Source organism: Ochrobactrum sp. P6BSIII (assembly GCF_014138065.1).
In the GTDB taxonomy this organism is placed as follows: Bacteria; Pseudomonadota; Alphaproteobacteria; order Rhizobiales; family Rhizobiaceae; genus Brucella.
On the sequence record NZ_JACGXB010000003.1, the window covers coordinates 342403 to 436846 of the forward strand.

The following is a 94444-nucleotide window of genomic DNA, read 5'->3' on the forward strand; positions in this document are numbered from 1 at the left end:
CAGAACCTCGTCATTTCGGATATTTCTGTCAGTGGCAAGGATATGGGCAGCGTTTCGGTCAATGGCCTGATGGGCGGTTTCACCAAGGAGTTCTTCTCGGGCGACAAGGTGATGACGCAGGTTGCCGCTCTTGGCCTCAAAGCGCGAGAAGTAAAGGTGAAGGTTGAAGAGAAGGGTCTGATCGCCAAGGCGCTCAAGCTTTATGCGGAAGAAAACGACATGACGGAAGATGAAGTGCGCAGCACCTTCTCCATGATCGCCGCCGCCTTCCTGCAAGAACTGGCAACGGATCAGCCGAAGCTTCAGGACGCGGTAACCGCATTCTCCACCTTCCTGGCCAAGCCGAATATTTTCGAGCTGACGGTCACGTCGAAGGCAGAGAAGGGCATCGGCGCGCTGGAGATGATCTCTGCGTCTCAGGACCCTCTGTCGCTGCTGGACAAGGTGAATATTGAAGCCAAGGCCGAGTAAGCCATCTTTCGATTATGAATGAGACAAACGCCGGCTGCATCGCAGCCGGCGTTTGCATATGGGCTGTCGTTTGAATAGGTTTTCGTATCGAAGATGCCTCAAATCTGGAATCAGACACTATGCTGAAAAACATCAACCCTTTGCTGACCGGCTCGCTCCTCTCCATTCTCACAGATATGGGGCATGGCGATGATCTCGTGATCGTGGATGCAAACTACCCGGCGCAAGCTTCAGGCGTGCCAGTGCTGGATTTTCCGGGCATCAGTGCGACGGCCATGACCGAAGCGGTCTTGTCGGTTCTGCCGCTCGATGATTTTGTCGACAAGCCTGCTGCGGTTATGAAAGCGCGAACCGAGACGCCAGCCATGTATGGCGAGTTTGAAGCAATTATCTCCGTAGCGGAGGGACGCGAGATTGCTGTTGATCCGCTGGAGCGTTTTGCGTTCTATGAACGGGCTTCGGGAGCATTTGCCGTGATCCGTACCGGCGAGCGGCGGCTTTATGGCAATATCATTCTCAAGAAGGGCGTAATCCGCCCCTGATTGTCCAGAACAAACCAATAAAAAGCCCGGTCGCGAGACCGGGCTTTTGTTTCAGGCGTTATTCCTGAGGCTTTTCTTTCTGGTCCTTCATTGCGTGATGAGGACCCTTATGGTCGCCACCCTTGTGGTGCTGTCCCATGCCATGACGGCCATGGTGTGGGCCCATGCCGTGACGGCCCATATGGGCGGCGCGCATTTCCCTGCGGTCGAGCACACCGTCATCGTTTCGGTCCAGCGCGGCGAATTCCTTCTTGCGCTGGTTTTCGATGTTCGACAGGGTGATCTTGCCGTCACCCTTGACGTCGAGACGACGTTCCAGACGATCGGCCTCGCGCTTCACGATACGCTTGAGCGCCAGAGCTTCAATCTCGTCGCGAGACAGGACGCCGTCACCATTGGTGTCGGCAGCTTTCAGCTCTTCCATACGGGAGAACTTCTCTAGATCAATTGGTCCGCGCTTGGTCTTGACGTCATTATCCTGTGTAGCAGCCGCTTCCGTTGCCGGCTTTGGTGTATTCGCACTGCTGCTTTCCTGTGCCAATACAGGTCCAGCAAGCATTGTCGATGCGATTACAGCGAGAATTGCGGTTCTATATTTCATGGTTGTTTGACTCCATTACTCTTTACAGGGGCGCCGTCAATTGGCGTGCCAGTAATGTGTTTCTTTTTAGATGAACCTCATATGAATATGCCAATTAATTATATGTAATGAATTTGTAATGTGACCGTAGAGGTGGTGTGGCTGACCCTGGCGCTGTGTGGGTGACAGGGCAATCCTGCAAATCCGAGAATCGCGGCAGCGCCCGGTGCAACGACGCGCGTATTCAAGCGCGCAGATTGGATGTGCGGTGATGTTCAGGCGGGAAAGGGAAGGGGAATTTTCGTTGCGATCTTGCGATCACTTCGGCCCCGTTTTCTACGGGGTCAATCAGCGGAAGCGTTTGTTTTCAGAAGAGAAAATGGTGGGTGATGTAGGGATCGAACCTACGACCCGCTGATTAAGAGTCAGCTGCTCTACCAACTGAGCTAATCACCCACTCGCTTTGCCGAGGCAGCGGCCCCGGTGAAGTGAGCGGGTGTATACCGGTCGATTTTCCAGCTGTCTACCCTCCAATCGAAATTTTTCGAAAAAAACTTGCATCTTTGTTCAAAACCCCGGAAACGCTGGGTTTTGAGAAATCCGGCTTTGCATCTTTGTCGGGAATTTCGTTCCCGTGTTCGCAAAAGTTGTGATTGCGCCAGCGAATCCCGAAGAATCGAATGCAAAAGATTCTTGATTTGATTCATTTTTTTGCGCTTCGAACGTTGTAAGCGCGCATGGCCGACTCCATATTCGCGCAATACTGGATTCGTACTTGCGGATATGTCCGTGTGGGAGGCGAAGCAGGTTACGGCTTCGGGGCGTAGGTTCACGCTTCAAATGTCGCAGCCATGTCATCATTTTTTGATGCTTGTCTGAGAAGTTAGAGCATATAAATGTCTTGATCACCGGGTAATCAAATCTTGATCACAAACCCGTGCTGATCATTTGACATTATAATCCGAGCAAGGCGCGTCATGCACCGGATAGCCTTTGCAGAGAAAACCGAGGCGGGTAAATCGCTTCAAGATCCGGTTCGCGGCATTTGAGGAAAGCATGGAAAGCATTATCAGCAATCTCGGGCATTTCATTTCCGATCATCGGGTATGGGCCGGGCCTATTGTTGGTGTCATTGCCTTCGGCGAATCTCTCGCGATCATCGGAATGTTCATTCCTGCCACCCCGATCATGATTGCCATTGGCGGCCTTGTCGGCGCCGGCATCATTGAGCCGCTGCCTGTCATCATCGGCGCCATCATCGGCGCGGTGATTGGCGATATCATCTCCTATTTCCTCGGCTGGTGGCTGGGCCGCAACATTATTCACAAATGGCCGCTGAACAAGCATCGCAGCGGCGTGGCGCGTGCGCGCCTGCTGTTCCGCCGCTATGGCTTTTCCGCCGTCTTCCTCGGTCGTTTTTTCGGGCCAGTGCGCTGCACGGTGCCGATGGTCGCCGGTATGATGTCGATGGACCAGACACGCTTCCAGACCGCAAACGTGCTGTCCGCGCTGGTTTGGGCTCCCCTGATGTTCCTTCCTGGCTGGCTCGCCGGGCGTGGCGCAGGCATTTTCGCCAAGATGGATAGCGATCACATGTTCTGGTTCGCCATCGGCATCACAGTGCTGACGCTGATCTTCACCGTTATCGGTGTTCGCTTCTTCAAGGCGCGCCCCCCGCGCCGTGAGCGTAAATCGCGGCGCGTACAGGTGTCGCCCGCCGAATAAGGGAATAAGGCGGACGCACTTGCCTGATCGGTGATCGTCTGCATAATAAGGCAACGCTGGCAATTGGTCGTATGATTGTGCCTGTCAGCCTGCTGAATATATTGCGAACAACAATCGTATGTTTCGTATAGCAATTGGTGCCCGAGGTCGGCGATAACGCCGATACAGCGCCCTACAAAAGGTTCATCGCGCTTAATGCCCGACGACAGTTCTGACGATTCGTCTTACCGAAGTACCGGTTCCCTCGCGGGAACCTGTCGCTTCATAGGCTTAAAGCCTGTCTCCGCCGCCTGTGGATTTTTTCGGCTGGATCGCAATTTCGCGTTCCGGCCTGAAAGTGTTTGCACCGGCTTTTCTGAATTCCGTTCTTTCTGACCCGCTTGGGGTGCTGTCATTGTGATTCAAGACGGCGCTCTAAGCTTCTGTTTATTCTCACATCTCTCCCGGAAATAGTCTTCCGGGATGTGCTTTAAAGGAGCCGACATATCATGGACTGGTCCATGGACTGGATTGCCGACCCCAATGCCTGGATAGGTTTGGTGACATTGGTGGTGCTTGAGATTGTTCTCGGCATCGACAATCTCGTCTTTATCGCCATTCTGGCCGATAAGCTGCCGCCGCATCAGCGTAACCGCGCACGCGTCATCGGTCTTGCCCTTGCGCTTCTCATGCGCCTTGTCCTGCTTGCCTCGATCTCATGGATCGTGACGCTGCGCGAACCTTTGATCGAAGTGATGGATATGTCGTTCTCCGGACGCGATATCATCATGCTGATCGGCGGTCTGTTCCTGCTGGCCAAGGGCACGATGGAACTGCATGAACGCCTGGAAGGCGCGCATGGTGCGAAAAGCTCTCGCGTGGTCCATGCGGTGTTCTGGCAGGTCATTGTCCAGATTGTCGTCCTTGACGCGGTTTTCTCGCTCGATAGCGTGATTACGGCTGTCGGTATGGTTCAGCACCTGCCCGTGATGATGATCGCCGTCATTATCGCAATCGGCGTCATGATGCTGGCTTCCAAGCCACTGATGGATTTCGTCAACAAGCATCCGACGGTGGTTATCCTCTGCCTTGGCTTCCTGATGATGATCGGTTTCAGCCTCGTGGTGGAAGGCTTTGGCTTCCATATTCCGAAGGGCTATCTCTACGCGGCTATCGGCTTCTCGGTGCTTATCGAAGCGGCCAATCAGATGTCGCGGCGCAATCGTGAGAAGCTGGTCACGACCAACGATCTGCGCGAGCGGACGGCAGGCGCGGTTCTGCGCCTGCTCGGCGGCGGGCGTGGCGAGAACCCGCTTTCAGATACGGTTGACGTGATTGCGCAGCAGACCGCCGCCAATGACGTCTTCCTTCCTGAAGAAAAGGAAATGATCCGCGGTGTTCTGGATCTGGCGGATCGCCCGGTACGCTCGATCATGTCGCCGCGCAATGAAGTCGAGTGGCTCGATATCGATGAAAGCGAAGAGGAATTGCACGAAGCGATTCGCAAGCTCTCGCATTCGCGTGTTGTGGTTGCCCGCCGTCAGGTCGATGAGTTTGTCGGCGTGGCTTCGGTCCGCGATCTGTTGCTCGACATGACCGACAAAAAGTCCATCAACTGGGATCAGGTCGTCAAGCAGCCGCTCGTTGTGCATGAAAGCGCCAATGTGCTGCGTGTGATGGAACAACTGCGTGTTTCGCCGGTCCAGCTCGCTGTCGTGGTCGATGAGCACGGCTCATTCGAAGGCGTTGTCACGACGACGGACGTTCTTGAAGCCATCGCTGGCGAATTCCCTGATGAGGACGAAGAAGCATCTGTCGCCGAATCGGACGGGCAGGGCGGTTATATCGTCGATGGCTTTGTCGATATTCGTCGCCTGAGTGGTCTGCTGGAGCGCGATCTGGTCGATGATAGCGATCGCTATACGACGCTGGCCGGTTATGTGCTCTGGCATCTTGGCCACCTGCCGTTAGGAGGCGAGAGCTTCACTGCGGACGGCTTCGAGTTCAGGATTGACGCTATGAAGGGGCGCAATGTGGACAAGGTCCATATCAAGCCCGTCAACGACTACGAGGTCTAAAGCGGTATGATTTTGCGGGCGGCGGCCTGTCGCTCGCAAAATATTTCATCCTGTTAACTCCGATAAAATGAGTAGGTTATTGACTTCTGCGTAGAAGCCTTCAAAATTAACACATCGTTCATTGTTGCGGCGAAAGCGTGTCTGAAAACAGGACGTGCTTTGAGGGCGACGATGTAGAGATGGGGACGCGATAACGCGGACAGGAGGCCTGGTTTGATGCGAAACTTGCAGGTGCTGACCACCGGACTGAAAAACGCCTTCTTGGGCATTCCCGCGTTTTTGGCGCAGCCTTGGCGGGAAATGAAACTGAGCGCTGAGGAAATCGCAGCGCGTCGACGCAGCCGGCTTGAGCGAAGTGAGCATAATTTTCTGTGGTGCTGGCAGCATCGCGGTTTCTGGTAAGGTTTTACGCAGAAAAAAATCAGGGCCGGAGGCGAAAGTCTCCGGCCTTTTTGTTTTCTCATTTCTGATTGCGGATGTTTTAGGGAATATTTTTCTACCTCGCATATGCCGCTTGGGCGCATGTTCCAAGGAGTTGCTCGAAAGTAGTTTAATCATTTAAATCAATGATTTAGGTTGATTTTGAACCATCATTCGATAGGTTTTCTTTCCAAGTTCAATCGTCTGTATGAACGCTTTGCAGGTGCAGGGCGGTGGGGATGTGTCTAATGCGGAAAATTTTTCTCTATGCGGCTGTGGCGCTCGGACTGGGTGCAGCACCAGTTAAGGCTGAAGAGCCGAAGGAAATCCTGAACGTTTCCTATGATATCGCTCGGGAACTCTACGAGCAGGTCAACAAGGCGTTCATCGCGGACTGGAAGGCGAAGACCGGCGAAGAGCTGACCGTCAACCAGTCGCATGCCGGTTCTTCCAAACAGGCCCGCTCAATTCTCGAAGGTCTTGAAGCCGATGTGGTGACCTTCAATCAGGTGACCGACGTGCAGGTTCTGCACGACAAGGGCAATCTGATCCCGGCTGACTGGCAGAAGCGTCTGCCGAACAATTCGTCGCCTTATTATTCCTTCCCGGCATTTCTGGTGCGCGCTGGCAACCCGAAGAATATCAAGAACTGGGATGATCTCGCCCGCGACGATGTGAAGGTTGTCTTCCCGAATCCGAAGACCTCGGGCAATGCGCGCTATACCTATCTGGCGGCGACGGCCTATGCGAAGGAAGCGTTTAATAACGACGACGCCAAGGTGCGCGAATTTGTCGGCAAGATCTTCAAGAATGTGCCGGTCTTCGACACCGGCGGTCGCGGCGCAACGACCACCTTTGCGGAACGCGGTATCGGCGACGTGCTGGTCACTTTCGAGGCCGAAACCCGTGGCACGCAGAAGCAACTGGGCGCAGACAAATATGACGTCGTCGTTCCGCAGGTCAGCTTGCTTGCCGAATTCCCGGTCACGGTCGTCGACAAGGTCGTGGACAAGCGTGGCTCGCGCAAGATCGCTGAAGCCTATCTGAACTATCTTTATGCACCGGAAGGTCAGGAGATTCTCGCTCAGAACTTCAACCGCGTGCATGACAAGGCGGTCATCGAAAAGCACAAGGATATCTATCCGGATGTGCGTCTCGTGACGGTTGAGGATGTGTTCGGCGGCTGGGACAAGTTGCAGAAAGAGCATTTTGCCGAAGGCGGCGTACTTGATCAGCTCTTCACCAAGAAGTAAGCGGTAATTAAGCTGGTACACAGGAGCGTGCGGCGACGCGCGCTCCTGCCGTTATATGGAATAATTCAGTGTCGCTTCTCAGCATGAAACGCAATTCGGTACTGCCGGGGTTCGGTTTGACCCTCGGCAGTACCTTGTTTTATATGACGGTCATCGTGGCTTTGCCATTGCTCGCCATGATCATGAAAACAGCGAGCCTCGGCTGGAGCGACTTCTGGTCCATCGTCACCTCTGACCGTGCACTGGCCACCTATCGCATCACGCTCGGCACGGCTGCACTTGCGACCGTATTCAACGGTCTGTTTGGCCTGCTGTTGGCATGGGTGCTGGCGCGGTATGAGTTTCCCGGCAAGCGCCTGATGGATGCTGCCGTCGACCTGCCTTTCGCGCTGCCCACGGCCATTGCGGGTCTCGCACTGGTGACGGTCTTTGCGCAGAACGGCTGGTTCGGCCAGTTTCTGGAACCGCTCGGCATCAAGGTCGCCTATGCGCCGCTCGGCATTTCCATCGCCATGGCTTTTACCAGCATTCCCTTCGTCATCCGCACGGTACAGCCCGTGCTGGAAGATATGAATGCTGATGTGGAAGAGGCCGCGCGCAGCCTCGGCGCGAAGCCCTGGCAGATTTTCGCCTATATCGTCTGGCCGACGATCTTCCCGGCCTTTCTCGCGGGCGCATCGCTGTCCTTTGCACGCAGCCTCGGCGAGTTCGGCTCCATTGTTTTCATTTCCGGCAATCTTCCATTCGAGACAGAAGTGACATCGCTTCTGATTTTCATTCGGCTTGACGAATATGATTATCCAGCCGCAGCAGCGCTGGCCTTCGTCATGCTGGTCGCAGCATTTCTGATGCTGCTTATCACCAATCTCATTCAGGCAAGGCAGCTTCGTTATGCAGAGCGCTAATCTGGCACGCAACGCGCCGGGGCCGGTTCGCAGCCTGTTGATCTGGCTCGCCGCCGTCCTGTCGGTTTTGTGCATCGGTGTGCCGCTGGCGATCATCTTCACCTATGCATTCAGCAAGGGCGTGGGCGCGTTCTTTGGCGAAATCCTCAAGCCCGATACGCTGCATGCGATCTGGCTGACGGTGCTGGTCGCAATCGTGGTCGTGCCGATCAATATGGCGTTTGGCGTCTGTGTCGCGTGGCTTGTGACGAAGTTTCGTTTTCCGGGGCGCAGGCTGCTGATTACCTTTGTCGAGATTCCCTTCTCGATCTCACCAATTGTGGCGGGCGTGACCTATCTCTTCCTCTATGGCTCGCAGGGCCTGCTCGGGCCGCTGCTCGAAAGCTATGACCTCAAGATCATGTTCACGGTCCCGGCGATTTTTCTGGTCAGCCTGTTCGTCACGTCGCCCTTCGTCGCACGCGAATTGATCCCGTTGATGGAAGTGCAAGGCAGCGATGAAGAAGAAGCGGCGATGACGCTCGGCGCCAATGGCTGGCAGACATTCTTCTATGTCACGCTGCCCAATATCAAATGGGCGCTGCTTTACGGTGCCGTTTTGTGTAATGCCCGCGTGATGGGTGAATTCGGTGCCACGTCTGTCGTGTCCGGGGCCATTCGTGGCAAGACGAACACCTTGCCGTTGCAGGTGGAGCTTCTGTTCAACGACTATAATGTCGCCGGAGCCTTCGCTGCGGCTTCCACACTCGCATTGATTGCTCTTCTGACGCTGGTGCTGAAATTCCTGCTGGAACGCAAGCAGCACGTTTAACGCCGTGCGCCTGGAAGGTCACACGGCGTTAAAATGATCAGGCTGCCAGTTGTGCAGCCTGGGAGGGGAGGATTGCCTTTTGCGGCTCCCTTTGCAGGGATGAGGCGAGAATGACGCCTTCCGGCCAGCGGCTGAAACCGCTTGCGACATTGATGTGACCGGCATGGCCGATATCGACAAAGCCCGAGCCCCAGACATTCGCCAGAGCCTCTGCCTTGGCAAAGCGCATATATTCGTCGTTACGGCTGGCGACGACGATGGATGGGAAACCCAGCTCATGGCGCGGCAGTGGGGCGAAGCTCTGAAAACGGCTATCTCTGGAGGCCATGGTTTCCGCATCGGCAGGGGCAACGAGAAGCGCGCCTGCAACATGTGCGGCAGCCGGACGGCTTGCCAGATGAGCAACCAGCACACAGCCGAGGCTATGGGCAACCAGAACCGCACCGGGATTTTCGGCCAGTTTTGCTTCGAGCGCATGCATCCAGTCAGATAGCACTGGATAATGCCAGTCGTCCTGTTCAACCAGTAATGCTGACGGATCGTCATGCAACCATTGGCGCTGCCAGTGGCCTGCTTCCGATCCCTTGAAACCGGGGATGATAAGTGTCGCAGGCATGCGTTGTTTCCTTTTCCGGCAATTGCAGCAAAAGCACGAAACGGCTTTGCTACAATTGCGACATCACAGAGATCAGAGCCTTGGGAGGGCTTTTACTGTTTCGCTTTTCGTTCCGATCTGAAAACGTCTTGCGAAGCAGTTTCCAAAATAGGCGCTGAAATCTGCTATTTTAAGGAAAAGGAATTCAAATTCAGGCGGATAAGTGAAAATTATTCTCCGCCTGAATGAAAGTTACTTGTTGTGCTTTTCGTTCCAGCGCAGCAGGAACTGCGACTTCTCGAAAACCAGCACCACCACCAGCGACATGGCAAACGGGATCAGGAGATAGAGCAGGCGGAACACGATCAGTGCCGCCAGGACATCGGCCTGGTTCATATCCGGAAGGCCGGTCAGGAAAACCAGTTCAAGCACGCCAAGACCGCCCGGCGCATGCGAGATGAGTGCTGCCGAGAAGGAGACGAGGAAAATGCCGAGCACAATCAGGAAGCCGGGATTACCTGCTTCCGGCAAGGCGAAATAGATGATGCCCGCGGCGCCGATCAGTTCGAGGGGCGCGACGACCAACTGCTGCACGACGACCGACATACGCGGATATTCAAGCCGGAATTTGCCGATCTGAAGCGGGCGCAATTGCATCCAACTGCCCAGGACATAAAGCAGGACGAAGGCCAGCATGATCAGGGCGATGACCATGGCAACGGTGGGTGTCAGGTCTTCGTTGAAGCGCATGAGAACATGCGGCTCCAGCAACAGGACCACGCTGGAGGTGATGATGACGCCGAGAATGAACGTAAACGAACAGAAGGCGATGAGGACGGCGATCTCGCTGCCCGGCATGCCTTGCGAGGAATAGGCGCGGTAGCGAACGACAGCGCCGGAGACGACGGATGCACCGATATTGTGCGACAGGGCATAGGTGGTGAAGGAACAAAGCGCGATGAAAAGCCAGGAAATCTTGCGCCGGAGGTGGAGCAGCGCGATCCGGTCGTAACCGGCAAGCGAGCTATAGGCGAGAAGGGCCGCCGCCGCTGCCAGTACCCAGTGATGCGCACGAATGGCGTAGAAGCTGTCCAGAACATCATCGAGCGAAATGCTGCGAAGTTCACGATAGAGAAGCCAGGCTGAAACGCCGACGGCGCAGACACCGATGACTGGCCAGATATAATCCTTTGCTTTCATTAACCGATTACCGCCCCTTCAGCTCTCATCATGTTCCCCTTATATGCCCTGTGCTTCGCCATCAGCCGCAACCACCGAACTGTCGTCCTGTGCCTGAGCGTGCTGCTGTGGCGACGGGGCGGAAGCATTGCCGCCCGTATTTGAAACCTCTGCACCGATGGCCTTGGCGATTGCTTTTGCAATCTCTTCTTCGCCAAGAATGACGGAGGTTGCACCAAGATCGGTCAGATATTGTGCTTCGGCCTGCGAACTGGCCTGGGCAACGATGTGAATATCCGGGTTGGCCGCATGGGCCAGAGCGGTCGCGCGTCCAGCCTCGAAGGCATTCGGAATCGCAATGACCAGATTTTTGGCAAGTACCGGATTCGCTGCATTCAATATTTCGGTATCGGAGGCATTGCCTGCAATAGCTTCGATGCCTTTTTCCCGCAATGCGGTGCAGATTTTCGACGAGTCATCGATGACTAGGAACGGCATCGCACGTTCCTGCAAACTGCTGGCCAATCTGCTGCCGATATGTCCGTAGCCGGCAATGATTGTGTGGCCGGTCAGGCGCGTCTGCGGCAATGGTTCCGGCTCGGAAACGTCGATGGCGCTGTTGCCCGCGTTTTCACTGCCGCTTTCGGATGCACTGCGCTTTTCGATCCATGGCCGCATCCGCTCCGCAACGATGAACATCACCGGATTGAGGAAGATGGAAAGGATCGCGCCTGCGAGAATGAGATCGCGCCCAGCGGGCGGCAGCAGGTTGAGGCTGACGCCAAGTCCGGCGAGGATGAACGAGAATTCGCCGATCTGCGCCAGACTTGCGGAAATCGTCAGCGCCGTGCTGACCGGGCGACGGAAGGCCCGCACGATAAAAAAGGCCGCGACAGACTTGCCGATCAGAATGATCGCCAGCGTGCCCAGCAGGGGCAGGGGGTCTTTCAGCAGGCTCATAGGGTCGAACAACATGCCGACCGAAATGAAGAACAAAACCGCGAAAGCATCACGCAGCGGCAAGGATTCTTCTGCTGCGCGATGGCTGAGTTCGGATTCGCTCATCACCATCCCGGCAAAGAATGCGCCGAGCGCGAAGGATACGCCGAAGAGATGCGCCGCGCCGAAGGCAACGCCGAGCGCAATGGCCAGAACGCCAAGGCGAAACAATTCGCGCGAACCGGTTTGTGCGACGACGTTGAGAAGCCAGGGAATAACCTTGCGCCCGACGACCAGCATCAGGGCGACAAACAAAACTACCTTGGCGATGGTCAGAAGAATGATGCCGCCAATGCCGAGGCCAAGCCAGGCCGCGAGCGGGTCGCTGGCCGCGGCACTTGTTGCGCGTCCGGTGACGCTGGCGACGGCTGGCAGCAGCACCAGCGCCATGACCATGGCGAGATCTTCAACAATCAGCCAGCCAACGGCGATGCGGCCGCGTTCGGTATCGATGAGGCGGCGCTCCTGCATGGCGCGCAAGAGGACAACCGTACTAGCGGTGGAAAGGGCGAGGCCGAAGACAATGCCTGCTTCGACGTCCCAGCCGAGCGCCAGTCCAAGCCCGGTGCCAAGGGCAGCTGCAGTGGCGATCTGCGCCAATGCGCCCGGAACGGCGATGGCTTTGACGGATAGCAGGTCTTTCAGAGAAAAATGCAGGCCGACGCCAAACATCAGCAGGATGACGCCAATTTCGGCGAGCTGCAGAATGAGGCCCTGATCGGCAACGAAACCCGGCGTGTGCGGACCGGCGATAACGCCAGCCAGAAGATAGCCGACCAGTGGAGAAATCTTGAGGCGGGTGGCTACGGCACCGAAGATGAAGGCAAGGCATAACCCGATGACGATTGTCGCAATCAAAGGCGTGTCATGGGGCATAGGGTGCCGTTTCCCTCTATTGAAATTTCAGTTCATTATGGGAGCCGGGCAGGACCAAAATCCTGCCCGGCAATTGGATTACTTCTGCGCGATGGCCTTTTCCTCAGGCTGCTTGTGAGCCTCTTTGTGGTGCTGCCACCAGTCACCCAGCAGAAGCAGAATCGGCGCTGCGATGAAGATCGACGACGACGTCGCAATGACGATACCGAACAGCATCGGCACGGCGAAATTATGGACGGCGCTGCCGCCCCATACCGCCATCGGGAACATACACAGGAAAGTCACGACCGACGTGTAGATACAGCGCACGAGCACCTGATTGATACTCATGTCGATGATCTCGCGCAGCGGCTTCGACTTATAGAGGCGCATGTTTTCACGCATTCGGTCATAGACCACGACCTTATCGTTCACCGAGTAACCGATGATCGTCAGAAGGGCCGCGATAGCCGTCAGGTTGAAATCGAGCTGCATCAGCGCGAAGAAACCGACGATCTTCGTGGTGTCGAGGATGAGCGTGATAATCGCACCAAGCGCGAAGAACCACTCGAACCGCCACCAGAGATAGACCAGCATGCCGAGCGCCGAGAGCACGACCGCGATGAAGCCGGAGCGGGCCAGTTCGCCGGAGACCTTCGGTCCCACGACTTCGGTCCGTTCGATCTTCACACCCGGATCGAGTTCGGTAACGGCTTCACGCATCTTGTTGACGGCTGCGGTCTGGGCTTCTTCGCCGCCATCCTGACGCTGGATGCGGATCAGCACTTCATTGGCGCTGCCTGCGCTCTGAAGCGCGACTTCACCCAGTTCCAGCGCTCCGAGCTTGGAGCGAAGCTGCGCAAGATCGGCTGGCTGTGACGTGGTGATTTCTGCCTGGATACCGCCCTTGAAGTCGATGCCGTAATTCAGGCCCGGCTTGAAGAACAGCACGATCGAGGCAATCGACAACACGATGGACACACCGATGCCGACAAAACGCGCATTCATAAAGCGGTAGTTGGTGCCTTCCGGCGCGAATCTCAGGATCGGCTCGATATGCAGAACCTTCAGCTTGCGCCGGCGCACGAACCAGCCCATCGCCATGCGCACCAGCGTCACGTCGGTGAACATCGAAATCGCGATACCGAGCATCATGGTGATGGCAAAGCCGCGAACCGGGCCCGTGCCGAACATGAACAGGAGCAGTGTCGAAATCAACGAGGTGACGTTGGAGTCGACGATGGTTGCAAAGGCGCTGTGGAAGCCCTTGTCCAGCGCGGCCATGGCGCCGAGACCCTTGCGCGTTTCTTCGCGGATACGCTCGTTGATGAGAATATTCGCGTCGACCGCGATACCGATACCCAGAATGATACCTGCGATACCTGGCAAGGTGAGTGTTGCGCCGATGAGGCTCAGTGCGGAGAAGGTCAGCAATGTGTGCAGAAGAAGCGCCACATTGGCGATCATGCCCCAGAGGCCGTAGAGCAGAACGATGAACACGGCCACGAGCGCGAAGCCGATGATGCCGGTGATCAGGCCCATCTTGATGGCGTCGCCGCCAAGGTCAGGACCGACAGTGCGTTCTTCGATGACCGTCAGCGGTGCGGGCAGGGCGCCAGCGCGCAGAAGTGCGGAGAGAACAACGGTGTCCTGAACCGTGAAGCTGCCGCTGATTTGGCCCGAACCGCCGGTGATCGGCTCACGAATGACCGGTGCGCTCAAGACCTTGCCGTCGAGAACGATGGCGAAAGGACGGTTCACGTTCTTGGTGGTGATATCGGCGAACTGACGTGCGCCAAGGCTGTCGAAACGGAAGGAAACGATTGGCTCATTGGTGCGCTGGTCGAAACCGGCGCGCGCATCGGTCAGGCGTTCGCCGGACAGAGCGATCTGATCCTCAATCGGATATTTGACATTCGGGTCCTTGGAATCCGGCATGATCGTCACGCCCGGAGGCGGCGTATCGTTCGGATTGGCGTCCGCGACCATGTGGAAGCTCATCTTCGCCGTGCTTCCAAGAAGCTGGCGGAGCTGGGCTGGATCTTGAAGGCCCGGCAGCTGAACCACGATACGGTCGGAACCGACGCGCTGGATCGAAGGTTCGGCAACGCCGACCTGGTCAACACGCTGGCGGATGATTTCAAGGCTCTGCTGCAGCGCTGCATCGAGGCGGTAGTTGAAGCCAGCCTCGGTCAGCGTCAGGCGAATCTGGTTATCGGTCGAATTGACGTCGATATCATTGATCGCCGTGCCGAAGCCGCTGGTGTTGACCTGCGAGATGAGCGTGCGCAGGGCGGTTTCCGCCTTTGCGCGCTGGTCGGCATCGGGAATTGCCACGATGACGGCATCGCCCACGGCGCGGATCGACTGCGGCTGGATGCGTTCAGTGCGCAATTTGCTGCGGGCATCGTCCAGCAGCGCACGCAGGCGGTCCTTTTTGAGGCCGGCTGCGTCCACTTCCAGCACGAGATATGAACCGCCGCGCAGGTCGAGACCGAGGGTCACCTGACGCTTAGGGAACCATGACGGCATCCCATCGAGTTGTTTTTGTGTGAAGAAGTTGGGCAAGGCGATGATAAGCCCGATCACGACGATCAGGCTATACAGCGCTACGACCCATTTCGAAGTACGCATGGATTGTGGTTCCGGGTCTGCGCGTCATCTCAAATCCCGATTGGCTGACCGAAATGGAAAGCCACAATCTGTGCGGGGGCGGATGACGCTGTTTTACGTAAAAGGGTTCGGGACTGGAGAGTGCCAGTCCTCCGGTAGTGCCTATTATGCGCTAACAGGAGGCGCGCGGGCAAAACCAAAATATTGCTGGGCAGCCGTGAAGCGCTGAAAGCCGCGCTCTGCCTCTGCGGATTTCGCATTGGCAAAGGAAAGGCCAGCTCCGGCGACGGCCAGGGCCGTGTCGCCACCCAGCGGATAAGCTGCCTTGATTTTCGCGGCAATAGCTTCGATGAGGATGGCGCGCATAGGCTGCGGTGCCGGTGCCGATTGCTGTCGGACCGGGGTCGTGGGTGTGCTTTCCGCCTGTCTGGCCGCAAGCATCTTGGGCAGGCTGCGCGAAGTATCGTCGCTTGCCTTGTCGTTGAGTGCGGAGAAGTCCGCGGCGAACAACAGGGCCGCAAAAGACAGCACGCAAGCCATCAACAGCATGAAGCCATGCTGTCTATGATGCCCTGTGCTGTTCATGCCTATCATAAAACCGCCCAGACTTTCGTTAGAGTCTCGCTCAGGATTTGAGCCAGCTTCCGCACTGTCCACGAATCCTCATTAGCCATTTGTGCCGGTGCGAACAAGGAAATACTGGCGTTTTGCCGTGGTTTCGTTGTTGTTCCGCAGCAAGAGCTGACGAAATGCACCATTGGGGACTTTCGGGCGCAAATGGGATTCTCTCTTGCAACCCGCCTTGTTTCCGTTCTACGGCGCTTTATGTTGAAACAGTGATCTTCTTAACGGCAGATTTGAAATTGGCTTATTTATCGACGTTTCGGATTCTTGCATTTTCTCTTTTGATTGGTGCGCTTTCGTGGGGCGGCATGGCATCTGCCGTTGCGCCTGCCAGCGCGCAGGATAACAAGTCGCAAGCGCAGCAGACTGCGCAACCGGCTCCTGCCACTCAAGCGCCTGCCAGTCAGTCAGATGATGGCGCTCAGGCTGCGCCCGCGAACGGTGATCAGCAGCCCGAGCGGCCAGTATCGGCCATCGTGCAGCAGCAAAAGCCGATCATCGACGATCTGAAGCAGCAGGCGCAGAAGATCAGCGAACAGCTGCAAAAATCCGGAACCAGCGACGAAACTCTGGCGAATCTGAAGCTTCAGCTGGACGGACTTTCCAAAAAGCTCCTTGATGCAGGTGTCGCCTTTCGTCCGCGCCTGACGGAAATCAATACGCGTCTGGAGCAGCTTGGCCCTGCGCCGACCGGTGACGCGACTGAGCCCGGTATCGTCACCGATGAGCGCAAGAAGCTCACCGGCGAAAAAGCGGCGATCAACGCGATGATCGGGGACACCGAAGACACTTCGCTGAACGTCAATCAGATGTCGGCGAAGATAGGCGATCTGCGGCGCGATCTTTTCGCGAAGACGCTGTCGCAGCGCGTTAATCTTGACTCCGCACTCGGTATCGAAGTTGCATCGGCAGCGAACGATCAGGTTGTGTCGCTGTGGCGGATTATCCAGTCATGGTGGCGCTTCGTCGTCACCTTCAAGCTGAATTCGTTCCTCGCCGCAGCGTTTTTCGCATTCGTCGGCGCGCTGGTGATCCAGCTTGGCGCGAGGCGTGTGCTCGGCACGCTTTATCAACGCGACCCGACGATCGAGTCGCCATCCTATCTCAGCCGTCTTCTGGTTGCCTTCTGGTCTACGGTCATCCCGTCGGCGGCAGTCGGCGTCTTTCTGGCGACGACCTATTTTTTCCTGAATTATTTCAATGTTCTAAGGACGGATGTCGCGTCGATACTGGAATCGCTGTTCATCGTCCTCGGTCTGGTCTTCTTCATCCATCGTCTGGCTGCGGCCTGTATCAGCCCCGACATGCCGCAATGGCGGCTCGTGCGGGTTGCTCCGCGTCCGGGGCGTGTTTTGGGTCTGCTGATAACGGCAACAGCGCTGACGACGGGCGTCGATTCCTTTGTTGGGACAGTCAACAAGCTTCTGTCGTCGCCCTTGTCGCTCACCATGGCGCAAAGCCTGCTGGCGACCGTGATGGTGGGCATTCTCATTCTGGCAATCGCCTTCCTGAAGCCCGTGGAACGTGTGGATGACGAGCGCGTGCGTTCATGGCCGCGCGCGTTCAAGGTGTTCCTGATCATACTGGGGCTTCTGCCCATTCTGGCTGCCGTTTTCGGTTATATTGGTCTGGCGCGTTTCCTGTCGCAGCAGATCGTGGTCACCGGCGCCTTTCTGGTCACCATGTATCTGGGTTTCTTGACGGGTCGTGCCATTTCCGAAGAACAGGCATTTGCGTCCAGCAAAATCGGTGCGGGCCTGCGCGAGCGCTTTCACTTCGATGATGCGACACTTGACCAGCTGGGGCTCGTTGCGGGCATTCTCATCAATCTGGTTGTCGCTCTGATCGGTATTCCGCTGGTGTTGATGCAGCTTGGTTTCCAGTGGGCCGAACTGAAAAATGCCTTCTTCAAACTGATGACCGGCTTTGAGATCGGCAATATGTCGGTTTCGCTGATGGGGCTGCTTACCGGTGTTTTGCTGTTCGTTATCGGTTATCTGCTGACGCGCTGGTTCCAGAACTGGCTCGACAACAGCGTCATGGCACGAGGCCGTGTCGATTCCGGCGTGCGCAACTCGATCCGCACAGTGGTCGGTTATGTCGGGCTCTGTCTTGCCGCCCTGATGGGCGTCTCCGCGGCCGGGTTCAATATGTCCAATCTGGCGCTGATCGCCGGCGGTCTTTCTCTCGGTATCGGTTTTGGTCTCCAGAATATCGTCCAGAATTTCGTTTCAGGTCTCATTCTTCTGGCGGAACGTCCGTTCAAGGTTGGCGATTGGGTAGAAGCGGGCACGGTCAGCGGCATTGTCAAGAAGATCAGTGTGCGCGCAACGGAAGTGGAAACCTTCCAGAAGCAGTCGATCATTGTGCCGAACTCGACGCTGATCAACGGCAATGTCGGCAACTGGACGCATCGCAACAAGCTTGGCCGCATCGATATCAATGTGCAGGCCTCCTATACGGAAGATCCAAGGCGTGTGCACACGCTGCTGCTGGATATCGTGCGCGCCCACCCGTCTATTCTCAAAAATCCCGAACCGTTCGTCGCTTTTCAAAGCATGACTGATTCAATCATGGTGTTTGATATCTATGCCCATGTCGCGGATATCACCTCGACCGGTGGCATCAAAAACGAGCTGCGGTTCCAGATCGTGGAGCGGTTTCATGAAGAGGGGCTGCATCTGTCCTCGTCTTCGACCGATCTGGTGCTGAGCCTGCCGGAAATCGAGAAGCTTTCGGAGATGGTACAGAAGGTGCCCTCAGCTGCGCCGAAGAAGAAGGTGCGCGAAGAGAAAGCCAAGGTATCGGACGACGACAATGACGATAAGGCGTGATGAACGTGTCGTTCAGTTGCAGTTCAGTTTTGTCCAACTATAAATGAGCCATAGAACGGCGGGTCGTTCTTCGAGGATGGAAGCGGGGGCACTTGCTTTCATCGGGGTTGTAGAAGCGGGAGCGGTGGAAACGCCGAAACGATATGAACGTAATTCAGATCAACAAATTTGGTACGATCGGTCTTGGCGCAGTCATTATGCTTGCAGCTTCCATGGGGGGGTCCTACGCCGCCAAGATTTCCAACAAGGACAGCGCCGCGCAGACCATCGTGGTCACGGAAGGTGCGTCCAAGCGTGAAATGGTCGTCGCACCGGGCGATACGGTCGATTTCTGTTCTTCCGGCTGCTTCGTGACCTTTCCGAACGGCGACCGTGAAGCGCTGACGGGCGATGAGACCATTACGCTCACCGGCGGCAAGGCGACGCTGAAATAAGATCACCAAATTGTTGAATTGAAAAAGCCGGGCGAAATGCCCGGCTTTTTGTTTGTCTCTCGGTTGGATCAGCTGCGCGGCTTGAGGTTTTCCGGGTCGTAAAGCGGCTTGTAGCCAACGGAGGCCACTTCAACCGGATAGGTTTCGCCAAAATACTCGACGGTCAGCTTGCGGCCTTCTTGGCAATGGCTCCATGGCAGATAGGCAAGCGCGATATTCTTGCCAATGGTCGGGCCGAAAGCCACCGATGAGGTGAATGAGCGGCGGCCCAGTTCATCAACCAGCGTTTCGCCGGTTTCCGGCTCCATGACCGGCATAATGCCGACAGGGTAACGGGCCACACCTTTCGAGTCGACATTATCAGTCATGACCAGCGTGCAGAGCATGGCAGGCTGATTGTCACGGGCGCGATATTCGACATGCTTGGCCTTGCCGCGGAAATCGGCTTCCTTGACCTTCGGACGAGCCAGATCGGCTTCAAGGAGATTATACTCCGTCAGCAGGTCGGCATTCTGAAGGCGCAGGCTTTTCTCCATGCGGCGGGTATTGGCATAGGTTTCGACACCAACGGCAATCGTGCCGGTGGAGCGCAGCGCATCCCAGACGGCGAGGCCGTCTTCATAACGCATATGCAATTCCCAGCCCTGTTCACCGACATAGGAAATGCGGAAGGCGGTCACGTCCTTAGCCGCAATCCTGATCGGCTTGATCGCCGCAAAGGGGAAGTTTTCGGCATCCAGACCTTCCGGATTCTCGACAACCTTCTTGAGGTTTTCGCGAGCATTCGGGCCCCAGATGCCGATGGTGACATACTTCTCCGTCACATCGGTGATGGTGACGTCAAAGCCCTTATCCTCGGCCACGCGGCGCATGTAATGGAAATCGCGGGGGCCAGCATCGGCGCCGTTGATCATGCGAATGCGGTCCGCCATGCGGATTGCCGTGAAGTCGGCGCGCACCATGCCTTCATCATCGAGGAAGTGCGTATAGATGCCCTTGCCGATATTGGCGTCGCCGCCAATCTTGGCCGCGCAGAGCCATTCCATCAGCTCGACATGGTCAGGACCTTCAATGTCGTACATCGCGAAATGCGAGAGATTGATGATGCCGCAATTTTCCGTCAGTTCCAGATGCTCGGCATTGGAAACACGCCAGAAATGGCGGTTGTCCCATTCGTTTTCACGCACTGGAACACGGTTGCCGTATTTTTCAAGCAGATGCTCATTGGCGGCATAGCCATGCGCACGTTCCCAGCCGCCGAGTTCCATGAAATGGCCGCCAAGCTCGACTTCGCGCTCATAGAACGGCGAGCGTCGGATATTACGCCCCTTGGAGAATGGCTCACGGGGGTGCACTGCCGGGTTATAGACCTTCATTGCCGTTTCGGTGCAGCGATCCCAGATGAACTGCTCGGTCATCTGGTGCGGATAGAAACGGGAATAGTCGACGGCGTGATGGTCGATGGATGTGCGACCGTCGGTCATCCAGTCGGCAATGAGCTTACCCATGCCGGGGCCGTCCTTGACCCAGATTGCGACTGCATACCAGAGACCACGCACCTTCTGGCTTTCGCCCATGGATGGGCCGCCATCGGTGGTGACTTGCAGGAAGCCGTTGAAGGAATGGCTTTCATTATAGCCAAGCTCGCCGAGAATAGGGGTCAGTTCGATGGCGCGCTCAAGCGGCTCAAGAATCTGCTCCATATCGAGGTCGCGTTGCGACGGCGAAAGGCGTGCTTCGTGCTTTTCCAAAAGGTCGCGCGGGTGGCAGAGACGCGGATTGGTCTCTTCGTAATAGCCCCATTCAATCTGGCCGCCTTCAGCGGTCTTCGGATCGCCCGTATCGCGCATATAGGCAGAATTGCCCTGATCGCGCATGAGCGGCCAGCCGATTTCCTTTCCCGTGCCTTCAAATTCGGTATAGGGGCCGAAGAATGTCAGCGGATGGTCAATCGGCATGACAGGCAAGTCCTCGCCAACCATTTCGGCAATCAGACGTCCCCAAAGCCCAGCGCAGATCACGACATAATCGGCTTCGATGGTGCCGCGATGCGTGACCACGCCTTTGATGCGGCCGTTTTCGACCAGCAGCGACTGGGCAGGCGTGTTGGCAAAGCTCTGCAACTTGCCAGCGGCTTCCGCCTGATCGATCAGCTTGCCAGCGACTGTCTGCGAACGCGGAATGACCAGACCGGCATCCGGGTCCCACAGGCCGCCCTGAACCATGCTTTCTTCTATCAGCGGGAATTTTTCCTTGATCTCCGCCGGTTCAATCAAACGGGCGCGGGTGCCAAAGGCTTTACCGGAAGCGACCTTGCGCTTGATTTCATCCATGCGGCCATCGTCGCCGACACGGGCAACTTCAAGGCCGCCGACGCGGGCGTAATGCCCCATCTTTTCGTAGAAATCGATGGAATAAAGCGTGGTCCAGCAGGACAGGAAATCGTGGCTGGTCGCATAGCAGAAATCCGATGCGTGGGCCGTCGAGCCGATATCGGTCGGAATGCCCGACTTGTCGATGCCGACGATGTCGTCCCAGCCCCGTTCGATCAGGTGGTGCACGACGGATGCGCCGACGATGCCACCGAGCCCGACGATTACGACCTTCGCCTTCTTAGGAAACTCTGCCATTTTATGTGACCCTGGTTGGTATTTGACAGAACCATAATCGTTGATGGGGCAGGATATTTGCCTTTATACGACATATTCGCTGCCTGACACGACTGCGTCGATTGCCGGTCATAGCCGGGGCTTTTCGCATTAAGCCTGTTCTGCAAGCGACATGCAGAAACGGAGCTAATCCCATCTTGCGAAATTGATTCCGAAAGAGGCGTTACGGTTCTGATTTTCTTATCTTTTACACAAGCGCCAGACTGGCGGCGCTCTCATTCGCAGCAATGATCCGGCCTATGCCGCGATGAGCATTTTGCGATCTGCGCGTTCCTGTTGCGGCGAGCGGCCATAGAGTTCGCGATAGCATTTGGAAAAATGCGACGCGGAAACGAAGCCGCATGCCACTGCCACTTCCACGACCGGCATGGATGACTGCAAAAGCAGGTGTCGTGCGCGGTCGAGGCGGATTTCCAGATAATAGCGGGCCGGGGAACGCCCCATCTCCTGCCGGAACAGCCGCTCGACCTGACGGCGCGACAGGCCGATCGTGTGAGCAACATTGATCAGCGCCTGCGGCTCTGACAGGTTGGCTTCCATCATCTCGATGATGGTCAAAACCTTGGAGTTCTGGATGCCGAGGCGCGCGCGCAGCGGCAGGCGCTGCCTGTCCTGCGGGCTGCGGACGCGGTCGGTCAGCGCCTGTTCGCAGATCTTGTTGACCAGATTGGCGTCGAAATCATCGCCGATCAGCTTCAGCATCATATCGAGCGAAGCGGTGCCACCCGCGCAGGTGTAGATATTGCTGTCGAATTCGAACAGGTCCGCATAGACCTCGGCTTTCGGGAAAGCTTCCGCAAAGCCCGGCAGATTTTCCCAATGAATGGCGCAGCGCTTTCCGGAAAGAAGTCCGGCTGCCGCAAGAATATGCGCGCCGGTGCAAAGGCCGCCGACCGCCACGCCGCGATTATATTCTTCGCGCAGCCAGGCGAAGACCGACTTGTTGCGGAAATCTTCGACATAGACGCCCGAGCAGACAAACACCATGGACGGGCGCTGTTCGCGTTGCAGATAGCGTCGTTCGTCTTCCAGCGAGGCATTGACGGCGCAAACGACGCCATTTGATGCCGTGACCGGTTGGCCATCCGTTGACGTCAGGCGCCAATGATAGGCCTCATAACCGAGCATACGATTGGCGATGCGCAGCGGCTCGATGGCCGTCGCAAACGCGATCATCGAAAAGTTCGGCACCAGAAAAAAGACAATAGACCGCTTGATCGATGAAGCCTGGTTCATAACCGGACCGTTCCCATTTTTTGAAGCAGGTGCCGCGGTTCCCGACGCGGTGCTGCTTACGTCTCCGTCACGACTGCGGGGTCGATTTCTGCCCCGCATTTACCGGTCGCTATCAGACCGGTGATCCCGGTATCGTTGCCCGCAAATGCTAGGGGAGGGCAATGACGCAAACGGGATAGTGCTTTATTGAGACACAGAACGGTTAGGTTGCAAAGTGCGGCTAAATGCCTGCCGCGAGAAGGTATTTTTATGTCGTGAAAATGAGGGCGAGACAGGCTCGCCCTCATTCGAAAAGTGATAATTGTCGCAAATCAGCCCTTGCGCGCTGTATTCGGGCTCGCGGGGCGGTCTTGTCGCACGACCGGAAGGCGGTCGTCGATTGCCGGCCAGCCAATGTCCTGCCGGATATGTTCGGGCAGATTCTGGATCGAGAGGCGGGTGCGGGCGATCTTTCGGTCGAGCAGCCACTGATCGATCTGGCTCCGCAGTTCGACATAAGTCTGGCGCAACCAGACAAGTGAGGTGCCGGATGTTGATGTCGTTTGACGGCGAGCACGGTTTGCAGTGGGGCCAACGGTTTGGCCCGCGGTCTGGCCCATGGTCTGGCATTGTACGGTCATTTTCGGTCTCCTCGGGCGAGAATGGATTGGTTTGAATGCCTGCTGCAGCGGGTTTTGTGTTTTCGATGGGGTTAATGTGCGCTGTGCTTGACGTTCAATCAAACGAAATATAAAAAGGCTTAAGATCAGAAAATTTGATCTATCATCACCGGAGTCCCGTTATGACAGCGCCCGTCCAGCATCCTTTGCCAATGCTCGATATCGATGTCCTTCGCACTTTCGTCGCGATTGCAGACACGGGCAGTTTCTCGTCCGCCGCCAATGCGGTTTTTCGCACGCCGTCGGCCGTATCGATGCAAATCAAGAAGCTTGAAGAACAGATCGGCGTCGCCGTGTTCGATCGCGATGCCCGTTCCGTCACGCTAACGAGCGACGGTGAGGTTCTGCTCGGCTTTGCGCGTCGCCTTCTGGCGCTCAATCGTGAAGCGGTTTCGAAATTTGTCGCACCGACCGTCACTGGCGTGGTGCGGCTTGGTTCGCCGGATGACATCGGCGAATGCGTTCTGCCACTCGTTCTCAAGCGCTTTGCGGAAACCCATCCGGGTGTGACGGTCGATGTGGTGATTGATCAGAGCAGCAATTTGCGCAAGCGCCTCGATGAACGGCGTCTCGATGTTACGCTGGTCAATATCTCGCATACGGTGCCCGGCAAGGGCGACACGGAAGTTTTGCTCGATGAGGAACTCGTCTGGGCCGGGGCAAAATGCGGAACGGCCTATCGCCGGGATCCACTACCGCTTTCCATCTGGGAAGAAGGCTGTGCCTGGCGCGGCAATGCGCTGGAAGCGCTCGAAAGCTCGGGCCGCCCTTATCGCATCGCTTATATGAGTTCACATTCGACTGGACAGCGTGCTGCGATCATGGCCGATCTCGCCATTGCGCCCTTTGCGAAGACCTTGCTCGGTGAGGGCATTGTTGCGCTGGGTTCGGAGCATGACTTGCCTGAACTGGGGCGTTATCAGCTCGGCATGATTATCAGGCCGGAAGCCGGGCCGCATATTCATGCCGTGGCGGAGAATTTGCGCAATGTCTTCGAAGCTTATCGCCGCACAGGGCGCTTCGAGACTTTTCGTTCTTGCTGATGCAACTCACAAGAACTTGTGGGTGTAAGTAATGCCTTCTCTTGTCAGGACAAAAGGTTGCGCTAGGTTTCCTATATGACAGCCGGATGAAAACGGCTTCATGACCAGCAGACAGAGGCGGGGTTCGGGGTGGGCCGATGGAATGCTGGTTAAGTAAGAGCATGTGTGCCCGTTCTTTTGGGCTGTAACGACATCCTATCGGAGAGACCGCTATGAAACTGACCCGCCTTGTCCCAGTTGCTATTGTTCTCTGTGCCTTCACACTGGCTTCTTGTGCCAATACGGTTCGCGGCGTTGGGCGCGATGTAAAAGGCACGGCGCACGCCGTTCAACAGACGGTGGAATAAGAATTCAAGACAAAGGCCCGGGATCATATCCCGGGCCTTTTCATTCGTGGTCGTTCAGACGCTCGTCAAAGCGCTTATATGATGCTTATTGCGCGTTAACGAGGAAATATCCCACTGGCATCTGCATATCAGGGCGCGTTTTATAAGCGATGCTCGTGGTCATGATGCCTGTCGTCGGCACTGGAATATTTGCGTTCGCCAAAAGGCCTGCAATGTGCGCATTGGGCGTGGCATCACCAAACCACATGACCAGAATTGGCGCAGTGATCTGCTTGGCTCCGTCAGGCGTTTCGGGGTGAACCACCTTCAGCGATGGATCGAACAGCCGGAAATTGCCCGGTATCTGTGCATTATCCGCCACGATGGTCTTGAAAGGCCCATGGCTGCTGATTTCCGTATAAAGCTGGCGATAATCCAACTGCCCATAGGGCGGGGCGCTCGACCCATAGATGAGATAATAGGACAGAACCGGCGGAACCAGCAGGGCAACCACCGCGCCCATGACCGCGTATTCGGTAACCGGGCGTTTGCCGATGCGGAAACGCTCCAGACGGAAAGCCAGAACGGCGGGCAAAAGAAATAGCACAGGCTGAAGCCAGCGGTCCTTGACGTCATTGGCGCCCGTCACAACGACACCGATGAGAACGATAAGCAGACCGACAACCACCAGACGGCGCATGAATGTCTCGCCGGGCGTATAGGGCGTGGTGGGCACCGTGCGCTTCTTGATGTGGATGAGGGCGATGATCGCCGCGATTGCCAGTGCCAGAACCGAAAACAGGAAGGCTGCTTCAACGAAGCTCTCAATGCCGTTCAGCCGGTCGAAGAACAGGTTTCCCGATGCACCCATCTGCAATTTGCCCGAACGGGCAATGACGCTCGACTTATGTGCGAACATCCATGTTGCCGTCGGTCCGACACAGATTGCGAAAGCGAGCAGGGTGACTGCCGAAAGTTTTGACAGCAATACAGCTCGATATTCCGGGACTGAAAGCCCGGTTACGATCACCATGATCAGGAAGAACGACGCGTTGAACTTGCCCAGAAGCGCTGCGGTCATGGCAACGCCAAGGAGAGCAGCCGAAATCACGCTGCGCTTGCGCATGTGCCAGGCAAAGGCCAGGAAGGTCCAGCCGCATCCCGCCGTACCTGCCACCGAATGGGTCAATGCGCGCTGCGATTCCCAGCCGATCTGCGGAATAAGAAAGAGGCCGAGCATGCTGGCCGAAGCCACGGAGCGCGAAAAGCCCAGAAGCCGCATGGCGCCAAAGACACTGAGGAACAGGCTTGCCAGCATGCCGAACTTCACGATTTGAAGCGTCAGCATGGATGTGCCCAAGACGGAGGCGGCAAGATTGGTCGTCCATGTATAGAGCGGCGGCTGCGAACCGCCATAGCCCCAGTCGAGATAGCCTATATTGGCAAGCTGTTCCGCATCATCGAGTCCGGCACCGTTGGAGATATATGTCACCAGAACGGCCTGAAGCACGAAATAGCACACTATAAAAAGAACGGCCCAAGGCAGTCCCAGTATTTCTTTGTCTGCGGTAGACGCGGTTTGTCTTAATGCGGTCAAGCTTGAAGTCCCGATGCTGAACGAAATGCCCCAGATAGGCGCAAACAGGCTGCTACATGTCACAGGATTATGTTCGGATTTCAATCCGCGCAGCGCCAATCAATCGAAATAAGCGGACAATATTTGATAAAATTTTCGTTTACGGCAAAAACCGCGCTGCCTTACGGCGCACGGTTTTGCCAACTACGCATGGCAATCCCACCGAAAAACGCTGGTGAGAGATACATAAAGCTCCGGTACGCAATACCAGATCCGGAGCATCGAGAGAGGCTCAGCCTGTCTCGAGCTCCTTTTTATCCGAACATCGTTACCGTACGGTTAGCAGAGGATTAAGCAAATCTAAACATTGCCTTTTTGAGGCAAGTTTTTTCATGCGTGTGATCTTTTTTACTTTGTATCCGACTTTTCGCGCAGATGGTTGATAATGCCGGAAAAGTCGTCGCCGCCATGGCCTTCACTGTCGAACAGTGAATAAATCGCCTCCGCATGGGCGCCAAGCGGGGTTTCCGCGCCAGCGCTTTTCGCAGCTTCCTGCGAAAGCTTCAGATCCTTCAGCATCAGCGCTGCGGCAAAGCCCGGCTTGTAATCACGGTTTGCTGGCGAGGTTGGAACCGGCCCCGGGACCGGACAATAAGTGGTGAGCGACCAGCACTGGCCCGAGGATGTGGAAGCCACATCGAAAAGCGCCTGATGTGAAAGGCCGAGCTTCTCGGCCAGCACGAAGGCTTCACTGACGCCGATCATCGAAATGCCGAGAATCATATTGTTGCAGATCTTGGCAGCCTGTCCGGCTCCGTCGCCGCCGCAATGCACGATCTTGCCAGCCATTGGCTTGAGGATTGGTTCGCCACGCTGGAAGGCCTTGTCACTGCCGCCTGCCATAAAAGTCAGTGTGCCTGCGGCTGCACCACCCGTGCCGCCCGAAACCGGCGCATCGATGGAGAGATGTCCATGACTTGCCGCAAGTGCGTGCGCCTTGCGGGCAGAATCCACGTCGATTGTGGAGCAATCGATAAAAGCCGAATCTTTTCGCGCCTTAGGGGCGATTTCCTCATAAACGGCGAGAACATGCTTGCCAGCGGGCAGCATGGTGATGACCGTGTCGACATCCGCAACGGCCTCCACCGCGCTGGTCGCGATCTGCAATCCATTGGCGCGTGCCTCTTCAAGATGCTGTGGCAACAAATCAAACCCGCGCACCGTGTGTCCGGCCTTGACCAGATTTGCCGCCATCGGGCCGCCCATATTGCCGAGGCCGATAAATGCGATAGTGGCCATGATAAACTCCTCCGTATAAGTGCTGTTCAGCGGCCGATCATATGCCTTGCAATGATCACGCGCATGATTTCGTTGGTCCCCTCCAGAATCTGGTGCACGCGCAGGTCTCGGACCAGCTTTTCGATCCCGTAATCGTGGAGATAACCGTAGCCGCCAAAGAGCTGCAGCGCTTCATTGGCGACATTGAAGCCGGTGTCGGTTACAAACCGCTTGGCCATGGCTGACCATTTGCCAGCATCGTGGGTTTTGCGGTCGAGCTTGCTTGCGGCGGCGTAAAGCAGCAGCCGTGCAGCTGAAAGCTCCGTTTCCATATCCGCGAGGCGAAACTGCAAGGCTTGAAAACGGTCTATTGTTTGTCCGAAGGCCTTGCGCTCGCCGCAATATTCAAGCGCCTTGTCGAGTGCAGATTGCGCGCCGCCAAGCGAGCAGGCTCCGATATTCAGCCGTCCACCGTCGAGACCGGCCATAGCGATCTTGAAGCCTGTGCCTTCGTCGCCAAGCCGGTTTTCCACCGGTACGCGGCAGTTGTCGAAAATGACTGTTCGCGTCGGCTGACAGTTCCAGCCCATCTTGTATTCGTTAGCGCCGAAGGACAGGCCGGGTGCATCTTTTGGCACAACAAGCGTGGAAATGCCTTTCGGACCGTCCTCGCCGGTACGCACCATGGTGACGTAAATGTCGGTCTCTCCGGCACCGGAAATAAACTGCTTTGCACCATTGATGACATAATGGTCGCCATCCCGCGTGGCGCGGGTGCGAAGGGCTGCGGCATCCGAGCCAGAACCCGGTTCAGTCAAACAATAACTGGCCAGCCGATCCATCGATGTCAGATCAGGCAGGAACTGCTGGCGTTGCGTCTCGTTGCCAAATGTGTCGATCATCCACGCAGCCATGTTGTGGATGGAGACAAAGGCCGAGAATGACGGGCAGGCGGCGGCAAGCGCCTCGAAAATAAGCACCGCATCCATGCGTTTCAGCGCTGATCCGCCGACATCTTCGCGGACATAGATGCCGCCCATGCCGAGCGATCCGGCCTCGCGAAGCGCATCAACCGGGAAATGCTTGTCGCGGTCCCATTGCAGCGCATGGGGTGCAATCCGGTCGCTGGCGAAGCCGCGCGCCATCTCCTGAATGGCAAGCTGTTCTTCATTCAGCTCGAACTGGTTCTGTTCGCCAGCATCCATGGTTTCCTCCCTATGAGTACCGCTCCTCTGAGCTGGACTAGAGCATAAGACCGGAGAACTGCCAACGCTCCATTGGAATAATCTTGCTCACATTTGTAATAAACTGATGCGCATTTTTGCATAGATCAAGGGGATGATGAGGCGCTGAGGAATCCGCTCGATGTGCATTGGCTTTGGAGATTGTGGCGCGCAACGTTTGACGCGGACCGGCTGATGAATAGTAACCCGCGTAGATGGGCGCCGAAAATTCTGGCAAATACTGATTGGCACTACAGTCGCGTCACATAAGGCTCTGAAAGCTCTCCATAAGGCAACGCCCCATATATGTCGTCATAGCGAGGCGGACCGTTTCTTAAGCCGTTCTGGGGCGATGGACTGACGTTCGGTGAAGTGTGTTGTGGCATAGAAACATGTGTTTCGTGATAAACGGCGTTAATTGGAAGAGGACGGTGGTCATCTAAATAGTATGGAGTAGGTGCTCTTGTTTCAATTTGCCTATTGCGTGAACGATAAATCCTCTCAGAAGAACTACCCATCATACCGCCTCTTGGAGAAATAGTGCTAGGGGTTGGAGATTCTAATCGAGGTAGAGTTGTTTCACTGTTCTCATGGTGTGATTGAAGGCTATAGGGGCGGTAATCCTGATGGTGGTCACCAAAAATATTGTTGTAGCTCGGTGGGGTGGCCGAGTAGGGCGGCGGCGGTGATAATCTATTCATACGCGGTTGTGCCGACCCGAAGCCGACATTTGGGTAGTGATACATTGTGGAGATGGAATATGGCTCCGAATTTTGCGCTGCCATGGTGGCGTTGTGTCGCGCTATAGCTGCCGTGAGTTGGCTGTAGTCCCCCCATTCTGGCGGGATTTCTAAGGGGCTACTATTGAATGGCATGTCCTGGCTCCTCGAAAATGCTCACCAATAGATACCTCGGCGTCTTTCCATATTCGACTGGGAGGACTCTCAGCGGACGTAAGATTAAGATGCCAACAACGACTGGCAACCGAGCCCATGTAATGAAGACATCGGAACCAATGGCTCTTCGACTGAGTTGTGGGTGAACACGTTGCCACGACCTAATGTTTCAGCTACGCAGATCGGATGGTACGGGCAGTTATGTTTCAGGGAACGGGGTCTGATGTCGGCAAGAGCGTGCTTGTCGCGGGGCTCTGTCGCGTGGCGCGCAATCGCGGATTGAAGGTCCGTCCGTTCAAGCCTCAGAACATGTCGAACAATGCTGCGGTCAGTGATGACGGTGGGGAAATCGGTCGCGCCCAGTGGCTACAGGCGCTGGCGTCCGGCATTCCATCATCGGTGCATATGAACCCTGTTCTGCTGAAGCCCCAGACGGATATGGGCAGCCAGATCGTAGTGCAGGGCCAGGTGCGCGGCGAAGCGCGCGGACGCTATTATCAGGAACTAAAGCCGCACCTGATGGCGTCGGTGATGGAATCCTTTGCCATCGTCAGCGAAGGTGCAGACCTTGTGCTGATAGAAGGGGCCGGTTCGCCAGCGGAAATCAATCTTCGGGCCGGAGATATCGCCAATATGGGCTTCGCAACACGGGCAAATGTGCCGGTGGTGCTGGTCGGTGATATTGATCGGGGCGGGGTGATTGCCTCGCTGGTAGGGACGCACACAATCCTGCCGGAAGAAGATCGCGCCATGGTGCGCGGTTTCATCATCAACAAGTTTCGCGGTGACATTTCTCTGTTCGACGACGGGCTGGAAGCGATAGGGCGCTTCACCGGTTGGCCTTCTTTCGGTGTTGTTCCGTGGCTCAAGGCTGTTTCCAGATTGCCGGCCGAAGATTCGGTGGTTCTGGAGCGTGCCGTGCGCAGCGCCGACAAGGCGCTGAAAGTTGCGGTTCCGATGTTGCCGCGCATCGCCAATTTCGACGATCTGGACCCGCTGAAAGTCGAACCTGCTGTAGAGGTGGTCATGGTGCCGCCCGGTACGCCGCTTCCGCCCGATGCCGGGCTGGTCGTGTTGCCCGGAACGAAGTCCACCATTGCCGATCTGCTGGCGTTTCGCGAAAACGGATGGGATCGCGATCTGGCAGCGCACGTAAAGCGCGGCGGACATGTACTCGGTATCTGCGGTGGTTTTCAAATGCTGGGGCGCAGCATCCGCGATCCGCACGGGATCGAAGGACAGGTGCGCGAAGCGGAAGGGCTGGGGCTGCTGGATATCGAAACCATCATGGAGCCGGAAAAAGTCGTCCGCAATGTCGAGGCGAGTTCATTGCTCTATGATGCGCCACTCGAAGGATATGAAATTCATATCGGCCGCACGACAGGTGCGGATATGTTCAGGCCTTTTGCACGCATCGGGGATCATGATGACGGCGCGGTCTCTCCGAATGGTCGGATTATGGGGACTTATCTGCACGGCGTTTTCGGCGCGGATCGTTTCCGGCAGCAATTTCTCGCCACGCTGGGGGTCGAAGGCGGCGCGGGCAATTATCGTTTGACCGTCGAGACGGCGCTCGACGAATTGGCCGAGGGGCTGGAAGCCTGTCTCGATATCGACGCGTTGTTTTCTTTGATATGACACGGCATGCGCGCCCATCTTTTGGCCCACAACTATGCCCACAGGCCCGATTGACGGTGCTGTGGCAAAGGCCTAATGTCCGACCATGTGACAGGTTTTCGCCGGACGAATCCGGTGGGACCAAGAGGGAATGCGAAGGACGGACCCAATTCGGGCGTCTTTATCGCAGCCGACCCCGCGACTGTAGAGCGGAGAGGAATGAAGCCAGGCCGGGTAACCGGCAGCCACTGGAACTTAAAGTTCCGGGAAGGCGGTGACATTTCCGACGACCCGTGAGCCAGGAGACCTGCCTGTTGCAGAAGGGTATTATACCCGCGCCCCATGGGAGGTTTTTCCCTGCTGCCTGCACGGAGGTTGTCATGGCCGCACGTATAAATAATTCTGTTTCCACCACTGTATCTCTGCCTTTGGCTGCACGCCTTGGTACGGCTGTGGTTTCCCTGCTCCTCGGCGCCTTTCTCGTTTACGGCGTTGGCCTTGCGCATTCGGATACGCTGCACGATTCAGCGCACGATACCCGCCATTCTTACGGCTTTCCCTGCCATTGATGCATTAGCATCGACATTGCGAGCCGCGTTTACGCGCCGGTTTGCGTGGGGAATGAACGTAGACGTGTTTTTCAAGGAAGCTGACACTGCTTTGCGTCCGATGGCTGTGGCTATCGGCGATTTTTTGCAGTTGGGGGACTAAAATGTTGATCCGTTATCTTTTGGCTACGCTTGCTGCGGGCCTTCTGGCAGGGCTTCTCGTGACGCCTGCCATGTATCTCAAGACCGTTCCGCTCATCCTGCAGGCGGAAGTTTATGAAGAGGCTGGCGGCGGCCATAGCCACGATCTGGGTCATGGACCGGCGGAAGCTGCGCCGCATGCACAGGCCACTGCCGAAGCCCCCGCCCATGATCATGCGGCAGCCGCCGCACCAGCCGAAGAAGAAGCCGGGGCAGAACTGCCGTTTGGCCGTCTTGGCAATACGATCCTGGCCAACCTCGTTGCCGGTTCTGGTTTTGCCCTGCTGCTCGGTGGTATTGCGCTGCTGCTCGGTCGTCCAATCACGGTGCAGAACGGCCTTTACTGGGGCATGGCCGGTTTCTTTGCGGTGGCGTTCATGCCAGCGCTCGGCCTGTCGCCGGAACTGCCGGCCATGCCTGCGGCTGATCTTGCCCAGCGCCAGCTCTGGTGGATATCGACGGTCGTACTCAGCGGCGTGGGTCTCTATCTGATCGTGCTGCGCGGCGAAATCTGGGCAAAATTGCTCGGCCTCGTCGCCATTATTGCCCCGCATGTCTATGGCGCGCCGCATCCAGAGGATATTGCATCGCCAATTCCGTCGCTGCTCGCATCGCAATATGCGGTCGCTTCGCTGGCGACGAACCTGTTCATGTGGGCGGTGATCGGTCTGGCGCTTGGCTGGTTCATCCAGCATTACGCCGCATCGGAACTGGAAGGCTGATAGCGTGGCTCTGCCCGGAAAAATAACCTTTGTTCTTGGCGGAGCCCGTTCGGGTAAGTCGTCCTATGCCGAAAAGCTGGTTGAAGCCTCCGGGCTTCAGCCGGTTTATCTGGCGACGGGGCGCGCCTTCGACGGAGAAATGGAAAGCCGTATTGCGGTGCATCGCGACCGGCGCGGTACGCAATGGCAGACCGTAGAAGAGCCGCTCGATTTGAAGAGCGCACTTCTGCAACAGGCACAATCATCGAAATTCGTGCTGGTTGACTGCCTGACCCTTTGGGTCACCAATCTCATGATGGCCGAGCGCGATATCGCCGCGGAATCGCGCGATCTGGTCGCCGCGCTTCCGGCCCTCCGCGGGCCGGTGGTTTTTGTGTCCAACGAAGTGGGGCTCGGCATCGTGCCGGAAAACCGCATGGCGCGGGAATTTCGTGATCATGCAGGTTTTCTGCATCAAGCCATCGCTGCGGCGGCAGACGAAGTTTATTTCATGGCGGCAGGTTTGCCGCTCAAGATGAAGGGATAATTTTATGCAGGGTCAAAAGATACCGGCTACCGTGATCACCGGCTTTCTCGGATCGGGCAAGACCACGATGATCCGTAATCTGCTCGAAAATGCCAATGGCAAGCGCATTGCGCTGATCATCAATGAATTTGGTGATCTTGGTGTCGATGGCGGCATTCTGAAAGGTTGCGGCATCGAGACTTGCCGCGAGGAAGACGTGATCGAACTCAACAATGGCTGCATTTGCTGCACCGTTGCCGATGATTTCATCCCGACCATGACTAAGCTGCTCGACCGCGCGGACCGTCCGGATCACATCGTCATCGAGACGTCCGGCCTTGCATTGCCGCAGCCGCTGGTCGCCGCCTTCAACTGGCCGGAGATCAAGACGCAGGTCACGGTCGATGGCGTGGTGACGGTTATCGATGCCGCCGCTGTAGCCGAAGGCCGTTTTGCAGACGATCATGACAAGGTGGATGCGCAGCGCGCTGCCGATGAATCGCTTGATCATGAAAGCCCGCTTGAAGAACTGTTTGAAGACCAGATTCATGCAGCCGACCTGATCGTGCTCAACAAGGCCGACCTGATTGACGCGTCGAGCCTCGACAGTGTGAAGGCTGACGTTGCCGAGCGTTCCTCGCGCCGCGTCAACATGGTGCCTGCAAGTTTCGGCAAGCTTGGCGCAGATGTGCTGCTCGGCCTCGGCGTCGGTACGGAAGACGATATCGCCAACCGCAAGTCGCATCATGAAATCCATCATGCCGATGGCCACGAGCATGATCACGATGAATTCGAGAGCTTTGTGGTCGAAGCCGGTTCTGTTTCGGACCCGAAGGTCTTTGCCGAAAAGCTGAAGACCATCATCTCGGACCATGATGTTCTGCGGCTCAAGGGCTTTGTCGATGTGCCGGGCAAGCCGATGCGTCTGGTGGTGCAGGCTGTCGGCCCGCGTATCGAGCATTACTTCGACCGCCCGTGGGGCAAAGATGAAGCCCGTTCGACGCGTCTCGTTGTCATCGGTCTGCATGAGATTGATGAAACCGCCATTGCCAAGGCCGTGAAAGACGCAGTTTTGTAATGCATCTTCTGCTTGCCCAGAAAGGAACGATCAGCGACGGCAATGAGGCCGTCGATCTCGGCCAGACGCCGGGTGATATTCTGTTCCTTTCCGCCGCCGACACAGAGTTGGCCAGTCTTGCGCAGGCGCATCGCGCTGAGCCAGACGGGCCAAGCCTGCGGCTTGCCAGTTTTCTGAGCCTCACGCATCCCATGTCCGTCGACGCTTATGTCGAACGGACGGCGCGTCATGCAAAGCTGATTATCGTGCGCATTATCGGCGGCGAGACTTATTGGCCTTATGGGCTGGAAGCGCTTCATGCCTGCGCCGTGAACCATGGCGTCAAGATTGCGGTGCTTCCCGGTGATGACAAGCCCGACCATGGGCTGGATCGTTTCTCGACGGTTGCGAGCGCCGACCGTGAAGCGCTGTGGCATTATCTGATCGAGGGTGGCGCTTCCAATATGCGCGCCTTCCTCGATTATTGTGCGGCGCTGGTTGACGGCGGCGAAAAACCGGCCGAAGCAGCGCCGCTGCTCAAAGCGGGTCTTTGGTGGCCCGGCGAGGCGGTGGTTTCGCTCGATCTCATCCGCAGCCGCTGGATCAAGGATGCACCCGTTGCGGCGATCGTCTTCTATCGTGCGCTGGTGCAAAGCGGCCAGACCCAGCCGGTTGAGGCGTTGATTGCGGGTTTGCAGGCGGAAGGCATCAATCCGTTGCCTGTGTTCGTCTCCAGCCTCAAGGATCGGCTGTCTGCTGCCGTGGTGGATGGCGTTTTCGAGGATTGCCCGCCGGATATTGTGTTGAATACGACCGGCTTTGCCATTTCCTCACCGGGCGCAGAACGCAAGCCGACCGTGCTAGACAAGCGTGGCAACATGGTTTTGCAGGTGATTTTCTCCGGCACGCCCAAGGCGGTCTGGCAAGCTTCCCAGCAGGGATTGCTGGCGCGCGATCTGGCCATGAATGTTGCGCTGCCGGAGGTGGACGGGCGCGTTCTGTCGCGCGCGGTTTCATTCAAATCGGCACGGCAGTTCGATGCGGCGGTGGAGGCGAACATCGTCACCCACGAGCCGGATGAAAACCGTGTGGCTTTTGTCGCGAAACTCGCAGCGAACTGGGTGCGATTGAAGCGAAAGACGGCTGCCGAGCGCCGTGTGGCGCTGATCCTTGCCAACTATCCCAACCGCGATGGGCGGCTAGGCAATGGTGTTGGGTTGGATGCGCCTGCCGGAACGGTTGAAACGCTCAAGGCTATGACCGATGCGGGTTATCAGACTGGCAAAGTGCCTGCGAACAGCGATGCGCTGATGCAGCTTTTGATGGCCGGGCCGACCAATGCCGCACGCGATGGCCGGGAGATTCGCGAAACGATTTCGCTAAATCAATACAACAGCTTTTTCAAAAAACTTCCCGATGCGATTCAGGCGGAAATCACGGCTCGGTGGGGTGAGCCGAAGGCTGATCCCTTTTTCGACGACGAACGCGACGCCTTTGCGCTGCCATTGATGCGGTTCGGCGAAACGCTGACCGGCATTCAGCCCGCACGCGGCTACAACATCGATCCGAAGGAAAGCTATCATTCGCCGGATCTGGTGCCGCCGCACGGCTATATCGCTTTCTATGCCTATCTGCGCGCGATAGCGGATGTTGATGCCATTGTTCACATGGGCAAGCACGGCAATCTTGAATGGCTTCCGGGCAAGGCGCTGGCGCTGTCTGAAAATTGCTATCCGGAAGCCGTGTTCGGGCCGACGCCGCATATCTATCCGTTTATCGTCAATGATCCGGGCGAGGGCACGCAAGCCAAGCGCCGTGCGGGCGCGGTGATCATCGATCATCTGACGCCGCCTTTGACCCGTGCCGAAAGCTATGGCCCGCTGAAGGATCTCGAAGCGCTCGTCGACGAATATTATGAAGCGTCGGGCGTCGATCCACGCCGTCTGTTACGCCTCAAGGGGCAGATTCTCGATCTGGTGCGCGATATCGGTCTCGACCGTGATGCAGGCATTCACGACCATGACGATGAAGACATGGCGCTGCAAAAGCTCGACGCCTATCTCTGTGATCTGAAGGAAATGCAGATCCGCGACGGGCTGCATATTTTCGGGCAAGCGCCGCAGGCACGGCTTCTGACCGATCTTCTGGTGGCACTGGCCCGCGTTCCGCGTGGCGTGCCTGTTTCGCTAGGCGGAAGTGCCGGTGACCAGAGCTTGCAGCGCGCCATTGCCACCGATGCCGGGCTGGATGAGGGTTTCGATCCCCTCGATTGCAATATGGCCGATCCGTGGACAGGGCCGAAGCCAGCATTGCTGGCTGAAGTTAGCCCGGCAACCTGGCGCATAACGGGCGACACGGTGGAACGTATCGAACTTCTGGCGGCAAAGCTCGTTTCGGGCGAGCAGGCTTGTCCGCAAGACTGGCAACAGACCGGTTCCGTGCTGCAAGCGATAGTCGATGATCTGCGCCCCAGCGTCATCGCCTGTGGTCCCGCAGAAGTCGAAGGTTTGCTGACCGCGCTCGATGGACGCTTCGTGCCGCCGGGACCATCTGGCGCGCCAACGCGTGGACGGCCCGATGTCCTGCCGACCGGGCGAAATTTCTTCTCGACCGACAGCCGGGCTGTGCCAACACCTGCTGCGTGGGAACTGGGACGCAAATCGGCGGAACTGCTGGTTACCCGCTACACGCAGGACCATGGCGAATGGCCGACCTCGTTTGGTCTCACGGCCTGGGGCACGTCCAATATGCGCACGGGCGGCGACGACATTGCGCAGGCTCTGGCGCTGATCGGTGTGAAGCCGGTCTGGGATATGGCCTCGCGCCGCGTTACCGGATACGAAATCGTACCGCTTGCCATGCTCGGGCGTCCGCGTGTCGATGTGACCTTGCGCATATCGGGTTTTTTCCGTGATGCGTTTCCCGAACAGATCGCCTTGTTTGACAAGGCGGTCCGTGCGGTGGGAGTACTGGACGAAGACGCGGAAGACAATCCGATTGCGGCGCGCATGGCGGCAGAGCAGGTGCGTCTCGTCGCCAGTGGAGCCGATGAAAAAACGGCGCAACGCCGCGCGGGCTATCGCGTGTTTGGCTCAAAACCGGGTGCTTATGGCGCTGGATTGCAGGCGTTGATCGACGAAAACGGCTGGGCCGGGCGCAATGATCTGGCGGAAGCGTGGCTTGTCTGGGGCGGCTATGCCTATGGCGCGGGCGAGGAGGGGCAGGCAGAGCGCGGTCTTCTCGAAGAGCGCCTGCGTTCGGTGCAGGCTGTCGTGCAGAATCAGGATAACCGCGAACATGATCTTCTCGATAGCGATGACTATTATCAGTTCGAAGGCGGTATGGCCGCGACGGTTGAAAATCTGACCGGCGCTATGCCAACGGTTTATCACAACGACCATTCGCGACCGGAAAAGCCGGTGATCCGCACGCTTGAGGAAGAGCTTTCGCGCGTGGTGCGCGGGCGTGCTTCCAATCCGAAATGGATCGCAGGCGTGATGCGTCACGGCTACAAGGGTGCGGCGGAAATCGCGGCCACGGTCGATTATCTGTTCGCCTTTGCTGCGACCACCGGCAAGGTTGGCAACCATCATTTCGAAGCGGTCTATCAGGCCTATATCGCCGACAAGGCGGTCCATGATTTCATGGCTGAAAAGAACCCGGCAGCGCTGGCGGAAACCGCCGCGAAGCTGAATGATGCAGTTGAGCGCGGTTTCTGGGCGCCGCGTTCGAATTCGGCGCGGTTCATATTGGAAAATCTTCAGAAGTTGAATCCGGAAAGGGCGACAAATGGCTGAGAAATCTGAAAAACTTCTGTCAATGACCGAAGACGAGCTGAATGCGCGCCATGCGGACAAGATGCGCAAGAAGAAGGCCGCGCGCGACAAGATTCAGGCCACGAAGACCGAGGAAAAGGGTCTGGTGATTGTCCATACGGGCAAGGGCAAGGGCAAATCCACTGCCGGTTTCGGCATGGTGTTCCGCGCGCTCGGTCACGGCATGAAGATCGGCGTTGTGCAGTTCGTCAAGGGATCGTGGGATACGGGCGAACGCTGGGTTCTGGAAAAATTCCCCGATCAGGTGACGATTTCGGCACTGGGCGAAGGCTTTACCTGGGAAACACAGGATCGCAGCCGCGATATCGCCATGGCGCGTGGCGCATGGGAACAGGCCAAGGCCATGATCATGGATGAAGATATCGACATTGTGCTTTGCGACGAGCTGAATATCGTTTTGCGCTATGATTATCTTCCCGTGGAAGAAATCGTCGAAGTCCTGAAAGCCAAGCCTGAGATGAAGCACGTCATCGTGACCGGTCGAAACGCGAAAGATGAGCTGATCGAGGTGGCCGACCTTGTCACCGAGATGGAAATGATCAAGCATCCGTTCCGTTCGGGCGTGAAAGCCCAGAAGGGGATAGAGTTCTGATTATGGTAGCAAGCTGGCAGTTCTGGGCCCTGATGTCGGCGGTATTCGCCGCATTGACCGCGATTTTCGCAAAGGTAGGCATTCAGGGCATCAATTCGGACTTTGCAACACTGGTCCGCACCTGCGTCATTATCGGCGCGTTGTGCCTGTTTCTGACGATAACTGGCCAATGGCAAAGGCCGGGCGAGATTTCTGCCAAGTCGTGGCTGTTTCTCGTCCTGTCCGGTCTGGCGACCGGGGCGTCCTGGCTTGCTTATTTTCGTGCCTTGCAAATTGGCGATGCGGCGCGCGTCGCACCCGTCGACAAGCTTTCGGTTGTGCTTGTGGCACTGTTCGGTGCGGTGTTTCTCGGCGAGCGCATGTCGACCATCAACTGGTTCGGCATTGTGCTGATCGGCTGCGGTGTCGTGCTGGTGGCGCTACGGGTTTAGAACCCGACCCATTGCCGGAGCGGATTGGTCGGGTCCATCAAAAGACGCACGGCCAGCGCGAGACTGACCACGATCAGCAATGGCTTGATCATGCGCGAGCCGACCTTCATCGCAAGGCTCGCGCCGATCTGTGCGCCGATGAACTGCGCAATGCCCATGCAGATGCCGATTTTCCAGTTGATGACACCGACCGCTGCAAAGGTCGCAAAGCCGCCGACATTCGAGGCGCAGTTCAACAGCTTCGTATGGGCGGTGGCTTTCAGCACGCCGTAACCTGCCAGCGCCACAAAGGCCAGCATGAAGAACGATCCCGTGCCCGGGCCGAATACGCCGTCATAAAAGCCGATCAGCGGCACGATGGTCATGCCAAACAGGAACGGCCCGATGCGGCGGGAACGGTCGATATCGCCGATATTCGGTTTCAGGGCGAAATAGAGGGCGATTGCAATCAACAGCAGCGGCAGTGCAGTGCGCATGATTGCGACTGGCAAAACTGTTGCGAGCAGTGCGCCAAAAACAGAACCGATCAGCGAAGCAAGCGCTTCCTGCCATTGCTCGCGAATATTCACATGTCCCTTGCGGGCATAGGCGATCGTCGCCGACGATGAGCCGAATAGTCCTTGCAGCTTGTTGGTGCCGAGCGCTTCCACTGGAGGAATGCCCGCAAGCAGCAAAGCAGGGATGGTGATCATGCCGCCGCCGCCGGCAATGGAATCGATGATGCCAGCGATGAACGCGGCAGCCGTCAGGAGCAGGGTAAGTGAGTCGAGAAATTCTGGCATGGGGAGGGTCCGGGAACTGTTGTCGCAACATAACGTTGTTTTCCCGATGCGCCAGCATTAATGATGTGCATCTAACCACGAACCCGGAGGGGCGCCTATGAGCGAAAGCATCTTCGACCGCATTAGCGCATTTTTGAACAAGAAGAGTGCCGTACAGCGTGTTGCCGATGATCCGGCGCTGGCTTCGGAATTGCTGCTGCTTTTGCATGTTGTGTTCGCCGATGGCGACCAGCATCCTGCTGAAATTGCGGCCTTCAAGGAAATCGCCTTCAAGAATTTCGGTATCGCAGCGGAAGATATTCCGGAAGTGGCCGAATATCTGAAGGATTTCGCTTACGAAACCACGACCAAGCAGGCCGCGAATATGTTGGCCGAAATGGCCCCCGAACGCCGCCTGTCGCTGTTGCGCGATCTGATGACGATTGCCTGCGCCGATAACCGTATCGACAAATCGGAAACGGTGCTGATCCAGCGCGTCGCGGATGTGCTGGGCATCAAGCATGAAGAATTGCAGCAGGCGCAACGGGGTTCGCCCTGTGGGGCGTAAGGCTCGGCTTTCCGTTCTGGGAATGGGCAGCTCTTCAGGCGCGACGCTTGGCGAGCTGATGGCCCTTGCAGGCAGTGTCTTATCGCAATGCGGACTGCGCAAGCCCGACATGATCGCCACGCTGGCATCGAAAGCGGGTGATTCCGTATGGACTGAACTGGCGGCTCATTATGGGTGCGCCTTGCGCTTCTATGAGGCCGGGCGTCTCGAAGAAGAAACGCCGCGTCTCGCCAATCCCTCTGAAGCCGTGTTCAGGCGCATCGGTTGCCACGGGGTTGCCGAAGCTGCTGCCCTTGCCGGGGCGGGACCCTCGGCCAAGCTGATCGTTTACAAGACTGGTGTGCTTCACGCCACCGCGGCAGTTGCGATAGCGTGAAGCTGGATCGTCATGTTGTCATTTAGACAGTAATCGCCTTACGACGACGCTGCACAAAACAGGTCGCAATTGTTGCAAACAGCAACAGCGCTGCGGTCGCGACAATCACCGCCACATAGGCATTCTCGAAAGCGCTTGAAGCCAGAACAACGAGGTTTTCTGCCTCCAGCTTCGGTAAATTTTGGGCGACCAGAAGCGCTTCGTCCAGACTGTCGCGAACGACAGGCGCAATGGTGCTGCCATCTGGAAGCGCCATGCTTGCCGTGTAGGAGGCAGACAGGATGCCGCCGAAGATCGTGACGCCCAGCGCATTGCCAAGTTCATAGGACACTTCCTCAATGGATGCCGCCATGCCGACCTTATCGGCAGGGGCATTGCCCATGATGGCCGAGGAAGCGGCGGTCATTGCGGCACCTACACCGAAGCCCAGCAGGGCGAGGCCGATGAGATAGCTATAGCCTGACGCCTTGAAGGTCAGGATATAGACAATCACGCCAAGCGCTGCGGTGGCCAGTGCGCCGGACAGCAGTCGGCCCGCACCGATGCGGGGCAGTTGCATGCCAGCCAGCGGACCAGCCACGAAAGCGGCAAGCGGAATCGGCAGAATCGCAAGACCCGCCTGCAAGGGCGAGAAACCCTCGATCAGCCGCAAGCGCTGGCTGAAAACCAGTTCCATGCCGGTGATGGCTCCAGAGGCGACCAGCGCTGCGAATACGCCTATCGAGAACAGCCGGTTCTGGAAGAGCGTAAAATCGATCAATGGTTCTCTGCCGGAAAACTGTCTGCGCACGAAGATGAAGGCAGCAATAGCTCCGACCGCGAAAACGACTGCGAAGACAGTCATTGATGCATCGCGCTTCGCCAGTTCCTTGACCGCATAAGTGAGCGCAATCAGCGCAACCATGATCTGGATCGAGCCGACCAGATCCCACTTGCGCGCGGAGCCGAGCGGGCGATTTTCCAGATTGTAGGCGGACAGCAGAAGGGCAATCGCAACAACGGGCACGTTGATGAGAAAGACGGAGCCCCACCAGAAATATTCGAGCAGCACACCGCCTGCGACCGGGCCGAGAGCCGCGCCGCCGGAAGCGATAGCCGACCAGATGCCGATGGCAAGCGAACGTTCACGCTCGTCGGTAAAGGTCAGGCGGATGATCGAAAGCGTGGCAGGCATCATCATGGCTGCGCCACAGGCCAGAAAGGCCCGCGCGGCGATAAGCGCTTCCGGGGTGGGCGAATAGGCTGCACAAAGCGACGCCACACCGAATACGACGAGGCCGGTCATGAACATGCGCTTGTGCCCAAGCTTGTCGCCCAGCGTGCCGAGGCCGGGCAGCAGGCCCGCCACGACCAGCGGGTAAATATTCATGATCCAGAGCTTTTCCGAAGCACTGGCTGCCAGATCGTGCGTCAGGTGCGGCAGGGCTGTGTAAAGCACAGTCATGTCCACGACGATCAGGAACAGCGCGCTGGAAACGATTGCAAGAACCAGCCAGCGATTTTGCGGCAACATCGGAGTTTACCTTTTCAATACGGTTGTATTTAAACTTGTCGAGCCGGATGACATAATATAAATCCATTCGTATGGAAAGTAATAAGTTGCACAAGATGGGACGTCCCCGCACGATTGATCGCGATCACGTGCTGGACATGGCTGAAAAACTCGTCACGGAAGGCGGTGTCGCGGCTCTGACGATGGACGCGGTGGCTCAGGCTTCAGGCGTGACCAAGGGCGGCGTGCAATATTGCTTCAAGAACAAGGATGGGCTGTTGAAGGCCATGATCGCGCGATGGGGCGATCGCTTTGATGCGGAAGTCGATGCCCTAAAAGGGGGCGAGGTCGGCTCGCTGGCGCATATCGCGGCACATATCAAGGTGACACGCGACAGCGATGCGGAAGACAATTCCCGTTTCGCGGCAATGATGACGAGCCTTACCCCCAATACCGAGCATCTGGACGATACGCGCGACTGGTATCGCAAACAGTGGAACGGGCTTGATGTTTCGACACCCGAAGGCCGCCGGGCGCGTCTCGCCTTCATCGCCAATGAGGGTGCATTTCTGCTGCGTAGCTTCAATTTCTTCGAGCTTTCGCCAGAAGAATGGCAATCGATCTTCGACGATATCGAGGATCTGATGCCGAAAGGCGCTGAAAAGTAATTGACTTTGTTCTCCCGTCAAAGGCATTCGAAGGGCAGGAGAACAAGGAAAAAGATGTGACCGTTCATTTCATTGGCGCCGGTCCGGGTGCGGCAGACCTCATCACTGTGCGCGGCCTGCGGCTGATCGAAAAATGCCCCGTCTGCATTTATGCGGGATCGCTGGTGCCAAAGGATGTGGTTGCCTCCGCACCGGCGGATGGGCGGCTTGTCGATAGTTCCTCCATGACGCTCGATGAAATCATCGCTGAAATAGCGGCGGCACATGCGAAGGGGCAGGATGTCGCTCGCGTTCATTCAGGCGACCCGTCCATCTATGGCGCTGTTGCCGAACAGATGCGCAGGCTTGATGCGCTAGGCATTCCCTATGATGTGACGCCAGGCGTTCCGGCTTTCGCCGCAGCAGCGGCGGCGATGAAGCAGGAGCTGACGATCCCTGAAGTCAACCAGACGATCATTCTCACGCGCACGTCGATGAAATCCTCGGCCATGCCGGCAGGCGAAGACCTCGCCACGCTCGGTCGTTCGGGGGCCACCTTGGTCATCCACCTGTCGATCCGCAATCTTGGCAAGATCGAACGTGAGCTGACGCCGTTTTATGGTGCGGACTGCCCTGTTGTCGTGGCCTATCGCGTCGGCTGGCCGGATGAACTCATCCTGCGTGGCACTTTATCGGACATTGCCGGAAAGATCGAAGCGGCCGATCTGAAGCGAACTGCGATGATTTTTGTCGGACGCGGGCTTGATCCGAAGAATTTTCGGGACTCTGCGCTTTATCATGAGGCGCATAGCCATGCGGCCCGGTCAAAGCCCGAATCGTAAGCGGATCAGTCGGACCGTTTCTTCCACCGTTGTAGCGACATGTTCAGCGACGACCGCTGGGCGGGCGATCATCATGACGGGCAAGGCGAGATCGCGCGCGGCCCTGATCTTGGCATAGGACGTGTCGCCGCCTGAATTGCGGCAGACGATCAGCCCGATACGCTTTTCCATTAGAAATTGTTTTTCCTGCACATAGTCGCCCGGTCTGGAGAGCAGGATTTCACAATCCGCAGGCAAAGGGGCATCGGTCGGGTCGATCATGCGCATGATTAAATGCGCGTCAGCACGGGTTGCGAAAGGCGCAATATGCTGACGCCCGAGCGCGAGGAAGACGCGTTCTCCCACTGGGATCAGTTTTGCCGCTTCCTTTTCATCGGCCACGATGATCCATTGATCGCCGCTCTGCTGCACCCATTGCGCCCGTTCAAGCCGGAGCAGGGGCGTTCCGGTCGAGGCGGTTGCCGTCACCGCATTTTGAGAAATGCGCGTGGCATAAGGGTGGGTGGCATCAATGACGTAGCCGATTTTCTCAGCCGCGATATAGGCGGCGAGGCCGTCTGCGCCGCCAAAACCGCCACTGCGCACAGGGCCGGGCAAGGGTGCCGGATTGGCGGTGCGTCCCGCAAGGGAGGTCACGACTTCGATTGGCAGGGCCGATAGCTCCTGCGCCAGCTGTGCTGCTTCGGTCGTGCCGCCCAGAATGAGGACCTTGGGTCTAGACGCGGGCAAGGATGGTTCCCACCCGGTCGGTCATGATGATTTCCACATCGACAGGCGCACCGCGCAAGGTCGCAAGCGCCGTTTCCTTTGCCTTGATGGCAATCGGCGTGGCGATATCGATGCCGATTGCTTGAGTCATATCAAGCACTTCCTTGGCGGTGTTCGCAAAGAGAATCCGGTCTTTGAGGTTCCCGGGTGCGCCAGCCTGTTCGGCAATCTCTCCCAGAAAGCCCATATCGACCTGACTGCGTGCCGAATGCAGGTCGAGCGCGCCTTGAGCAAGCTTGGTAAGCTTGGCGAAGCCGCCTGCGATTGTCAGTTTGTCGATCGGGTGGTCGCGCAGATATTTGAGCACGCCGCCCGCAAAATCCCCCATGTCGAGAATGGCGAAATCGGGCAGATCGTAGATTGCCTGCGCGGCATCTTCCGAGGTTGAGCCTGTCGCGCCAAGCACATGTTTCTGGCCCGCCGCACGCGCCACATCGATTCCACGGTGAATGGAGTGAATCCAGGCCGAACACGAAAAGGGATGCACAACGCCGGTGGTGCCGAGAATGGAAATGCCTCCGACAATACCGAGGCGCGGGTTCCACGTTTTCTTGGCGATTTCCTCGCCATCAGGCACGGAAATGGTGATGACGAGATCGGCGGGCAGGCCATACTTGGCACAGATTTCTTCGCAGATTTCGGTCATCATGCGGCGCGGAACCGGGTTGATTGCAGCTTCACCAGGCGGAATTGGCAGTCCGGCCCGCGTGACGGTGCCGACGCCTTCACCAGCGCGAAAGACCACGCCGGTTCCGGGCGGTGCGGGAAAGACGGTCGAAATGATCGTCGCGCCATGCGTGACATCCGGATCGTCGCCCGCATCCTTGACGATGCCCGCCATGGCATATCCTTCACCAAGCCCCTCATAGGCCAGCTGGAAGTAAGGCACTTCGCCCTTCGGCAGAATGATTCCGACCGGGTCGGGGAATTCGCCGGTGATAAGCGCCGTCAGCGCCGCCTTGGTCGCAGCGGTTGCGCATGCGCCCGTGGTCCAGCCACGCCTAAGCTCGCTTTTTCCAAGCTTTTTATTGGGATCTGCGGTTTCGTCGGTCATGGATGCCTTATAAGGTATCTGATAGCAGTGCCGCTAGTGGTCCGATTTCGACATTTGCTTTCGGAGTTATCAGCGCTGGGCAAATGTCGAAATCAAGAGGACCACTAGTAGCTTTTGACTCTGGTGGATTTTTTGAATTTGACGTTTGATCACCGCCTCATAAACACGCAGTTTCAAACGTCAAATTCAATCCACCAGATGAAATAATGGTCCAAGAGAATGAGCGGATTCGAGCCGAAAACAAAATGGGACGTTACCCTGCCAGCGATGGAGCCGGGCCATGTCTGGCTTGTCGGTGCCGGGCCGGGCGATCCGGGATTGCTCACGCTTCATGCCGTCAATGCGCTGCAACAGGCAGATGTCATCGTTTACGATGCGCTGGTGGACGAAGCCTGTCTTTCGCTGAAAAACGAACAGGCAGTGCTGGAATATGCAGGCAAGCGGGGCGGCAAGCCGTCGCCGAAGCAGCGCGATATTTCGCTCCGGCTTGTAGAACTGGCGCGGCAGGGCAAGAAAGTCCTGCGCCTCAAGGGCGGCGATCCGTTTGTTTTCGGTCGGGGGGCTGAAGAAGCGCTGACGCTGGTGGAGCATAGTGTGCCATTCCGCATCGTCCCCGGTATCACGGCGGGCATCGGCGGATTGGCCTATGCGGGCATTGCCGCGACACACCGCGATATCAACCAGTCGGTGACTTTCCTGACCGGGCATGACGCGACGGGATTGCTGCCCGACCGCATTGATTGGGATGGCATCGCAAAATCGTCACCGGTTATTGTCATGTATATGGCGATGAAACATATCGATCTCATCACGGCACGGCTGATCGCTGCCGGACGGTCGCCTGACGAACCGGTCGCTTTTGTCTGCAATGCCAGCCTGCCTGAACAGACCGTTCTCGAAACGACGCTGACGCATGCTGCCGCTGACGTGGAAGCTTCAGGGCTAGAGCCGCCTGCCATCGTGGTGGTCGGAGAGGTGGTGCGGTTGCGCGGCGGTCTTGACTGGATCGGTGCCGCGCGAGGCCGCCAGCTTGTCAGCGATCCGCTGGATAACAGACGCGGAGGCCAGAGCGCATGAAGGGTTTTATGATCGCCGCGCCCGCATCCGGTTCGGGCAAGACGACGGTTACACTTGGTTTGTTGCGCGCTTTGAAGCGGGCCGGTGTGGCTCTAGCGCCGGTGAAAGCCGGACCAGACTATATCGATCCCGCCTATCACAAGGCGGCAAGCGGTGCGGAATGCTTCAATCTCGATCCATGGGCGATGCGCTTGGAATTGATCAGCGCCCTGTCGGCCCGAATGACCGAAGGCGGAAAAGTGCTGATCGCCGAAGGCATGATGGGTCTTTTCGACGGCGCTCTGGACGGACAAGGTTCTTCTGCTGATCTGGCAAAGCTGCTTGATCTGCCGGTAGTGCTGGTGGTTGATTGCGCAAAACAGTCCCATTCCATTGCCGCGCTGGTTTCCGGCTTCAGCCGGTTTCGCAAGGATGTGTTCGTTGCAGGGCTCGTGCTTAATCGTGTTGGCAGCGCTCGTCATGAAACCATGTTGCGCGATGCCCTCAAGCCGCTGGGCATTCCGGTTCTGGGCGCATTGCCGCGTGATGCGGCACTGGTTTTACCGGAACGCCATCTGGGGCTTGTGCAGGCGGGCGAACATGCTGATCTGGAGCGTTTTCTCGACCATGCCGCAGATATGGTAGAAGCGCATATCGATCTTGCCGCGCTGAAACATATCTGGTCGGCACCGAAGCGCTTCGATCCGATGGCCAATGTGCCGCGTCTTCCGCCGCTTGGCAGCCGCATTGCTGTCGCGCGCGACGATGCTTTCGCCTTTGCCTATACGCATCTTTTCGAGGGATGGCGCAGGCGCGGCGCAGAGATTGCCTTTTTCTCGCCTCTTGCGGATGAAGCGCCGTCGCCGGAGGCCGATGCGATCTATCTGCCGGGCGGCTACCCTGAACTCCATGCAGAACGGCTTGTCGCCGCGCAGAATTTCCAGAACAGCATCAAGGCTGCGGCGGCGCGGGGTGTGACCGTTTATGGCGAGTGCGGCGGCTATATGGTGCTGGGCGAGACGCTGGAAGATGCGAGCGGAAAACAGCACCCGATGCTGGGGCTTTTGCCGCTGCAAACCAGTTTTGCCAAACGCAAGCTGCATCTCGGCTATCGCGTTCTGGAACCGTTGAATGGCTCGCCCTGGCAGGTGCCGTTGAAAGGCCACGAGTTTCATTATGCCAGCATCACGCGCGAAGGCGCGGCGGACAGGCTTTTCAAAGTCCGCGATGCGGCGGGGGACGATCTGGGCGAAGCCGGTCTGCGGGTCGGATCGGTGGCCGGTTCCTTCATGCATGTCATCGATTTTTCCGGAGAGCATGCGTGACATCCAACATTGAACATGGCGGCGCGCTGGACAAGGCGATTGCACGTTTTGGCGGTGTGCCGGGCGACTGGCTCGACCTCTCGACCGGGATCAACCCCGAGCATTATCCATTGCCGGACATTCCAGCCGAAGTCTGGAACCGCTTGCCGGATGATCGGCTGCTGCTGGGAACGTGCAAGCTTGCGCGCGACTATTACGGGCTGCCGGAAGGCGCACCTATCGTCGCCGCACCCGGCACGCAAGCGCTGATCCAGATCATTCCGACGCTGACGAAGCCTGCGACAGTCGCCATTTTGACGCCGACCTATCAGGAACATGCGGCTTCTTTCGCTGCTTCCGGCTGGCAGGTCGTGGAATGTGCTGGCATCGCCGATATTCCGGACAATGCGACGGTTGCGGTGATTGTCAATCCGAACAATCCCGATGGAAGAGTGATTGCTGCGGATGAATTGCTCGCTCTGGCCCGAACTTTGGGTGCGAGAGGTGGTTTTCTGGTGGTGGACGAGGCTTTTGCCGATCCACATCCCGAAGTCAGCGTCGCAGCGCTGGCGTGCCATGAGCCGCTGATTGTGCTGAAATCCTTCGGCAAGTTTTTCGGTCTGGCCGGTGTGCGTCTGGGCTTTGCCATCGCGCAGGTTGGTATTGTCGAGACGATAGCGCGGCGATTGGGTCCATGGGCTGTGCCGGGGCCAGCGCTTGTTATCGCTTCCGATGCCTTTGCGGGCGGCGAGACATTGCAGGCGTTTCGCAGGCGGATAGACATGCGGCGCAGGGGGCTGTCGGATGTGCTGGCACGGTGCGGATTGTGGGAAGTCGGCGGCACGGCACTGTTCTCGCTGGTGGCTCACGACAATGCACACGGATTGTACAACGCACTGTGCGCGGAGCATATTCTTGTCCGCAAGTTTGCTTATGCTCCGCATTGGCTGCGGATCGGCCTTGCCAATGACGATGCCGACCTCGCGCGTCTAGAAAGCGCGCTCAAACATTGTCTGGGAAGAGCAGCTTGAAAAAGTGATTCATGAATCTCGGTTAAACCCATGGAAATAAAGCTTATTATCCTGTCGCTGGCGCTCATCCTTGATCGCGTTGTGGGCGACCCGCCGCAGCTCTGGCACAGACTGCCGCATCCGGTGGTGCTGTTTGGTAAGGCCATTTCCTGGGGCGAAAAGCGTTTCAATGACCGCACATTGCCGGAAGCGGTTCTGCGACGGAACGGCATGTGGCTGACTATAGCGCTGGTCGCGGCCTGTATTCTGGTGGGGCTGGTGATTGAGAGCCTGCTGCCCTTTGCTGGCTCTGCGGGGGCAGTGGCGGAAATCCTCATCGTTGCTGTACTTCTGGCGCAGAAGAGTCTCGCCGATCACGTCAGCGAGGTTGCACGCGGGCTGCGTGACGACGGTATCGAAGGTGGGCGCAAGGCGGTTTCGATGATTGTCGGGCGCAATCCCGATCAGTTGAGCGAAGGCGGGGTCAGCCGTGCTGCCATTGAAAGTCTGGCGGAAAACGCCTCGGACGGCATCGTTGCCCCGGCCTTCTGGTTTCTTATCGGCGGTCTGCCGGGGCTGTTCGCCTACAAGATGATCAATACTGCCGATTCGATGATCGGACATCTCAATGATCGTTACCGCCACTTCGGGCGTTTTGCTGCAAAGCTGGATGATGTTGCCAATTACATTCCCGCGCGCCTGACCGGCCTTCTGGCGGCGCTGGCGACCGCGCTCACCCGCAGCAAGGGGGCAGCCAAGGCCGCTTTATCGGTCATGCGCAGTGACGCGCGCCTGCATCGCTCACCCAATGCGGGCTGGCCGGAATCTGCCTTTGCCGGTGCGCTTGATCTGGCGCTCGCCGGTCCGCGTCAATATGGCGAAGAGAAAGTGGAAGGGCCGATGCTCAATGCCTCTGGCAAGCGCGAGGCAGAAGCGACCGATATCGACGCGGCGCTTGACCTGTTCTGGGCGACCATGAGCCTCATGACAGGGTTGCTGATCGCCGCCAGCATCGTAGGACTTATCTATCGGCTGGTATGAAGCGCGAGCCTTCGTAGCGCTGCAGGCGGTTCGGGTTGTCGGTCCGCATGCCGGTACCATCGAACTTGATCGTGCCGAGCACTGTTTCAAACGATGCACTGCGCAGCGTGTCGAGTAATGGCTGCTTTTGTTCGTCGGCTTTGCTGACGGCATCGGCGGCGATCTGCGCAGTTGCGTAGCCTGTGATCGCATAAGATTCCACAAGGCGACCGGCTTGATGCAGCGCGTCGATTGCCGGTTTCGCGGTTGGCAAATCCTGCGGCTTCAACGGTGCCGTCATCAATGTGCCGTCGCTCAATCGCTGTGCGCCGGGTGCCGCATCGAGCAGACTGCCACCTGCAATCACCAGCGGATAATTGAGCGAAGCAGCACTTGCGCCAATGGCGGCTATGTCGTCGCGCTCCCCGCCGACATAGACATGTGTCGCGCCAGCGCGCTTGAGCCGGGCAACCAGAGCATTCTGGTTTTCAAGCCCCGGACGATATGTATCGGTGAAAACCGGCTGTAACTGCTGTTCTTTCAAGCTGGCCAGAACCCGGCTTGCGCGCTCGCGCCCTTCAATGGTGCCATCGTCAATCACCGCGAAAGGCTGTGCGCGCCAGAGACTGCCGAGAAAACTCGCCGTCGCCTGCGTTTCCTTCTCCAGTCCCGTGCTCAGGCGGAACACCGGCAAAGGCGAAGCGGCGCGGCGCTCGACCAGCGTTTGCTCGCTGACGCCCGACACGATAACCGGAATGTTGCGCTCGGCCAGAACGGGCACTGCCGCCTCCAGCGCCTCGGCGCAGAGAAAGCCCGATGCAATACGAACATTTTGCGCGATGAAGCGTTCTGCGGCCTGTTTGCCGCCTTCGGCGTCGCAACGATCATCGAAGATGACGAGATCTGCGCTCTTTGCGTCAGCGGCGGCGCGTGCGCCTTGTGCAAGCTGATTGCCCAAAGGTGCGAAGGTGCCGGTCAACGGTGCGGCCAGACCAATTCGGATACTATCCGCATAAGCAAATCCCGATCCCGCCAGCAACAGCATGGCAAGGCTTGTCAGAGCGGTGACGGGAAGCTTCCCAGACTCAATCACGTTATTGGTCTTCTTTATACAATTCGTGGCAATGTGATCGAAAAGTGGGTAGCGGTTTCCGCGCCTTTGTGCAATGCCCGTAATCTATGCCAGTATTTTGGCTAAATATTACGGTCGGCAACGGATCGATTCTGACGTGCAAACGATAAACAACATCATCTCCAATGCGGCATCTGTGGAGCCGAAGGCTTACCGCGATGCTATGAGCCATTATGCCGGTGCGGTGCAGATTGTGGCGACCGATGGCCCGGCAGGACGACGCGGCCTCACATTGACGGCCTCCTGTTCCGTATCCGACGCTCCGGCGACGGTGCTGATCTGCCTTCAGAAGGTCCACGAGGACAATCGCCTGTTCATCGAAAATGGCGTTTTCTCCATCAACACGCTGGCCGGAACGCATCAGCAGCTGGCCGACGCCTTCTCAGGGCGCATTGGACTGACACAGAATGAGCGTTTCGAACTGGCGACGTGGGACACACTTGCCACCGGCGCACCAGTGCTGACCGATGCATTGGCGGCTTTTGACTGCCGGGTTGTCAGCATTCAGGATCATTCGACGCATCATGTGCTCTTCGGCGAAGTGATTGCCCTGCGTTCAAACCCCGATGCAACTGCACTCATCTATCTGAACCGGCGCTATCACACGCTCGATTTGTGATCGGTTGACCGGAGGGGAGGAGGCAGAATGAAGAAGCGATTGAACGCAACAGCGCGGGCCGGGCTTGGAGGCATTGCTGCGCTTCTGTTGTCAGTGTCCCTCGCTTGCGCGCAGGGGCCGTTGCCGCCCTTCAAGGACGATGCCTTCGCCTATCCCGGCGTGTTGAGCAGCGCGGATAACGGCGATTATAAAGTCATTGATTACAATGAGATGCGCGATATCAACGGTCGCGACAGCGTGCCGGAAAAGCGCGTTAAGCACAGCTATATCTCGCTGAAGGCGCGCGCCTACCAAAAGGACGTCACCTTTCAGACTGCGGTTGGGCCGGTTAAGGCGATGGCCGCTGGCAAGCAGCAGGGCGCATCCTTCATCGTGATTTATCTGCACGGGCGCGGTGGCAATCGCTTGCAGGGAATGAATGATTTCACCTTTGGCGGCAATTTCAATCGCGTCAAAAATCTCGCTGCGCTAAACGGCGGTCTCTACGTCACGCCGGATTTCAAGGATTTCGCCGATACCGGCGAAGCGCAGATCGCTGGGTTGATCGATGCCTTGAAAGCAACATCGCCTTCCGCACCGTTGATCCTGTCTTGCGGTTCGCAGGGTGGTTCGCTGTGCTGGCGCATCGCGTCCAATGCAAAAGCTGGCGCTCAGCTTGCCGGGCTCATTCTGCTCGGGTCGCTGTGGGACGATGGTTTTTTCACATCGGCGACATTCAAGCGGCGTGTTCCGGTCTTCTTCGGGCATGGCAGCCGCGATCCGGTTTTCGCCATTGATCGGCAGGAAGCTTTCTATCGTGATATCCGCAAGCGTGCGCCGGGTTATCCGGTGCAGTTCCGGCGGTTTGAGTCCGGCAACCACGGTACACCGATCCGCATGAGCGACTGGAGGGAGATGCTGAACTGGATTCTCGCAAAACAGTGACGACAGTTTTGTGGATGCGAATCGAAATTCCGGCTCTGTGGCGTTCCTGCCACTCGACAATCGGCTAAAAGCGAATAGTTATCGAAATTAAAATTTTACCTATCCAGCAGACCTTATGAGGTAGACCATTATGTACGGACGAGTCCGCACCGGAGCCCGTTTCTTTGCAATCGCCATGTTGGCGCCGCTTGCTGCCGCCTGTACGACGACTGCACCGGTTGCCATCACCCCCGGCAAGACTGACTCGCCGGTGCCTGCAGCCAGCTCTTCGCTGCCGAGCTTCATCCCGACCCCGGTAAAGACGGTCGACTATTCTCTGGCACAGCCTTGCATCACGGCTGCTGCCAACAAGTACTTCCTGCCGGAGCACGCTATCAGCGCTGTCGATTCCCGCCCGGGCGCCAATGGCGGCACGGATGTGGACCTGAAGGTTGATCTGCGCACCGCAGTTTGCCAGCTTACGGCCAAGGGTGGCGTGCGCGCCGTTATCGACACCTCGCCGAAGAGCGCCGATCAGGTTGCCGCTGAAGCCGCAGCAGCCAAGGCGGACGCTGCCGCAGCAGCCGCGCCGAAGAAGACCAAGGAGAAGAAGAACTGATTCAATAAACTTGGATAAGTTATGAAAAAGGCAGGGATTTCCCTGCCTTTTTGTTTGATCATTTATCCGGCTTTTCGCCATACCAGCGCGGCGTATAAACCCATTCGCCGCCTGTTGCGCGCTCAAACCGCTGCGTATGGGATGACCCGACGATCACCACCGTGCGCACGTCCACATCATCGGGCGTCAGCTGCCCAAGCGTTGTGACGCGGGTGGTCTCTGCCGGTCTGCCGATGTCGCGACCGAGCACGACCGGGGTTTGCGGCGCGCGATGCTGGCGCAGGATTTCCAGTGCGCGGCCAAGCTGATGCGGGCGGGCCTTGGAAATCGGATTGTAAAAGGCCATGGCGAGATCGGCTTCTGCCGCCAGCGCCAGACGCTTTTCGATCACGTCCCATGGCTTCAGATTGTCGGACAGCGACAGAATGCAGAAATCATGGCCGAGCGGTGCGCCACTGCGAGACGCTGCGGCCATCGCGGCTGAAATGCCCGGCTGAATGACCAGTTCCACACCATGCCAGGCAGCATTGTCGGTTTCATGCAGTGCCTCGACCACAGCCGCCGCCATGGCAAAAACACCGGGATCGCCGGACGATACCATCGCCACAGTGCGACCAGATGCCGCCAGTTCGAAGGCGTGGCGCGCGCGCTGCATTTCCTCGCGGTTATCCGTCATATGGACGGTCTGACCGGCATGAAACGGCCCGGCCATGCGCACATAGGTCTCGTAGCCGAGAATATCTTCCGCCTGTTCGAGTTCGCGCTGCACGGCAGGCGTCATCAGATCGCGTGCGCCGGGACCAAGCCCGACCACGACCAGCTTGCCGCGTTTGCGCCCGATCCGCAGCACATCGGCTGGGGTAGGGGCGACGGCCAGCACAACGCCGTTGGTTTCCACCACGCGCTGCGGCTGCTCGACCGAAAGCTGGACGAGAGCAAGCGCATTTTCTGCAGCTGGCACAAAGCGCAGTTCTGCGCCGAGCGCGCTTGCCGCTTCATGGACTTGCGGTTTGGCGCAATGGCGCTCATGGGCAAGCAGCAGCGCGAGTGATGACGGGGCGAGACCCGCTTCGTCGAAGGCTCGTGAAATTGCATCTGCAAGATTGTCAGTCGGCTGGTCGATTGCGACGGCCACGACCTGCGGATGATAGATAAGTTCATCCGGCAGTGGCGCGCGGTTTTCCGGCGTGATGCTGATGGTGAGGCTGCCGTCGTTGGAGAACGGCAGCTTGGATGTTTGCAGCCAGCGAGAGTGTCCATTGAAGCGCAGTTTCGCGCCTGCCAGCAGGTCGGAGGTAAAGGCTTTTGCCGCATCGGGATTGGCAAGCGTCAGTTCCGCTGGCGGGTGCAACAGATTGATCCCGAACCGCAATTCACCGGAGGTGGTGATTGCCGGGGCCACCTCAAGTGCAGCGGCGATGGTTCGCGCCATGTCGTTGACGCCCGACAATCCGCCGAGAAGCGGCACAACGGCACTACCGTCTTCGGCAATCGCCAGAACCGGCGGCTCGATGCGCTTGTTCTGCAAAAGCGGGGCCAACGCGCGAATGACGATACCGGCGGCGCAGAGCGCGATGACCGGTCGGCCTTCTTCATAGAGGGTGCGTATGGTGTCGCCGAAATGGGCGAATGTCCTGTCTGCACCCGAGACGCGGTCCTGAAATCCAAGCACCTCGGCCTGATCGAGCGCGACGGCAATACGGCGCGCCGTCGGGATCGCCGCTTCCGCCAGCGCAACGATAGCCGGCTTCATGCGCCATTCCATTTCTGGCCGGGAACGAGAATGATCGAGAAATAAGGGCAATCGCTGCCGCTGACATCCGATAGCGGTACAATGCGCTGATTGGCCATGGTGGCGCGCTCGACATAAAGTGCGCGGTCCATCAGGCCCAGATCGGTCAGCACGTCGCGAACCTTGTCGAGATTCTTGCCGAGTTTCATGATTGCCGCAGCACCGGTATCGGCAAGCCTGCGCTTCAATTCGTCGGCTTCCATGACGCCGGAGAGGATCGATAGCGTCTGGTTTCGATAGACAAGCGGCGCGCCTAGCACAGCCGAAGCGCCGAGAACCGAACAGACGCCCGGAACCACCGTGGTTTCATAGGTTTCGGCAAGCCGGTCATGAATATACATGAACGAGCCGTAGAAGAACGGGTCGCCTTCCGCAATCACGGCCACATCCTGTCCCTGATCGAGATAGCCGGCAATTGTTCCCGTAATCTCACCGTAAAAATCGCTGACGATCTGCTCATAATCCATATGCGCAGGCAGCTTTTCCGTCGTCACCGGATAGATAAGCGGCACCAGAACCTGTTCCGGCGAAAGGTAATCCTCGACGATGGTGAGTGCGTTGCCCTTTTTGCCCTTGGCGGCGTGATAAGCCACCACGGGCGCTGCCTTGAGCAGTCGAAGCGCCTTGAGCGTGATGAGTTCAGGATCGCCGGGGCCGACACCCAGACCGAAAAGCTTGCCTTTTGCTGTCATTATTCGCGCTCCGAAGCCAGAGCATTGACTGCTGCGGCAGTCATGGCGCTGCCGCCGCGACGTCCGCGCACAATGACATAGGGCACGCCGCGACTATTGGCGGCGAGTTCGTCTTTCGATTCTGCTGCGCCGACAAAGCCAACCGGCATGCCAATGATGAGCGCTGGCTTTGGCGCTCCGGCGTCCAGCATTTCGAAAAGGCGGAAGAGGGCGGTTGGCGCATTGCCGATGGCGACGATACTGCCTGCGAGATGCGGCAACCAGAGATCGAGTGCTGCGGCAGAACGGGTATTGCCAATTTTCTTCGCCAGTTCAGGCACGGAAGGGTCGTTCAGCGTACAGATGACTGGGTTGTCGGCAGGCAGACGCGAACGGGTGATCCCTTCGGCAACCATACGCGCATCGCAAAGGATCGGCGCGCCTTTGGCCAGCGCCCGCTTGCCTGCCAGACCGGCTCCGTCCGAAAAGGCGATGTCGCTCACCACATCCACCATGCCGGAAGCATGGATGACGCGGACGGCGAGTTTTTCAAGATCGGCTGGGATACGGCTCAGATCCGCTTCAGCGCGGATGATGGCGAAGGAGCGGTCATAGATGGCCTGTCCGTCGCGAATGTAATCTGTCATGGTTTCCGCTCTGGTGAATTGAGAAGGCGCGCGGCAGTGTCGATGGTCACATCCGTCGCCAATAGCTGCCCGAAACGGGATGGTCCAGCCTTGTCTGCAAAAAAGACATCGTAGCGGCCCGGAGCACGGGCCAGAAGCGTGTGCGGGAGCGGCGCAAGCGCCGCGCAGGACTTGGTACAGCTGGTGAGATGGACCACTTCTGCGCTGTCGCCGTCAAGGAGTAACGCCAGTTCTTTCGCATCGGCCTGCGTGTCGGAAAGGGCCGATGCACAGCCCGTCGACCCGGTGCAGCTACGCAGTCGTGATTGCGGCGCTTGCGCGAGGGTTGAAAGGCCCAGCGCGTGCAGTTGCCGGATGGTCTCGTCGCAGTTTGCGGCATCGACATTTGGCAGGACAACGCCCTGCCACGGCGTCAGCCGGATTTCGTCGCCGCTGATTTTTTGCGAAAGAGCGCCAAGCGCCCGCAGTTGCGTCGTATCGAGCCGCCCCAAAAACGGCATCGCGCCAATGTAAAAGCGCCCATCCGCCTGAATGTGGGCTCCAAGATGGGCAAGCGCGTGCGGCTGCCGTCGCTGCCAGTGGGTCGCTGGTTCGATCGGAAATGGAAGGCTTGCAGTCAGTTCGTTCAAAAACTCTTCGATAGCAATGACTTCGAAAAGTTGCTTCATGCGCGCTGCACCCTTGGAGCGGGCGAGAAATAATCGCAGCACCGCTTCCACCAAGGGAAGGGCATGATCGGCTTCTATGCGTCCCAATGCCGTTCCATCGGGTGACGAAGCGAATCCGAACGCAAAGTGACGACCGCCATCCGCTGCCGAAAGCCAAATGTCTCCCGGATGCGAGACAATTGCGCAGGCCTCGCCGCCATCGATCTGGAACGAGAATTTCGGCGAAAGTGCGTGGTAATCGGTATTGTTCTCCAGCGTTGTCAGCAGTTGGCACGCCAGCGGTGTGACATTGCACATTTGATCGCGGTCGATACCGGACGTGGGGCTGACCATGATATTGCGAATATCATCCGCCGCGGGATTATCGGCACCAAACCCGGCTTGATAGAGCGCTGTGATCGCTTGTTCCCAGTTTTCAGGCGCTATGGCGCGTAGTTGAAAATTGGAGCGAATCGAAAGCTCCACGGCGTTCGGGCCAAATTTTTCGGCTATTTCGGCCAGCGCAAAGACTTGATCGGCGTTCACACGTCCGAGCGGCAGTTTTATGCGCGCAATCGCGCCGTCGCGCGCCATAACCATGCGCGACAGTCCGGGACAGGCATTTCGCCTGTCAGACGGTCCGGTGCTTGTCGCTATGGTCTTTTGGTTCAACATAGTTGCCTTATACGCCCCCCGTGACGGGCCGGAAAGTGGGAACCGCTTTCGGACTTGCACTTGCCGTTGCCGCACCCTACGAACGAAGAAAACGGAGCGAAGAGCATGACTTGCTGGCTGACGGTCATCGGCATCGGCGAAGACGGATTGAATGGGCTTGGCGAGACTGCGCGGCAGGCTCTTGCTTCGGCTGATGTGATTTTCGGCGGCAAGCGGCATCTCGGGCTGGTTGGCGAAACCTCCGGTGCCCGGCAGATCGCATGGCCTTCGCCGTTTGACGATGCTTTTCCGATGATTGCGGCCGAACGCGGCAAGTCGGTGGTGGTTCTGGCCAGCGGCGATCCAATGCATTACGGCATGGGTGCTTCCCTGACCTGGCACTTTTCACCCGATGAAATGCTGATCCTGCCTTATCCGTCGTCGTTTTCGCTGGCTGCGGCACGGATGGGCTGGTCGTTGCAGGATGTGCGCTGCCTCAGCGTGCACGGACGGCCGTTGGAATTACTGGCCAAGCATATTCTGCCCGGCGTGAAGCTATTGATCCTCAGCAATGACGGTTCTACGCCGGATAAAGTGGCACGGATACTGAACGCTTGCGGCTTTGGACCAAGCCGCATCAATGTGCTGGAACATCTGGGCGGACCGAAAGAAAAGCGCAGTCGCGGTATTGCCGGGACATGGACGGTTCCAGCGGGTGCCAATCTGAATGTCGTCGCCGTGGAATGTCTTGCGGAGCCGGATACGAAAATTCTTCCTGCTGTCATCGGCTTGCCGGATGATGCCTTCGAAAATGACGGACAACTGACGAAGCGCGATATTCGCGCCGTGACATTATCGCGGTTAGCGCCGCTGCCCGGCGAAGTTCTGTGGGACGTCGGTGCGGGATGCGGTTCTATCGGCATTGAATGGATGCGCACTCATGCTTCCTGTCGCGCCATCGCCATCGAGGCGAATGAGGGCCGGCAGGGCATGATCGCCCGCAACCGCGAGGCTCTCGGCGTGCCGGGTTTGCAGATCATGGCCGGTGAAGCGCCGGGGGCACTTGCGGAACTGGAAGCGCCGGATGCGATTTTTATCGGCGGCGGCGTTACGGATGAAGGCGTGTTGCAAGCCTGCTGGGATGCGCTGAAACCCGGCGGAAGGCTGGTTGCCAATGCCGTCACGCTGCAAAGCGAAATGCAGCTTTTCGCCTGGCGGCAGCGTTTCGGCGGCGAGTTGATACGGCTCTCCGTGGCACAGGCAGCAGGACTTGGCTCGTTCGACGTATGGCGTCAAGCGCTGCCCGTTACGCTTTATTCCGCACGCAAAGATAAATGATGACTTGAATTGTCATCTTATATTCAGGTAAGGCTGACGCATCAGTTCATCCCAGAGGAGGACGGGTCGTGTCCGCACTCAACGCCAATACCCGCTTTGCGCTCAATAATGCTGGCCATATCGTCAATCAATTGCTCGATCATTTTGTAGAGCACGCCGATGTGCAACGCGACGGAACGCACGCGAAACTCGTCTTGAGCTTCGGTCAGGCCGATGTGCAGTGGGATGACGAGACGGTCAGTGTCGATGTCAAAAGCGATGACGAGACCGGTCTTGCCTATATGAAATATTCCATTGCCGAGCATGTGCTGGAGTTTCTGGACAAGGGCAGCCCAACGCCGAAAATCATTTGGCAGGGCGATGGTGCAGCGGGTCTGCCGCTGCCTTATTTCCGCGAAATGCAGGTGATGGCCGTGTCCAATGTCACGCCGCATATGCGTCGCGTGCGCCTGAAGGGCGACAATCTTCTGCGGTTCTCGCATACCGGACTGCATATCCGCCTCCTGTTTCCACCGAAAGCTCTCGCGCAGCCGGAATGGCCTGTGACGGGCGAAGACGGGCGTCCGGCCTGGCCGGAAGGCGATGCGAAGCTTGCCACGCGTGTTTATACGATCCGCAATATCGATGTGGATGCGGGCTGGGTCGATATCGACATGGTCGTGCATGGTGATGATTGCGATGCACCGGGTTCGGGTTGGGCGCTTAACGCCAAGCCGGGCGATATTGTCGGTATGACTGGTCCGGGCGGCGGTGATGCAGGCGACGCCAAGTGGTATCTGCTTGCAGGCGATGAAACTGCGCTGCCAGCCATCGGTCGTATTCTTGAGCGACTGCCGGAAGATGCAAAGGCCGTTGTGCGTATCGAAATCGGTGACAAGACGGAGGAACAGAACCTCGTCTCGCGGGCCAATGTCGATGTGCAATGGCTGAACCGCAACGGTGCCGAAGCTGGCACCACGACGCTTTTGCAGGATGCGGTGCGCGCGGTTGAGTTGCCGGAAGGGGAAGAAGATATCTTCGTCTGGGCGGCCTGCGAATTCAATGCCTTTCGCAATATCCGCAGCTACATGCGCAAGGAACGCAATGTTCCGAAAAATCGCCAGCTGATCGTGGCCTATTGGCGACGCGGTCTGGATGGCGATAATGCCCGGAAAGCTTCGGAGGAATAAAGCATTTCCAGCAAAAGTGCGAAGCGGTTTTGCGTAGGATAATGCGATGAGAGTAATATAAAAAAGGGGACCGAAAGGTCCCCTTTTTAGTTGCGTCATGCGGATGTTCAGCGTCTGAAACCCTCGCTCGCCCGCATCAGGTTCTTTGTATAGTCGGCGTGGATATTGCCGGTGACGAGATCGCCAGCCTGCAATTGTTCGACCACTTCGCCATTGCGCATCACCGCGAGGCGGTCGCACATATGGGTGACGACACCGAGATCGTGGCTCACCATGACGAAAGTCAGGTTACGGTCGCGGCGAACCTGTTCCAGCAGGTTGAGCACTTCCGCCTGCACCGATGCATCAAGCGCCGATGTTGGTTCGTCGAGGAGCAGAATGCTCGGTTCGACAATCAGCGCGCGGGCAATGGCGATGCGCTGGCGCTGGCCGCCCGACAGCTGGTGCGGATAGCGGAAACGGAAGCCTGAACCGAGCCCCACTTCATCCAGTGCGCGCACGATGCGCTGTTCGGCATCGCTGACGCCGTGAATGGCGAGCGGCTCCAGCAGGAGCCGATCCACAGTCTGACGCGGGTGCAGGGAACCGTAGGGGTCCTGAAACACCATCTGCACATTGCGATAGAAAGCCTTGTCACGGGGCGTTTTGAGGGGCTTGCCGTCGATACGGATTTCTCCGTTTTCAACCGGCGCAAGGCCTGCGACTGCACGCAGAAGCGTGGACTTGCCCGAACCGGATTCACCGACGAGCCCGTAGGATTCGCCGCGCGCCACATTGATGGTGACGGATTTCAACGCATGGAAATGGTCGAAATAGACGTCAACATCATCAACGCTGAGTGCGGGCGCTTGTGCCTGAACTTGAGCTTGCGTCATGCCTTCCAAGCCTCCTCACGCTGCAAGGTTGGCAGAGGATGGCGGTCGGCTCCGATTTTCGGCATGCAGTTCAGCAATCCTTGCGTATAGGGATGTTTCGCATTGGCGAGATCCTTGGCCGCGATTTCTTCGACGATACGGCCCGCATACATCACGATGACGCGGTCGCAGAAGGACGAAACGAGGCGCAGGTCATGGCTGACGAAGATCAGCCCCATGCCGCGTTCGGCCACCAGCTTGTCGAGAATGCCGAGCACTTCGAGCTGTACCGTCACGTCGAGCGCCGAGGTCGGCTCGTCGGCGATCAGCAGTTCCGGTTCCGCCACCAGCATCATGGCGATCATCACGCGCTGGCCCATACCGCCCGAAACCTCGTGCGGATAGAGTTTCATCACACGTTCCGGATCGCGAATCTGCACCGCTTCCAGCATGGCTGCCGAGCGCGTGCGGATCTCCGCGCTGCTATATTTGCCATGCGCTTTCAGCGTTTCGGCAATCTGCTTGCCGATGGTCATCACAGGATTGAGCGAATATTTCGGGTCCTGCAACACCATGGCAATGCGACCGCCACGCAAAGCGCGACGTTCGCGGGCCGAAATGTTGAGAAGATCAATGCCGTCGAAGTTAAGCGTCTTGGCCGTGATCTGCGCGTGGAGCGGCGTTAGCCCCATGATCGCGCGACCGGTCTGGGATTTGCCCGAACCGGATTCGCCGACGATGCCGAGGCGTTCGCGGCCCAGCTCGAAGCTGACACCGCGCACCGCTTCAATCGCGCCTGTGCGGGTAGGGAAGGTGACGCGCAGGTCTTCAACCGTGAGAAGTGGCTTCATTGGTTGTTACCCCGCGGATCAAGCGCATCGCGCAGGCCATCGCCCAGAAGATTGAAGCCGAGGCTGACGATCAGGATCGCAATACCCGGCATGGCGGCAACCCACCATTGGTCAAGAATAAAACGACGACCCGATGCAATCATCGCACCCCATTCCGGCAGAGGCGGCTGCGCGCCGAGGCCAAGGAAGCCAAGGCCCGCTGCCGTCAGAATGATGCCCGCCATATCGAGCGTTACGCGGACGATTAGCGACGAGGTGCAAAGCGGCATGATGTGACGCACGACGATACGGATCGGCGAGGCGCCCATCAGGCGGACTGCCGAAATATAGTCGGAGTTGCGCACGGTCAGTGTTTCGGCACGCGCAATACGCGCATAAGGCGGCCAAGAGGTGATCGCGATGGCGATGATGGCGTTCTCGATGCCCGGTCCAAGAGCTGCCACGAAGGCGAGCGCCAGAATGAGCTTCGGGAAAGCGAGGAAGATGTCAGTGATGCGCATCAAAACGGCATCGACCCACCCGCCTGCATAGCCAGCTACTGTACCGACCAGAAGGCCGATCGGGGCTGCGATGATGGCAACCAGCAGCACGACATAGAGCGTGAGGCGGGAGCCATAGATCAGACGCGAGAGAATATCACGGCCCTGATCGTCAGTGCCAAGCAGATAGCCGGGCGAGCCGGGCGGCAGCAGGCGTGCATTGGCCAGATCGCCGATAACCGGCGAATGCGGTGCCAACACATCGGCCAGAGCTGCAACAACCAGCAGTCCGATGATGATCAATAGGCCAAGAACAGCCAGTTTGTTGGCGGTGAACCGCCGCCAGACCATATAGGCGCGACCGAGGCGGGCCTGCGTGCGCGACTGCGGCCGCTCGGTGAGCAGCCATTCGCGCCATGAGAGGTTGGAAGTATCTGTCATTTGGCTCATCGTGCGCGCGTCCTTGGATCGAGAAGCCGATAGAGAAGATCAGACACGAGGTTGAGCGCGATAAAGACCGACCCGATAACGATGGTGCCACCGAGGACGGCGTTCATATCAGCGTTTTGTAGTGAATTCGTGATGTAGAGTCCGAGACCAGGCCACGAGAAGATGGTTTCGGTTAGAACCGAGCCTTCCAGAAGTCCGGCATAGGAAAGGGCAATCACGGTTACGAGTGGGACAGCGGCGTTGCGCAGCGCGTGACCCCAGATGATGCGGGTTTCCGAAATGCCCTTGGCGCGCGCCGCGACGATATATTCCTGATCAAGCTCGTTGAGCATGAAGGAACGCGTCATGCGGCTGATATAGGCCAGCGAGAAATATCCAAGCAGTGCCGATGGCAGGATTAGGTGGGAAACAATATCCTTGAGGGCTGGCCAGTCGCGCTGGAGGATTGCGTCGATCAGGTAGAACCCGGTGATCGGGGTAAACGTATATTCGAATGTGATGTCGATGCGTCCGGGACCAGAGGTCCAGCCGAGACGGGCGTAGAAGACCAACAGCGCCAGCATGCCGAGCCAGAAGATCGGAACAGAATAGCCGACAAGGCCGACCACACGCACGATCTGGTCGATGATGCTGCCACGTTTAACGGCTGCAAGCACGCCGAGCGGAATGCCGAACAGGGCGCCGATGATCGTGCCGATGGTCGCCAGTTCCATGGTGGCGGGAAAGACGCGGCGAATGTCGGTCATGACCGGATTGGTCGTGAGCACCGAAGTGCCGAAATCGCCGTGCAGCACGCCCTTCACGTAAAGATAGAACTGCTGGTAATAGGGCAGGTTGAAGCCCATCTCTTCGCGCACGCGGGCGACGACATGCGCGGGTGCGCGGTCACCGACGATGGCAAGCACAGGGTCGATCGGCACTACACGACCGATAAAGAACGTTACGGCCAGAAGGCCTAGATAGGTCGTGACGACGATGACCAGAAAGCTGGCTATCGACGCGGCAAGGGCCGATGAACGCCGCGGCGCTCGCCTTACCTTTTTCTTGGTTTCAGTATTACTCAATGTTTTGACCGCTTCCGATAATGAGAGCGTCAGAACAGTTTCGGTCTGAGGCCTCAGTCATCTTTGCTTGAAAAGCTCTGGAGCGGCTTTCCTTTTTGATTCAGAAAACCGCTCCATCTCCTTGTTTTAAAGCCACTTAGGCACATTCATGCGCCAAGGCACGGCCGATTATTCCTTGGTGATGTTCACCAGTGGATTGGAGTCGAATGTCGGGCCGAGCTTGTAGCCCTTCACATTGCCGGCGATACCCGCAGTTTCGATCTGCTGGAACAGCATGACGAACGGGCTCTGATCGAGCGCTTCCTGCTGAAGCTTCTTGTAGACCTCGGCGCGCTTGTCGTTATCGCGTTCCAGAAGAGCAGCCTGCGTCTGCTTGGTCAGTTCAGGAATGTCCCAGGCGTTGCGCCATGCAAGCGTCTTGTTGGATGCATCGTCCTTGTTGTCGGGATTGCTGGTGAAGGCTTCAGCGTTGGAATTCGGATCCCAATAGTCCATGCCCCACTGGCCGATATACATGTCGTGGTTACGCGCACGATACTTGGTCAGCGTCTGCTTGCCGTCGCCGGGGATGATCTCGATCTTCACGCCAGCCTGAGCAGCGCTCTGCTGGAAGGATTCGGCAATGCCGGTTACTGGCTGCGTGTTGCGCACGTCGAAGGTCACGGAAAGACCGTCTTTCAGACCTGCCTTGGCGAGAAGTTCCTTCGCCTTTGCAACGTCGTATTTGTATGGCGAAGCGTCGAGAGCGCCAAGAACGCCCTTGGCCTGATAGGTCTGGCGGATTTCGCCGATGCCCTTGATGAGGGTCGAACCGATTGCGTCGTAATCAACCAGATATTTGAACGCTTCACGAACTTCCGGCTTGGCCAGATTCGCGTTCTTCTGGTTAAGGCTGATGTAATAGACCGTGCCCTTGGGCGCGCTGGTCGTGGTCAGCTTGTCATTCTTCTGAACGGCTTCGTAGTCGCCCGGTTCCAGATTGCGCGCAACGTCGACATCACCAGATTCAAGCATCAGGCGCTGTGTCGCACTTTCCTTGACGTGACGATAGAACACGCGCTTCAGCTTGGCTTTTTCGCCATAATAATTGTCGTTGCGTTCCAGAATAACGACTTCGTTGGCGCGCCATTCGCGGATCGAGAACGGGCCGGAGCCTGCCGACTTGGTTTTCAGCCAAGCGTTGGCATAGTCGGTTTCGTATTTGTAATCGTCGGTCGGCGTGACCTTTACGGCATGTTCTTCGAGAAGCTTCTTGTCGACCACTGCGGCGACGGTAGCGGTCAGGCAGTTCAGCACGAAGCTCGGTGCGTATGGCTTGTCGACGGTGAAGACGAAAGTATTGTCGTCTACCGCTTTTGCCTTTTCGTTGACGTTGTCTTTCGTCAGGCCAAACTGGGTCAGGATGAAGGCCGGGCTCTTGTCGAGGCGCACAGCGCGCTCAAACGAATAGGCGACGTCAGCGGAGGTGATCGGGTTGCCCGAAGCGAACTTGATGTCCTTCTTCAGCTTGAACGTGTAGGTGAGGCCGTCGTCCGAAACGGTCCAGCTTTCAGCCACGCCCGGCACGACTTTCGACGTGTCATTGATGTCGAGGCGAACGAGCATGTCATAAGAGTTACCGATGAATTCAGCCGGGCTGAGTTCGAAGGATTCTGCCGGGTCGAGCGTGATGGTGTCATCGATCGCCCATGCCTGGACGAGCGTGTCGGCAGGCGTTGCCGACAGGGCTGGGTTCGCAGCCAAAACGGCGGCAAGCGCTGCGCCGGCGGCCAAAATACGAAAACGTCCAAAATGCATCATGTTATGTGTTCCCTTCCTGTATTTTTGTTGGGATTTTGTTGGATTGTATTTGTGTCTCAGGCTTCGTGCCATGCCTGCTTCAGGACTCTGATCCAGTTGCCCCGGCAAAGCTTTGCCAGTTCCTCGTCGTTGTATCCGGCCTTCTGCAAGGCCGTGACGAGGTTCTGGGTTCCGGCGGCATCGGAAATTTCTGCTGGAATGGTCGCGCCGTCATAGTCAGAGCCGAGCGCCACGCAGTCGATCCCCATGCGCTCGACCATGTAATCGATATGGCGCACCATATCGGACATTGGCGTGTTGGCATCTTCCTTGCCATCGGCGCGCAGCATGGTGGTCGCGTAGTTCAAGCCTGCGAGGCCCTTGCTCTCGCGGATAGCGTCCATCTGCTTGTCCGTCAGATTGCGGGCGACGGGCGTCAAGGTATGGGCATTGGAGTGGCTGGCGATCAGAGGCTGGTCGCTGAGGCCAGCAACGTCCCAGAAGCCCTTCTGGGTGATGTGAGCGAGATCGATCAGAATGCCCTTGCGATTGCACGCCTTGACGAGACGCTTGCCCGCTTCGGTAAGGCCAGGGCCAGTGTCGGGGCTCATCGGATATGAGAAGGGGACGCCGTGACCGAAAATATTGTTGCGGCTCCACACAGGGCCGAGAGAACGCAAGCCAACGGCGTAGAAAAGCTCCAGTGCGTCGAGGTCGGCGTCGATTGCCTCGCAGCCTTCCATGTGAAGGACTGCGGCAAAGGTGTCGCTGTTCAGCGCTGCATCGAGTTCGCGGCCATTACGGCACAGCTTCCACGCGCCAGCCTCTTCAAGGCGGAGCGCGATGGCTGCAATTTCCACGGCGATGTCGAGGGAAGGACTACGCTGAAGCGGCGGCGAAAGCGGCGTGTCGTAGTGGCCGTTGGCGTCCGGCTTGCCAAGCTCGATATGGTGACCGGATGGCACGTAAATGGCGCAAATACCACCGGCGAGACCGCCTTTGCGGGAGCGCGGCGCATCGATATGGCCGGTTGGCGTTCCGTCGATGAATTCCCGAATGGGATCGTCGCCGTTTCTGGAATTCTCCCAGAGCCTCAGAAGGACATCATTATGCCCATCGAAAACGCGCTGCATGCTTTCTTCCTGGCTGAGTGACAAAGCTTTGCTTTAGCACTCTATAAAATAAATTCATGTGACGGGAAGAATTTGTATCGGCCTTATTGCATAAAATTTAAACAAAAATGCCACGCGCCTAATCCCCAATCGTACTTCCCTATAAGATAGGAGACGTAGTGGGAGTCAATAGATGAGGGTGCGCTCAAACCTGTCTGAAAGCAAAGAAACTGGTGCAAAAAGAAAGGGCTACGGTTGAACCGCAGCCCTTGTGCAAAAATGGAATTGCCTTATGCAAAAACGGTATAAGGCCCGCTACGCTTAGAAGCGATAGTTCAGACCGGCCTTGATGGCGTGGTTCTTGAGGTTATTGCGTTGCGAAACGCCATTGACTTCAGACTTCACATCACCAAAGCGCTGGAAGTCATATTCAGCCTTTACGGACAGCGGGCCGGTCAGGGCCTGTTCGACGCCCGCGCCAACCAGCGCGCCGCCTTCCCAACCCGGGCCAGACGTGGTGTTGTCCTTCGCCTTGAAGCGGGTCACACCGTAACCGGCTGTGCCGTAAACAAGCGTCTTGTCGAAGGCGTAACCGGCCTTGATCTTGGCATTGGTATTCCAGGACTGCTGGAGGCTGCCGCCATGGCCGATACGGTGCTCGGCTTCTGCGAAATTGGCTTCGACTTCACCGCCAACAACAAAATTGCCGCTCTGGATGTTTTTACCGGCTACAACGCCACCGAGCACGCCAGCGCGGTTCGTGAACGGGCCTGGGATCTTCGACGAAGATGCACCGACCTGTGCGCCGACATAATTGCCGGACCAGTCGTGCGGGCCTGTGGCAACCGGTTCGTTGTAGGAATAGTCGTTCGAGCCCATCATATCGGCGGCGAATGCCGGGGCTGCGATGGCGAAGATGCCGGCGCTGAGCGCCACTGCGGTAAAGGTACGCTTCAACATTTTGTACTCCGTTTTTCCATCCGGAACGCTGATGGAAAATATGCAAGATCTGTTCGACAAAAGACGGTGACTGCCGCCTTCGGTTGGTTCCCGTGTGACGGTGGTCTTCTGTTGGGTGATTGTGACTAAATTTAAGAAAATTCGAGCGAATTCCACCCGTCGCACAGCCATTCTTCGCGCTATGCTTAACAAGTGGTAACGATCTGCGGCTGGCCCGTTTCAGGCGAGCGCTACATCAAGTTCATTTTACGGAAGCTGATGCATTTTTGTTTGCCGACGATGATGTGGTCATGCACGATGATTTTCAAAGGCTTGGCGGCCGCTATCAGCGCGTGCGTCATGTCGATGTCGGGTCGAGACGGCGACGGATCGCCTGAAGGGTGATTGTGCACGAGAATAATTCCCGCCGCAGCAAGCTCCATCGCGCGGTGAAACACCTCTCTTACATAGACCGGCGTATGGTCGATCGTGCCTTTTTGCTGGACCTCGTCGGCAATGAGTCGGTTTTTCCTGTCGAGAAACAGAATGCGGAACTGCTCACGCGTCTCATGGGCCATGGCCGCCATGCAGTAATCCATCACCTTTTCCCAGATGCTGAAAACTTCGCGCTTCATAACCTTGCTGCGCGCACTGCGTTTGTGAACGGCTTCGATGATCTTGAGGTCACGTGCCACAGAGGGACCCGCGCCGGGCACTTCGGCGATCAGTAATTCGGAGGCACCCAGCACTTCGGCAAGCGTGCCGAAGCGGGCCAGCAGCGCTTTTGCGACAGGTTTGGTATCTGCACGTGGGATCACGCGAAAGAGCAGCAGTTCAAGCAACTCATAATCGGCCAGCGCATCGGGCGCAGTCTGGAAACGTTGCTTCAGACGATCCCGGTGGCCGACATGGTGTGGCTGCTTGGCGATCTTCGGCGACAACTGAAGTGTGTCGCTAAAACCGGGGATGTCATAGCTCCCCGGTTTGCCGTTTTTCTTGGTCATTCTGTTTAAACCCCCGCAAAAACAGATGAGACTATATTTTCAGTACTACCGCATCGATGCCGGGCCAAACACATTGGCCGGAGACAGTGTGAATATTTCGCAGCCGTCCTTGGTCACGCCGACGGTATGTTCATATTGGGCAGTCAAGGAGCGATCGCGCGTCACGGCAGTCCAGCCATCGGCCAGCACTTTCACATGCGGCTTGCCGAGATTGATCATCGGCTCGATCGTGAAGATCATGCCTTCCTTGATTTCCACGCCTTCGTTTGGTGTGCCGTAATGGAGAATATTCGGCGCATCATGGAAAAGCTGGCCGACGCCATGGCCGCAGAAATCGCGCACCACGGAGCAGCGCTCACCTTCGGCGAAGGTCTGGATTGCCGCGCCGATAGCGCCCGTCTTTACGCCCGGCTTGACGACGGCAATACCGCGCAGCAGGCTTTCATAGGTCACTTCGAGCAGGCGTTCGGCTGCGCGCTTGATCTCGCCCACAGCATACATGCGGCTGGAATCACCATGCCAGCCGTCGAGCAAATAGGTCACGTCGATATTGACGATATCGCCTTCGCGCAGCGGCTTGTCGTTTGGAATGCCGTGGCAGACAACATGGTTGATCGATGTGCAGGTCGACTTGGTATAACCGCGATAGTTGAGGGTTGCCGGAAAGGCGCCATGATCCATGCCGAATTCGAAGACGAAGCGGTCGATCTCGTTCGTGGTCACGCCGGGCTTCACGATGTCGTTCAGCGCGTCCAGGCAGCGTGCGGTCAGATTGCAGACCTTACGCATCGCCTCGAAGGCATCCGGGCCATAGAGTCTGATCTGGCCGGTATATTTCATGGGGGCGCTTGTCGCTTCGATATAAGTAACCATCACTCGATCCGTCTTTGTCTATTCAATTGGCACCAGCTCGGTGGCGACAATGCTTTTATCCGTTATGTGGCATCGAACGGCCCATGCCTCAACCCCGGATGCAACAGCGCGCTCAAAAGCGCGTGCATAGACAGGGTCGAGATCGCCGGAAATGCTGAATTTGCTGCAATCACTTCGCTGGATAATAAACAACATCACACCACGATGACCAGCGGCAACACTGTCGGTCAGCTCATTGAGATGTTTTGTCCCGCGTGCGGTCACCGTATCGGGAAATTCAGCCAGGCCGGGTGTGCGGATGAAGTGCACATTTTTCACTTCCACATAGGCGCGGGGCAGGGCGCCTTCGTCGAGCAGAATGTCGACGCGGGAATTCTGCCCGTATTTCTGTTCGCGCTTGAGACTGGCATAACCGCTGAGGCTCGGAATGAGACCGGACACAATTGCTTCCTCGGCAATCTTGTTCGGCAGGCCGGTATTGACGCCGACCAGCGTGCCGTCAGCCTCAACGATCTGCAATGTGTGCGCATATTTGCGGTGAGGTGCATCGGAAACGCTAAGCCATGCGCGGGAACCGGGCGTCGTGAGGCCCAGCATCGAGCCGGTATTGGGCACCGCGGCCGTAATGAAGCGGCCATCATCGAGCGTTACGTCTGCGAGAAATCTCTTATAGCGGCGTTCAAGCCTGCCGGAGACGAGGGGTGTTTGGAATAACATAAAGCTTCTGAACAGTTTGGACGGGATGGCGAGATGTTTGTCCGCCTAAAGCCACAAAAAGTCAAAAGCACTATCGGGCGATCATGATGCTGATTCTAGAAAAGCGCCTTGATGACGTCTGCCCAGCTCAGATCCGCACCAAGCGCCATCGCTGCGGCGACAAAGCCTGCACCGAGAAAGGTGAGAGTGGTTCGGGTTTCGCTGGTCATCATATCTTTCCCCATCAAATCGGTCGTTTGAAGTTGTGAGGAATGTCGCGGGGGAATGAGCCCGGAATGTGATGCGATGATGGCTATTCCGGGCATTTTGCGGGCAATTTGCAGATAAGGTAAACGACGGTGTTTAGACCTGCGTCTGCTCCCAGTTGAACACCAGCTCCTCGCGGAAGGCGAAGCGGACGATGTGATTCACAACCACATCCTGCAAGCGGTCGAGATTTTCGGCTGCGGTTTTCACCGTCACGGTGAGTTTTTCCGAATCGCCATCCAGAATCACCAGACGGTCTTCGCCGAGATCGATCTGGCCGTGTTCAGGTGTGAATTCGACGGCAAATTTATGCGCCCAGTGTTTGCAGAGCTGCTGGAGGTAGCGGCTGGCATGGGCGGTGGGAACGATGGCTGTAGCTTGCGACATGAGCAGTATTTCCCTTTAATTGCGAAATGGGTGCAGATGCGCGTAGCAATATACCGGCAGAACGACCAGTATTGTTTCCATCAATTTTTTGGGAAAAGAAAAACCAGCAAGTGGTACGCCCAAGGGGAATCGAACCCCTGTCTGCGCCGTGAAAGGGCGCTGTCCTAACCGCTAGACGATGGGCGCCTGCTGGTGTGGGGCGCTTATAGTCAGGAAAATTCAGACATGCAAGCCCCTTTTTCAGCATCTGTGAAATAAATTCAGATGGCGCAAAACGACGCGCGAAATCACGCGCTCTAAGAGCTAATGGCTTGATATGTCTGGGAAAAGAAAAACCAGCAAGTGGTACGCCCAAGGGGAATCGAACCCCTGTCTGCGCCGTGAAAGGGCGCTGTCCTAACCGCTAGACGATGGGCGCCTGTTGCTGGTGTGAGTGGGCTTATATTCAGGAAGGTACTGACTCGCAAGCCCTTAAAATCAGTTTTCTGAAAAAAGTCGCAGAAGCGTCCATTTAACGGGGTGATGCCTGTGGATTTGTTGGCTATGGCCTTGAAATAGATGGCAAAAAGAAAGGCTGGCTCCAACGGGGCCAGCCTGATTATTGCTGAGAATCGTGCTGCTGATCTTCAGATCAGCCCTTGCATTTCCAGTTCCAGTCGCGCTCCGGCCCGATATCCACATGGATCGATGTCGTATGGCAATAAGTGCCGACGCCACCACGTCCCGGCATGGAACGGGCGTAGCGGGCCATTTCCCACTTGGAAACGCCATCAATCTGAATATCGGCTGCGGCGCAGATCATATGCAGCGATTTGCGCGCGCCATTGACCTTGCGATTATAAGACGGGCTGCGATAGCCGGACGTCACCATGACCGGGCGGCGGAAATGCCGCTCCATGGTCTTCAGCATGGAAACGAGCTGCGGCTTGAGGCAGGCCACATCGACGGTCTGGCGCTGCACCTTCAGGCCGTTCGGCGCGAGGCGGGCGAGGCCGGGTGCCGAAGCAAGCGTGACATTGGGCGAATCGTCATATTCGTTCGCGTCGATGTCGGTGTCGTCATAAAGGCTGTTGCGATGCTTGATCTCGATGCCGCCATTCGCGCGCACGCCCGGCAATGTGTAATTGTAATCGTGCTTTGCAGCAGGTGAGACAGGCTTCGCCATCGCCAGCTTCTTGTTTTCCGTGCGGTCAGCGCGCGAGCCTGCCGATTCGTCGGAGAAGAGCCGCGAGATGCTGCCCTGGGAGGCAGTGGGGCGCTGCGGTGTGGCGTAAGCATTGGCATTCTTCGGCGTGCCGAAAAGCGAAGCAACCTGCACCGGCTTTTCCGGTTGGGCTGGTTTGGCGGCTTCCTGTGGCTGCGCCTTCGTGTCTGCAGCGGCTGCCGATTCCGTTTCGGCTTCTTGATGCTTTGCTTCGGCGTTTTCGCCCTTCGGCTTTTCGGCGGTGGCCGTTGCCGTTGTCGCCGCTGGCTCTGTCGCTTCGGCAGGTTTCGATTCGCTGGTGTCTTTTCCACCGAACAAGCCGAAGAGCGAATTGCTCTTCTTTTCCGGCGCAGCTGCCGCCACTTGTGTGGGGTGCGTTTCGCTTGCCGTATTTTCCGCAGTCGCGGTTACGGCGGCATTTTTCGCATTCTCTTTGGCAGGCGCGGTAGCGGTTGCAGGGTGCTGTGCCGTTGTAGCAGCTGCGACCTGCTTTGCATCGCCGGGTTTTTCTTCGGTCTTTGTCTCTGGGGTCTTGGCTTCAGCGCCAGATTCGGCGGCGACAGTCTGATCGGCTGCGCTTTGCAGCGTTTCTGTCAGCATCGAGCCATTGGTATTGGCTGTCATTTGCAGCGGCTTGCCGTCAGGACCGGTCCCCGTAGACGTGCAGGACGACAATAGAAGCGCGAGCAGTGCTACGCTGCCTGAAAGTCGTCGGCCGGTTGTCCGGTGCGCAGAAGGTACAAATTTCAATAGTCCGCTCCAGCTCGATTTCCCTGACCAGCTTGGCGAACCGGACAAGTCCGAGCCCACCTGGTTTCGGGAGATCGGCTCTCCCGTGCGGGTTGAACCAATCACAGAATGTGATTTCTCCCGCAGTCCCCTAATAAAAGCCTTGCATAAGCCTTGGGAAACAAACTCCATTATATCAATGCGTTGAAGTGGCCTCTGCAGTTTTGCGGCAAACCAATTTTAGCATTGTGCAAATCACCCGATCTACAATTGTTGCCAATTTTTAAGTTTTTTATGCTGTGAAGGCAACTATCGAAGTGCATTTTGTACGACAGGCACCCCGCATTATTCCAGAAGATTGAGGATTAATCCTTTAGTAACGAAATATTACTTTGTGTAATCTTTCGAAGGGTGCGGCGCTGCCAAGCCGAAATAAGCGGTGTCGGCAAGTCAAATGTCGGAATTGGACCAATCGCTTGTTGACATGGTGCATCGACTTGGTGCTATCCCTTCGGAAGTATATTCTGTCGCGACTTATGCGGCAGCCTCAACGGCAAAACCGGGATCAGACATATGACCAAGAGCACGCGGCAGATCGCCCATCTCATGCTGGCAGTAACAGCCGCAGCGATGCTCACTGCCTGTGCCGGTGGCAAGGAATTTCAGGGTGTCCCGCAGGAAGGCGCATTGCGCACCGGCGTCTACCCGACATTCGGCCATATGCCGAAGGCTGCGACCGACCAGATCACGCCGGAAGAAAAGCAGCAGATGACTGCGAAACTCGATTCCGATCGCACGCGTCTCGCGGCGTCGAAAACCACTGGCGGCGGCTTTACCCCCGCACAGGCTGCGGCCTTGCGCAAGCAGGCGCAGGATGAATCGGATGCTACCCTGAAGCAGATCGAATCCGGCGAAGAATAAGCCCTTCACAGACACGGAAGGCCACGTCTCAAACGGCGCGGCAAGAAGTCTCGACCCGATTCGATATCAGGTGTATAGCTCCTCCTACGGCGCAATGACGCGTCCCATTGTTAACTCTCCTTTTGGAACAGGATCATGTCGGAAGAATTCCATAAAGTCCGTCGCTTGCCCCCTTATGTCTTTGAACAGGTCAATCGCCTGAAGGCATCGGCGCGAGCGGGCGGGGCCGACATTATCGATCTTGGTATGGGCAATCCCGATCTGCCGACGCCACAGAATATCGTCGACAAGCTGTGCGAGGCCGTTCAGGACCCGCGCGCGCATCGTTATTCCTCGTCGAAAGGCATTCCGGGGCTGCGCCGTGCGCAGGCTCAGTATTATGCACGCCGTTTTGGCGTGAAGCTCAACCCGGACACGCAGGTCGTGGCCACGCTTGGTTCCAAGGAAGGCTTCGCCAATATGGCGCAGGCCATCACGGCGCCGGGCGACGTGGTGCTTTGCCCGGACCCGACCTATCCGATCCATTCGTTCGGCTTCATCATGTCGGGCGGTGTCATCCGTTCGATTCAGGCCAAGCCGGATGACAGCTTCATTCCGGCTCTGGAACGCGGCGTAAAGCACTCGATCCCGAAGCCGATTGCGCTGATCCTCAACTTCCCGTCCAATCCGACGGCTTATGTCGCAACGCTCGACTTCTATAAGGACGTCGTGGCCTTTGCGCGCAAGCATGACATCGTCATCCTGTCGGATCTGGCCTATTCGGAAATCTATTTCGACGGCAACCCGCCGCCGTCCGTGCTGGAAGTCCCGGGCGCAATGGATGTGGCCGTCGAGTTCACCTCCATGTCCAAGACGTTCTCCATGCCCGGCTGGCGCATGGGCTTTGCGGTTGGCAATGAACGCCTGATTGCAGCTCTGACGCGGGTTAAGTCCTACCTCGACTACGGCGCATTCACGCCGATCCAGGTGGCGGCAACGGCAGCGCTCAACGGCGACGGTTCCGACATTGCTTATGTCCGCGATGTGTACAAGCAGCGCCGCGACGTGCTGGTCGAAAGCTTCGGCCGTGCAGGCTGGGATGTTCCGCCGCCGGCAGCAACGATGTTTGCCTGGGTTCCGATTCCGGAACGCTTCCGCCCCATGGGCTCGCTGGAATTCTCCAAGCTTCTGGTGGAAATGGCCGATGTGGCCGTTGCTCCGGGCATTGGCTTTGGTGAACATGGCGATGAGTATGTGCGTATCGCTCTGGTCGAAAACGAACATCGCATTCGTCAGGCCGCACGCAACATCAAGCGTTTCCTCTCCACCAAGGATGAGAACTTGCACAATGTGATCCCGCTGGAAGGCCGCCGCTAAGCGCCATTCCAGGTTTTTCCTTTCTGGCCGTGCCAAGCGTGCGGCCAGAACTCCCACCTACCGAAAATCCACTACATCCAGACAATCAGAGTCAGAAGGTCGATATAATGAGTGATGCATTGCGGATCGGCGTTGCGGGCCTTGGCACCGTTGGCGCTTCAGTGTTGCGTATCCTGCGTGACAAGTCCGAAATGCTCACGCGCCAATGCGGTAAACCGGTGACTATTACCGCCGTCAGCGCCCGTGATCGCTCGCGCGACCGTGGCGTTGACCTCAATGGCATCGACTGGTTCGATGATCCGGTCGAGCTGGCGAAGTCGGCTGATATCGACGTTTATGTCGAGCTTATCGGCGGTGATGATGGTCCTGCCAAAGCTTCCGTAGAGGCGGCTTTGCGTGCCGGTCGTCATGTCGTGACCGCCAACAAGGCGCTTCTTGCGCGCCACGGCGTCGCCTTGGCAAAGATCGCCGAAGACAAGGGCGTTCTGCTCAACTTCGAAGCGGCGGTTGCCGGTGGCATTCCGGTCATCAAGGCGATGCGCGAGTCGCTGACCGGCAATACGGTTTCGCGCGTCTATGGCATCATGAACGGCACCTGCAACTACATCCTGACCCGGATGTGGGAAGAGGGCATTTCGTTCGAGGCATGCCTCAAGGATGCGCAGCGTCTTGGTTATGCCGAAGCCGATCCGACTTTCGATATTGAAGGCAACGATACTGCGCACAAGCTTGCGCTGCTGACCAGCCTTGCCTTCGGCACGCAGATTGCTGCCGACGATATCTATCTGGAAGGCATCAGCAATATTTCTTTGGCCGATATTCGCGCCGCCGATGAACTGGGCTACCGCATCAAGCTTCTGGGCGTTGCGCAGAAGACCGATACGGGTATTGAACAGCGCGTGCATCCGACCATGGTTCCAACCTCATCGGTCATTGCGCAGGTGCACGGCGTCACAAACGCCGTAGCCATCGAGACCGATCTGCTGGGCGAACTGCTGCTGTCGGGACCGGGCGCTGGCGGCAATGCGACGGCATCTGCCGTCATCGGCGATATTGCCGATATTGCCAAGAGCCGTCCGGGCTTCCAGCATGGCCCGGTATTCGGCACGCCTGCTAAGGCGCTCCAGCCTTATAAGCGCGCCAAGATGCGTAAGCATGCAGGCGGTTATTTCATTCGTCTGACGGTTCTCGACCGCATCGGCGCTTTCGCCGGTATCGCCAAGCGCATGGCCGAGAACGACATCTCGCTTGAGTCGATCGTGCAGCGCCCGCCTATGGGCGACACGCAGCAGGAAGGCATCAAGACTGTCATCCTCGTCACGCATGAGACAACGGAAGCAGCCGTCAAGAAGGCGCTGGAAGCTATCCTCAAGGACGACCATCTGGTGGATAAGCCGCAGATGATCCGCATTGAGCGCGCCGGCTGAATCGCGAGTCGCTTTCCGCAACCTGTCGTGGTTATTCCGGGGCAGGTTGCACCATGATGTCGGGCATGCCAGTTCACGTCCGGCCATGGCATGAAACGAAGCGTGTAGTTCTTAAATCGATTAAGCATTTGAGCGCACATAGTTTTTAGCTTTCGGGCTCTTGCAGGGTGCCGGGGACTTTGACAAAAGGTTCGCATAATGCCGCTATAAACGCGGCATGGCGCCCTTTGCGGCGCATCAACGCAATTCGAATTCAGGACTTTGTTCAAATGGCCAAAACCGCAGAGCAGCACCCCCACGGACTGGATCGCATTCTCACACTGGAACTGGTCCGTGTAGCCGAACGCGCAGCAGTGGCAGCAGCGCGGCTGCGGGGACGCGGCGATGAAATGGCTGCCGATCAGGCCGCCGTTGACGCCATGCGTCAGGAACTGAACCGTCTGCCGATTGCTGGCACGGTTGTGATCGGCGAAGGCGAACGCGATGAAGCGCCGATGCTCTACATCGGTGAAGAAGTCGGCACCAAGCAGGGACCGGACGTCGATATCGCACTCGACCCGCTGGAAGGCACGACGATCTGCGCAAAGAACCTGCCGAACTCGCTGGCCGTCATCGCCATCGCCGAGAAGGGCAACCTGCTTTACGCGCCTGACGTCTATATGGAAAAGATCGCCGTTGGCCCGGGTTACCCGAAGGGCGTTGTCGATCTCGACGCCAGCCCGACGGAAAACATCAACTCCATCGCCAAGGCGAAGGGTGTGAAGCCGAACGAAATCACGGCTTGCATCATGGACCGTCCGCGTCACGCACGTCTGATCGAAGAAGTGCGCGCAACCGGCGCTGCAATTCGCCTGATCGGCGACGGCGACGTTGCAGGCGTGATGCACACGACCAATCCGGATGAAACCGGCATCGACATCTACATCGGCATCGGCGGCGCACCGGAAGGTGTTCTGGCTGCAGCAGCTCTGCGCTGCATCGGTGGTCAGATGCAGGGGCGTCTCCAGCTGAACACGGACGAGAAGATCGCCCGCGCTCTCAAGATGGGCATTACGGACCCGAAGAAGGTCTACACGATGGAAGAAATGGCCAAGGGCGACGTGCTCTTTGCCGCCACGGGCGTGACCGACGGCAACATGCTTTCCGGCGTGAAGTTTGCTCGCGATTACATCCAGACGCATACCATCGTGATGCGCTCCAGCTCGCAGACCGTGCGCGAGATCAAGGCTCGCCATCAGGATCTGTCGAAGTTCTAGAGCATTTCCAGCAAAAGTGCGTAGCGGTTTTGCGTAGGATAATGCGTAAAAACAAACAGATAGAGCGGTTCCACGATTCCGTTTCAACTGGAACCGCTCTAGTTTTCTGGCGTCGAACTTGACGACGAAGCAAACAAATCCCGGAGAGCCCCGCGCTTTCCGGGATTTCTGTTTATGGAGCCTTGCTCCGCTGCTTTGGCCAAAGATTTGTCATTTTGATCGCGACTGTATTCAATCACCTTTGATGAAAAAATGGAGCGGGCATGACTGAAACGCCAAACAAGCTACGGATCGCGGTACTCTTTGGCGGACGTTCCGCCGAGCACGAAGTGTCGGTTCTTTCAGCAACGAATGTCATGAACGCATTGGATCCGGCCAAATACGAAGCCATTCCAATCTATGTCACCCATGAGGGGCAATGGCTGCTGACGAGCTTTGCGGGCGGCAAGCTGGAACGGCCCGAACAAGGCACTGAGGTGTCATTGCTGCCTGGCGGCAAGGGACGTGCTGTTGCGCTGCCCGAAAACGGTTTACCTTACGAACTGGCGCGGATCGACATTGTGTTTCCGGTTTTGCACGGCCTCCATGGCGAGGATGGCAGCATACAGGGGCTGACCGAAGTGGCGTGTGTGCCGATGGCGGGTTGCGGCATTTGTGGTTCGGCGAATGCGCTCGACAAGGATATTGCGAAGCGCCTGCTGACCGAAGCAGGCATTCCCGTGGCGCGTGCCATGACGATTACGCGCGAGACGGTTCCATCCTTCGACGCGATGACCGAAGCGCTTGGCCTGCCGGTGTTCATCAAGCCTGCGCGGCAGGGTTCGTCGGTTGGTGTCAGTAAGGTGCTGACAGAAGCCGATTATGAGAAAGCGCTTGCGGAAGGCTTCCGGCACGATGCCAAGCTTCTGGCGGAAGAGTTTATTCAGGGCCGCGAGATTGAATGTGCGGTACTGGAGGACGAGAATCACGGCCTGTTCGTATCGCGAACCGGCGAAATCGTGCCCGCGCAAAGCCACGGCTTTTATAGCTATGACGCCAAATATATCGACGAAGATGGCGCAGCGCTGAAAGTCCCGGCAGACTTGCCGGTGCAAATCGAGACTGAAATTCAGGCGGTTGCAGCGCGGGCCTTTCGGGCGCTTGGTTGTGACAGTATGGCGCGTGTCGATTTCTTCGTGACGCCGGATATGCGGTATCTGCTCAATGAGCTGAATACCATTCCGGGCTTCACCAATATCAGCATGTATTCGAAAGTCATGGCAGTGAGTGGCGTCAGCTATCCAGAAGTCATCGACCGGCTCGTGGCGCATGGCATGGCCCGTGCGGCGCGTGACAATTAAGATGAGGCGCGGCTGATAAATTGCGGGCGGCATTGCAAATATGCCGCCTTTTGTGTCTTTAAGAGCTTATGACGACAGATCGCCTTTTCCTTGGAATAAAACAATCTGCAACCGGCCAGAAATGGGTGGATCGGCTCGGCCTGCGCGAAGCGAACACAGCGCTTGCCATCGCCCAGCATCATGGCATTTCCGATCTGGTGGCGCGGGTGTTGGCGGGACGAGGCGTAACAGTAGAAGGCGCGCCGGAATTTGTTGATCCGACGCTGCGCAATCTCATGCCCGATCCGTCGACGCTGACCGATATGGAAAAGGCGGCAAGCCGTATTGCCGATGCTATCGAGCGCCGGGAAACTGTGGCGATCTTCGGCGATTATGACGTCGACGGTGCATGTTCTTCTGCGCTGATGGCGCGTTTTCTAAAACATTATGGCATTCAGCATTCGATCTACATTCCGGACCGGATTTTTGAGGGGTACGGCCCCAATCCCGATGCCATGCGCGAGCTGGTTTCCAAGGGCGCGAGCCTGATCGTCACCGTCGACTGCGGCACGAACAGCGCTCCGTCGATCACTGCGGCCAAACAGGCCGGAGCGGATGTTGTCGTGCTTGACCACCATCAGGTTGGCGGCGATCTGCCGGAAGATGCGGTGGCCATCGTCAACCCCAACCGCGAAGACGATCTTTCGCAACAGGGCCATCTTTGCGCTGCGGGCGTCGTGTTTCTGACATTGGTGCAGGTCACCAAGATCTTGCGCGAACGGGGCAAGGGCGCAGCACCGGACCTGCTTTCGCTGCTTGATCTTGTCGCGCTCGCAACCGTCTGCGATGTGGTGCCGCTTCAAGGCGTCAATCGCGCTTTCGTCGTCAAGGGTTTGCTGGTTGCGCGTGCGCAGAGCAATGCCGGACTGGCAGCGCTTGCGCGGGTGTCGCGCATCGGCGAACCGATCAATGTCTTCCATCTTGGCTATCTCATCGGCCCGCGCATCAATGCGGGCGGTCGTATCGGCGATGCCGGGCTGGGTGCGCGGCTGTTGACGCTCGACGATCCATCGATGGCAGACCGTATCGCCGTCGAACTCGATCGGCTCAATCAGGAACGACAGGCGATGGAAGCGGAAATGCTTCTGGAAGCGGAAGCGGAAGCATCGCTCGAGATTTCAGGCGGTGAGGGCGCTTCGGTGATCGTGACGGCCAGCGAACGCTGGCATCCGGGCATCGTCGGCTTGCTGGCTTCGCGCTTGAAGGAAAAGGCGCGTCGACCCGCTTTCGCCATTGCCTTTAACGCTAATGGCGTCGGCTCCGGTTCGGGGCGCTCGATCAGCGGCCTTGACCTCGGCAAAGTGGTGCGCGGTGCTGTGGAGCGCGGGTTGCTCGTCAAGGGCGGCGGTCATGCCATGGCGGCGGGTATCACCATCGAACGCTCCAAGCTCGGCGCGCTGAGAGCCTATCTTGAAGATGAATCGGCGCATGTGGTTGCGCGCCTGCGCGAAAACCAGAGCCTCTCGATAGACGGTGCGCTGGCTGCTTCAGGTGCAACCGTTTCGCTTTATGAAGCCTTGCAGAAAGCCGGACCTTACGGTTCCGCCCATCCACAACCGACCCTGGCTCTGCCGCATCATGTGCTGGCCGATGTGCGCGGTGTCGGTCGCGACCATGTGCGTGTTGCCTTGCGCGGCGCGGACGGCAAGCGGGTCAATGCCATCGCGTTTCGCGTGGCAGAGGGCGATCTCGGGCGCTTCCTGTTCAACAATATCGGGCAGAGCGTTCATGTCGTCGGCAACCTGTCGCTCAATCATTGGAACGGTTCGGTCTCGCCCCAGATCCAGATTCTGGATGCAGCAAAGCCGGTTTGAACCGCATTTGAAATTTCTCGATTTTTTGCGTTCACGCCCTTGTGAAGAACAGGGGGCAATTCCCATATGAGCAATGATTTAAACATTCAGTCATGTCTCTAAATGGGAGTAAACAATGCCGGGTTTCGGAAACCGCCTGACAAAACTGACCGCTGCGATGGTCCTGGGCCTGATCGCCTCATTCGCCGCTGTCGATTTCGCCGAGGCTCGCCGTGCAGGCGGAGGCGGTTTTGGCAGCCGTGGCGCGCGTACCTATCAAGCGCCAGCGCCGACGCGTACCGCACCGAATAATGCAGCTCCGATTGAACGTTCGATGACGCCGAATACTGGCGCAACGCAGACGACCCGTCCTGCCGCCGCTGGCGCGCAGAATGCGGCTCCGGCGCGTGCAGGCGGCATGTTTGGCAACTTTGGTCGCTCCATGCTGGGTGGCCTACTGGTTGGCGGTCTGATCGGCATGATGCTCGGTAACGGCCTTGGTGGTCTGGCTGGCATGTTCGGCCTTCTGTTGCAGGTGGGCGTGATCGCGCTGATCGCAATGTTCGTCATGCGCATGTTCGCCAATCGCCGTCAGGGTGCAACGGCAACGGCAGGCGCTGGCAATGCAAATGCGCAGCCTTTCGGTTCGGCGCAGCCGTTTGGCACTGCAAAGGATGCTGCGCCGCAGCAGGCTGGTAACTTTGGCGGCCGCACGCCTTCGGTTAATCCATTCGGCGCAAACGCCAAGCAGGCAGAAGCGCCGGTTGCCCCGGCGGTTGAAGAAGAGCCGATGGATGTCGGACAGGAAGAGCTTGATCGTTTCGAGCAGATGCTTTCGGAAGTCCAGAGTGCCTATGGCGGCGAAGATTATGCTGCACTGCGCAAGCTGACCACGCCGGAAGCCATGTCCTACCTCGCTGAAGAACTGGGCGAAATCGCTTCCAGCGGTATGCGCAACGAAGTGAAGGACGTAAAGCTGCTTCAGGGCGATGTTTCGGAAGCCTGGCGTGAAGGCAATGTCGAATATGCAACCGTGGCGATCCGCTACTCTGCAATCGACGTCATGCTTGATCGCAACACCGGGGCAGTTGTCGAAGGGAACGCGAACGAGCCCGTCGAAAGCACAGAAATCTGGACCTTTACCCGTGTCGATGGCGGCGATTGGTTGCTCGCTGCAATTCAGGGAACGGAATAAACATTCCAATCAACAAAAAAGCCCGGTCTCGCGACCGGGCTTTTTCTATTAGAGCATTTCTAGCGAAAGTGCGAAGCGGTTTAGCGCAGGATAATGCGTGAAAAGCGAATTCTCACCAGCTGCCGATATTCTCGGCGGAAGCCCAGGGCTCCTGCGGTGCAAGGCTCTCGCCCTTCTGGATCAGCTCAATGGAAATGCCATCCGGCGTCTTGATGAAAGCCATGTGGCCGTCGCGTGGTGGGCGGTTGATGACGATGCCGGCATCCTGAAGCTTCTGGCAGGTGGCGTAAATGTCGTCTACTTCATAGGCGAGATGGCCGAAATTGCGTCCGCCCTTATAGGCTTCCTTGTCCCAGTTATAGGTCAGTTCCAGCGTTGGGGCGCGCTCTGCCTTGGCGCGTTCTGCATCGCCGGGGGCGGCAAGAAAGATCAGCGTGAAACGCCCTTTTTCGTTTTCGATGCGGCGGGTTTCTTCAAGACCGAATTTATTCACGTAGAAATCGAGAGATTCGTCGATGTCGCGGATTCGAACCATCGTGTGCAAATAGCGCATATTATTCTCCTGAAGCATTTCCAGCATGTGCCGAAGCGTTTGGGGCTCGCGAAGGGATATAGCAAATAGCAGGCGCTTTTCCACGTTTCACTTTTTGTTTTGCAGTTTCGGACAAGCGCAAACCTGCAATGTCGTCAAAAAACATCACATGGGGAATTGCCCTCGGGCGGCATTGCCATATGTCCCGAAATGAAGTCGGTTTCAGGGCTTTGCGGCAGGTGCGGTAACCATGGAAACACAAAGTCTGTGATGATCGTGGGGGAGAACAAAAGTTTAGGCTTGCCGCCTCCGGTTAATGAAGTGTTATTCTTTGATTAAGAATCAGCTTTGAATCGCAACGGAAGAAAAGAGGAGGGGCGAACGCATGGCGGACAAGTCTGTGTCGAATGACCAGTTTCACAGCCAGCACGCCTCGGAAGAGCTGGGCGATATCATTGAAATTTCGGGCCACATCAAGTGGTTCGACGTGGCCAAAGGCTACGGTTTCATTGTGCCGGATCAGCCGGGCCTGAACGATATCCTGCTTCATGTGACGTCGCTTCGCCGCGATGGCTTCCAGACGGCACTGGAAGGCGCACGAATCGTCTGCGAAGTTCGCAACGGTGAGCGCGGCATGCAATGTTTCCGCGTTCTTTCGATGGACACATCCACTGCCGTTCATCCGGCGCAGATGCCGCCGCAGCGCACGCATGTGACGGTCACGCCGTCGAGCGGTCTTGAGCGCGTCATCGTCAAGTGGTTCAACCGTACCAAGGGTTTCGGCTTTCTCACCCGCGGTGAGGGCACCGAGGATATTTTCATTCATATGGAAACGCTGCGCCGTTTCGGCATGATGGAATTGCGTCCCGGTCAGGTCGTGCTCATTCGTTTCGGTACGGGCGACAAGGGCCTGATGGCTGCTGAAATTCACCCTGATATCGGCACGGCCATCCCGGTTTCACACTGATTTTCCAAGCAAGTTGAACCTGTCTTCCCAAAGTGAAAGCGCTTTGGGAGGCGGATATGCGTGAAATTGGCCTTTGATGCGGCCCGCTTTGAACTGTCTGTGACTATTGTAGTCAAAAGGCGGTGAGGGGTGGCCCTTCGTCTCTTGTCCCCAATAGACCGCGTTGATAATCTCCCCGCCCGAATTGCAGGTTTTTGGCGTGGGTTGAGTATGGCTCGGTTCTTTTTCGTTTTTGCATTTTTATTCGCAGCTTTCGGCGCGCAGGCGCAGGAAAAGCAGCCGATGCGCTTGCCAGTGGATGCCGCGCCGCTGACCTTTATTACGGCCAAGGGCAATAAACTCCCCTTTGCGCTGGAAGTGGCGGATTCCGACGATGCCCGTGTGCGCGGGCTGATGTGGCGCACCGATTTCCCCAAAGACCGCGCAATGATCTTCGTTTTCGGTGAGATGCGTCGCGTGATGATGTGGATGCAGAACACCCCACTGCCGCTGGATATGGTTTTCCTTGACGACAAGGGCCGTGTCACGGCAATTCACGAAAATGCGGTGCCCTATTCGGAAAATATCATTTCATCCGAAGTGCCAGCAGCCTTTGTGGTCGAGCTTCTCGCCGGTACGGTAAAGCGTACCGGCATCAAGAAGGGCGACAGGGCCGTCCACCGCGTGATATGCGGCGAGTGTCGATCCTAATCGCGCCAAGCACCGCCGACGGAACAATCAAAAGGAATGAACAGTTGAGTGCCCTCGATATCGAATATTTCGAAAATGACGGCTTGCGTCTTGCATATCGTCAGGATGGAGAAGGCGATCCGATCCTGCTGATCCACGGCTTTGCGTCTTCAAGTCTGGTCAATTGGGTTTCGCCGGGCTGGTTCCGGACGCTGACCGAGGCGGGCTATCGTGTCATCGCCATTGATGATCGCGGGCATGGTTTCTCTGCAAAAAGCCACAATGCGGGAGATTACACGCCGACCAAGATGGCGGGCGATGCGGCTGCACTGCTCGATCATCTGGGCATCGAGAAGGCGCATGTGATGGGCTATTCGATGGGCGCGCGGATCACCGCGTTTCTGGCCATCGAGCATCCGGAGCGTGTTCACAGCGCAATTTTCGGCGGATTGGGCATCGGCATGGTCACCGGGGCTGGCGACTGGGAGCCGATTGGCGAGGCGCTTCTGGCGGAAGATCCGACGACCATCACCCATGCGCGCGGGCAAATGTTCCGGAAGTTTGCAGACCAGACCAAGAGCGATCGCATTGCACTTGCAGCCTGTGTGATCACCTCGAAGGAACTGGTTCCGGCGGCAGCCATCGCACGGATCATGCAACCGGTATTGGTTGCCGTCGGCACAACCGATGACATTGCTGGCAACCCGCAGGATCTGGCCGATCTTCTGCCAAACGGTCAGGCGCTCGATATCCCGGGGCGCGACCACATGCTGGCCGTCGGCGACAAGGTTTACAAGAAGGCAGTGCTGCAATTTCTCGAGGAAAATCCGCTCTGATCGCCCTATAGGGCCTGTGTCAATTTCTGCGGTGTCAAGGCAAAGCGTTTTCAGTTATGCTGCGCGCCGAACTCGTATTGCGGTGCGGAGCCATGCCGGAAAATTCGGCTTTTGTCTGGCCCGCGCGGTGCAAAACCGGAGTATATCCATGTCTGTTCGCTCAACTGCGAAATTGAATGCCAGCCTCGGGCAAGTCGATCCTATCTGGCACTCCATCCGCGCCGAAGCGGAGGAAGCCGCCAAGTCCGACCCGGTGCTGGGAACGTTTCTTTACGCGACGATCCTCAACCAGCCGAGCCTTGAAGATGCCGTCATGCACCGCATTTCGGAACGTCTCGGCCATGCGGATCTGAGTGCCGATATTCTGCGCCAGACATTTGATGCCATGCTGGACGCCAACCCGGAATGGTCGCAGACCGTTCGTGTGGATATTCAGGCCGTTTACGACCGCGACCCGGCCTATAGCCGTTTCATGGACCCGATCCTGTATCTGAAGGGCTTTCATGCGATCCAGACGCACCGTCTGGCGCATTGGCTCTATCATCAGGGCCGTCGCGACTTTGCCTATTATCTGCAGAGCCGTTCGTCGTCGATCTTCCAGACCGACATTCATCCGGCGGCGCAGTTGGGCAGCGGGCTTTTCCTCGATCACGCGACAGGGCTTGTCGTCGGCGAGACCGCACTGATTGAAGACAATGTGTCGATCTTGCATGGCGTCACGCTGGGCGGCACGGGCAAGTCGAGCGGGGATCGCCATCCCAAGATTCGCCATGGCGTGCTGATCGGTGCTGGCGCGAAGATTCTCGGCAATATTGAAGTCGGTCATTGCTCGAAGATCGCGGCAGGTTCTGTCGTGCTCAAGCCTGTTCCACACAATGTCACGGTTGCCGGTGTGCCTGCCAAGATCATGGGCGATACGGGCTGCACGGAACCGTCCCGCGTCATGGATCAGTTGCTGGGCGATGGCGTGCTGGGTGAAGGCATTTAATCGTTCCAACGCAGAACGCACAGAATCCGGGCCGCTTGCTGGTTTTTTTCCGCAAGCGGCCTATATCTTGTCGAAAGCGGTGGTTAGGCGCTAAAACCCCGAAGGACTGGCTCCCCAGGGGTTTACATCACAAAAGACCGGGTGCAATAAACCGGCCTCATTCAAATTCAGGAGAAGCCGGTTGAAACCCGAAGAACTCAAAAAACTGGACGCCTATTTCAAACGGACCTTCAACAATCAGGGCCTTCAGGTGAAGGCGCGCCCGCGCAAGAACGACTCGGCTGAGCTTTATATTGACGACGAGTTTCTGGGCCTGATCTACAAGGATGAGGACGAAGGCGAACTGTCCTACAATTTCTCGATGGCTATTCTCGACGTCGATCTCTAAGGCGCGACTTCGAAAAATCGCAAGATTTTTTCGAACGTGACCCAGGATGATCCGTCATAGGCCGACAATCTGACGCCCTTTCTGCATTGCGGAGAGGGCGTTTTGTTTAGTTATTTCCCAACAGATGCCCGGTTGCGAACTGTCGCATGGCTTCATCGAGTGTTTTCCACTCGGGCAGCATATCGCGGGGGAAGCGATAGAGAATCTGCAGCCCTTTGCCGAACTGGATATCGCGCTCGCAGGCATTGAAGTTTTCCGCCGATGCATCGCTCATGCACCGTGCCACGAACGCGGGATTGCCACTTGTCGTATCGGAGAGGACCAGTTCTTCGCCGGTGTAGCCGCTGCCTTCCGTAAACCGGTGGACGGTCAGCCCTCCCGGTAAAGCTTCGCCCTCCGGCTCAATCAGCGCAGCATAGATCGGCAGATAGCGTCCGCTCATGTCGCGGGACATGGTGCGCTCTTCGATCGACATGAATAGCAATTGCCGTTTTGGCGTCAGCAGATTGAAGATTGCGCGGTCCGCTTCGGTATAGCCAGTCAGTCCGGGCCAGCGCGCGTATAGATCGAGGCGTGTCGTAAGGCCGTCGCGCCGCTGATTGGAAAAGCGGATCATATTGGCTGGTATCGACAGGACATTATTGCCGATCAGCACTTTATAGAGATGCGTGCTGTCGGAATGGCCGCCGCGCGCAATCATCGGGCCGAGGATGCGCCCGCCAATATTGATTGTGACGGAAAGCACGACAAGCACGGCAATTGCCAGCAAAACGCGGACGAACAGCCGGTTGCCATCTTTTGTCGTGGTGGTTTCGATTGCGCTTTCCATTCGGCGGGAATGCCATGCTGATGATATTGCAGCGATTATCGGCCTTTTATGGTTAACGGAGCATGAAGCCGCGCTTGTTCCGCATCCAAAAAAAGCTTAGCTCTTTTCATGACGACATTCTGATGGAGGAGCCCACATGCCGATTTATGCTTATAACGGACACAAGCCACATTTCGCAGACCGCGCCAGCAACTGGATTGCGCCGGATGCGACACTGATCGGCAAGGTGGTCGTGGGCGAGAATGTGGGTTTCTGGTTTGGCGCTGTGCTCCGCGGCGACAATGAAGTGATTTCCGTCGGGGATGACACCAATGTGCAGGAACACTGCATCATGCATACCGATATCGGCTTTCCGCTGACCATTGGTGCAGGCTGCACCATTGGCCATCGGGCGATCCTGCATGGATGCACGATCGGCGAGAATACGCTGATCGGTATGGGCGCTATCGTGCTCAATGGCGCGAAAATCGGCAAGAACTGCCTTATCGGCGCCGGTGCTCTGGTGACGGAAGGCAAGGAAATCCCGGACAACTCGCTGGTTGTGGGCTCGCCCGCGCGCGTTTTGCGTGAGCTGGACGAGGCGGCGGTGGAAAAGCTGAAGCTATCCGCCAAGCATTATGTCGAGAAGGGGCATTCCTTCATGCGCGGCATGGAACCAGCCTGACATCTCGACAATAAAAAAGGACGGGGCCAGAGGGAGACTGGCGACCCGTCCTTTTATCGAAATCGGCGTCTGATCAGTTCTTGATGCTGCCGACGAGGATGTCGCGGTCATCCTTGATCGAAACCCAGCTGCCGCTATTCGCCGTCGACTGACGCTTCAGGTAGGTGTAGTCGGTCTTGTTCCAGGCCAGAACGCGCTCATCGAGATTGTCGAGAATGAAGTCGCCGCGGTCGGTGCGAACCGTCAGGACGGCATGGCCGTCACCATTCGGCTGGCGAACGACTGTGAACAGCAGCGTGTTGGCAGGAATGCCAAGCGCCATCAGCTCGCGCTGCTTTTCCAGCATGTAGTCGTCACAGTCACCAGCGGTTACCGGATATTCCCAATATTCCTCGCGACCCCAGACTTCCATGTCGGTGGCCGGCTTGATTCGTGTGTTGACGCTGTCATTGACGGCAATGATCTGCTGCCAAAGCTTCGGCGTCAGCTTGAGAGCATTGGTGTTGCGGCTGACGATTTTGCATTCGGCCGGATAGCGTTCGCAAAATTCATAATGTCCGATCGGCTGCGAGGTACGCTCGCCGGTGCTCATCCATGGCGAGTTGGAGGCCGGGTTCGCTGCCTGGGCCAGCCCGACGCCAATCAGCAGAAGAAATGCTGCGATGATGGTTTGCTTGGTCATTCTTTTGTCTCCCTGTTGGAGATCAAAATGACCGGGACAATTTGAAGCCGCGCAAATTTGAGCGCGAAAATGCGATTCAAATTCGATTAAAACTGCGCGGAATACTGAAACTTTTTGTAAAGAAAGCGGCTATTTCAGCCTGAAAACGCGGGTTTTCGCGTGATTTCCATGTTTATACCCACGAAGGCGGTTTGCCAATCCGTAACCTTGACAGACGTTCATCTTTTCAGCGGTGTAAGTGTCTGATCCAAAAGTCGCCATGCCGGGCTGCAAATGGCAATTTCTGCGCTTCCGGTGCTCATGTACCCAAAAGTACACTCCGCTCCGGTTCTCGAAATCACCATTTTCGCTACGGCCTGCCGCTTTTTGATTCATACACTAAGAATTAGGAGAAAAGCCCGTCGAGCGTGGTGCTGGTCTGGATTGTGGCGAACTCGATGGCGAACCCGTCTGCGAAATGGCGCACGACCCGTCCGCGGATCGGCCCCAGCAGAACACCGCTCTTGATGGCGGGCTTGACGTCACATTCGATAGCCGCGCCTGAAAGCGACAAGTCGGCAATACGGCAGAGCAACTGGGTGCCATCGGGGAAGGTGACATTCTGATGCGACTTGCGCGGTACGACACGCTCATGGCGGCGATCTTCCGGCAGGGAAAGTTCATGCCGGTTGGCAAGCCATGTCAGCTGCGCTGAAAGCTTGTCCTTCTTGGTCGCGGTATTGGTGAGAAGAAGGTGAAAGCCTTCTGCTGAAATCTGGTAGGCCGTGCCTTCGATTCGTCCGACATGGTCGATATAGGCAATGATACGCTCGCCGTTGCGCGGCGTTGCGATACCGGTCATCAGGGCGGTGCCGGGCGACATGCGCTTCAGGACGCAAGGATATTCGCTGCGGTTTTCCAGCATATAGCGACCGTTGAGATCGACATTCACGGCATTGAAATTATCCTGCCGCCCGCTGTTCGCAGGTGATGTCGCCGCAAATCCCCTCATTGAAGCTGGCCCATCTCAGTCTTTCGCCAATAACCTGTTATTTACGTTACACTTAAAGCAGTTTTGGCGCAAAAGAGAAACTGTGATTTCAGGCTTTGCCGCCATTGATGACGCGCAGATGCGGTGCCTTGCGCATGGGTTGCGTCGCCATGCGAGTTTCCGTCCATTGGCGGGTACGATTCGAAGCATTGACTGTGAAGATGGCCGCCTTCACCGCTTCGTCGGCAAGCGCCACGTCCGGTGCAATCGGCTCAATATGGTTGAGGTGACCGAGCACCAGAGGGTCGGCGCCTGCCCATGTCACATTGTCCAGAACGGCCATGCTGCCCATAAGGCCGACGCGACCGTTGCTCGTTTCCAAAGGGACGAGCAGCATTTCAAAGCTGAGGCTGCGACCCGAAAGACTGATTCCATCATGAAGGCTCAGCGCCGGGATCTGCATCGCGCTGACATTCTGCGCCAATTCACTGAGGGCAGGGCGGTCACGCTCCGGCCATAAGGATAACAGGCGCACGCCTTTCAGTTCGCGACCGAACAGGGTGCAGATTCGCGTACCGCCAAGACGAAAGACCAGTTCGCCATTTTCGTCGGCTTCCACGAAAAAGAGATCGGACAAATGCCGACCGAGCCGACGCGGTTCGACATCGGTGCGCTGCGGCGCCTGGAAACCGTGCTCAAGATCGTCATTGCGATCAAAGGCCAGTCGCTGCCATTCGCTGAAGATCGCGATCGTGCTGCGGTGTTTCATCGTGCGCCGTTCGTTTGATTCTGGGTGAATTGGGAATGCTGGTCGTTTGCGAAGCGCCTTGGCTCCGGTTCGCGACCATTAAAATAGTATTAACGGCGCAGATGCCAGCTTAACCCTTTCTTCATCCACGACGCTCGGCTGTTAAGGTTAACAACAAGTAATTCTTGCAATGCGGATAGTGCTGGCGTTTGATGAGGACATCAGACGAAGCCATTGTCTTGGTTGGCGTTTTTCTGAGATCCAGTCGTAATTTTTGCGAATCTCGGTGGTTCGCGTCAGGGCCGGTGGTTGACCTCCACTGGCCTTTATTTTTAACGATTTCTATCCTATCAAATGCTGGTTTCGCCACGTGAGCGGTCCGATTGGGCCGATTGTCGTTTCTGGGCCTGACTGGCCCCATCGCGGTTTCGCAATCTGGAAAGCAGTGTTCATGGTCCTTCCGCAACCGGAAATGCAGGGTAATCGCGGTCGTTCGGGCGGAAGTGAGCCGATCTTCAATATTCCAGGCGTGGTGATCGCGCTGATCGGCATCTGCGTCGCGGTCTATGTCTATCAGAACTATCTGATCAGCGAGCAACAGAACTATGAGTTCATGCTGAACTTCTCACTGATCCCGGCGCGGTTCTCGATGGCGGGCGGTTTTTCTGACCCGGCAGGCCTGTTCACGCTGATCAGCTATTCCTTCATGCATGGCGGTATCGAGCATATCGTGGTCAATATGATCTGGCTTGCCGCCTTCGGTTCGCCTCTGGCCGGGCGAATCGGAACGGCTCGCATGATCATTTTCTGGATTTTCACGGCGATTATCGCCGGACTAACGCATTATGCGGTTTATCCGGATAGCGTGACTCCACTGGTAGGGGCTTCGGGCGCGATTTCCGGCATGATGGGCGCTTCGGCGCGCTATGGGTTCCGGCGTGTGAATTCCGGACGACGCGCAGAATTTGCCGGTCCGGTGCTGCCGGTTGGCTTCACGCTGACGCTGAAGCCTGTCCTGACCTTCGTTGGCGTCTGGTTTGTGATCAATATCATCACCGGTCTCTACACGACCGGCGGCGCTGATTTGTCGGGCATTGCCTGGGAAGCGCATATTGGCGGTTTTATCGCCGGTTTCTTCGGGATTTCGCTGCTTGATCGTCCGCGCAGCTATGACGCAGTTCTAAGGCGTTAGAACAGTTCCCTCCCAGTTTTATGGTACTTGCTAAACGTGCAATCAAAGCGCACCATCATGGAACGCGGCGGGAGGAGCTGCGTTCTGTTTTCAGGTGTTTGAGCGCCTGAAACAGCGAATGCTAAATCTTGGAGGGACTTGGCATGACAGTAAGATCGATTCTCGAGAAAAAGGGCAGGGATGTCGTTGTAATTGCACCTGCCGACACGCTTTCCCATGCCGTTGCCATGTTGAACAAGCACAAGATCGGCGCGCTGGTGGTTTGCGACGAGGCCGGTCATATCAAAGGCATTCTTTCCGAACGCGATGTGGTCCGGGCGCTGTCCGTCAAGGAAAGCGGCGCGATGGCCATGCCGGTTGCAGAGGTCATGACCGCAAAAGTGCAGGTCTGCCGGGAGCATCACACGATCAATCAGGTCATGGAAATCATGACGCGCAGCCGTTTCAGACATATGCCGGTTGAAGAACACGGCAAACTTGTCGGAATCATCTCTATCGGTGACGTCGTGAAACGGCGAATCGAAGATGTGGAGCGCGAGGCCGACGAAATTCGCACCTATATCGCGACCGCTTGAACATATTCGTTCAACAATGCCATGCGCCGGTAAGAAATCTCACGCGGCGCATGGGGCCGAATCAACGATTGCGCAAATAGCGCTCTGCCGCATAGAGCGAAATCGCTGCGGCGTTTGAGACATTGAGCGATTTAATCTCGCCGGGCATATCGAGGCGTGCAAGTGCCGTCACGGTTTCCCGCGTCTTCTGGCGCAGGCCTTTTCCTTCCGCACCGAGAACCAGAGCGATTCGTCCGCCGGCAAGCGTTGCTTCCATTTCCTGCGGGCCTTCCGAATCAAGGCCGATGGTCTGGAAACCCAGACCATGGAGTTCTTCAATCGCTTCGGCGAGGTTTCTCACCTCTATATGCGGGATAAGTTCAAGCGCACCGGATGCAGCCTTGGCCAGAACGCCGGTTTCCTGCGGGCTGTGGCGGCTGGTGGTGATCAGTGCTCCTGCACCAAAGGCCACAGCCGACCGCATGATCGCGCCGACATTGTGCGGATCGGTCACCTGATCAAGAACCAGCAGAAGCGGGCTTTCCTGAAGTTCAGAGAGTTTTTTCGCACGCAGCGGTTCTGCTTCGATCATCACGCCCTGATGCACGGCGTCGGAACCGGTTTCCTTGTCGATGTCTTTCGGATCGACAATTTCGACGGGGAAGGGCAGCGAATCGGCTTCTCCGATTTCAAGCCGTGCAAAACCATTGCGCGTCGCGCGCATGCGCAGAATCTTGCGAGCCGGATTTTCAACGGCTGCGCGCACTGTATGCAGCCCATAAAGGCGCACAGTGCCATCCGCGACGGCGCTGGCCAATATGGCGGCGCGCTGGGGCCTGTGCGGCGCCTTGCCTTCTGCTACGGCTTTCTGGTCGCGATGCTGGCGGCGCAGGCGCGCATAATGAGTATCTTTAGGGGTGCGGGGCGTGTTCTGATCGGTCATGGCGCGCTTATAACTCTTAAGAGAGAGGGAAGATAGCTGCTTGCCCTGTAAATACTATCAGGCTGTTATGGCTGCCTATTAAGAGGCGAAAGCCCGCATGTCCTGATTTTTTTGCATATCCGAATGCCTGCCTGAGCCCGGTCTTTTGGAATGCTTTGGTCAAACTGTGGATAGGCATGCATTCTTTTCGCTTTTGCCCTGTTGACAGGGGAAGCGCTTATCGTCATAAGGCCCCCGTGGAGCGACGGCGAGCCCAACAGCCAACCGACCGCTTCGCAAAAATGCCTAGTTACTCGACTCTGCTGATAGTGATATTAGGAGGAATGCCCGAGCGGTTAAAGGGGACGGACTGTAAATCCGTTGGCTAAGCCTACGTTGGTTCAAATCCAACTTCCTCCACCACTGTCGGATTAGAGTTTAGAGTATGCGGGTATAGCTCAATGGTAGAGCAGCAGCCTTCCAAGCTGAATACACGGGTTCGATTCCCGTTACCCGCTCCAGTTTTCAAGAGCGGATAGGCGTGTAGGGAATCATCGACGGGCGGTTCGCCGTTCCGTTTTGGCATAAATGCTGGCCCCGAAGCCAATCGGCTTTTGCGCTGGCGCTTGAGCGGTTCTAGAACAAAGAGAACAACGGCGATGGCTAAGAGCAAATTCGAACGTAACAAGCCCCACGTTAACATCGGCACCATCGGTCACGTTGACCATGGCAAGACCTCGTTGACTGCGGCAATCACGAAGTTCTTCGGTGAATTCAAGGCGTATGACCAGATCGACGCTGCACCGGAAGAACGCGCCCGCGGCATCACGATCTCGACGGCTCACGTTGAGTACGAAACCGCAGCTCGTCACTACGCCCACGTCGATTGCCCAGGCCACGCTGACTATGTGAAGAACATGATCACCGGCGCTGCACAGATGGACGGCGCGATCCTGGTTGTTTCGGCAGCTGACGGCCCGATGCCGCAGACCCGTGAGCACATCCTGCTCGCTCGTCAGGTTGGCGTTCCGGCAATCGTTGTGTTCCTGAACAAGTGCGATCAGGTTGACGACGCAGAACTGCTCGA

At 57.4% G+C, this 94444-nt stretch carries 88 protein-coding genes, 5 tRNA genes and 1 riboswitch (1 of these 94 cut by a window edge); of the genes, 51 read left to right on the forward strand and 42 right to left on the reverse strand.

All coding sequences use genetic code 11. From position 1 onward, the window contains the following. Nucleotides 1-471: the 3' end of a hypothetical protein gene (locus FHW00_RS24505; RefSeq protein WP_078339343.1), read on the forward strand. 1722 nt of this gene lie to the left of the window's left edge; 471 of the gene's 2193 nt are visible here — the last part of the coding sequence; the start codon falls outside the window, past its left edge; the stop codon is at nt 469-471. 119 nt (nt 472-590) lie between these two features. Next, nucleotides 591-1013 carry an RbsD/FucU family protein gene (locus FHW00_RS05925; protein WP_078339342.1) on the forward strand — a complete coding sequence of 141 codons (423 nt, stop codon included), beginning with the start codon at nt 591-593 and terminating at the stop codon, nt 1011-1013. A 58-nt stretch (nt 1014-1071) separates the two neighbouring features. Here FHW00_RS05925 and FHW00_RS05930 read toward each other — a convergent pair whose 3' ends face one another. Then, nucleotides 1072-1614, reverse strand: coding sequence for an EF-hand domain-containing protein (locus FHW00_RS05930; RefSeq protein ID WP_078339341.1), 543 nt, complete (start codon nt 1612-1614; stop codon nt 1072-1074). Nucleotides 1615-1973: 359 nt separating this feature from the next. Then, nucleotides 1974-2049, reverse strand: a tRNA-Lys gene (locus FHW00_RS05935). 600 nt (nt 2050-2649) lie between these two features. On the opposite strand from FHW00_RS05935, the gene FHW00_RS05940 reads away from it, so the two are divergent. The 6 genes from FHW00_RS05940 to cysW all read left to right on the forward strand — a co-directional run bounded on the left by FHW00_RS05940 (nt 2650) and on the right by cysW (nt 8764). Further along, a complete protein-coding gene (locus FHW00_RS05940) occupies nt 2650-3318 on the forward strand; it encodes a DedA family protein (protein ID WP_078339340.1) in 669 nt (222 codons plus the stop codon). A gap of 488 nt (nt 3319-3806) precedes the next feature. Next, nucleotides 3807-5375 carry a TerC family protein gene (locus FHW00_RS05945; RefSeq protein WP_078339339.1) on the forward strand — a complete coding sequence of 523 codons (1569 nt, stop codon included), beginning with the start codon at nt 3807-3809 and terminating at the stop codon, nt 5373-5375. Nucleotides 5376-5591: 216 nt separating this feature from the next. Beyond that, nucleotides 5592-5777, forward strand: coding sequence for a hypothetical protein (locus tag FHW00_RS05950; protein WP_078339338.1), 186 nt, complete (start codon nt 5592-5594; stop codon nt 5775-5777). A 266-nt stretch (nt 5778-6043) separates the two neighbouring features. Beyond that, entirely contained in the window at nt 6044-7048 is a 1005-nt protein-coding gene (locus FHW00_RS05955) for a sulfate ABC transporter substrate-binding protein (RefSeq protein ID WP_078339337.1), read from the forward strand. A gap of 83 nt (nt 7049-7131) precedes the next feature. Further along, the gene (cysT, locus tag FHW00_RS05960) at nt 7132-7953 is read left to right on the forward strand and encodes a sulfate ABC transporter permease subunit CysT (RefSeq protein ID WP_078339422.1); all 822 of its coding nucleotides are present in this window, start codon (nt 7132-7134) and stop codon (nt 7951-7953) included. Further along, a complete protein-coding gene (gene cysW / locus FHW00_RS05965; protein ID WP_078339336.1) occupies nt 7940-8764 on the forward strand; it encodes a sulfate ABC transporter permease subunit CysW in 825 nt (274 codons plus the stop codon). The genes cysT and cysW overlap by 14 nt, the downstream gene beginning before the upstream one ends. Nucleotides 8765-8801: 37 nt before the next feature. On the opposite strand, the gene FHW00_RS05970 is transcribed toward cysW, so the two are convergent. The 5 genes from FHW00_RS05970 to FHW00_RS05990 form a co-directional block, all read right to left on the reverse strand. Further along, on the reverse strand, nt 8802-9380 hold the full coding sequence (locus tag FHW00_RS05970; protein WP_078339335.1) for an alpha/beta hydrolase: 579 nt from the start codon (nt 9378-9380) through the stop codon (nt 8802-8804). A gap of 231 nt (nt 9381-9611) precedes the next feature. Next, nucleotides 9612-10559, reverse strand: a complete 948-nt coding sequence (locus FHW00_RS05975; protein ID WP_078339334.1) for a lysylphosphatidylglycerol synthase domain-containing protein — start codon at nt 10557-10559, stop codon at nt 9612-9614. A gap of 39 nt (nt 10560-10598) precedes the next feature. Then, nucleotides 10599-12413, reverse strand: a complete 1815-nt coding sequence (gene ybaL, locus FHW00_RS05980; protein ID WP_078339333.1) for a YbaL family putative K(+) efflux transporter — start codon at nt 12411-12413, stop codon at nt 10599-10601. A 78-nt stretch (nt 12414-12491) separates the two neighbouring features. Continuing rightward, nucleotides 12492-15026, reverse strand: coding sequence for a protein translocase subunit SecD (gene secD / locus FHW00_RS05985; protein ID WP_078339332.1), 2535 nt, complete (start codon nt 15024-15026; stop codon nt 12492-12494). 144 nt (nt 15027-15170) lie between these two features. Further along, nucleotides 15171-15599, reverse strand: coding sequence for a hypothetical protein (locus tag FHW00_RS05990; protein ID WP_078339331.1), 429 nt, complete (start codon nt 15597-15599; stop codon nt 15171-15173). Nucleotides 15600-15868: 269 nt separating this feature from the next. Here FHW00_RS05990 and FHW00_RS05995 point away from each other — a divergent pair, with 269 nt between their 5' ends. Together FHW00_RS05995 and FHW00_RS06000 are read left to right on the forward strand one after the other, a co-directional pair. Beyond that, entirely contained in the window at nt 15869-18463 is a 2595-nt protein-coding gene (locus FHW00_RS05995) for a mechanosensitive ion channel family protein (protein ID WP_113533812.1), read from the forward strand. Between the two features lie 143 nt (nt 18464-18606). Then, a complete protein-coding gene (locus tag FHW00_RS06000; RefSeq protein ID WP_078339330.1) occupies nt 18607-18897 on the forward strand; it encodes a hypothetical protein in 291 nt (96 codons plus the stop codon). Between the two features lie 68 nt (nt 18898-18965). On the opposite strand, the gene FHW00_RS06005 is transcribed toward FHW00_RS06000, so the two are convergent. The 3 genes from FHW00_RS06005 to FHW00_RS06015 all read right to left on the reverse strand — a co-directional run bounded on the left by FHW00_RS06005 (nt 18966) and on the right by FHW00_RS06015 (nt 23422). Beyond that, the gene (locus FHW00_RS06005; RefSeq protein WP_078339329.1) at nt 18966-21527 is read right to left on the reverse strand and encodes a GcvT family protein; all 2562 of its coding nucleotides are present in this window, start codon (nt 21525-21527) and stop codon (nt 18966-18968) included. A 276-nt stretch (nt 21528-21803) separates the two neighbouring features. Then, nucleotides 21804-22802: a GlxA family transcriptional regulator gene (locus tag FHW00_RS06010; protein ID WP_078339328.1), complete on the reverse strand. Its 999-nt coding sequence runs from the start codon at nt 22800-22802 to the stop codon at nt 21804-21806. A 311-nt stretch (nt 22803-23113) separates the two neighbouring features. Then, nucleotides 23114-23422 (reverse strand): hypothetical protein, encoded by a 309-nt coding sequence (locus FHW00_RS06015; protein ID WP_139364385.1) that lies wholly within the window; start codon nt 23420-23422, stop codon nt 23114-23116. Between the two features lie 161 nt (nt 23423-23583). Here FHW00_RS06015 and FHW00_RS06020 point away from each other — a divergent pair, with 161 nt between their 5' ends. Beyond that, nucleotides 23584-24504, forward strand: coding sequence for a LysR family transcriptional regulator (locus tag FHW00_RS06020; RefSeq protein WP_078339326.1), 921 nt, complete (start codon nt 23584-23586; stop codon nt 24502-24504). Between the two features lie 212 nt (nt 24505-24716). Continuing rightward, nucleotides 24717-24851 (forward strand): entericidin A/B family lipoprotein, encoded by a 135-nt coding sequence (locus FHW00_RS06025; protein WP_078339325.1) that lies wholly within the window; start codon nt 24717-24719, stop codon nt 24849-24851. A gap of 85 nt (nt 24852-24936) precedes the next feature. Here FHW00_RS06025 and FHW00_RS06030 read toward each other — a convergent pair whose 3' ends face one another. The 3 genes from FHW00_RS06030 to FHW00_RS06040 all read right to left on the reverse strand — a co-directional run bounded on the left by FHW00_RS06030 (nt 24937) and on the right by FHW00_RS06040 (nt 28889). Continuing rightward, complete coding sequence (locus tag FHW00_RS06030; protein WP_445557945.1) at nt 24937-26322, reverse strand: ArnT family glycosyltransferase; 1386 nt, start codon at nt 26320-26322, stop codon at nt 24937-24939. A 492-nt stretch (nt 26323-26814) separates the two neighbouring features. Continuing rightward, nucleotides 26815-27705, reverse strand: coding sequence for a 3-hydroxyisobutyrate dehydrogenase (mmsB, locus tag FHW00_RS06035; protein WP_078339324.1), 891 nt, complete (start codon nt 27703-27705; stop codon nt 26815-26817). A 26-nt stretch (nt 27706-27731) separates the two neighbouring features. Then, complete coding sequence (locus FHW00_RS06040; protein WP_078339323.1) at nt 27732-28889, reverse strand: isobutyryl-CoA dehydrogenase; 1158 nt, start codon at nt 28887-28889, stop codon at nt 27732-27734. Between the two features lie 1100 nt (nt 28890-29989). Between FHW00_RS06040 and FHW00_RS06045 the strand changes: the two genes are divergently transcribed. The 8 genes from FHW00_RS06045 to FHW00_RS06080 all read left to right on the forward strand — a co-directional run bounded on the left by FHW00_RS06045 (nt 29990) and on the right by FHW00_RS06080 (nt 39312). After that, a complete protein-coding gene (locus tag FHW00_RS06045) occupies nt 29990-31441 on the forward strand; it encodes a cobyric acid synthase (RefSeq protein ID WP_078339322.1) in 1452 nt (483 codons plus the stop codon). Nucleotides 31442-31516: 75 nt separating this feature from the next. Further along, nucleotides 31517-31749: riboswitch (cobalamin riboswitch) on the forward strand. 51 nt (nt 31750-31800) lie between these two features. Beyond that, a complete protein-coding gene (locus tag FHW00_RS06050) occupies nt 31801-31989 on the forward strand; it encodes a CbtB domain-containing protein (RefSeq protein ID WP_078339321.1) in 189 nt (62 codons plus the stop codon). Between the two features lie 143 nt (nt 31990-32132). After that, a complete protein-coding gene (locus FHW00_RS06055) occupies nt 32133-32891 on the forward strand; it encodes a CbtA family protein (RefSeq protein ID WP_078339320.1) in 759 nt (252 codons plus the stop codon). 4 nt (nt 32892-32895) lie between these two features. After that, nucleotides 32896-33417, forward strand: coding sequence for a bifunctional adenosylcobinamide kinase/adenosylcobinamide-phosphate guanylyltransferase (gene cobU, locus FHW00_RS06060; RefSeq protein ID WP_078339319.1), 522 nt, complete (start codon nt 32896-32898; stop codon nt 33415-33417). Nucleotides 33418-33421: 4 nt separating this feature from the next. Continuing rightward, nucleotides 33422-34474, forward strand: coding sequence for a cobalamin biosynthesis protein CobW (cobW, locus tag FHW00_RS06065; RefSeq protein ID WP_078339318.1), 1053 nt, complete (start codon nt 33422-33424; stop codon nt 34472-34474). Further along, complete coding sequence (gene cobN, locus FHW00_RS06070; RefSeq protein ID WP_078339317.1) at nt 34474-38250, forward strand: cobaltochelatase subunit CobN; 3777 nt, start codon at nt 34474-34476, stop codon at nt 38248-38250. The genes cobW and cobN overlap by 1 nt, the downstream gene beginning before the upstream one ends. Continuing rightward, complete coding sequence (gene cobO / locus FHW00_RS06075; RefSeq protein WP_078339316.1) at nt 38243-38881, forward strand: cob(I)yrinic acid a,c-diamide adenosyltransferase; 639 nt, start codon at nt 38243-38245, stop codon at nt 38879-38881. The genes cobN and cobO overlap by 8 nt, the downstream gene beginning before the upstream one ends. A 2-nt stretch (nt 38882-38883) precedes the next feature. Next, on the forward strand, nt 38884-39312 hold the full coding sequence (locus tag FHW00_RS06080; RefSeq protein WP_078339315.1) for an EamA family transporter: 429 nt from the start codon (nt 38884-38886) through the stop codon (nt 39310-39312). Here FHW00_RS06080 and FHW00_RS06085 read toward each other — a convergent pair. Further along, nucleotides 39309-40094 (reverse strand): TSUP family transporter, encoded by a 786-nt coding sequence (locus FHW00_RS06085; protein WP_078339314.1) that lies wholly within the window; start codon nt 40092-40094, stop codon nt 39309-39311. The two genes, FHW00_RS06080 and FHW00_RS06085, sit on opposite strands and share 4 nt — an antisense overlap. A 97-nt stretch (nt 40095-40191) precedes the next feature. Between FHW00_RS06085 and FHW00_RS06090 the strand changes: the two genes are divergently transcribed. Both FHW00_RS06090 and FHW00_RS06095 read left to right on the forward strand, forming a co-directional pair. Next, a complete protein-coding gene (locus tag FHW00_RS06090; RefSeq protein ID WP_078339313.1) occupies nt 40192-40641 on the forward strand; it encodes a tellurite resistance TerB family protein in 450 nt (149 codons plus the stop codon). A 22-nt stretch (nt 40642-40663) separates the two neighbouring features. Continuing rightward, nucleotides 40664-41017, forward strand: a complete 354-nt coding sequence (locus FHW00_RS06095) for a cobalamin biosynthesis protein (protein WP_078339312.1) — start codon at nt 40664-40666, stop codon at nt 41015-41017. A gap of 22 nt (nt 41018-41039) precedes the next feature. Here FHW00_RS06095 and FHW00_RS06100 read toward each other — a convergent pair whose 3' ends face one another. Beyond that, nucleotides 41040-42530 (reverse strand): MFS transporter, encoded by a 1491-nt coding sequence (locus tag FHW00_RS06100; RefSeq protein WP_078339311.1) that lies wholly within the window; start codon nt 42528-42530, stop codon nt 41040-41042. 86 nt (nt 42531-42616) lie between these two features. Between FHW00_RS06100 and FHW00_RS06105 the strand changes: the two genes are divergently transcribed. Further along, the gene (locus FHW00_RS06105) at nt 42617-43177 is read left to right on the forward strand and encodes a TetR/AcrR family transcriptional regulator (protein ID WP_445557944.1); all 561 of its coding nucleotides are present in this window, start codon (nt 42617-42619) and stop codon (nt 43175-43177) included. A 56-nt stretch (nt 43178-43233) separates the two neighbouring features. Continuing rightward, on the forward strand, nt 43234-43998 hold the full coding sequence (gene cobM, locus FHW00_RS06110) for a precorrin-4 C(11)-methyltransferase (RefSeq protein ID WP_078339309.1): 765 nt from the start codon (nt 43234-43236) through the stop codon (nt 43996-43998). Here cobM and FHW00_RS06115 read toward each other — a convergent pair. Continuing rightward, nucleotides 43981-44727: a cobalt-precorrin-6A reductase gene (locus FHW00_RS06115; protein ID WP_078339308.1), complete on the reverse strand. Its 747-nt coding sequence runs from the start codon at nt 44725-44727 to the stop codon at nt 43981-43983. The genes cobM and FHW00_RS06115 overlap by 18 nt on opposite strands. After that, on the reverse strand, nt 44714-45820 hold the full coding sequence (locus FHW00_RS06120; protein ID WP_078339307.1) for a cobalt-precorrin-5B (C(1))-methyltransferase: 1107 nt from the start codon (nt 45818-45820) through the stop codon (nt 44714-44716). Before FHW00_RS06120 ends, FHW00_RS06115 begins: the two co-directional genes overlap by 14 nt. A gap of 219 nt (nt 45821-46039) precedes the next feature. On the opposite strand from FHW00_RS06120, the gene cobA reads away from it, so the two are divergent. Genes cobA through cbiB form a run of 4 tightly spaced genes read left to right on the forward strand, consistent with a single transcriptional unit; the run spans nt 46040 to nt 50231 of the window. Beyond that, nucleotides 46040-46897, forward strand: coding sequence for a uroporphyrinogen-III C-methyltransferase (gene cobA / locus FHW00_RS06125; protein WP_078339306.1), 858 nt, complete (start codon nt 46040-46042; stop codon nt 46895-46897). Further along, a complete protein-coding gene (locus tag FHW00_RS06130) occupies nt 46894-48201 on the forward strand; it encodes a cobyrinate a,c-diamide synthase (RefSeq protein ID WP_078339305.1) in 1308 nt (435 codons plus the stop codon). The genes cobA and FHW00_RS06130 overlap by 4 nt, the downstream gene beginning before the upstream one ends. Beyond that, entirely contained in the window at nt 48198-49211 is a 1014-nt protein-coding gene (gene cobD / locus FHW00_RS06135) for a threonine-phosphate decarboxylase CobD (RefSeq protein ID WP_113533816.1), read from the forward strand. The genes FHW00_RS06130 and cobD overlap by 4 nt, the downstream gene beginning before the upstream one ends. Before the next feature lie 30 nt (nt 49212-49241). Continuing rightward, the gene (gene cbiB, locus FHW00_RS06140; RefSeq protein ID WP_078339304.1) at nt 49242-50231 is read left to right on the forward strand and encodes an adenosylcobinamide-phosphate synthase CbiB; all 990 of its coding nucleotides are present in this window, start codon (nt 49242-49244) and stop codon (nt 50229-50231) included. On the opposite strand, the gene FHW00_RS06145 is transcribed toward cbiB, so the two are convergent. Then, the gene (locus FHW00_RS06145; protein WP_078339303.1) at nt 50212-51303 is read right to left on the reverse strand and encodes a branched-chain amino acid ABC transporter substrate-binding protein; all 1092 of its coding nucleotides are present in this window, start codon (nt 51301-51303) and stop codon (nt 50212-50214) included. The genes cbiB and FHW00_RS06145 overlap by 20 nt on opposite strands. Before the next feature lie 136 nt (nt 51304-51439). Between FHW00_RS06145 and FHW00_RS06150 the strand changes: the two genes are divergently transcribed. The 3 genes from FHW00_RS06150 (at nt 51440) to FHW00_RS06160 (ending at nt 53483) form a co-directional block, all read left to right on the forward strand. Beyond that, entirely contained in the window at nt 51440-51961 is a 522-nt protein-coding gene (locus tag FHW00_RS06150) for a flavin reductase family protein (protein ID WP_078339420.1), read from the forward strand. Nucleotides 51962-51988: 27 nt separating this feature from the next. After that, a complete protein-coding gene (locus FHW00_RS06155) occupies nt 51989-52885 on the forward strand; it encodes an alpha/beta hydrolase (RefSeq protein WP_078339302.1) in 897 nt (298 codons plus the stop codon). Between the two features lie 130 nt (nt 52886-53015). Further along, nucleotides 53016-53483 carry a hypothetical protein gene (locus tag FHW00_RS06160; RefSeq protein ID WP_078339301.1) on the forward strand — a complete coding sequence of 156 codons (468 nt, stop codon included), beginning with the start codon at nt 53016-53018 and terminating at the stop codon, nt 53481-53483. A gap of 58 nt (nt 53484-53541) precedes the next feature. Here the strand turns inward: FHW00_RS06160 and cobJ are convergent, their stop codons facing one another. The 4 genes from cobJ to cobG are packed head-to-tail and all read right to left on the reverse strand — an operon-like array spanning nt 53542 to nt 57915. Continuing rightward, on the reverse strand, nt 53542-55236 hold the full coding sequence (gene cobJ / locus FHW00_RS06165; RefSeq protein ID WP_176168327.1) for a precorrin-3B C(17)-methyltransferase: 1695 nt from the start codon (nt 55234-55236) through the stop codon (nt 53542-53544). Continuing rightward, a complete protein-coding gene (locus FHW00_RS06170; RefSeq protein WP_078339299.1) occupies nt 55233-55967 on the reverse strand; it encodes a precorrin-2 C(20)-methyltransferase in 735 nt (244 codons plus the stop codon). The genes cobJ and FHW00_RS06170 overlap by 4 nt, the downstream gene beginning before the upstream one ends. Further along, the gene (locus FHW00_RS06175) at nt 55967-56593 is read right to left on the reverse strand and encodes a precorrin-8X methylmutase (protein WP_078339298.1); all 627 of its coding nucleotides are present in this window, start codon (nt 56591-56593) and stop codon (nt 55967-55969) included. Before FHW00_RS06175 ends, FHW00_RS06170 begins: the two co-directional genes overlap by 1 nt. Next, nucleotides 56590-57915, reverse strand: coding sequence for a precorrin-3B synthase (gene cobG, locus FHW00_RS06180; protein ID WP_078339297.1), 1326 nt, complete (start codon nt 57913-57915; stop codon nt 56590-56592). Before cobG ends, FHW00_RS06175 begins: the two co-directional genes overlap by 4 nt. Before the next feature lie 105 nt (nt 57916-58020). On the opposite strand from cobG, the gene cbiE reads away from it, so the two are divergent. Together cbiE and FHW00_RS06190 are read left to right on the forward strand one after the other, a co-directional pair. Beyond that, entirely contained in the window at nt 58021-59232 is a 1212-nt protein-coding gene (gene cbiE, locus FHW00_RS06185) for a precorrin-6y C5,15-methyltransferase (decarboxylating) subunit CbiE (protein WP_078339296.1), read from the forward strand. 68 nt (nt 59233-59300) lie between these two features. Next, nucleotides 59301-60401 carry a siderophore-interacting protein gene (locus tag FHW00_RS06190; protein ID WP_078339295.1) on the forward strand — a complete coding sequence of 367 codons (1101 nt, stop codon included), beginning with the start codon at nt 59301-59303 and terminating at the stop codon, nt 60399-60401. Between the two features lie 107 nt (nt 60402-60508). Here the strand turns inward: FHW00_RS06190 and FHW00_RS06195 are convergent, their stop codons facing one another. The 14 genes from FHW00_RS06195 to FHW00_RS06260 all read right to left on the reverse strand — a co-directional run bounded on the left by FHW00_RS06195 (nt 60509) and on the right by FHW00_RS06260 (nt 73110). Continuing rightward, nucleotides 60509-61276: an ABC transporter ATP-binding protein gene (locus FHW00_RS06195; RefSeq protein WP_078339419.1), complete on the reverse strand. Its 768-nt coding sequence runs from the start codon at nt 61274-61276 to the stop codon at nt 60509-60511. Then, the gene (locus tag FHW00_RS06200) at nt 61273-62106 is read right to left on the reverse strand and encodes an ABC transporter ATP-binding protein (protein ID WP_078339294.1); all 834 of its coding nucleotides are present in this window, start codon (nt 62104-62106) and stop codon (nt 61273-61275) included. Before FHW00_RS06200 ends, FHW00_RS06195 begins: the two co-directional genes overlap by 4 nt. Then, entirely contained in the window at nt 62103-63035 is a 933-nt protein-coding gene (locus FHW00_RS06205) for an ABC transporter permease (protein ID WP_078339293.1), read from the reverse strand. The genes FHW00_RS06200 and FHW00_RS06205 overlap by 4 nt, the downstream gene beginning before the upstream one ends. Further along, nucleotides 63032-64099 (reverse strand): ABC transporter permease, encoded by a 1068-nt coding sequence (locus tag FHW00_RS06210; protein ID WP_078339292.1) that lies wholly within the window; start codon nt 64097-64099, stop codon nt 63032-63034. The genes FHW00_RS06205 and FHW00_RS06210 overlap by 4 nt, the downstream gene beginning before the upstream one ends. Before the next feature lie 168 nt (nt 64100-64267). After that, a complete protein-coding gene (locus FHW00_RS06215; RefSeq protein WP_078339291.1) occupies nt 64268-65899 on the reverse strand; it encodes an ABC transporter substrate-binding protein in 1632 nt (543 codons plus the stop codon). Nucleotides 65900-65955: 56 nt separating this feature from the next. After that, entirely contained in the window at nt 65956-67011 is a 1056-nt protein-coding gene (locus tag FHW00_RS06220) for a dipeptidase (RefSeq protein WP_078339290.1), read from the reverse strand. 300 nt (nt 67012-67311) lie between these two features. Continuing rightward, nucleotides 67312-67950: an outer membrane protein gene (locus FHW00_RS06225; RefSeq protein WP_078339289.1), complete on the reverse strand. Its 639-nt coding sequence runs from the start codon at nt 67948-67950 to the stop codon at nt 67312-67314. A gap of 230 nt (nt 67951-68180) precedes the next feature. After that, nucleotides 68181-68933, reverse strand: a complete 753-nt coding sequence (radC, locus tag FHW00_RS06230; RefSeq protein WP_078339288.1) for a RadC family protein — start codon at nt 68931-68933, stop codon at nt 68181-68183. Between the two features lie 45 nt (nt 68934-68978). Further along, nucleotides 68979-69806, reverse strand: coding sequence for a type I methionyl aminopeptidase (map, locus tag FHW00_RS06235; RefSeq protein ID WP_078339287.1), 828 nt, complete (start codon nt 69804-69806; stop codon nt 68979-68981). Between the two features lie 18 nt (nt 69807-69824). Next, complete coding sequence (sfsA, locus tag FHW00_RS06240) at nt 69825-70523, reverse strand: DNA/RNA nuclease SfsA (protein WP_078339286.1); 699 nt, start codon at nt 70521-70523, stop codon at nt 69825-69827. Nucleotides 70524-70865: 342 nt separating this feature from the next. Further along, nucleotides 70866-71156 (reverse strand): DUF2218 domain-containing protein, encoded by a 291-nt coding sequence (locus tag FHW00_RS06245; protein ID WP_078339285.1) that lies wholly within the window; start codon nt 71154-71156, stop codon nt 70866-70868. A gap of 111 nt (nt 71157-71267) precedes the next feature. After that, nucleotides 71268-71342, reverse strand: a tRNA-Glu gene (locus FHW00_RS06250). Nucleotides 71343-71499: 157 nt separating this feature from the next. Further along, nucleotides 71500-71574, reverse strand: a tRNA-Glu gene (locus FHW00_RS06255). 213 nt (nt 71575-71787) lie between these two features. Further along, nucleotides 71788-73110 (reverse strand): YcbK family protein, encoded by a 1323-nt coding sequence (locus FHW00_RS06260; RefSeq protein ID WP_078339284.1) that lies wholly within the window; start codon nt 73108-73110, stop codon nt 71788-71790. 552 nt (nt 73111-73662) lie between these two features. Between FHW00_RS06260 and FHW00_RS06265 the strand changes: the two genes are divergently transcribed. From FHW00_RS06265 to FHW00_RS06295, 7 genes are all read left to right on the forward strand, one after another. Continuing rightward, on the forward strand, nt 73663-74010 hold the full coding sequence (locus FHW00_RS06265; protein ID WP_078339283.1) for a hypothetical protein: 348 nt from the start codon (nt 73663-73665) through the stop codon (nt 74008-74010). Nucleotides 74011-74145: 135 nt separating this feature from the next. Beyond that, a complete protein-coding gene (locus FHW00_RS06270) occupies nt 74146-75366 on the forward strand; it encodes an LL-diaminopimelate aminotransferase (protein WP_078339282.1) in 1221 nt (406 codons plus the stop codon). A gap of 107 nt (nt 75367-75473) precedes the next feature. Next, a complete protein-coding gene (locus FHW00_RS06275; protein ID WP_078339281.1) occupies nt 75474-76793 on the forward strand; it encodes a homoserine dehydrogenase in 1320 nt (439 codons plus the stop codon). A gap of 269 nt (nt 76794-77062) precedes the next feature. Further along, nucleotides 77063-78049, forward strand: coding sequence for a class II fructose-bisphosphatase (gene glpX, locus FHW00_RS06280; RefSeq protein ID WP_078339280.1), 987 nt, complete (start codon nt 77063-77065; stop codon nt 78047-78049). A 263-nt stretch (nt 78050-78312) separates the two neighbouring features. After that, on the forward strand, nt 78313-79389 hold the full coding sequence (locus FHW00_RS06285) for a D-alanine--D-alanine ligase family protein (protein WP_078339279.1): 1077 nt from the start codon (nt 78313-78315) through the stop codon (nt 79387-79389). Nucleotides 79390-79457: 68 nt separating this feature from the next. Then, a complete protein-coding gene (gene recJ / locus FHW00_RS06290; RefSeq protein ID WP_078339278.1) occupies nt 79458-81242 on the forward strand; it encodes a single-stranded-DNA-specific exonuclease RecJ in 1785 nt (594 codons plus the stop codon). A gap of 115 nt (nt 81243-81357) precedes the next feature. Further along, nucleotides 81358-82416: a Tim44 domain-containing protein gene (locus FHW00_RS06295; RefSeq protein ID WP_078339277.1), complete on the forward strand. Its 1059-nt coding sequence runs from the start codon at nt 81358-81360 to the stop codon at nt 82414-82416. Between the two features lie 112 nt (nt 82417-82528). Here the strand turns inward: FHW00_RS06295 and FHW00_RS06300 are convergent, their stop codons facing one another. Further along, nucleotides 82529-82969 carry a VOC family protein gene (locus FHW00_RS06300; protein ID WP_078339276.1) on the reverse strand — a complete coding sequence of 147 codons (441 nt, stop codon included), beginning with the start codon at nt 82967-82969 and terminating at the stop codon, nt 82529-82531. A gap of 364 nt (nt 82970-83333) precedes the next feature. Between FHW00_RS06300 and FHW00_RS06305 the strand changes: the two genes are divergently transcribed. From FHW00_RS06305 to FHW00_RS06325, 5 genes are all read left to right on the forward strand, one after another. Next, nucleotides 83334-83915 carry a cold-shock protein gene (locus FHW00_RS06305; protein ID WP_078339275.1) on the forward strand — a complete coding sequence of 194 codons (582 nt, stop codon included), beginning with the start codon at nt 83334-83336 and terminating at the stop codon, nt 83913-83915. A 210-nt stretch (nt 83916-84125) separates the two neighbouring features. Further along, nucleotides 84126-84605 (forward strand): DUF192 domain-containing protein, encoded by a 480-nt coding sequence (locus FHW00_RS06310; RefSeq protein ID WP_078339274.1) that lies wholly within the window; start codon nt 84126-84128, stop codon nt 84603-84605. 44 nt (nt 84606-84649) lie between these two features. Continuing rightward, nucleotides 84650-85420 carry an alpha/beta fold hydrolase gene (locus FHW00_RS06315; protein ID WP_078339273.1) on the forward strand — a complete coding sequence of 257 codons (771 nt, stop codon included), beginning with the start codon at nt 84650-84652 and terminating at the stop codon, nt 85418-85420. A gap of 148 nt (nt 85421-85568) precedes the next feature. Further along, a complete protein-coding gene (cysE, locus tag FHW00_RS06320; RefSeq protein WP_078339272.1) occupies nt 85569-86408 on the forward strand; it encodes a serine O-acetyltransferase in 840 nt (279 codons plus the stop codon). A gap of 181 nt (nt 86409-86589) precedes the next feature. Next, nucleotides 86590-86796 (forward strand): DUF3126 family protein, encoded by a 207-nt coding sequence (locus FHW00_RS06325; RefSeq protein WP_078339271.1) that lies wholly within the window; start codon nt 86590-86592, stop codon nt 86794-86796. A gap of 106 nt (nt 86797-86902) precedes the next feature. On the opposite strand, the gene FHW00_RS06330 is transcribed toward FHW00_RS06325, so the two are convergent. Beyond that, the gene (locus FHW00_RS06330; protein ID WP_078339270.1) at nt 86903-87625 is read right to left on the reverse strand and encodes a hypothetical protein; all 723 of its coding nucleotides are present in this window, start codon (nt 87623-87625) and stop codon (nt 86903-86905) included. A 136-nt stretch (nt 87626-87761) separates the two neighbouring features. On the opposite strand from FHW00_RS06330, the gene FHW00_RS06335 reads away from it, so the two are divergent. Next, on the forward strand, nt 87762-88289 hold the full coding sequence (locus FHW00_RS06335; protein ID WP_078339269.1) for a gamma carbonic anhydrase family protein: 528 nt from the start codon (nt 87762-87764) through the stop codon (nt 88287-88289). 73 nt (nt 88290-88362) lie between these two features. Here FHW00_RS06335 and FHW00_RS06340 read toward each other — a convergent pair whose 3' ends face one another. From FHW00_RS06340 to FHW00_RS06350, 3 genes are all read right to left on the reverse strand, one after another. After that, nucleotides 88363-88971 (reverse strand): transglutaminase-like cysteine peptidase, encoded by a 609-nt coding sequence (locus tag FHW00_RS06340; RefSeq protein ID WP_078339268.1) that lies wholly within the window; start codon nt 88969-88971, stop codon nt 88363-88365. A 385-nt stretch (nt 88972-89356) separates the two neighbouring features. After that, a complete protein-coding gene (locus tag FHW00_RS06345; RefSeq protein ID WP_078339266.1) occupies nt 89357-89962 on the reverse strand; it encodes a PilZ domain-containing protein in 606 nt (201 codons plus the stop codon). Nucleotides 89963-90050: 88 nt separating this feature from the next. After that, nucleotides 90051-90710 carry a PAS domain-containing protein gene (locus tag FHW00_RS06350; protein ID WP_078339265.1) on the reverse strand — a complete coding sequence of 220 codons (660 nt, stop codon included), beginning with the start codon at nt 90708-90710 and terminating at the stop codon, nt 90051-90053. 430 nt (nt 90711-91140) lie between these two features. Here FHW00_RS06350 and FHW00_RS06355 point away from each other — a divergent pair, with 430 nt between their 5' ends. Further along, nucleotides 91141-91881 carry a rhomboid family intramembrane serine protease gene (locus FHW00_RS06355; RefSeq protein WP_078339264.1) on the forward strand — a complete coding sequence of 247 codons (741 nt, stop codon included), beginning with the start codon at nt 91141-91143 and terminating at the stop codon, nt 91879-91881. Nucleotides 91882-92024: 143 nt separating this feature from the next. Next, nucleotides 92025-92456, forward strand: a complete 432-nt coding sequence (locus FHW00_RS06360; RefSeq protein WP_078339263.1) for a CBS domain-containing protein — start codon at nt 92025-92027, stop codon at nt 92454-92456. 61 nt (nt 92457-92517) lie between these two features. On the opposite strand, the gene rlmB is transcribed toward FHW00_RS06360, so the two are convergent. After that, nucleotides 92518-93378 carry a 23S rRNA (guanosine(2251)-2'-O)-methyltransferase RlmB gene (rlmB, locus tag FHW00_RS06365; RefSeq protein WP_078339262.1) on the reverse strand — a complete coding sequence of 287 codons (861 nt, stop codon included), beginning with the start codon at nt 93376-93378 and terminating at the stop codon, nt 92518-92520. 317 nt (nt 93379-93695) lie between these two features. Between rlmB and FHW00_RS06370 the strand changes: the two genes are divergently transcribed. The 3 genes from FHW00_RS06370 to FHW00_RS06380 all read left to right on the forward strand — a co-directional run. Next, nucleotides 93696-93780 (forward strand) — tRNA-Tyr (locus FHW00_RS06370). Nucleotides 93781-93804: 24 nt separating this feature from the next. Then, nucleotides 93805-93878: transfer RNA gene (locus tag FHW00_RS06375), tRNA-Gly, on the forward strand. A 138-nt stretch (nt 93879-94016) separates the two neighbouring features. After that, on the forward strand, nt 94017-94444 hold a 428-nt coding region (locus FHW00_RS06380), incomplete at its 3' end, for a GTP-binding protein (protein WP_182514639.1).

Bases quoted from the DNA above. Each gene is read 5' to 3' on its own strand.
- FHW00_RS05925 (WP_078339342.1), top strand. From the start codon at position 591: ATGCTGAAAAACATCAACCCTTTGCTGACCGGCTCGCTCCTCTCCATT.
- FHW00_RS05930 (WP_078339341.1), bottom strand. From the start codon at position 1,614: ATGAAATATAGAACCGCAATTCTCGCTGTAATCGCATCGACAATGCTT.
- FHW00_RS05940 (WP_078339340.1), top strand. From the start codon at position 2,650: ATGGAAAGCATTATCAGCAATCTCGGGCATTTCATTTCCGATCATCGG.
- FHW00_RS05945 (WP_078339339.1), top strand. From the start codon at position 3,807: ATGGACTGGTCCATGGACTGGATTGCCGACCCCAATGCCTGGATAGGT.
- FHW00_RS05950 (WP_078339338.1), top strand. From the start codon at position 5,592: ATGCGAAACTTGCAGGTGCTGACCACCGGACTGAAAAACGCCTTCTTG.
- FHW00_RS05955 (WP_078339337.1), top strand. From the start codon at position 6,044: ATGCGGAAAATTTTTCTCTATGCGGCTGTGGCGCTCGGACTGGGTGCA.
- cysT (WP_078339422.1), top strand. From the start codon at position 7,132: ATGAAACGCAATTCGGTACTGCCGGGGTTCGGTTTGACCCTCGGCAGT.
- cysW (WP_078339336.1), top strand. From the start codon at position 7,940: ATGCAGAGCGCTAATCTGGCACGCAACGCGCCGGGGCCGGTTCGCAGC.
- FHW00_RS05970 (WP_078339335.1), bottom strand. From the start codon at position 9,380: ATGCCTGCGACACTTATCATCCCCGGTTTCAAGGGATCGGAAGCAGGC.
- FHW00_RS05975 (WP_078339334.1), bottom strand. From the start codon at position 10,559: ATGAAAGCAAAGGATTATATCTGGCCAGTCATCGGTGTCTGCGCCGTC.
- ybaL (WP_078339333.1), bottom strand. From the start codon at position 12,413: ATGCCCCATGACACGCCTTTGATTGCGACAATCGTCATCGGGTTATGC.
- secD (WP_078339332.1), bottom strand. From the start codon at position 15,026: ATGCGTACTTCGAAATGGGTCGTAGCGCTGTATAGCCTGATCGTCGTG.
- FHW00_RS05990 (WP_078339331.1), bottom strand. From the start codon at position 15,599: ATGATAGGCATGAACAGCACAGGGCATCATAGACAGCATGGCTTCATG.
- FHW00_RS06000 (WP_078339330.1), top strand. From the start codon at position 18,607: ATGAACGTAATTCAGATCAACAAATTTGGTACGATCGGTCTTGGCGCA.
- FHW00_RS06005 (WP_078339329.1), bottom strand. From the start codon at position 21,527: ATGGCAGAGTTTCCTAAGAAGGCGAAGGTCGTAATCGTCGGGCTCGGT.
- FHW00_RS06010 (WP_078339328.1), bottom strand. From the start codon at position 22,802: ATGAACCAGGCTTCATCGATCAAGCGGTCTATTGTCTTTTTTCTGGTG.
- FHW00_RS06015 (WP_139364385.1), bottom strand. From the start codon at position 23,422: ATGACCGTACAATGCCAGACCATGGGCCAGACCGCGGGCCAAACCGTT.
- FHW00_RS06020 (WP_078339326.1), top strand. From the start codon at position 23,584: ATGACAGCGCCCGTCCAGCATCCTTTGCCAATGCTCGATATCGATGTC.
- FHW00_RS06025 (WP_078339325.1), top strand. From the start codon at position 24,717: ATGAAACTGACCCGCCTTGTCCCAGTTGCTATTGTTCTCTGTGCCTTC.
- mmsB (WP_078339324.1), bottom strand. From the start codon at position 27,705: ATGGCCACTATCGCATTTATCGGCCTCGGCAATATGGGCGGCCCGATG.
- FHW00_RS06040 (WP_078339323.1), bottom strand. From the start codon at position 28,889: ATGGATGCTGGCGAACAGAACCAGTTCGAGCTGAATGAAGAACAGCTT.
- FHW00_RS06045 (WP_078339322.1), top strand. From the start codon at position 29,990: ATGGTACGGGCAGTTATGTTTCAGGGAACGGGGTCTGATGTCGGCAAG.
- FHW00_RS06050 (WP_078339321.1), top strand. From the start codon at position 31,801: ATGGCCGCACGTATAAATAATTCTGTTTCCACCACTGTATCTCTGCCT.
- FHW00_RS06055 (WP_078339320.1), top strand. From the start codon at position 32,133: ATGTTGATCCGTTATCTTTTGGCTACGCTTGCTGCGGGCCTTCTGGCA.
- cobW (WP_078339318.1), top strand. From the start codon at position 33,422: ATGCAGGGTCAAAAGATACCGGCTACCGTGATCACCGGCTTTCTCGGA.
- cobN (WP_078339317.1), top strand. From the start codon at position 34,474: ATGCATCTTCTGCTTGCCCAGAAAGGAACGATCAGCGACGGCAATGAG.
- cobO (WP_078339316.1), top strand. From the start codon at position 38,243: ATGGCTGAGAAATCTGAAAAACTTCTGTCAATGACCGAAGACGAGCTG.
- FHW00_RS06080 (WP_078339315.1), top strand. From the start codon at position 38,884: ATGGTAGCAAGCTGGCAGTTCTGGGCCCTGATGTCGGCGGTATTCGCC.
- FHW00_RS06085 (WP_078339314.1), bottom strand. From the start codon at position 40,094: ATGCCAGAATTTCTCGACTCACTTACCCTGCTCCTGACGGCTGCCGCG.
- FHW00_RS06090 (WP_078339313.1), top strand. From the start codon at position 40,192: ATGAGCGAAAGCATCTTCGACCGCATTAGCGCATTTTTGAACAAGAAG.
- FHW00_RS06095 (WP_078339312.1), top strand. From the start codon at position 40,664: ATGGGCAGCTCTTCAGGCGCGACGCTTGGCGAGCTGATGGCCCTTGCA.
- FHW00_RS06100 (WP_078339311.1), bottom strand. From the start codon at position 42,530: ATGTTGCCGCAAAATCGCTGGCTGGTTCTTGCAATCGTTTCCAGCGCG.
- FHW00_RS06120 (WP_078339307.1), bottom strand. From the start codon at position 45,820: ATGACCGACGAAACCGCAGATCCCAATAAAAAGCTTGGAAAAAGCGAG.
- cobA (WP_078339306.1), top strand. From the start codon at position 46,040: ATGAGCGGATTCGAGCCGAAAACAAAATGGGACGTTACCCTGCCAGCG.
- FHW00_RS06130 (WP_078339305.1), top strand. From the start codon at position 46,894: ATGAAGGGTTTTATGATCGCCGCGCCCGCATCCGGTTCGGGCAAGACG.
- cbiB (WP_078339304.1), top strand. From the start codon at position 49,242: ATGGAAATAAAGCTTATTATCCTGTCGCTGGCGCTCATCCTTGATCGC.
- FHW00_RS06155 (WP_078339302.1), top strand. From the start codon at position 51,989: ATGAAGAAGCGATTGAACGCAACAGCGCGGGCCGGGCTTGGAGGCATT.
- FHW00_RS06160 (WP_078339301.1), top strand. From the start codon at position 53,016: ATGTACGGACGAGTCCGCACCGGAGCCCGTTTCTTTGCAATCGCCATG.
- cobJ (WP_176168327.1), bottom strand. From the start codon at position 55,236: ATGAAGCCGGCTATCGTTGCGCTGGCGGAAGCGGCGATCCCGACGGCG.
- FHW00_RS06170 (WP_078339299.1), bottom strand. From the start codon at position 55,967: ATGACAGCAAAAGGCAAGCTTTTCGGTCTGGGTGTCGGCCCCGGCGAT.
- FHW00_RS06175 (WP_078339298.1), bottom strand. From the start codon at position 56,593: ATGACAGATTACATTCGCGACGGACAGGCCATCTATGACCGCTCCTTC.
- cobG (WP_078339297.1), bottom strand. From the start codon at position 57,915: ATGTTGAACCAAAAGACCATAGCGACAAGCACCGGACCGTCTGACAGG.
- cbiE (WP_078339296.1), top strand. From the start codon at position 58,021: ATGACTTGCTGGCTGACGGTCATCGGCATCGGCGAAGACGGATTGAAT.
- FHW00_RS06195 (WP_078339419.1), bottom strand. From the start codon at position 61,276: ATGACGCAAGCTCAAGTTCAGGCACAAGCGCCCGCACTCAGCGTTGAT.
- FHW00_RS06200 (WP_078339294.1), bottom strand. From the start codon at position 62,106: ATGAAGCCACTTCTCACGGTTGAAGACCTGCGCGTCACCTTCCCTACC.
- FHW00_RS06205 (WP_078339293.1), bottom strand. From the start codon at position 63,035: ATGAGCCAAATGACAGATACTTCCAACCTCTCATGGCGCGAATGGCTG.
- FHW00_RS06215 (WP_078339291.1), bottom strand. From the start codon at position 65,899: ATGATGCATTTTGGACGTTTTCGTATTTTGGCCGCCGGCGCAGCGCTT.
- FHW00_RS06220 (WP_078339290.1), bottom strand. From the start codon at position 67,011: ATGCAGCGCGTTTTCGATGGGCATAATGATGTCCTTCTGAGGCTCTGG.
- FHW00_RS06225 (WP_078339289.1), bottom strand. From the start codon at position 67,950: ATGTTGAAGCGTACCTTTACCGCAGTGGCGCTCAGCGCCGGCATCTTC.
- radC (WP_078339288.1), bottom strand. From the start codon at position 68,933: ATGACCAAGAAAAACGGCAAACCGGGGAGCTATGACATCCCCGGTTTT.
- map (WP_078339287.1), bottom strand. From the start codon at position 69,806: ATGGTTACTTATATCGAAGCGACAAGCGCCCCCATGAAATATACCGGC.
- sfsA (WP_078339286.1), bottom strand. From the start codon at position 70,523: ATGTTATTCCAAACACCCCTCGTCTCCGGCAGGCTTGAACGCCGCTAT.
- FHW00_RS06245 (WP_078339285.1), bottom strand. From the start codon at position 71,156: ATGTCGCAAGCTACAGCCATCGTTCCCACCGCCCATGCCAGCCGCTAC.
- FHW00_RS06265 (WP_078339283.1), top strand. From the start codon at position 73,663: ATGACCAAGAGCACGCGGCAGATCGCCCATCTCATGCTGGCAGTAACA.
- FHW00_RS06270 (WP_078339282.1), top strand. From the start codon at position 74,146: ATGTCGGAAGAATTCCATAAAGTCCGTCGCTTGCCCCCTTATGTCTTT.
- FHW00_RS06275 (WP_078339281.1), top strand. From the start codon at position 75,474: ATGAGTGATGCATTGCGGATCGGCGTTGCGGGCCTTGGCACCGTTGGC.
- glpX (WP_078339280.1), top strand. From the start codon at position 77,063: ATGGCCAAAACCGCAGAGCAGCACCCCCACGGACTGGATCGCATTCTC.
- FHW00_RS06285 (WP_078339279.1), top strand. From the start codon at position 78,313: ATGACTGAAACGCCAAACAAGCTACGGATCGCGGTACTCTTTGGCGGA.
- recJ (WP_078339278.1), top strand. From the start codon at position 79,458: ATGACGACAGATCGCCTTTTCCTTGGAATAAAACAATCTGCAACCGGC.
- FHW00_RS06295 (WP_078339277.1), top strand. From the start codon at position 81,358: ATGCCGGGTTTCGGAAACCGCCTGACAAAACTGACCGCTGCGATGGTC.
- FHW00_RS06300 (WP_078339276.1), bottom strand. From the start codon at position 82,969: ATGCGCTATTTGCACACGATGGTTCGAATCCGCGACATCGACGAATCT.
- FHW00_RS06305 (WP_078339275.1), top strand. From the start codon at position 83,334: ATGGCGGACAAGTCTGTGTCGAATGACCAGTTTCACAGCCAGCACGCC.
- FHW00_RS06310 (WP_078339274.1), top strand. From the start codon at position 84,126: ATGGCTCGGTTCTTTTTCGTTTTTGCATTTTTATTCGCAGCTTTCGGC.
- cysE (WP_078339272.1), top strand. From the start codon at position 85,569: ATGTCTGTTCGCTCAACTGCGAAATTGAATGCCAGCCTCGGGCAAGTC.
- FHW00_RS06330 (WP_078339270.1), bottom strand. From the start codon at position 87,625: ATGGAAAGCGCAATCGAAACCACCACGACAAAAGATGGCAACCGGCTG.
- FHW00_RS06335 (WP_078339269.1), top strand. From the start codon at position 87,762: ATGCCGATTTATGCTTATAACGGACACAAGCCACATTTCGCAGACCGC.
- FHW00_RS06340 (WP_078339268.1), bottom strand. From the start codon at position 88,971: ATGACCAAGCAAACCATCATCGCAGCATTTCTTCTGCTGATTGGCGTC.
- FHW00_RS06345 (WP_078339266.1), bottom strand. From the start codon at position 89,962: ATGAGGGGATTTGCGGCGACATCACCTGCGAACAGCGGGCGGCAGGAT.
- FHW00_RS06350 (WP_078339265.1), bottom strand. From the start codon at position 90,710: ATGAAACACCGCAGCACGATCGCGATCTTCAGCGAATGGCAGCGACTG.
- FHW00_RS06355 (WP_078339264.1), top strand. From the start codon at position 91,141: ATGGTCCTTCCGCAACCGGAAATGCAGGGTAATCGCGGTCGTTCGGGC.
- FHW00_RS06360 (WP_078339263.1), top strand. From the start codon at position 92,025: ATGACAGTAAGATCGATTCTCGAGAAAAAGGGCAGGGATGTCGTTGTA.
- rlmB (WP_078339262.1), bottom strand. From the start codon at position 93,378: ATGACCGATCAGAACACGCCCCGCACCCCTAAAGATACTCATTATGCG.